Here is a 115,343-nt window from a genome sequence, read left to right as displayed (position 1 = left end):
AGGGGCGTCGAACTGTACCGAGCGGGTTGCTGTCCACGCGCTCTGCGAGCGACTCGACAGTGGGAGCCTCGAACAGAGCGCGCACACTGATCGTAGTGTCGAGGGCGGTGTTGACTCGTGCGGTGAGTCTGGTGGCACTGAGGGAGTCGCCGCCCAGATCGAAGAAGCTCGAATCGATACCGACTGCGTCGATTCCGAGCACCTCGCCGAATATGTCGGCGATGATCCGCTCCGTCTCGGTACGGGGGGCGCGTGAATCGCTTCCGAGATGGAGATCGGGAGCAGGCAGGGCCTTTCGATCCAGTTTGCCGGCTGGAGTCAACGGAATCGACTCCAGCACGACGAAGGCCGTCGGGATCATGTGCGTGGGAAGCGAACTCGAAACATGGGTCCGCAAAGCGGTCGCGTCGATCTCTCGACCCGGCCGCGGGAGAACGTAGGCGACCAGAATCGTGTTGCCCGTCGGACCGTCGACCCCGACCGTAGTCGCGAATTCGACCGTCGGATCGTCGGTCAGAACAGCGTCGATCTCGCCCAGTTCGATACGGAACCCGCGCACCTTGACCTGGAAGTCGCTACGCCCGACGTACTCGAGTGTCCCGGATTCGGTCCACCGCACGACATCTCCGGTGCGGTACATCCGCGCACCCGGCTCGGCGAAGGGATTTGCAACGAATCGGTCTGCAGTCAGACCGAATCGGGAATGGTAGCCCCGGGCGAGCGCGGGTCCGGCGAGATACAGCTCTCCCGCAACTCCGACCGGAACGGGATGCAACCGCGCGTCGAGTACGACCTCGCTGAAACCGATTGTCGGCGAACCGATGTCGATAGAGGAATCGACGCGTAGCGGGTCGCTGATCGACGAGAAGATCGTCGCTTCGGTGGGACCGTACGCATTGAACATCAGGCGACCCGGTGCCCAGCGAGCCACCAGCTCCGGCGGACAGACGTCGCCACCGGTGGCGACGACGCGCAGCTCGGTGAGGCCTTCGGGGTCCACCGATGCCAGTGCGGCAGGCGTGACGAACGCGTGCGTCACGTTCTGCTCGGCGAGCAGTGCGGCCAGCTCGGTGCCGCCGTAGACCGAGGTCGGTGCGATGACCATTGTCGCAGCGCCGGAGAAGACCATGACCAGTTCGAGGATGGAGGCATCGAAGCTCGGCGAAGCAAAAGCCAGAACTCGAGCATCGGGAGTTACCTCGAAACGGCTTCGCTCTTCCTCTGCCAGATTCGCAAGACCGCGATGGGTGACGGTGACGCCCTTGGGCACACCGGTCGAGCCCGACGTGTAGATCAAGTAGGCAACCTGATCGACGTGTATCGGACGCGTTCGCTCTTCGTCGCGCAGCGGGGTGGTCGAGAGATCGGCAAGCTCGGTGCGTGTCTCGTCCTGATCGAGGACGGTCCACCGGGCCGAGCCGAGACCGTCGACCGCGGAGACGTGCGTGGCGAGTGTGAGGCCGATGGAGGCGCCCGAGTCGACCAACATGTGCTCGACGCGATCGCGGGGGTAGCTCGGATCGATCGGCAGGAATGCCGCGCCCGTCTTGGCGACCGCCCAGATGCCCAGAACCGAATCGATGGAGCGTGGTAGAGCCAGTGCGACAACACTTTCCGGTCCAGCGCCGCGGGCGATGAGCGCGCGGGCAAGAGCGGAGGACCGCGCGTCGAGCTCGGCGTAGTCGAGGCTGCCGTCCCCGCTCCACAGAGCGATACCGTCGGTGTTCGTGGCCGCAGCATCGGTGAAGATCTCGGGGAGCAGACGAACACTCGACGACGCCGGGCCGTGAACCGGGGCCAGTCGAGCCAGTTCGTCGTCGGACAGCAGTGTCAGCGATCCGACCCGCCGATCGGTGTCGGTGGAAATGACCTCGAGTACCCGGACGATTCTGTCGATCGTCGCTCGAACGACGCTGTCCTCGAACAGTTCTGGCAGATATTTGGCCTCGATGTGCAGGCGGTCGTCGACCATGGCGACCAGAGTCAGTGGATACTGCGCCGTGTCGCTGCCGTCGTGGACGTCGTGGACATGCATGCCGGCGAGGTCGGTCTCGGCCGACAGGCCCGCACGGTCCATCGGGTAGGACTCGAACACCGTCAGGGTGTCGAAGGCGACGGCCGGTCCCACGGCCCGCTGGATGTCGGTCAGGCCGAGGTAGTGGTGATCGAGCAGCGCAGCCTGTTCGGCCTGCACCCGATCGAGGTATTCACCGAGTGTCTTGGACGGATCGAGCACGATTCTGACCGGCAGGGTGTTGATGAACAAGCCGACCATCGACTCGATATCGGACACCTCAGGTGGTCGTCCGGACACGGTCGCACCGAACACCACGTCGGAGCGTCCGGTCAAGGTGCCGAGGACCATGGCCCACGACGCCTGCACCATGGAGTTCATCGTCACGCCGCGTGCACGGGCGACGGCTCGCAGGCGGTCGGTCTGTGCGGTGTCCAACGAGATCAGCGCGCGGCCGGCCAACGTCGACTCCTGGCGCCGACTTTCGACCGGAGTCAACAGTGTGGGCTCGGACAGTCCGGCGAGCGCGTCGGTCCACGCCGCAGTTGCCGACGAACGGTCACGTTTTGCGAGCCACGACAGGTAGTCGCGGTAGGCGGGGACGCGAGGGAGCACGGTCTCGTCGCCGTCGACCACGTACAGAGTCAAGAGGTCCTTGAGCAGCAGCGGCGTCGACCAACCGTCGAGCAGAATGTGATGGTTGGTCATCACCAGACGCCACTCGCCCGGAGCCATCGTGATCAGCATGAAGCGCAACAGCGGAGCCTGAGCCATGTTGAAACGGGTGGCTCGGTCCTCGTGTTCGATGCGTTCGAGTTCGGCGGCCCGATCGTCGACGTCCAGACCGGTCAGGTCGACCGAGGACCACGGCACGTCCACATCGTGATGCACGATCTGGATCGACTCGCCGTCGGTGTTGTGCACGAAGGCGGTACGCAGGTTGGCGTGTCTACGCAGCAGCGCCTGAGCGGACCGTCGGAAGCGAGCTTCGTCGACGTCTCCGCGCAGTTCCAACACGAGTTGGACGATGTAGGCATCGACGGACTGATCCGACAGCTCGGCGTGGAACAGCAGACCGGCCTGCAGAGGCGTCATCGACCAGATGTCGTCCAGTGTCGGATAGACGCGTTCGAGGTCGTCGATGGAGCTCTGATCGAGCCGAACCAGGTCGAGATCGGACGGAGTGAAACCGCCTGCCCCGGGCCGCTGAGCAAGCCGAGTCAGCGCGGTGAGTGCCTGACGCCACAGTTCGACCAGCTCGGCGACCTCGGCCGCGTCGAGCACGCCGGTGGGGAACGCGAACGATGCTTCCAGTCGCGGGCCGGTCGGTGTCGCCGTGGTGACAGCGTTGATGTCGAGCACCGCGGCGACGGGTAGATCCTCGTCCTGCGAATCACCGACTCCGGAATCGTCGACCGGCAACCAGCCGTGCCCGCGAAGCTCGTCCGGAATGTCGGTGCTGTAACGCCCAAGGTAGTTGAAACTGATCTGGGGAGCCGGGAAGTCGCGAAGAGCAGCGGCACCGTTCTCGTCCAGGTATCGCAGCATGCCGTAGCCGATGCCGTGATCGGGGACGGCCAGCAACTGCTCCTTGACCGACTTGATCAGGCGTGCTGCATCGGCACCGCCGGCGAGAGCGTCGTCCAGATCGATACCGTCGAGGGTCAATCTGAGCGGGTAGATCGTGGTGAACCAACCGACGGTGCGGCCGAGATCAGCGCCGGGTACGACGTGGTCCTCACGGCCGTGACCCTCGAGGGAGATGAGAGCGTCGTCGACGACCACGCCGCGACCTCGTCGCCAGACGGCGGTGGCAAGGGCCAGAGCGGCGAGAAGACCGTCGTTGACGCTGCCGTGGAACGCGTCTGGCAGTGCGGTCAGCAGTCCCTCGGTGACGTCGGTCGACAGAGTCGTCTCGATCCTGTCCACGGTCCGGTACACGTCGATCTCTCGATCGAGTGCACGAGATCCGATGAGCGGATCGGGTTGTGCCACAACAGATCGCCAGATCTCCAGCTCGTCTGCGCGGGTTGCGGTGACCTCACGCAAGCCATGCGACCAACGGCGCATCGAGGTGCCGACCGGTGCCAGTTCCGGAGTGTTCCCGCCGATGATCTGCGCCCATGCCGATGCGAGATCCGGAACGAGAATTCGCCATGACACACCATCGATCACCAGGTGATGGGCGACAACGAGCAGACGGCTTCCCTCGGTGCCTGCGTCGAACCACACCATCTGGATCATGACACCGGAATCGGGTGCCAAGCGTGCTACTGCTGCCGCTGCCTCCGTTTTGGCCTGCTCCGAGAACTCCGGCCCGTGAACGGTCGTCGACGAGACTCGGTGGACAACCGACTGCGCCGACACCGATCCGACGGGAAGAACCTCCATCGCGGGGTGCTCACCACGATGGAGTACACCGCGAAGCATGTCGTGGTGATCGAGAACCGTCTGGACAGTGGCTTCGAGGACGTCGAGTTCGATGTCCGCCGGAAGCGTCAGCACAGCGGTCTGGGTGTGCTTGTCGAGCACTGCTGTGCGATCGAGCATCCATGCCACGATCGGGGTCAGCGGTACGTCGCCGACACCGCCTCCCGGCAGTTCTTCCAGCACGATCGCAGCAATCCCGTCACCGGCTGCGACAACCTCGGCCAGTGCAGCAACTGTTTTGTGCTCGAAGACATCTCGCGGCGAAAGAGCAAGACCGGCAGCCTTGGCGCGCGAGACCAACTGAATGGACATGATGCTGTCGCCGCCGAGCGCGAAGAACGAATCGTCGACGCCGACGCGGTCCAGCCGCAGGACCTCGGCGAACAATCCGGCCAGCGTCTTCTCGACCGCATTCTCGGCATCGCGGCCGCCCGTGGTGACCTGAGCGGACCAGTCCGGTTCGGGTAGTGCGTTTCGGTCGAGTTTGCCTGCCGGAGTGAGAGGAATCGACTCCAACATCACCAACGCCGACGGCACCATATGCGCCGGCAACACCGACCCCACATGCTCCCGCAACGCAACCGCATCGAGAACCGTCCCCGCCACCGGCAACACATACGACACCAACACCGTCGCGCGGGCTATTCCGGTCGCTCCTGCAGGCTCCGCTCCGGCAGCAGATTCACGCCCGATGGTGACCACGAAATCGACACCCGGCACCGCAGCCAACACCGAATCGATCTCACCCAACTCGATCCGGAAACCACGCACCTTCACCTGAAAATCGCTACGCCCCACATACTCCAACGCACCCGAAGCATTCCACCGCACCACATCACCGGTGCGATACATCCGCGAACCCGCACCACCGAACGGATTGGCCACGAACCGCTCCGCCGTCAAACCCAACCGAGCGTGATACCCACGAGCCAACGCCGGACCCGCCAGATACAACTCACCCACCACACCGACGGGCACCGGATTCAACCGCGCATCCAACACCACCTCCGCGAAACCGATCGTCGGAGAACCGATATCGACCGACTCCCCCACCACCAACGCCGACGAAATCGACGAGAAAATCGTCGCCTCCGTCGGACCGTACGCATTGAACATCCGCCGACCCGGCGCCCACCGCGCCACCAACTCCGGCGCACACACATCACCACCGGTGACCACAACCTGAACCGAATCCAACCCCACCGGATCCACCGACGCCAACGCCGCAGGCGTGACGAACGCATGCGAGACCCGCTCCTCGGCGAGCAACGACGCCAACTCCACCCCACCGAACACCAACGGCGGAGCAATCACCATCGTCGCCCCACCCGAAAACGCCAACACGAACTCGAGAATCGACGCATCGAAACTCGGCGACGCAAACGCCAACACCCGAGACGAGGGACCCACACCGAACCGAACCCGCTCCTCCGCAGCCAAGTTCCCCACACCACGATGAGTGACCACCACACCCTTGGGCACACCGGTCGACCCCGACGTATAAATCAGATACGCCGCATCATCGAGACGCAACACACCCGAACGCTCGGCATCCAACACCGGAGCAGCCGACCGAAACGCCAGATCCGCCACCACATCCGGATCATCGAGCACCACCCACGAGACCCCACCCACACCCGACACCGCACCCACATGGGCACCCAACGTCACACCCACCACAGCACCCGAATCGACCAACATGTGCTCGATCCGATCCACCGGATAATTCGGATCCACCGGCAAGAACGCACCACCGGCCTTCGCCACCGCCCACACCGCCACCACAGACTCCACCGACCGCGACAACGCCAACGCCACGAACGACCCCGGACCCACACCACACGACATCAACATCCGCGCCAACCGCGACGACGCCGCATCCAACTCACCATACGAAAGCACCCGCGAACCCGACACCACCGCAACACCACCGACACCAGCAACACCGACCGCACCAGCCAACAACTCCGGCAACACCACACCCACCACAGACCGCGGACCACGAACCGGAGCCAGGGAGGCGTATTCGTCGTCGGACAGAATCTCGATATCGCCGATCCGGACGGACGGGTCTGTCGTCACGACATCGAGGATTCGCGCGAGGCGCTCGGCAAGGACCCGGACCGTATCGGCATCGAACAGTTCTGTGGCGTAACGGAAACCGGCGCCGATGCCGACCGGTACCCCGAACTTGTCGAATTCTTCCGAGACCGTCAACTGAAGGTCGAAATTGGAGATGTCGTTGGGCAGTTCGATGCCCTCGATCGACAATCCGGGCAACGTCACCGTCGGTCGGTCGGTGTGCTGGAACTCGAGCATCACCTGGAACAACGGTGCATGGGCGGTCGATCTCGCGGGATCGACCGCATCGACCACACGCTCGAACGGGATGTCCGAGTGTGTGAACGCCGCAAGGTCGGTGGCACGAACGTCCGAGAGAAGATCCTCGAAACGCGTGGAGCCCGGCACCTGAGTCCGTAGCACCAGCGTGTTGACGAACATGCCGACGAGCTCGTCGAGCGCGGCATCCCCTCGACCCGAGATCGGCGTGCCCACCGAGATGTCCTCGGTGCCGGACAGTCGAGCGAGAAGGACGGCCAATGCGGCGTGCACGATCATGAACGAACTCGAATTGTGTTCGGCAGCAACAGTTGCGAGCCGAGCATGGATGGCAGCGTCGATCTCGAACGATACCGAGTCGCCGGAAAGAGACGCCACCGCCGGGCGAGGGCGATCGGTTGGCAGGGGCAGAACCTCGGGGCTGCCGGACAGTGTGTCGACCCAGTAGGTCGATTGCTGTGCCATCAGCGACTCGGGATCGGACTCGGTGCCGAGGTATCGACGCTGCCACAGAGCGTAATCGGCATACTGCACCGGCAACGGGTCCTGGCTCGGCGCATGCCCTGCGGCACGGGCGCTGTACGCCACCATCAGATCGCGGGCCAGCGGGGCGGTGGAGAAGCCGTCGGAGGAGATGTGGTGCACGACCATGACGAGTACGTGCTCGTTGTCGCTCTCCCGGATCAATCGGACGCGCAACGGAACGTCCGCCACCACGTCGAAGCCCGAGCCGGCGACATCGCCGATCAGTTCGTGCACATGCCGCTCGTCGTCCGCGGGGATCGGAGTCAAGTCCGGCAGTGCCGACGCCACGTCGAGAATGGACTGCACAGGGCCGTCGTCGGACAGCGGGAACATCGTGCGAAGTGACTCGTGCCGGGTCAGCACATCGCCGATGGCCGATCGCATCGCGTCGACGTCGAGTGCGCCGCTCAGCCGCATGGCGAAGGCGACGTTGTAGGCAGCCGACTCGGTGTCGTACTGATTGATGAACCACATTCGTTGCTGCGCCAGCGACAGCGGTACGACGTCGGGGCGCTCCTGCGGAACCAGTCGCGGAGCTGCTTCGGCGTCGTGTTCGCGGATGTCGATGCCCGCGGACAATGCGCGCACGGTGGGCGCGTCGAACAGATCGCGGATACCGATATTACTTCCGAGTGCGGCATTGACCCGCGCTACCAATCGCATCGCGATCAGCGAGTTGCCACCGATCTCGAAGAAGCTCGACGTGACGCCCACCTGAGAAATGCCGAGCAGGTCAGCGAAGATGCCGGCCACGATCTCTTCGACGGGATTCTCCGGACCGACGAATTCCGAAGCGGCGACGGTGAACTCGGGTGCAGGCAGCGCTTTTCGATCGAGTTTTCCACTGGCGTTGACCGGCAGCGAATCGAGTACCACCACGTGCGAGGGCACCATGTAGGCCGGAAGCCGTCGCGCGGCCTCGGCCGTCAGATCGGTGGGGTCGACGGCAGCACCGTGCGCGCCCACCACGTACGCAACCAGCGTCTCACCGGTGTTGGGGTCTTTGTGCACCAGTGCGATCGCTTGGGCGACCGACTCGGACCGCAAGAGTACGGCTTCGATCTCGGGCAGCTCGATGCGCAGGCCGCGCAACTTGACCTGGAAATCGGTACGGCCGATGTACTCGAGTTCACCGTCTGCGCGCCAGCGAACCAGATCGCCTGTGCGGTAGAGCCGCTCACCCGGTTCTCCGAAGGGGTCGGCGACGAAGCGATCTGCCGTCAGATCGCCTCGGCCGACATAACCTCGCGCGAGTTGGACACCAGCGAGATACAGCTCGCCGGGTGCACCGATGGGTGCCAAACGCAACGAGGCGTCGAGAACGTACAACCGGGTGTTCCACACCGGTGCACCGATGGGAATGGAGACCGGGTCCCGTCCGGTGACATGGTAGTAGCTGACGTCGACTGCGGCTTCGGTCGGACCGTAGAGATTGTGCAACTCCGCAAGGGAGAACTGGGCGAATTGTGCGGCCGTGGCAGGCGGAAGTGCCTCGCCACTACAGAAGACGAGCCGCAACGATGCACACTCTGCAGCCCGGGCACCTGCAGCGAACACAGCGAGCATCGACGGTACGAAGTGCACCGTGGTGACGTGCTCGTCAGCGATGATGCGGGAGAGGTACGCGGGGTCGCGGTGGCCGTCAGGTTCTGCCACCACTAGCTTGGCACCGACCTGAAGTGGCCAGAAGAATTCCCACACCGAGACGTCGAAGGTGGCCGGCGTCTTTTGCAGAACGGTGTCGGCGGGTTCGAGACGATACTCGTGTTGCATCCACAGCAGGCGGTTGACTATGGCGGAGTGCGTGACTGCCACGCCCTTGGGCCGGCCGGTGGAACCGGAGGTGTAGATCACGTAGGCAGTGTTCGAGCCACTCAGGCTGCCCAGTCGGTCGGCATCGGTGACCGAGGAGTGGTCGCGATCGGAGACGTCCAACAGATCGACGGCGAGAACCGGAGTTGCCACCGGAATATTGATCCAGTCGCGGCTCGTGGTGAGAATGCACACCGGTTGAGCACTCGACAGCACGTAGGACGACCGTTCGACCGGATGGTCCGGGTCGATCGGAACATACGCACCACCGGCCTTGACGATGGCGTACATGCCCACGAGCAGGTCGATCGATCGTCGCATTGCCAGGCCGACGTGGGATTCCGATGTCACGCCGAGCGAGATGAGGTGCCGAGCGAGCTGATTGGCACGCCCGTCCAGTTCGAGATACGTGATGTGCTCGTCCTCGAACACCAGCGCGGTCGAATATGGACTGCGGAGCACCTGCCGGTCGAACAAGCTGCTCAGTGTGACGCCGATATCCCCGGCCGGGATCTGCTGGTGGACCGAAGACGATTCGATCAGTCGTGCGGTGTCGTTCCACTCGAACAGAACCAGTTCCCGTTCCGCGGCGGAGAGGATGTCGATGTCGCCGGTTCGGACGTCCGTCGACGTGCCGATGGTGGAGACGATGCGCAGGAAGCGGTCGACGAACCGATCGATGGTGTCCGGATCGAACAGATCTGTGGCGTAGGTGAAGGCAGCCGACAACGCACCGGACTCGTCGGCGGGGTTCTGATCGACGCGGAGTTGCAGATCGAACTTCGCTGTGTCGGTGCTGATTTCCTCGAACTCGACGGTGAGATCGGGCAGTTCCAGCGTGGCCGAGGCGTTGTTCTGGAATTCGAGGAGAACCTGGAACAGCGGTGAATGATCGGTCGATCTCGCGGGATCGAGCACATCGACGAGTCGCTCGAACGGAATGTCGGTGTTGTCGAAGGCAGCGAGATCGGAACGTCGGGTATCAGCCAACAATTCGCCGAAAGTCGCGTGCGGCTCGACCTGTGTCCGCAGCACGAGCGTGCCGACGAACATACCGACGAGATCGTCGAGTGCTGCATCCCCTCGACCGGCGATCGGGGTTCCGATCGCGATGTCGCGGGTGCCGCTCAACCGCGCGAGCAGCAAGGCAAGCGCGGAGTGGATCACCATGAACAGCGTCGACTCGTGTTCGGCCGCAACCGAAGACAATCGAGCGGCGACATCGGCGGGAATGGTGAACGGGGTGACACTGCCGCGCATCGACTGCCGAATGGGCCGTGGTCGGTCGAGCGGCATCGGCAACACATCGGGCAGATCTGCCAGTGCCGACTGCCAGAATTCGATCTGCCGCGATGCCACGGATGTCGGGTCGTTCTCGTTGCCGAGGACGGCATGCTGCCACAGGGCGAAGTCCGCATACTGCACGGCCAAGGGGTCCCACATCGGAGCCGATCCCGCAGACCGGGCACCGTAGGCAACCATGACGTCGCGCGCCAGCGGTGCCATCGAGGCACCGTCCGCAGCAATGTGATGGACCACGATGGCGAGCACGAAACTTTCCCCGCCGGTCCGATACAGCACCGCCCGGAACGGGAGATCGACCGTGACGTCGAATCCCGTTGTTGCAGAAGTACGAACGAGTGCCTCTACCGACGCGGCGTCGACCTCGACGAAGTCGAGTGGGAGGTTGGGGCCGGTGACGTCCACGACCGGGGTGATGACCTGGTTCGGCAGATCGCCCACCGTGGGAAACACCGTCCGGAGAGATTCGTGCCGCGACAGGACGTCGCCGATGGCCGCGGACATCGCAGTGACGTCCAGGCGACCCGTCAAACGGACGGTGAGTGGAATGTTGTAAGCGGGCGACGCCACATCGAACTGGTTGATGAACCACATTCGCTGCTGTGCGAGAGAGAGCGGAACGGACTCGGGCCGGTCGACGGCCACGAGTGCCGGACGGCGGTGCAACGAGGCACCCTTCGCCTCCGCACGTTCTGCCAGGGCCCGCACCGTCGATGCCTCGAACAGGTCCAGAACTTTCAGATCGGTTCCGAGGGCAGAATTGGCTCGCGCGATCAATCGCGTTGCCACCAGCGAATTACCACCGAGATCGAAGAAGCTGTCGGTCACGCCGACCCGATCCACCTCGAGAACATCGCAGAAGACCGCTGCCACAGCGGCTTCGTACTCCGTCTGCGCCGCCTCGAACACACTCTGCGATCCGAGTTCCGGTTCGGGTAGTGCGTTTCGGTCGAGTTTGCCTGCCGGAGTGAGAGGAATCGACTCCAACATCACCAACGCCGACGGCACCATATGCGCCGGCAACACCGACCCCACATGCTCCCGCAACGCAACCGCATCGAGAACCGTCCCCGCCACCGGCAACACATACGACACCAACACCGTCGCGCGGGCTATTCCGGTCGCTCCTGCAGGCTCCGCTCCGGCAGCAGATTCACGCCCGATGGTGACCACGAAATCGACACCCGGCACCGCAGCCAACACCGAATCGATCTCACCCAACTCGATCCGGAAACCACGCACCTTCACCTGAAAATCGCTACGCCCCACATACTCCAACGCACCCGAAGCATTCCACCGCACCACATCACCGGTGCGATACATCCGCGAACCCGCACCACCGAACGGATTGGCCACGAACCGCTCCGCCGTCAAACCCAACCGAGCGTGATACCCACGAGCCAACGCCGGACCCGCCAGATACAACTCACCCACCACACCGACGGGCACCGGATTCAACCGCGCATCCAACACCACCTCCGCGAAACCGATCGTCGGAGAACCGATATCGACCGACTCCCCCACCACCAACGCCGACGAAATCGACGAGAAAATCGTCGCCTCCGTCGGACCGTACGCATTGAACATCCGCCGACCCGGCGCCCACCGCGCCACCAACTCCGGCGCACACACATCACCACCGGTGACCACAACCTGAACCGAATCCAACCCCACCGGATCCACCGACGCCAACGCCGCAGGCGTGACGAACGCATGCGAGACCCGCTCCTCGGCGAGCAACGACGCCAACTCCACCCCACCGAACACCAACGGCGGAGCAATCACCATCGTCGCCCCACCCGAAAACGCCAACACGAACTCGAGAATCGACGCATCGAAACTCGGCGACGCAAACGCCAACACCCGAGACGAGGGACCCACACCGAACCGAACCCGCTCCTCCGCAGCCAAGTTCCCCACACCACGATGAGTGACCACCACACCCTTGGGCACACCGGTCGACCCCGACGTATAAATCAGATACGCCGCATCATCGAGACGCAACACACCCGAACGCTCGGCATCCAACACCGGAGCAGCCGACCGAAACGCCAGATCCGCCACCACATCCGGATCATCGAGCACCACCCACGAGACCCCACCCACACCCGACACCGCACCCACATGGGCACCCAACGTCACACCCACCACAGCACCCGAATCGACCAACATGTGCTCGATCCGATCCACCGGATAATTCGGATCCACCGGCAAGAACGCACCACCGGCCTTCGCCACCGCCCACACCGCCACCACAGACTCCACCGACCGCGACAACGCCAACGCCACGAACGACCCCGGACCCACACCACACGACATCAACATCCGCGCCAACCGCGACGACGCCGCATCCAACTCACCATACGAAAGCACCCGCGAACCCGACACCACCGCAACACCACCGACACCAGCAACACCGACCGCACCAGCCAACAACTCCGGCAACACCACACCCACCACAGACCGCGGACCACGAACCGGAGCCAGTCGAGCACGCTCGGCCGTGGACAGCATGTCCACGTCACCGATCAGCAAGTCGGGTTCACCCGTGAGCGCGTCGAGAATTCGCACCACGCGGCGGCCGAGTTGCGACATGCTCCCGGCGTCGAACAGTTCTGTGGCGTAATCGAAAACGACACTGACCGAATCGGACTCGCTCACGGTGAGGACAAGATCCATGTCGATTCCGTCGTTCGGCAGAACTGCGGGACCGAATCGAAGCGCAACCTGAGCCAATGGGCTGTGCGAGCCGGACCGGGACAGACCGAGGGCGTCGACGACGTCCTCGAACGACACGTCACCGTGTGCCTGTGCTGCGTCGAAATCGACCTTGGATGCAGCAACGAAGTCGCCGAAAGACAGTCGTCCGTTCGGGTTGGTCCGCAGAACGACGGTTTCTCCGCTGGCGGCGGGCACGGCAATCGAGACGTCGTCGGTGCTGGCCAGGCGTGAAACAAGTACGGCGAGAACGGATTCGAACACCACGAACGGCGTTGTACCGCGGTCGGCGGCCAGCTGTTCGACTGCTGCCCAGGACGCGGATCCGAGGGTGATCTCGTGCGATGCACGAACATGGCCGATGCGTGAAGGGCGGACACGATCGCTGGGGATACCGATCAGGTCGGGAGAATCGGAGAGTCGATCCGTCCAGTAGGCGAGCTGAGCGGTGATGCGTCGGCGTCGTCGGCCCTCTTGGGCACTGTCCGGATGTACCTCGGAGACAACGACATCGGGTCCGGCCGCGATGAATGCTTCGGCCATATCCACGAAACTCGAGTGGTGTGCCGTGAGATCGTCGTCGTCGTACCGGTTCGGGTTTGCTCTGAAGTCCACGAATGTTCGTGCTGGTGAACCACTCTGGTACACGTTGACCAGGAGGTCCTCCACCGGCCCCGACGTGACGATGTTGAACTCACCGACGATCGAACCGAGGTTGATCTGCTGGTGGAACAGCATCATGTTGACGAGCGGTCCGGTGAGCTGTTTGTCGCTGCCCGAGGCCGCCAGCTCGCGCCGGATGTCCTCGATGCTGAACCGCTGGTGCCGCAGAGCGCCCATCAGTTCGAGCTGGACCTGCTGTACCAGTTCGCTGACGGTGGCGTCCTCTCGGACGTGCATCGGAATTGGTGCGACGTTGACCAACATTCCGCCGGATCGGCGGAGCAACGCGGTGGTTCGGGCGGACACCGGAATGTTGACCAGTACGTCGTCTCGTCCGGTCATTCGGGCGAGGTAACAGCCGAACGCGGCGATGAACACTGCAGCTGCAGTTCCGCCCTTGGTGGAATCGGACGCTTCGAGAGCGGTGACGACGTCCTCGGGCAGAGCGATGCTGCGCAACTTGCTGGCGGCAATCGTGCGGCCGTCCGTGTTCGACAGAGTTGCTCCGTCGTGGATGTCGGATGCGCGGGCAACCCAGTATTCCTTGTCGGACTCGAAGCGTGTTGATGTCCGATACTCCTGATCGAGCTCGTACAGCCGGCGGAGTTCGGCCGCCTTGTTGGGCTCGGGTTCGGAGTGCTCGACGGCGGCTGTGTACAGCGCTGCGGTGCGGTTGACGAGCGTCATGGCACCGTAGCCGTCCAGGGCTACGTGGTGGATCTTGCTGTACCAGAGGTTGCGCTCGTCCTCGACCTGGATGATCCAGCTCTCGATGAGAGTGTCGTTCTCCATGTCGACCGGCTGCACGTAGTTGTGGTCGATCCAGCGCAGCGCCGAGGCCATGGGATCGTCTTCGCCGCGCAGGTCCAGGTAGTTCACGGATTGGTCGATGGAGTGATCGACCAGCTGAACGGCCTCGCCGTCGACCTCGGCCAGACGGAGGTAGGCGGACTGGAACTCGTGTCCGGCCTGAGCCGACGCGTCCTGCAGGACTGCTATGTCGAGTTTGCCTCGCAGGTCCACGTACTGGGCGATGCAGACTGCAACGTCAGGGGCGAGCTGCTGGGCGAACCACATTCCCCGCTGGGCGGACGAGAGTGGGAAGCCGTCTTCGAAACCGGTGCCGGTCGGGGGCGTCTGAGACCCACCGGTTGTTGTTGCACGCATTCACTTGCCTTTCGGCGGCACGGTCGCGGTGGCGAAATTCGGCGCCGAGTTCATCGGCTCGGAAATTTCGGTCCGGTTCGGGGTGTCGAGCCGCGGCGGCTTGTGCGCGCGATTGAGCAATTCTGGCTTCCGTTCTGGTCTGCGTTCGTGTCGGTTCACACACGCTCGATGTATTGAAAGGGCTCTTATTGCTTCGTCGCGCATCGTCGACCGGATTGAAACGGGGCGGCCTCCTGGTTCTACCGCGTCGACCGAACTATGAGTTCGTAGAACGAGCGTGACGCGACGACCGATTCGATCAGTGTCTGCGACACGAGCTTCCCTCCCCGAACAGGTGTCCAGCATGAACACAACGTCGATGCCGACCCTTCGATCCCGTTACAACGTGCAGCCGAGGCTGTCCAGCCCGTCCACCCACTGAAGCCGCACCCGAATACCGGCCTCCAACACCTCCAGCGGCTTACAAAGATACAACATTGGCAGGAGCCTTTTGTGCAGTAGTCATAAGAAGCATCGACCACCGCTTCCAGCCTGTTACAGGAGTGACCGTGTTCGCCACTCGAACGTGCGCTATTCGATCGAACGAATGACTCTTGGAGTGGAGCGGAGCGACACGCGCCCGTATTTATCCAGCGTCGAGATCTGTAAAACGTAGCGTTTACCAACTTCACGTTTGTTTATGTGGTGGACTTGCGCCGCCCGTTCAGCAGAGTCACGCCGAGTGCGCCGAGAGCAGAGAGGCACAGGACCAGCTCTGATCCGAAGCCCAGCCGAGTGGCGACTGTGTGCGTTCGACGTAGCGCAACACTCGAAACGAGCACGTCGGGGGTGAACAGCGGCGTCTGTTGCAACACGTCGCCGTCGGGCGAGACTATTGCGCTGACACCACTCGTCGCGGCCACCACGACAGTCCTTCCGTGTTCGACGGCCCGTACTCGCGACATCGCAAGTTGCTGGTAGGTCATTTCGGTGTCGCCGAAGGTCGCGTTGTTGGTTGGGATGGCAATGAATTCCGCGCCGGACCGGACCGATTCTTCGAGAGCGCGATCGAATGCGACCTCGTAGCACGTTGCTATTCCGGCGGCTATTCCTGCGGCGTGCACCACCCCGTTTCCGCTACCAGGGACGAAATATCCCGCCCGGTCGGCATATTCGGAAAACAAACGAAAAAAGCTTCGGTAGGGCAAGTACTCGCCGAACGGTTGAATTATCTTTTTGTCGTGCCGCTCGCCGGGGCCGTCGTCACCGTTCCAGGCAATGACGGAATTCGAGTTCGTACCATCGGCATTGACGAGCACCGTGCCCACGAGGATCGGCGCACCGACGGCAACCGAGGCTCGAGTGATGAGAGTCGCAGCGTCTGGATTCCGCAACGGATCGATATCGGACGCGTTCTCCGGCCACACGACGAGATCCGGAGCCGGTTGTCTGCCCGCCTCGACATCGGCGGCCAGAGTCATGGTCTCCCGGACGTGATTGTCCAGAACTGCGCGGCGCTGTGCGTTGAAATCCAGACCCAATCGCGGAACGCTTCCCTGCACGGCAGCGATGGTGACCGTGCGCTCACCGTCCTCCGCGTCGTTGGTATGCAGAGTCGGTAGCAGAGCCAGCGCGAAGATGGACGCGACCGTCGTCGCAGCCACTGGAACGACGAAGGATCGCACACTGCGCGGTCGGCAGCTCGCCAGAATCAGCGCTGCGAGGCCGGTTCCGGTCAGGGCCACCCCGAAAGTGAGCAGCGGCGCGCCTCCCGCGCTCGCCAACGGCAGCAACCAGCCCTCGGGTTGTCCGAAGGCCAGCCGACCCCACGGGAAGCCGCCGAACGGAACACTCGACCGCAGCCATTCGGTCAGACTCCACACCAACGCCAGAGACAGTGGCCACCAGGCACTTCGCGCTGCAACCACGCCGAGTACCCCGAACAATCCCACGAAGACGGACTCGGCGGCAGCCAACGCCAACCACGGCATCGGCCCCACATACACACCGATCCACGGCAGCAGCGGAACGAAGAATCCCAGTCCGGCGGCATACCCGTAGCCGAAGCCTGCCTTCAATGACACCGATCGTCGGCCGCCGAAGCCGGTCAGTACCAGCGCCAGGACCGCAATGCCGATCGGTGCGAGGAACCACAGGGTCCGAGGAGGGAAGCTTGCGAAGATCAGTACACCGGAACCGACCGAGAACAGGGACGACACGGTGGCCCAGCGCAGACGATCACCCCGTGACAGTGTCTTCGCGACCGCCGGATCACTGTCATTGTTCATGGATGACCTTGCCGCGATGGACGGTCATCGAACAACGCGGGCTCTCTGCCGACGCGTCGAGGCTGGGCAACGGTGACACCCCGGCACGTGGGTCCGTCGACCACCGTTGGACGCTGTCTTTGGGGGCCCGTACTACGAGTTCGTCGACGTCCCACACCGCGAAGGATGCAGGCGCACCCGGCACCAACGTGCCCGCCACGCCGTCACGGACTCCGCCCGCGCGCCACGCTCCCCGCGTCGCGGCGGAGAATGCAGCTCGGGGTGAAACGGCACTGCCCGGCGTGTGGTGATTGACGGCGGCTCTCGCTGTCGCCCATGGATCGAGGCGAGTGACCGGAGCGTCGGAACCGAAAGCGAGGGCGACGCCGGCCGAGGCCAATCGGGCGAACGGATGGAGTGCGGCGCCGCGTTCGGCACCGAGACGTGCTGCGTACAGGCCGTCCGAACCGCCCCACAGTGCGTCGAACAGCGGCTGCACACTGGCGATCACGCCCCACGAGGCCAGAAGATCGGACTGTTCCGGTCTCACCATCGACAGATGTTCGAGCCGGTGTCCACATGCAGCGACGGCGGGCGTCCCGACTTCGTCGACGACACGCGCGAAGGCAGTGACGGTGGCGGTGACCGCGGCGTCTCCGATGACGTGGAAGCCGGCTTGGATTCCGGCGGCGGTACAGGCCGCGATGTGCGCGGTGATCGCATCGACGTCGAGGTAGGAGACTCCCGTTCCGGGGTCGTCCGCATAAGGGGACGACAACCATGCGGTACGCGAGCCCAGCGATCCATCGACGAAGATGTCACCGGCAAGGCCGTGCGCCCCGGTGTCGGCGAGGACCTGACGTGCCTGTTCGGCCGTATCGATCAGCTCGCCCCAGTAGCCGCGCACCTCCACCCCGTGTGTGGTTGCCATCAGTTCACGGAAGTCGTCGACCCCCGACACTATCGGGCCCCCACATTCGTGTACGGAGACGATTCCCTGCGCTGCGGCGTGGTCGAGCGCCGCCCTACGGGCCCGAGTGCGGGTGTCCGTGGTGAGCATGGTGCGAGCCGTCAGCCGCGCGAGGTGGTGTGCATCGGCGGTGAGCGGGGACTGTGGCGAGAATCCCGAGGCGGTGTCGATACCAGGCGCTGCCGCCCGCAACGGAGTCGAGACGGCAGCCGAGTGCGCATCGACGCGCGTGAGGTACACCGGGCAGCCCGGAGCTGCTGCATCGAGATCGGACGTCGTCGGTGAGCGGTGTTCGATCCACTCCGATTCGTCCCAGCCGTGCCCCCAAACGAGCGCGCCGGACGTCTTCGCTGCGTACTCGGCGAGTGCGCGCATGCAGTCGTCGAGGGATCGGCAGTGGGACAGATCCAGTCCGATCAGGGACAACCCCAGATCGGTGACGTGTACGTGCGTGTCGACGAATGCCGGCGCCACGAACGAGCCGGCCAGGTCGGTCACCGGCACTCCAGGATGAAGCGCCCGGCCGGTGCGATCCTCACCGATCCAACTGACGACTCCGTCGGTCACGGCCATGGCGGTGGCGTCGGAGGCCATCGGACTGTAGATCCGTCCGCCGCAGAACAATTCGGTGGTCACGAACGATCAGTCTGCCCCTACCGGTGCGGCTTCCGGAAATCCCCGGTCGGCTGATCGACACGGTCGGCCTCGATCACCTGACCTTCGAGCACGAGAGCAGAACCCGCCGCCGACGACGCTGTGCCCGTGGTTTCGGCGCGATCCTCGAGGATCTCGCCGTCGATGACGGTCGGGCGCATACGTCGCGTCGCAGTCGCGACCTGCGGTAGCCAGCGCGCAGCCGCCCACATCACCGCCGGGCGCAACAGCCACCGAGTCGGCGGGATCAGCAGCAGCAACCCTATCACTGTGGTCACCAGGCCGGGGACGAACATCGCCACGGACCCCGCCGCGAACAGAGCGCCGTCGGCCACGGCACCGCCGGCCGATCGCTCACCACGCGACGCTCTCCGCAGACCGTCCAATACGCGTCTACCTTGCGACCGCACCAGCAGCGAGCCGATCAGCGATCCGCCGATCAACAACACCACGGTCCACAGCACACCGAGCGCGCTCGAGACGGCGACAAGTGCCGCGACCTCGACGACGACATAGAGTACGAACAGAGCGAGCATGACGGTCCTTTCTTCGCTTCACCGGTACAACGCGCGGGGCATCGAAATCGCTCCCGGGGTGACCGGTTTGCCGGGAAATTCTCAGGAACCCGGTCGGACGAGGCCGGTTTCGTACGCCAGCACGACCGCCTGGACTCGATCGCGGATATTCAACTTCGTCAGGATTCGACCGATGTGGGTCTTGATCGTCGCCTCGGACAGGTGCAGAACGGCCGCGATCTCGGCATTGGACAGGCCGGTCGCCAAGTGCACCAGCACCTCCCGCTCACGACCGGTCAGTGCGTCGAGAACCGACGCATCGGTGGTCGCAACGGACTGGGCGACGAACCGCGAGAGCAGCCGCTTGGTGACCTTCGGTGAGACGACTGCATCGCCTGCAGCCACGCTGCGAATTGCGGATACCAAATCCTCGGGTGGTGTGTCCTTGAGCAGGAATCCACTTGCGCCCGCCCGAAGCGCTCCCAGGACGTGCTCGTCGAGATCGAATGTCGTCATCACCAAAACCCTTGTCTCGGATCCGGATTCGATGATGGTTCGAGTGGCGGACACGCCGTCGATGCCGGGCATGCGGACGTCCATCAACACCACAGCCGGTGCCAGCCTGTGCACGGCGTCGATGGCACCCGCACCGTCGGATGCCTCACCGACCACCTCGATGTCGTCCTGGGCCTCGAGCACCATGTTCAATCCCATGCGCATGAGCTCTTGGTCGTCCACGACGACAACGGTGATCGGCACCGATCCAACCTAGTCTCACTCGATCGGCAGCGTCGCCCGCACGAGCCAGCTGCCGTGTGGAGTGCGGCCCGCGTGCAGCGTGCCCTGCAGCACGGCCACCCGCTCCCGCATCCCGAGCAGTCCGTGTCCGCCGCCGGCCACGGATGAGTCCGTGCCGGTGCCGGTGCCGTTGTCGGAGATCTCGACGGTGACAACATTGTCTTCCCGGACCACTTTGACCACGGCACGCGGGGCGTGGCCGGCGTGCCGTAGAACGTTGGTGAGCGATTCCTGCACCACACGGTGCACCCCCAGGCTGATTGCCGGGCTGATGTCGTCGAGATTTCCGGTCTGCTCGAGTTCGACGTACAACCCGGCGCGGCCCATCATCTCCACCACCCGGGCGAGGCCGGCTGTGCCGTACTGAGGCATGTCGTCCGAGTCCGGGGAGGTGCGCATCAGTGCGACGGTTCGGCGTAACTCTGCCAGCGCAAGCCGACCGGTCGCGGAAATGTTGGCCACAGCCTGCTCCGCGCGCTCGGGATTACGCCGGATTGCGTACGAGGCACCGTCGGCCTGAACCACCATGACGCTGACGCTGTGGGCGATGACGTCGTGAAGTTCACGCGCGATGCGCGTGCGTTCCGCGATCACGGCTTCCTCGGCGCGGCGGTCTCGGTCGTACTCGGCGACGACCAGTCGAGCCTGAGTCGCCTCGTCGAAGGCCCGCCGAGCACCGAGAAACTCCGCCGCGAGCCAGGACAGCGCGTAGAGAAGCGCACCGAACAACAGTGTCGTGAAGATCGGCTGGTCGAACAGCAGCATGGACGCCACCGAATACGCTGCGAGAGCAACGGCATAGACGGCGCCCTGAACTCGTCCCATGTACGCAACCAGGGTGTACAGCATGATCGGCAGAGCCAGCGTCGCCGGGTGACCGTTGACGGCGTCGCCCACCATGGCGCCCGCGATATCGCAGATGCCCGTGGCCACGAGCGCGAACGCTGCAATCGACCGAGGAAAGCGTCGCCGCCACGCAACGGGTGCCGACAATACGACCGAGAACACGAGAAACAACGGCCCGTTCAGTCCATCGGCAGAACTGACGAACACCAACATCTCGACGACGAACAGTCCTGCCGCCAGCAATGCATCGGCCACGAATGGCTGCCCACGGAGCCACAGACTGAAACGACGCATGTGATTGAGTTTGCCGTATGACTGCCGCGGACTGGGGACTGCTGATGGTGGCTGCGACAGCCGCTGGTTGGGTCGACGCGGTGGTCGGTGGAGGCGGCCTGATCCTGTTGCCCGCAATCCTGCTCGTGGCACCACAACTGACGCAGCAGGCGGCGCTCGCGACCAACAAGGCGACCGCGGTATTCGGGACCGTTGCCGCAGTCGTGACCTTTGCTCGGAAGGTCTCGCTGAACTGGACAGTGCTGGTCCCGGCCGGTGCCCTCGCCGCGGTGACATCGGCGGCCGGTGCTGCCGCAGTCTCGCTGATCGACCGCGAGCTGTTCATTCCGATCATCATGGTCGTCCTCGTCGGAGTAGCAGTACTCGTGACGTGTCGCCCTACCATCGGTCGAACCGTGGCGGCGCCGCCGACGCATCGCAAGGTTCTGATCGTCGTGGGTCTCGCTGCCGCGGGGATCGGCTTCTACGACGGAATACTCGGGCCCGGAACCGGCACATTTCTCATCATCGTGTTCGCCACGATGCTCGGAACGGAATTCGTGCGTAGTGCTGCGATGGCCAAGGTGATCAATGTCGGATCCAACGTCGGGGCCCTCGCATTCTTTGCCGCCACCGGCAGCGTGTATTGGCAGCTCGGCGCTGCCATGGCGGTATGCAACGTCTTCGGGGCGGTAATCGGGTCCAGAACAGCGGTCGCCAGGGGTGCCGGTTTCGTCAGAATTGTCCTGCTCGTCGTCGTGGTGGGGATGGTTCTCCGACTCGGCTGGCAGCAGTTCGGCTAGCGTCGGTGCAGTGACGAGACAACCGGATCGGTCGGTCGACGCCGACTTCCTGGCCCTGCCCCTGCAGGACCTCGCGGATGCCGCACTGAGCTCAGCACGCTCGGCCGGAGCCACCCACGCCGATGTGCGCGTGCAGCGATTGACTACACAGTCGATCTCGCTGCGCGACGGCTCGGTTCAGTCCTCGGTCGATGCCGGTGAGATCGGCCTCGCCGTGCGGGTGGTGGTCGACGGGACCTGGGGTTTCGCCTCCCATGCTGAACTCGGCACCGACGCAGCTTCCGAGACAGCCCGTAAGGCGGTCGAGGTGGCAACTGCACTGCGTGCGCTCAATCGCGAACGGGTGGAACTCGCGTACGAGCCGGCCTACTCCGACGCGACCTGGGTATCGGACTACGACATCGATCCGTTCGAGGTACCCACTGCCGACAAGGTGGGGCTGCTCGCGGAGTACTCGTCTCGCCTGGCCGCGTCGGACGGCGTGGACCACGTCACCGCTTCGGTGCTACAGGTCAAAGAGCAGTCTTTCTACGCCGATCTGGCCGGCAGTAGCATTACCCAGCAGCGAGTTCGCCTGCATCCCCAGTTCGAGGCAACAACCGTCGACCGGTCCATCGGTGCTTTCGAAACCATGCGCACCCTTGCGCCACCGGTGGGACGTGGTTGGGAGTACCTCGGTGGAGCCAGCACTTGGGACTGGGCCGACGAGTTGGCCCGGATCCCCGAATGGCTGGCAGAGAAGGTGAAGGCACCGACCGTGGTGGCCGGACCGACCGACCTCGTCATCGACCCGACCAATCTGTGGCTGACCATTCACGAATCCATCGGGCATGCAACAGAATACGATCGAGCCATCGGTTACGAGGCGGCATACGCAGGCACCTCCTTCGCGACGCCGGACCAGCTGGGGACGTTGCGCTACGGATCGCCGATCATGCATGTGACTGCCGATCGGACCGAAGTCAACGGACTGGCCAGTATCGGTTACGACGACGACGGAGTGGCCTCGCAAAAGTGGGATCTGGTCCGCGACGGGACACTGGTCGGTTATCAGCTCGATCGTGTCTTCGCCCCCAGGCTCGGGCTGGAGCGGTCCAACGGGTGCGCATACGCAGATTCTCCACATCACGTGCCGATCCAACGTATGGCGAACGTGTCGTTGCAGCCGGACCCGAACGCCGACCGAACGACTGCCGACCTCATCGGTGCGGTGGAGGACGGCCTGTATGTCGTCGGCGACAAGTCCTGGTCGATCGACATGCAGCGGTACAACTTCCAGTTCACCGGACAACGCTTCTATCGCATTCGCAACGGCGTGCTCGACGGCCAGGTGCGCGATGTTGCGTATCAGGCGACCACCACTGAATTCTGGGGTTCGATGGAGCTGCTCGGCGGACCGTCCACCTGGCGGCTGGGCGGTGCCTTCAACTGCGGCAAGGCGCAGCCCGGCCAGGTTGCCGCCGTCAGCCACGGATGCCCGTCAGCGCTGTTCCGCGGCGTCAACGTCCTCAATACCCGATCGGAGGCAGGACGATGATCGCGCCGCAGCTCGTGATCGAGCGCGCACTCGCCTGCGCGAGTGTCGACGACACGATCGTGATCGTCACCGATTCCAGCGACGCAACACTGCGGTGGGCCGGAAACTCGATGACCACCAACGGAATAGCGACCTCGCGGCGCTGGGAGGTGGTCTCTGTCGTGCGAGAGGCGACCTCTGTTCGAGCCAGGAGTGGAGCCAGCGGAACGACCGTTCGAGTGGGCACTGTGTCGTCGACGAGTGTCGACCCGGGCGACATCGAGGCCGTGGTCCGCGCGAGCGAAGCGGCGGCGCGATCGGCAGAGCCCGCCGACGACGCGATGCCCTTGCTGCCGGGAGAGTCGGCCTCGGACCCTCGAGACTGGGACCGCCGAGCGCAACACACGTCGATCGATGTGTTCGGCTCACTGGCAACGGAATTGAACGTCGGGTTCGACGGTCGCGACGCCCTGTACGGATTCGCCCAGCATCGGGTCGACAACGTCTGGCTCGGCACCTCGACCGGCCTGCGTCGTACGTTCACGCAGCCGACCGGATCGATCGAGATAAACGGCAAACGATCCGGGGCCAGCGCCTGGGTCGGTACCGGCACCACGGACTTTCGGGATGTGTCGGCCCAGAACATGTTGGACGAGCTGTCCACCCGGCTCGGCTGGGCACAGAACACCGTCGAGATGCCGGCCGGACGATACGAGACGCTGCTGCCACCGTCGGCAGTGGCCGATCTGATGATCTACCTGATGTGGACCATGGAGGGTCGTGGCGCGCAGGAAGGCCGAACTGCGCTTTCGGGCGTAGGCGGAACGCGAGTGGGCGAGAAGCTCACCGCTCTGCCGCTCACGTTGTACTCGGATCCGCGCGCGGACGGTCTCGAATACGCGCCGTTCGTGGTGGCGGGCTCGTCCAGCGACTCGGTGTCGGTGTTCGACAACGGGATGAACATCGAGCGCGTCGACTGGGTACGCGACGGATCGGTCTCTGCTCTTGCCTATCCGCGCGCGTCGGCCGGGAAATACGGAGCTCCTGTAGCGGTGCCGGGCGAGAACCTGGTCATGAAGGGCGGCACGGGTGCCGGCCTCGACGAGATGGTGGCAAGCACCGAACGCGGACTGCTGTTGACGACGCTCTGGTACATCCGCGAGGTCGATCCGACCTCACTGCTTCTCACCGGACTGACCCGAGATGGCGTGTACGCCATCGAGAACGGTCGAATCGCCGGTGCTGTAAACAACTTTCGGTTCAACGAAAGCCCGCTGGATCTGCTGCGCCGCGTCACCGAAGCGGGTGCAACGGAGGCGACACTGCCGCGCGAGTGGAAGGACTGGTTCACTCGCACGGCCATGCCGCCGCTGCGCATTCCCGATTTTCACATGTCGTCGGTCAGCGCCGCTCAGTGAAGTCGGTCCGGGCTACTTGTCTGGTCCGGAGAGCTCGAGCGCGATGTTGTCCGGGTCGCGGAACTCCACGATGGACAGCCCGGGCCCGGCGTCCTTGATGCCTTCGTGGGCGATGCCCAGCTCGTCGAGCGTCTTCACGGCATCCTCGAGTGCGGCCCGCGTGTCCACGGTGAAGCTCAGGTGATCGAGCCCGCAGCGGTCTTCACCGAAAGTGTCGTCGCTCGGTGCAACCGGACGCAGGCCGAGCAGTCCCCCGCCGAACTTGTAGATGACTCCACCGAACAGGAACCACAGCGCCTTCTTGGTCTCCTCGTCGGCGTCGGGATCCCAGGCGTAGGCGACCTCGAAGCCGAACACCGAGTCGTAGAACGACCTCGATCGCTCGATGTCGCGAACGGTGAGACGGACGTGGTTGTAGTCGGTCACTGCAATAGGCACGTGGTACTCCATTCCGGCAGCAGGGGAAGCTACCTCGTGAAGTATTCGGAACCGCGCATACAAGCGATGGTGCCGATGTGTCGATTTCAGGCCGCGGTGATGGACAGCCCGACCGAGCCGCTCTTTCCGCGACGCAGCACGCTTCCCTTCACGGTGAGCCAGCCCAGGATTCCGTACTTCGAGGCGACAGCTGAGCGGGCATTCTCGGTGCCGGTCGCGTCGAGAATCTCGGCGGTGCCGTCCACTGCGTCGCCCTGCGGATTGCCGCGCATGTCGCACGGCGCAATGGTCACCTTCGCGTTGCGGCGAATGCGTTTGACCTTCCACGAATCGGCAACCGTCCACATGAGCAGTCGGTCTCCGTCGAGGGCACCCCACAGCGGAGTCGGCACGCCGGTGCCGTCCTTCTTGAACGTCGTCAGTAGTACGTACTTGCCTCTGGCAATGGTGTCGAACGTGGCGGCCATACGGCTCAGAGTACGTCGCTACTCCCCTTCGAGCTCGCCCTCCGTCTCGAGGTAGACCTGGCGCAACCCGTCGAGAACCTGCTCGTTCGGCTCGGCCCACATCTTTCGTTCCACTGCCTCGAGCAGGCGCTCGGCGATGCCGTGCAGTGCCCAGGGATTCGACTGCTGCATGAACTTCTGGTTCTGCTCGTCGAGCACGTACGTTTCGGCCAGCTTCTCGTACATCCAGTCCTGCACGACGTCCGTGGTGGCGTCGTAGCCGAACAGGTAGTCCACCGTCGCCGCCATCTCGAACGCGCCCTTGTAGCCGTGCCTGCGCATGGCTTCGAGCCACTTGGGGTTCACCACGCGGGCACGGAACACCCGGGCGGTCTCCTCCGAGAGGGTGCGGGTGCGCACCGATTCCGGACGCGTGCTGTCGCCGATGTACGCCTCGGGCGACTTTCCGGTCAGCGCTCGCACGGTCGCCACCATGCCGCCGTGGTACTGGAAGTAGTCGTCGGAATCGGCGATGTCGTGCTCGCGTGTGTCGGTGTTCTTGGCGGCAACGGCGATGCGCTTGTACGCGGTGCGCATATCGTCCGACGCAGGGACGCCATCGAGGCCGCGGCCGTACGCGAAGCCGCCCCAGGTGGTGTAGACCTGCGCCAGGTCGTCGTCGCTGCGCCACGTCTTGCTGTCGATCAACTGGAGCAGCCCGGCACCGTAGGTCCCCGGCTTGGATCCGAAAATCCTAGTTGTGGAACGTCTTTCGTCACCGTGTTCAGCGAGGTCGGCCTGCGCGTGTGCGCGGACGTAGTTCTGCTCGGGCTCCTCGTCCAAGGCGGCGACCATCCGTACCGCGTCGTCGAGCAGGGCCAGCACGTGGGGGAACGCGTCGCGGAAGAAGCCACTGATTCGGACCGTGACGTCGATACGAGGACGGCCGAGCTCGCCGAGATCGATCACTTCGAGCCGAGTGACCCGGCGTGACGCTTCGTCCCATACAGGCGACACGCCCAGCAGCGCGAAGACCTCGGCAATGTCGTCGCCGGACGTTCGCATGGCCGACGTTCCCCACACCGACAGTCCCACCGATTTCGGCCACTCGCCGTGATCCTGGCGGTACCGAGCGAGCAGTGATTCGGCCATCGCCTGTCCGGTTTCCCACGCCAGTTTCGACGGCACGGCCTTCGGGTCGACGGAATAGAAATTGCGCCCGGTGGGCAGGACATTGATCAGTCCGCGCAGCGGTGAACCGCTCGGCCCTGCCGCGATGAACCCGCCGTCGAGAGCGTGCAGTACCTGCTCGATCTCGCGTGACGTTCCGCGCAGACGCGGTACGACCTCGGCAGCAGCGAATTTCAATATCTCTGCGACCACGTCACCGTGTTCGCCTGCCACGCGCTCGGCCTCGTCCGGATTCCACTGCGTGGCCTGCATGGCCGCGACCAGCCCGTGCGCCACGGCCTCGATGCTGTCGACGCGCGTGCGGTCCTCGTCGCCGTCCTCGCTGAGGCCGAGAGCTTCGCGAAGTCCGGGGACCGTCTGTTCCCCGCCCCACATCTGCCGAGCGCGCAGCATCGCCAGCACCAGTTCGACCTCGGCGTCGCCGACGGGTTCCTGGCCCAGGATGTGCAGTCCGTCGCGAATCTGCACGTCCTTGATCTCGCACAGCCAACCGTCGACGTTGAGCAGCATGTCGTCGAATACTTCTTCGTCGGGGCGCTCCGCGAGTCCGAGGTCCTTGTGCATCTGGGCCGCCGTCATCAGGGTCCAGATCTGCTGGCGAATTGCGGGCAGCTTGGCCGGATCGAGTGCCGAGATATTCGCGTGCTCATCGAGCAACTGCTCGAGCCGCGAGATGTCCCCGTAGCTCTCCGCGCGCGCCATCGGCGGAATCAGGTGATCCACCAGAGTGGCATGCGCTCGACGCTTGGCCTGGGTGCCCTCCCCCGGATCGTTGACGAGGAAGGGATAGATCAGCGGCAGATCGCCCAGGGCCGCATCGGTTCCGCAGGAGGCGGACATGCCGAGCGTCTTGCCCGGCAACCATTCGAGATTGCCGTGCTTGCCCAGATGGACCATCGCATCCGCACCGAAACCGCCGTCTGCCTCGGTAGCCGAGATCCATCGGTAGGCCGCCAGGTAGTGATGGCTCGGCGGAAGATCCGGGTCGTGGTAGATCGCGACGGGCTTCTCGCCGAACCCGCGCGGCGGCTGAACCATGATCACCACATTGCCGAATTGCATTGCGGCGATGACAATCTCACCGTTCGGATCCGCAGAGCGATCGACATAGAGCTCGCCCGGTGCCGGGCCCCAATGCTCGATCACGCCGTCACGCAGATCCGCAGGGAGCTGCTCGAACCAGGTTCGATACCGCGCCGCCGAGATGCGAATGGGGTTGCCCTCGAGCTGAGCGTCGGTGAGCCAGTTGGGATCCTGCCCACCGCGGGCAATCAGTGCGTGAATGAGCGCATCACCGTCGCGAGCAGCCAGACCGGGCACCGAATCCGGGCCGTCGAGCGGGCCGAGGTCGTATCCGGCAGTGCGCATGTCCGACATCAACGCGATTGCGCTGGCCGGGGTGTCGAGGCCGACGGCGTTACCGATCCGCGCATGCTTGGTGGGATAGGCCGAGAACATCAGAGCGATGCGGCGGTCGGCGGCCGGGATATGTCCCAGCCGCGCGTGGCGAACGGCGATGCCGGCGACGCGTGCTGCTCGCTCGTGGTCCGGAACGTACGTGGTCAGGCCGTCATCGTCGATCTCCTTGAACGAGAACGGAACCGTGATGAGACGGCCGTCGAACTCCGGGACGGCAACCTGGGTGGCCACGTCCAGTGGCGACAGTCCGTCGTCGTTCTCGGACCACGTCGCGCGTGAACTCGTCAGGCACAGACCCTGCAGAATCGGAACGTCGAGCGCCGCGAGTTCGGCGACGTCCCAGGCCTCGTCGTCGCCGCCCGCCGACGCCCCGGCAGGTTTGGTCCCGCCCGCTGCCAGCACCGTCACGATCAGGGCATCCGCCGACTTCAGGGTCTCGAGCAGGTCGGACTCCGCCGTGCGCAACGACGCACAGTAGATCGGAAGGGCCGTGGCACCGGCGTTCTCGACTGCGGCGGCGAGGGCATCGATGTACGTGGTGTTTCCGGCCAAATGCTGGGCGCGGTAGTAGAGGATCGCCACCGTCGGACCGTCGGAGTGTGGGGTCGAGTTCCGTTCGAGATGCCCCCAGGTCGGCAGGTGCCGCGGAGCATCGAAACCGTGACCGGTCAGCAACACGGTGTCGGAGAGGAAGTTGTACAGCTGACGCAGGTTGTCCGACCCGCCCTCGGCCAGGTAGTTGTGTGCTTGCGCGGCGACATTGGCCGGCACCGTCGAGATCTCCATCAGATCCGCATCCGGTGCCTGCTCACCGCCGAGAACGACAACCGGAAGCCCGGTGGCGAGTACGGCGTCGATGCCCGCCTCCCACGAGCGGCGCGATCCGAGAATGCGCACGAGGATCAGCTCGGCCGATTCGGCCATCGACGGAATGTCCTGCGCCAGTAGGCGAGATGGGTTGCCCCAGGTGAAGTCGGCTCCACTGGCACGGGCACTGAGCAGATCTGTGTCCGACGTGGACAGCAACAAGAACACGGGTAACGCCCTCCTCGGGGGTTTTCGCGCCCCTGACCTCGGTGAATCTTCTCTTCGGTTCGTCGGCGAGAGGGTCTGACTCCGGCCCGTGCACCCGAAGTGCAGGGCCGTTACAGTGGCGCGACCGTACCGGATTCTCGCCGGTTTCCTCTCGGCCTGAGCCGTGTCGAAAGAATGCTACCGGTGCGAGCGGCACATCGGTCCACCCGTCGCGCTTGTAACCTGGTGAACATGAGTTCGCCTGACAGGTCGGTGCCCGACGGCTGCCCGGGAGCGCTGACGACGCACCTCGCTGCGGACGGTCCACTCGCGCGGATCAGGCTGCCGGGTGGCCTGGTGCTGCCGCTACAGATGCAGGTCCTGGCGCGGGCCGCGGAGGAACTCGGCGACGGGACGGTGGAGCTGACTTCTCGGGGGAACGTCCAGCTGCGGGCGGTCTCGGACCCGCTCGCCCTGGCGAGCAGGTTGGCCGACGCCGGATTGCTACCGTCCGCAACGCACGAGCGTGTGCGCAATATCCTCGCCTCACCACTCTCGGGACGGGTCGGCGGTCTCGCGGACGTGCGTGCGCTCGTCCGCGAGCTGGACGAAGAACTCTGCGCGCGTCGCGACCTGGCCGAACTGCCGGGACGAACGCTGTTCGCCCTCGACGACGGGCGCGGCGACATGGGTGGACTCGAACCGGATTTCGGTGCGTACGCCCAGTCCGACGGGTCGTACGCGCTGCTGCTCGCGGGCCGGGACAGCGGCGTTCGAGTGGAGCGAGACAGCGTGGTGCCGACGCTGCTGAACTGCGCCGCAGCTTTCGTGGAACTGCGAGAATCCGAATGGCGGTTGGCCGAAGTCGACAACGGCGTTGTTCGAATCGTCGAACTGCTCGGGCTCTCGGCAGGCACTGCGCTGCCGTTGCCCGCACCTGTCGAGGCACCATCGATCGGCTGGCTCGACCAGGACGACGGGCTGGTTGCGCTGGCCGCAGGACTTGCCAACGGCGTTATCGGCGCACGATTGGCCGAGTTCCTCGCCGCCATCGACCGACCGGTGATCGTGACTCCGTGGAGGTCGTTGATCGTGTGCGATCTGGACGAGGAGCCCGCCGAACAAGTTGTCCGGGTGCTGGCCCCGATGGGCCTGATCTTCGACGCGGAATCACCGTGGATCCGGGTGAGCGCGTGTACCGGATCGCCGGGCTGTGCGAAGTCGTTGGCCGATGTCCGATCCGACCTGGAGGCGGCGGTCGACGCCCGGATGACTCCGCGCGACGAGCGGCAACACTGGTCCGGGTGTGAGCGGCGCTGTGGGCGACCGAAAGGTGAGGTCACCGATGTGATCGCGACAGGAATCGGCTACCAGGTGTCCTGAGCACCCGGAGACCGGCTTCCGGCCGAGGGGTCCCTCTCCCCTATCGTGACACGCATGCACGACTACGTCCGCGACGGCGCGGAGATCTACCGACAATCGTTCGCGACCATCCGAGCGGAAGCAGATCTGTCTCGGTTCGCACCGGACGTTGCACAGGTCGTCGTGCGCATGATTCACGCGGTCGGAGAGATCGATCTGACCGAGACCATCGGTTACACCCCAGCAGTCGTGACCTCCGCTCGCGCGGCACTGAACTCGGGTGCGCCGATTCTGTGCGATGCCAACATGGTCGCCGCGGGCATCACTCGTCGCCGTCTTCCCGCCGACAACGAGGTGCTGTGCACCCTGTCCGATCCTCGGGTACCGGACTTGGCTCGGAGTATGGGCACCACGAGAACTGCTGCCGCGCTGGAGTTGTGGGGCGAGAAGCTCGACGGCGCCGTCGTCGCCATAGGAAACGCGCCGACCGCACTGTTCCACCTGATGGAGATGCTCGCGGCCGGGGCCCCGAAACCCGCAGCCATCGTCGGCGGCCCGGTCGGATTCATCGGCGCAGCGGAGTCGAAGGAAGATCTGATCGCAGCCGACCTCGGCGTGGAGTATCTGGTCGTCAGAGGCAGACGTGGTGGCAGCCCCATCACCGTCGCCGCGGTCAATGCCATTGCGAGCGAACAGGAATGAGCATCCTCGGCAAGTTGTGGGGAGTAGGAGTCGGCCCGGGTGACCCGGAGCTGTTGACCGTCAAGGCTGCTCGTGTCATCGCTGAGGCCGATGTCGTTGCATTCCACAGCGCTCGGCACGGCCGCAGTATCTCGCGCGCCCTCGCGGCGGGGTACATGCGTGACGGTCAACTCGAGGAGCACCTGGTGTACCCGGTGACCACCGAGGCGACGGCTCATCCCGGTGGGTATCAAGGGGCGATCGACGAATTCTACGAGTCCGCTGCCGCACGGCTCGCCGCGCATCTCGACGCCGGTCGGTCGGTTGCGCTTCTGGCCGAGGGCGATCCGCTGTTCTACAGCTCGTACATGCACATGCACAAACGCCTGGCGCACCGGTTCGAAGTCGAGGTGGTTCCCGGCGTGACCTCGGTCAGCGCTGCGTCGGCGGCGCTGGCAACTCCGCTGGTGGAGCGGGACGAGGTGCTGACCGTCCTCCCCGGAACACTGCCCACCGGCGAACTCATACGCCGACTACGCGGTACCGACGCTGCGGTCATCATGAAACTCGGGCGAACCTATCCGACGGTGCTCGAGGCGCTGGAACGATCGGGCAGGCTCGACGAGGCGCGATACGTAGAGCGGGCCAGCACACCCGAGCAACGCGTCCTCGATGCTGCCGACGCGGACGACGTCCCGTACTTCTCGATGATCGTGGTGCCGAGCCCCTCCAACCGAGCCGAGACGCCCGCCAGCACGGGCGAAGTGGTCGTCGTCGGCCTCGGTCCAGGTGACGATGCATGGACTACGGACGAGGTGCGGGCCGAGCTGGCCGCCGCCACCGATCTTGTCGGTTACATCACCTACATCGATCGGGTACCGCCGAGGCCCGGGCAGATACGGCACGCGAGCGACAACAAGGTCGAATCCGAACGCGCGGCGTTTGCCCTCGACCTCGCCAAGCAGGGACGCCGGGTCGCTGTGGTGTCCTCGGGCGATCCGGGTGTCTTCGCGATGGCGACCGCGGTCATAGAGGTTGCAGCCGAACAACAGTGGAGTTCGGTGCCGGTACGAGTGGTACCGGGAATGACCGCCGCGAACGCCGTCGCGAGCCGGGTGGGAGCACCCCTCGGCCACGACTACGCCGTTATATCGCTCTCCGACCGTCTCAAGCCTTGGAACGTGGTGGCCGGGCGTCTGTCGGCGGTCGCCGGAGCCGACATGGCGATCGCGATCTACAACCCCGCTTCGAAGTCGAGGACCTGGCAGGTTGCAGCCATGAAAGATCTTCTGCTCGAGCATCGTTCACCACAGACCCCGGTGGTGATCGGTCGCGCGGTGGGCAGCGTGCAGGAATCGGTGCGCACTGTGACGCTCGGAGAACTCGACCCCGAGTCGATCGATATGCGGTGTCTGCTCATCATCGGATCCTCGATGACCACGGTGGTGGAGACTGGAAGCGGTCCGAAAGTCTTCACCTCCCGGCGGTACCCATCAGCAGACGCGTAACCGATTCGCCAACCAGTCCACGGCGGTATCCACTTCGTACACGATCGGAGCCGAGGTCGGTGCCTCGGGACGCGCGATCATGAGGACCGGGATCGATGCTGCCCTCGCCGCATCGAGTTTGGCTCGAGTCATGTCGCCGCCGCTGTTCTTGGTGATCAGCAGGTCGATTCGGTTGTCTGCGAGCACCTTCGACTCGTGATCGATGTCGAACGGCCCACGACTGAGCTGCAGCGTCATGTGCGGTGGTACCCGATCGGTCGGAGGATCGATCGCCCTGACCAAAAACCACGAGTGATCGACACTGGCAAAATGGTGAACGCCCTGCCTTCCTGTCGTGAGGAACACCCGGCTGCCCGGGGTGATCGCCGCCGCCGCGTCGGGCAGCGACGGAACCGAGGTCCACCGATCGCCCTCGTCCTCTGCCCACGGTGGCCGCGTCAGCGCCAGGAGTGCGACCCCCGTTGCCGCGGTGGCATGCCCGGCGTGCGCTCCGATGGTGGATGCGAACGGGTGTGTCGCGTCCACCACTACGTCGATCGCGTTGTCTCGCAGCCACACCGCTAGGGCGGCAGGCCCACCGAACCCGCCGATTCGGGTCCGACCGATGGGCAGTATCGGCTGCGCGACCCGCCCGGCCAGTGAGGTGACGGTGTCGATGCCCCGTACCCGATCCAGCGCCGCCGCGAGCGCCCGCCCCTCTGTGGTACCGCCGAGAATCAGGACCTTCACGGTTTTATCGCACTCCATTGCGTGACCGGCAATTGTGGTCTCCACGTCGTGAATGCGCCCAACGGCTCACCGCGATAGATCTGGAATCTTCGGAGCTGTCCGCCGTACTCCGCCGCCGCGGTCAGCAACAACGAATCCGATTCTGCGGTCACCGAATTGGCGACCACTCGCCCACCGGAGCGTACTGCCTTCCAGCACGCCCCGAGCATGTCGGCACCGGTCAATCCACCTCCGATGAACACCGCGTCGGGCACCGCGTTCGCGGCCGAGACGCCTCCGAAGCTCTCGGGTGCCGCGTGCTGCACGATGAGTCCCGGAACTCCCAGGTGCAGTGCGTTGCGCTCGATTTGCTCACGACGCGCCTGCGAACTCTCGAACGTCACGGCGCGGCAGGATCTGTCGGTGCGCATCCATTCGATGGCAACGGTTCCCGATCCGCCTCCGATGTCCCACAACAATTCTCCGGGCGCAGGGGCCAACGCGCACAGGGTCAGTGCGCGAACCTCCTGCTTGGTCATCTGGCCGTCACCGGTGTATGCGGAATCGGCCAGGCCGGGGACGCGAGCGCGGCGGGGTGCGTCGGGATCTCTCACGCACTTCAGCGCAACGACATTGAGCGGGTCGACGCCCTCGAACGTCGAATCTCGAGCTCGACCGCGGACGACTCGTTCGGCCGGCCCGCCGAGTTGTTCGAGCACCGTCATCGCGGAGTCCCCGAACCCGTTGCCGGACAACATCCTCGCCACCTCACCCGGTGTACTGCTCCCCCGGCTCAACACGATCACGCGGCGACCGTCGGCCAGGTCCGGCAACAGTGTCTCGATCGGCGTGTTCACCAGCGACACCGTCGGGGTGTCCTGCAGTGCCCAGCCCAGTCGCGCGCACGCCAACGACACGGAGGACGGTGCCGGGTGCACGCGTAGTCGCTCGGCACCGAACTCGCGCGTCAACGTCACCCCGATGCCGTAGAACATCGGATCACCGCTGGCCAGCACGCAGACGAGTGACGCCTCGTAGGCGTCGAGCATCGACCGCAGATTCGGAAGCAACGGGCTCGGCCATGTCCTGGTCTCGGTGCAATGCGGCCGGACACTCGCAATCTGGCGGACGGAACCGAACACCACATCGGCCTCCTCGATGGCGTTGCGGGAGGTCGCAGGCAGCCCGTCCCAGCCGTCCGCGCCGATTCCTACGACGACTATCGGCCGGGGTGTCGGTACCGTCATCAGCGTGGCATCCTGCGCCAGAGCCATTGTGGCAGTAGACGCATGGCGAAGAAGACCGGGCGAAGAAGGCCGGGGATCCACACAGTGTTCCGTCGTTTGTGCAGTGCGGCCACGACGACGTCGGCGACCTGACCAGGGGTACTCGACATCGGTGCCGGGTCCATACCCTCGGTCATGGACCCGATGACGAACCCGGGACGGGCGAGCAACAGGTGTACTCCGCTGCCGTGCAACGAATCGCTCAGTCCGCTGGCGAATCCGTCGAGACCGGCTTTCGCGGACCCGTACACATAGTTGGCGCGGCGCACTCGTACACCCGCGACCGACGAGAACACGATCAGGTCGCCGGTGCCCTGCGCCCGAAGAAGTGTCGCGGCGTGAGTGAGTACGGAGACCTGCGCCAGGAAGTCCGTGGTGATGACGTCGAGTGCATGCTGGGCGTCGTTCTCGGCGCGCGCCTGGTCTCCGAGGATGCCGAAGGCGAGAACCACGATCCCTACCGGACCGTGTCGTCGGGCCACCTCGCGCAGGAATTCGGCGTGGGTGTCCATCGCGTTCGCGTCGAATTCGACAGTGTGAACGCCGTCCGCGCCTGCCTCGTGTACCCGGACTTGTTCTGCTGTCAGCTCGTTGCTGCGTCTCGCGGCCAGTACAACGGTTCGCCCGGGTGCCAGTCGGGTGGCGACTTCGAGCCCGATCTCGCTTCTTCCGCCCAACAGCAACAGCGTTCCGGGTGCGGGTTCTGCTCGTCTGCTCACGCCGATCAGTCTGGCCGATCGAACCCCGCTCGTGGTAGTCGGGGCACGTCACTACAGTCGGGTTATGGCCGCAACCCCCGCTGACGCGACTGCCCTCACCGACGACGCGCTCGAATTCCTCACCGAGCGGCATCTCGCCACACTGACCACGCTCCGACCGGACGGAACCCCGCACGTCGTTGCGGTCGGCTTCACGTACGACGCCGATGCTCGGATTGCGCGAGTCATCACCAACGACGTGTCACAGAAGGCGATCAACGCTGGCCGGGGAGCCTATGCCGCCGTGACTCAGATCGACGGTGCCCGCTGGCTGACCATGGAGGGACCGGCTTCGGTCCGCGGCGATCAAGATTCCGTTGTCGACGCCGAGAACCGTTACGCCCAGCGCTACCGCGTTCCGAGGGAGAATCCGACCCGGGTGGTCATCGAGATCCAGGTGCAACGGGTACTGGGTAGTCGTTCGCTGCTCAGCCGCTAGCGGGCCGCCGGCTCACGCGTCAGGCGAGGTCCACTGGCCAGGGCAGGACGGTCAAGTTAGGCCATTCCGTCGTCCAGCGGGCGGCTTTGGCCTCGTACACATGCTGCATCGGCACGCGCGGATTGGGCCGCACGATTCCGGCGAACAGATCCTCGAAACCGTGTGGCGCGTAGACGACATCTCCCCCGCCGGCATCGGTGGTGATTCCGAAACAGCACGTGGTGGACACGAAATGGTCGATCGCGTCCTCGGTGCTGTGAAACGGTGCGATCCGACTCCCGAAGTGCTGCTCGTACCACAGATGTACGCGTGCTTCGTTGCGCACTTCGACGTCCACCCCGAGGTCGGCGAAGAGCGAGGCCGCAGTCTCGATCGCCTCGTTCTCGGCGTCGTAGGACAGATCGGAGTCGTCGAAGTAGAAGAAGTCGTAATCACGAATTCCCGCCTGTGGATCCCGATCTGCCAGGTGGTTCCACACAGTCTGAAAGAGGCCACCCGCCGTCAGGTACCACCCGGGAAGTCCAAGTTGCGGGGCACGTCGAAGTATCTCGGCCACAGCAGGATTGGACCGGACGACCGATACGAACTCGGCCTCGTGCACAGTCGTCACACCGGAAGGACAGCCAGACCGTGGGGCCGAAGATTGACCGATTCACACCCATCTGCGGTCACCACGACGATGTCCTCGATACGCGCACCCCACTGTCCACGGAAGTAGATCCCCGGCTCGATGCTGAACGCCATCCCCTCGGTCAGGGTGATGTCGTTACCGGCAACGATGTACGGCTCCTCGTGCACCGACAGTCCGATTCCATGACCGGTGCGGTGCAGAAACGCCTCGCCCAGCCCGGCGTCCACCAGAACGTCGCGGGCCGCCGCATCGATGGACTGTGCCGTGACGCCCGGAACCACCGCATCGACAGCTGCTTGCTGCGCCCGCTCCAGCACCGCGTAGAGGCCCGCGATCTCCGCTGTCGGCTCGCCGAGACTGTAGGTGCGGGTCGAGTCGGAGTTGTATCCCGGCGCAACCGGCCCGCCGATGTCGATCACGACGATGTCGCCTGCCTCCACTACGCGGTCGGAGACCTCGTGGTGCGGATCGGCACCGTGTGGGCCGGACCCGACGATGATGAATTCGGGTGCAGTGTGCCCCTCTTCGACGATGGCGGCGGCTATGTCCGCAGCGATCTGCGCCTCGGTGCGGCCCACGCGAAGCCATTCCCCCATACGGGCGTGCACTCGATCGATGGCGTACCCGGCTCGCCGCAACGCGTCGATCTCGGCCTGGTCCTTGACCATCCGAAGTTCCCGGAGCACATCCGTGGCCAGCACCGGCACAGTTCCGAACACCTCGGCCAGCGGTACGAAGTGCAGCGCCGGCATCGCGTCGGCGACGGCTGTCTTCGTTCCGACCGGAACCGCTGCAGCCACCAGCGCGTACGGATCGACGCCATCCACCCAGTCGACGAGGTTCAGAGACAGATCCGCAGCCGCGGAATCGCCCAGCGCGGCCAGCTCGAGCCGTGGTACGACAACACTCGGAGTGCTGCCGTCGGCCGGCACGACCAGGGCGATGAGACGTTCGAACGAACTGGCCTTCGAGCCGATCAGATACTGCAGATCCGGACCTGGGGTGATCAGCAGCGCATCCAATCCCGCATCGGATGTCAGACGCGCAGCTCGCGCGAGCCGCGACGCGTAGACATCGCTGGAGAAACGTGAGGAACTGACCGAAGAATCGACACTCATGCCTTCAGGCTAGTGCCGTACGGCAAGATGAGCGCCATGACAGCCCCCGGAAAGTCGCCGTTGCTGCTTCTCGACGGTGCGAGCCTGTGGTTCAGGGCCTACTACGCACTGCCCGAGTCGATTACGGCCCCCGACGGACGACCCGTCAACGCCGTCCGCGGTTTCCTCGACATGATCTCGGCGCTGATCGCACGCACCGAACCCAGTCGGCTGGCCGTGTGCCTCGATCTGGACTGGCGACCGCAGTTCCGAGTGGACCTCGTGCCGTCTTACAAAGCGCACCGCGTGGCCGAGGCTGCCCCGGAGGTCGCCGAGAGCGAAGAGGTTCCGGAAACGTTGACTCCTCAGGTGGACATGATCATGGACGTTCTCGCCGCCCTGGGAATTGCGACGGCAGGCGCGGAGGGGCTGGAGGCAGACGACGTGCTGGGCACCTTGGCTGCGCGTGAGCGACAGGATCCGGTGGTCGTGGTCAGCGGAGACCGAGATCTGTTGCAGGTCGCGGCAGACGAACCGAACGAGGTTCGGGTGCTGTACGTGGGGCGAGGGTTGGCCAAGGCCGAATTGTTCGACCCCGCATTGGTTTCCGAACGCTACGGAGTTCCTCTGCACCGCGCAGGCGCGGCATACGCCGAGCTCGCACTGCTCAGAGGCGACGCCTCGGACGGCCTGCCGGGAGTGAAGGGCATCGGGGAGAAGACGGCCTCGACCCTGATGCTTCGGTACGAGTCGGTCGCTGCATTGCGTGACGCGGCGCTCGATCCGTCGTCGGACATGGCCAAGGGAATCCGTGCGAAGCTGGCCAACGCGAGCGACTACCTCGATGCGGCCCTTCCCGTCGTACGAGTGGTCACCGACGCCGACATCGTCTTGTCCAAGTCTGACGAGATCCCGGCCGAGCCCGCCGACGTCGACGCACTGAACGACCTTGCCGAGACCCTCGGAGTGCACAACGCCGTGGCTCGCCTCGTCACTGCGATGGCGGCCACGGCGCCGCGGAACTGACCGAGTAACCGAGGTGATTACTTGGGTAGGGAGACCTCGTAATTGGCGTCGTCGTCCAGGAAGGTCAACGTCACTTTTTTGAATGCTCCGTCGACCGTCAGGGTGCAATCGACACTGGCACCCTTCTTCACCTCGATGTCCTGAGGGCAGGAAACCCCGGAGACGTCGGACGCTCCGTAGGACTCGGTGACGACCTTACGGACGCCCTCCTGGGCGGCCGCAGTATCGAGCGTGGTCGAGCGGCCGAATGCCAAGAACGAGACCAGAGCGATCACCGCGACGACCGCAATGACGACACCCACGATGATCAGTGGTTTCTTCGACTGCGATCCGGCAGGCCGGGGGCCCTGCTGACCTGGTCCTTGCTGATTCGGATACTGCTGGTTCGGGTTCCACGGTTGCTGCCCGTACTGATCGGCACCGGGCTGATTCGCACCGTACTGGCCGGGACCGTACTGATTACCACCGAATTGCTGTGGGGCATAGGGATTCTGATAAGCCGGATCACCGGACGGCGGTGTGCCCGTCCCGGGATAGGGAGCGCCGTACTGCTGACCGGCCGGGTACTGATTGGTGGGATTCTGACCGGCCGGGGCCTGCGGATTCTGGCCTTGGGGAAACTGTCCTTGTGGGTACTGGCCCTGGGGGTAACCGCCCTGGGCGTACTGCCCTTGGGGGTACTGCCCCTGGGGGTAGCCGGCTTGCGGGTACTGGCCCTGTGGGTACTGACCGCTGGGCTGCGGTGAATTCTGCCCGTATGCGCCTGGCGCGGACTCTCCATACGGCGTGGTCGGCGCTGCGGGCGGCTGCCCGTACTGGCCCCATGCGGAGGGTGTCGGGGTCTGCGAATCCGGTGCAGGAGTGGAGGTGGAGCCTGTGGCATGACCAGGAGGCGCAGGAGATTCGGGAGTGTCTCTCGCGGCACCGTCCTGCTGGTCGGGTGTGCGCGACCAACTGTTGTCGGGGTCGGTCGGACCGTATGGGCCGCTCATCTCGCCTCCACTGAAATTTCGGATTCGTCGGGGGTACAGTAGCTCGACTGTGTGACGTCCCGCTGTACCGACCCGGCAGTCCGGTTCGCTTCCGCCGCATTGTTCTACGCCGGAGCGGGGCACTCGATCACGCGGCGTCGACAGCGACCACGCCGCGGCGCAGAGCTGCAACGGCGCGCGCCGCCGTTCGCGACAGCTCCGGCTCCGGGGCCGCGAGTCGAACCTGATCGAGCAGATCTATCACCTGTCGGCACCACCGCACGAAGTCACCACCCGAGAGAGCTTTGCCGTTGTCCCCGGCCGTGACGAGTGCGTCGACCAGAGAGTGATCGGATGCCCACTTGTAGATGGCCTTCACGAATCCCATGTCGGGCTCTCTCGTCGGCGGTAGCTTGTGCCGAACCTCGTCCGAACGGAGCTCGTGCCACACCCGGACCGTCTCGGTGAGGGCATGACGGACCGGACCTGTCGGACCGTGCGGGGTGATGTCTCCCTCCGACCTCGACTCGTAGACGACGGCCGAGACGACCGCTGCCAACTCGGCAGGTGAGAGGCCCAGCCACAGGCCGCCACGGAGGCATTCCGCCACGAGCAGGTCGGACTCGGAGTAGATCCGGCTCAACCTGGCACCGTCGTCGGTCACCTTGGGATCCTTACCCGGTGTCACGTACCCGCGGTCGGCGAGCAGCGTCAGGATGCGGTCGAAGGTGCGAGCCAGAGAATTCGTCGTGGCCGACACTTTCTGACGCATAGTTTCGGTCTCGCGCGCCAGCCGGTTGTAGCGCTCACCGGTACGGCCGAGTTCGTCACGATCGGGTCGGGCGTGCACCGGATGTGATCGAATGGCTCGGCGAAGGGTGGCAAGCTCCTTGTCGTCTGCTGCTGTCGACTTTCGTCGAATTCGGTCCGACGGCTGCGATATTCCGCGGGTGACCAGTGCTGCCGCGAGATCGCGCCGGGTCTTCGCGGTGCGATGGTCGACGAATCGCGGTAGCCGCATCGTTCCCAGCGATGTTGCCGGCGAGGGGAAATCCGCTGCGGTAAGGCGACCCGCCCACTTGTCCTCGGTCAAAACCAGCGGACGCGGATCGGCTCGATCGTCGTCCGGCTCGAGCACCACCGCGAGGCCGCTGCGGCGACCGGTCGGCACCGAGATCACATCGCCGCGGCGCAGGGCACGCAGCGAATCGACGGCCTTGTCGCGTCGATCGGAGCGGCTCTGGCGTTCGAGGGTCTTCTCGCGATCTTTGAGTCGTTCGCGCAGCCGCGCGTACTCGAAGTATTCGCCGTCGGGTCCGCCGAGGCGTGCGCCGAGCGCGTCCAGCGTCTGCATGTTCTTCTCGATGCCTCGGACCATGCCGACCACGGATCGGTCGGCCTGGAACTGAGCGAAGGATCGCTCGAGCAGCAGACGCGAATCGGCTGCACCGAATTGCTCGATCAGGTTGATCGACATGTTGTATGCCGGCGCGAACGAACTGCGCAGTGGGAATGTACGGGTGGACGCGAGACCTGCGACCTCGGTCGGCTCGGTGCCCGGCTGCCACAGCACGACGGCATGGCCTTCGACGTCGATACCGCGGCGCCCGGCTCGCCCGGTCAACTGGGTGTACTCCCCCGGGGTCAGCTCGGCATGCGTTTCACCATTGAACTTGACGAGCTTTTCCAGCACCACCGTTCGGGCCGGCATGTTGATGCCGAGCGCCAGTGTCTCGGTGGCGAACACCGCCCTGACCAGGCCCTTGACGAACAATTCCTCCACAGTGTGCCGAAAGACCGGCAACATACCGGCGTGATGGGCGGCGAAGCCACGCTCGAGTGCATCGCGCCACTCCCAGAAGCCCAGAACCTCCAGGTCTTCGCGCGGAAGTTCCGAGGTGTGCTTTTCGACGATGTACCGAATTTCTTCGGCCTGCTCGGGCGTCGTCAACACCAGACGCGAGCGCATGCACTGGGTGAGTGCACCGTCGCACCCGGCTCGGCTGAAGATGAACGTGATCGCGGGGAGCAAACCCTCTTCGTCGAGTTTGGCGATCACGTCGGGTCGGGCCAGAGGCCGGTTGGCACCGCTGCCCTGACCGCCGCCGCGACCTCCTCCGCCCCCTCGACCGCCGCGGCCTCGGCTGTGCGGCGCGTGCCAACGGTCCATCGAGTCGAGAGATTGACGCTGTTTGACGTGCCGGACGAGTTCGCGGTCGACCACGACCTTCTGGCTGCCGTCGGCTGACTGCGCCCTGGTGTCGAACAAGTCGAACAACCGGGGCCCCACCATGATGTGCTGAGAGAGAGGTACCGGACGGTTCTCGTCCACCACGACCGTGGTGTCACCGCGAACCGTGCTCATCCACGCGCCGAACTCCTCGGCGTTGCTGACCGTGGCCGACAGGCTCACCAGGCGAACGTCGTCGGACAGGTGCAAAATGACCTCCTCCCACACCGCCCCCCGAAAGCGATCGGCCAGATAGTGCACCTCGTCCATCACGACGTGAGAGAGCCCTCGCAGTGCATCGGACGATGCGTAGAGCATGTTTCGCAGAACCTCCGTCGTCATGATGACGATGGGGGCATCGGGGTTGATCGACGAATCTCCGGTGAGCAGGCCCACCGTGTCGCGGCCGTACCGTGCAGTCAGCTCAGCGAACTTCTGATTGCTGAGTGCTTTGATCGGTGTGGTGTAAAAGCACTTTCGCCCGGCTGAGAGTGCCAGGTGGACGGCGAACTCACCGATCACAGTCTTGCCCGCACCGGTAGGGGCACAGACCAGAACGCCGTGGCCGTTCTCCAACGCGGTACATGCATCTACCTGGAACCGGTCGAGCGGGAAACCGAGTTCAGCAGAGAAGCGTTGCAGCTCAGTGGGTTTCGGGCTCGGCTGAACGCCCGTCGCAGTCTCCGTCATGCGCTGGTCCCAACGCATCGGCCGAGGTCAGATGGTGTCGTCGTACTGTGACTGGGTGTGGGCTGCTGCACCGAATCCGCTGGGCGGCGGTGTCGGAGCGACGGCGTGTGGGGACTCGATCGTACTTGCGCCTTCGATACGTGTTGCTTCGTCATCTGACACATCACCCCATTCGTCTCTTCTTTTGCGCAACTTACGCTTGTCGTGAATTCGCGCAATCTGCACTGCCAACTCGAAGAGGACCGTCAGCGCCAACGCCAGCGCCAACATCGAGAACGGGTCCTGTCCCGGTGTCGCGATGGCGGCGAAAACGAACAGACCGAAGATGAGACCTCTGCGCCATGCCTTGAGCCGTTCGTAGGTGAGTACTCCGACGAAGTTCAAGGCGACCACCAGCAACGGAATCTCGAAACTGACGCCGAAAATGATGAGGAGGTTGATCAGGAATCCAAAGTACTGATCGCCGCTGAGCGCGGTGATCTGCACGTTGTCGCCTATCGACAGCAAGAAGTGCAGGCCCTTGGCCACCACGTAGTACGCCAGGATGGCTCCGGTGACGAACAGAGCTGCAGCACCGGTGACGAAGGAGACCGCGTATCGCCGCTCGTTGGCGTAGAGACCGGGAGTGATGAACGCCCAGATCTGATACAGCCAGATGGGGCAGGCCATTACCACCCCGGCGGTGAACGCCACCTTGAACCGGAGCAGGAACTGATCGAACGGCCCGGTCGCCAGCAGCCGACATTGGTCGTCGTTGCTCAGGTTCGCGCGGAGGTTGGGATCGAGGGTGCAGTACGGACCTCGCAACAGGTCACCGAGGCTTTCGACGCCCACAATCGTGTGCGAGTACCAGAAGAACCCGAATGCCGTGGTGAACGCGACAGCGACTATCGACCACAGGAGCCGGGTCCGCAGCTCGTACAGATGATCGACCAACGACATCGTGCCGTCGGGATTGACTCGGCGCTTGCTACGCCGCGGATCGAACGGAATGCGCATGATGTTCTACGGTCAGCCTTCTTCGATCGGACGACGGCACCGAGCCGCTGCCGACAGCAGTGAACCTTCGGTGCCCATCCGGCACCGAAGGTGTGCTGAGCGGTCTGCGCTCAGGCAGACTTCGCGTCGTGCTGTGCGTCGACGTTCGTCGGGGCAACGGGTGCAGGCGGAGGCAGCTGAGCGGGCGCGGCCGGCTGCTGTGCCGTTGTGGTGTCGGTGTCGGATTTGCCGTCGTTCTGCATCTCCTTCACCTCGCTCTTGAAGATGCGCAACGAGCGGCCGAGTCCACGAGCAGCGTCGGGCAGCTTCTTGGAACCGAACAGAATGATGACGACCACTGCAACGATCGCCCAGTGCCAGGGACTGGTGAATCCCATGTGAACCTCCTGAGATCAGATGAATCGAGCCTACCCGACTGCGGGTGACTCGTTCAGCAGCGGCGAGCACCGGTTTGCCGAGCGTTCATGTCGTGACGGTGCCGTCTGCGCTGGTCGAGTCCAGCTCGGAGTACACGTCCAGCGCAGAACGTGCGCGTTCGCGGACGGAGTTCACCAAGGATTCAGGTGAAAGTACCGTGACGCCGCCGCCGAATCCGAGTGTCAGACGGGTCATCCACTGCAGAGTCGCAAACCGCATCGTCACCTCGATCGATCCGTCGGAATCGGCTGCGACCTGTGTCATCGGGTAGTAGTCCAGAATCCAGGTGTACGTCGGCGACACCTTCAGTCGCGCCTGCGACAGCGAGGGATCGTCGTTGAAGATCTCGAAGGCGTCCTCGTCCTGAACCGACTCCGGCGGTGCCGCGGGCTCGTCCCGCTCGACAGCCGAGTCGATGCGGTCGAACCGGAAGAGCCGCACGCCTTCGGCTCCTCTGCACCACGCCTGCAGATAACTGTTGTCGTCGACCACGACTGTCCGGATCGGGTCGACGGTTCGTTCGGTGACGACGTCTCGCGACGCGGAGTAATACGTCAGGTCGAGTGCGTGCCGGTTTCGCAAAGCAGACCGGACGGTGCTCGAGACTGCACCCTCCTCGGTGCCGACGCTGTCGTGATCGGACGAGAGCGGCACGTTGGCCGCCGCCGAGCCCGCCGCGGTTTCGATCTTCGCGATCGCCCGTTGCGCGGCGGACGGATCGACCATGCCGGGCATCGACGTCAGCGATCGGAGCGCAACCAACAGGGCCGTGGCCTCGGTCGACGTCAGGCGCAGTGGACGGTCGATCCCCGCGGAGAACGTCACGTCGATGCTCTCCTCGGAGAACGAGAGATCGATGAGGTCACCCGGGCCGTAGCCCGGTAGGCCGCACATCCAGAGTTGGTTGAGATCGGCCATCAGCGTTGCCGTCGACACACCCAGCTCGCGCGCGGCCTCCTCGGCGCTCAACCCAGGATTGGCCATGAAGAACGGCACCATGTTGAGGAGCCTGGCCAAGCGGACCGACAGGCGCGCGCTCATCGCTCGTTCTCCACGTCGGCTGCCGTCTGCAGAGTCGAGATCACATCGGCTCGCAATTCCGCGGGCTCGAGCACCACCGCATCAGCCCCGTGGCCCGCGATCAACCGCGAGATCCAATCCCAGGACCGCACGGGAACCTCGACGACAGTGCCGCTCCGGGTACCCAGACTTTGCGCGCCCACTGTCGTTCCCATTCGGCGCAGCTCCAATGCCCTGCCATCGTGCAACCAGACTCGTGCTGTGCCCGACACCGAGGACGTCCCTGCTACGCGACGGACGATGTCCTGCAAGTCGATACCGTCGGGTTTGCGGACACTCTGCGGTGAGCCGAACGACTTGACCTCGTCACCGATTCGGGAGAGGCGAAAGGTTCGGGTGTCGTCTCGATCCACGTCGTGTCCCACCAGGTACCAGCGGCCGCGGAACGTCACGACACCCCACGGCTGGACAGTTCTGGTGGTGAACGGATCCGTCAGCGACGGCCGGTGCTCGAACCGCACCGACTTACCTTCGTCGATGGCGGCCAGCAACGCACCGAGTGCAGGTTCGGAACCCCGGGTCCGTGCGGGAACCGCAGTCACTGCCGCGGCGGACTCGTTCTGGTCGACCTGAATACCCGCCGCGCGCAGTTTGAGCAGCGCGCTCTGGGCCGCCGACGTGAGCTCGGGCGATTCCCAGAGTTTGACGGCGACAGCGACGGCGGCCGATTCTTCGCTGGTGAGGTCGATGTCGGGCAGCTCGTACGCGTCGCGATTGATGCGGTAGCCCTCGATGCCGCCGAACCTGGTGGCGGCTCCGGTTTCCAAGGGAACGCCGAGGTCACGGAGTTCGTTCTTGTCCCGCTCGAACATTCGACTGAAGGCTTCGTGGCTGGACGAGTCGTCGTATCCGGCCACGCTGTCACGGATCCACTCCGCGGTGAGGAACTGACGCGTCGACAGCAAGCAGATGACAAGATTCATCAGGCGTTCGACTTTGGTGGTGGCCACGACTGTCGAGCCTAGTTGCTCTGCAGGTGCCGGAGCGGTAGCGACCCGAGCTGCCGTTGAGCCACCAGGCCTACATCGACGCGATCAGTCTTTCCACGCGCTCGTCGACCGAACGGAACGGGTCCTTGCACAACACGGTTCGCTGCGCCTGATCGTTGAGCTTGAGGTGCACCCAATCGACGGTGAAGTCGCGACCTGCCTCCTGCGCGGCGGTGATGAACTCACCTCGCAGTTTGGCGCGGGTGGTCTGCGGAGGCAGGTCGACCGCTTCGTCGATCTGCTCGTCTTCGGTGACGCGCTTCGCCAAGCCCTTGCGCTGCAGCAGGTCGAACACGCCACGCCCGCGTTTGATGTCGTGGTAGGCCAGGTCCAGTTGAGCGATCTTGGGATCGGAGAGCTCCATCGAGTACCGATCCTGGTAACGCTGGAACAGCTTGCGTTTGATGACCCAGTCGATCTCGGTGTCCACCTTCGCGAAGTCCTGTGTCTCGATGGCATCGAGGGTGCGACCCCAGAGATCGACCACCTGCTCCACCTGAGTGTTCGGCTCACGTGTCTTCAGGTGCTCCACGGCCCGGGCGTAGTACTCCCGCTGAATGTCGAGGGCGCTGGCTTGCCGTCCCCCCGCGAGCCTCACCGGGCGCCGGCCGGTGAGATCATGGCTGACCTCGCGGATGGCACGAATCGGATTGTCCAACGCGAAGTCTCGGAAAGATACTCCTGCCTCGATCATTTCGAGGACGAGGGCCGCCGTTCCGACCTTGAGCATGGTCGAGGTCTCCGCCATATTCGAATCGCCCACGATCACGTGCAGCCTGCGGTATTTCTCGGCGTCGGCGTGGGGCTCGTCGCGAGTGTTGATGATCGGCCGCGACCGAGTGGTGGCAGAGGAGACGCCTTCCCAGATGTGCTCGGCTCGCTGCGACAAGCAGAACGTCGCAGCCTTCGGGGTCTGGAGCACCTTGCCTGCGCCACAGATCAATTGACGCGTGACCAGGAACGGAAGCAGCACGTCCGAGATTCGAGAGAATTCGCCCGCACGTTGAACGAGGAAGTTCTCGTGGCAGCCGTACGAGTTGCCCGCCGAGTCGGTGTTGTTCTTGAACAGATAGATGTCGCCGCCGATGCCTTCCTCGGCCAGGCGCTGCTCGGCGTCGATGAGCAGATCCTCGAGAACACGCTCGCCCGCCCGGTCGTGGGTGACCAACTGCAGCAGGCTGTCGCACTCGGCCGTCGCGTACTCGGGGTGCGAACCCACGTCGAGGTACAGGCGGGCACCGTTGCGGAGGAACACATTCGAGCTACGACCCCACGAGACCACCCGGCGGAACAGGTAACGAGCCACTTCGTCCGGACTGAGGCGTCGATGTCCGTGGAAAGTACATGTGACACCGAACTCTGTCTCGATGCCCATAATTCGTCGCTGCACACTTCGACACTACAACGCAACCTTCGATTCGATGTGTCGGAGCGCGCCGAAACCGCGCGTGCCTAGGCTGGGTGTCATGACACCCACGCGTACCTCTGTTTCGACGGCCGTTCATGCGTGGGACCTTTCCCTGGTGGCACGAAGTGCAGCTCTACGTCGAAGTAGAGCGGACGGCGGCCTACGCGCCTTGAGTAACGCCGCCGATCACGGTCGCCTGTGGCTCGGCGCGGCCGCACTTCTCGTAGCCGCAGGTGGCCCGGCCCGGCGCGGCGGCGTTCGGGGGCTTGTGGCGCTGGCGGGTGCAAGCTCTGTGGCGAACGGGCTGCTCAAACCACTGTTTCCGCGGACTCGTCCTGATTCCGAGTCGGTTCCCGTCTTGCGTCAAGTACTGACTCCGCCGGTGTCCTCGTCTTTTCCCTCCGGTCATTCGGCCTCGGCGGCGGCCTTCGTGACGGCCGTTGCCATCGAATCTCCGCTGGCTGGAATAGTGCTGGCACCCGTTGCGGCCGCTGTCTGCTACTCGCGCGTCCACGTCGGTGTGCACTGGCCAACCGATGTCATCGCGGGTGCAGCCCTCGGCTCGGCCATCGCGCTGTCCACCCGTCGATGGTGGGCTGTACGTTCGGAAAAACCCGCCGATCTGGGCTCCCCGTTCGACGTCCAGCCACTTCAACGGGGACGTGGGCTACTCGTGCTCGTCAATCCTGGGTCGGGTGATGGTTCCGAGTCGGTACCCGATGCGATCCGTCGAACACTTCCCGATGCGGATCTGTTCGTCCCGGATCCGGAACTGGATTTCAACGAGCAACTCGAACAGCGAATCCGGGACACCTCTCCGCGTGCTCTCGGTGTCTGCGGCGGCGACGGAACGGTGGTCAGCGTCGCGGCTTCGGCAATACGCAGTGGCTTGCCGCTTGCCGCGTTCCCCGGTGGCACCCTCAATCACTTCGCCCGTGACACCGGTCTGACCGCCGTCGAAGACACTGCCGCAGCGATCGAGGCGGGCACGGCCGAACTGGTCGATATCGCCCAGGTGTCCATCGACGGCCGCAGCGTGTCGTTCGTCAACACCGCCACCTTCGGCGGATACCCCGACTCGGTGCGACTACGTCAGAAGCTGCAGAGCCGCATCGGCAAGTGGCCCGCCGCAGCCGTTGCGATGACGAGAGTGTTGGCCGCCGCGGAACCGTTGAACATCGAACTCGACGGCATCAGGCACTCGGTGTGGATGCTCTTCGTCGGCAACGGCGACTACGTGCCGGCCGACCAAGTTCCCATGTCGCGCAGCAGCATTCACACCGGCACTCTGGACGTTCGGTTCCTTCCGTCCGAACCGAGGGCGTCGAGAACCAGACTGCTCTGGGCGACGGTGACCGGCACCCTCGGATCGTCACCGGCTTACGTCCGGCGAGCGGTGAAGCAATTGACCGTGGAGGTGGAGGGAGCTCCCGTTGCGCTCGCGGCCGACGGCGAAGTGGTGGGCGACGGAACGTGGTTCGAGTTCACCAGCGACAAGAACGGCCTCGTGCTCTACCGGAAGCGGTAGTGCACGAGGCCGTCAGGTGGTGATCGGCGAAACCGCTACGAGGGTCCCGCCTCGGGCACATCGTCGACGGTGTCGGTGGTCGCATCCGCGGCTGGTGCCGAAGCCGGCAACATGTCCTCCAACGCAGCTCCGGCGATGCGTCTGAACGCGCGCCGAGGCCGGCCCTGGTCCAGCACAGCCACTTCGAGCGCCGATACCTCGAGAACCTTCTTCTCCGGCTCACCGCCCGCAGCGGGCGGTACCGCGGGTCCCGCGGTGAGTGCGTCCACTGCAATGCGCACCGCATCGGCAAGGTCGAGGCCGGAACGGTAGGTGTTCTTCAACGCTGCCACGATCGGCTCGGTCGTTCCGCCCATGACGACGAAATCCTGTTCGTCGACGATCGACCCGTCGTAGGTGATGCGGTAGAGCTGAGTTGCGATCGGCTCGTCCTGATGTGAGACCTCTGCGACACAGATTTCCACCTCGTAGGGCTTGAGCTGCTCCGTGAAGATCGTGCCGAGCGCCTGCGCGTAGGTCTTGGCGAGCGACCTGCCGGTGACATCGCGGCGGTCGTAGGTGTACCCCTTGATGTCGGCATGCTGGATACCGGCCTTCCGGAGATTCTCGAACTCGTTGTACTTCCCCACGGCCGCGAAACCGATCCGGTCGTACAGTTCGCTGACCTTGTGCAGCGCCGTCGAGCGATTTTCGGCCACGAACAGCACGCCGTCCGCGTAGGTCAGTACGATGACGCTTCGGCCACGGCCGATTCCCTTGCGCGCCAACTCCGAACGATCGCGCATGATCTGTTCGGCAGATGCGTAATACGGCATCGTCATGGTGCGCTACCCCCTTCGCTCACTTGCTGGCCGGACCGGGTGTGATGCTCGGCGCCGCCGGTGTGCGCGGCACTCTCGGTCCGCTCGGCGAGAACCGAACGCGCGGCTGCCGACACGCGGTCGTGGGCAACGTCGTCCGCACCGACGCTCGTGATCGCCACCGCCGTCGGATAGATGCCTCGGGTGACGTCCGGTCCGCCGGTGGCGGAGTCGTCGTCGGCGGCGTCGTACAGCGATTCGACCGCTGCGCGAAGCGCTTCGTCCTCGGTCATTCCGGGTCGATAGAGCTTCTTGAGTGCCGACTTCGCGAACAGTGATCCAGACCCCACCGCGTGGTAGCCCGAACGCTCCTCGTAGCGCCCGCCGACCACGTCGTAGGACACGATGCGCCCGGCACGATCCGGGTCCGAGATGTCGATGTCGAACCCGACCAGCAACGGGACGGCCGCCAGTCCTTGCATCGCGGCACCGAGGTTGCTACGCACCATCGACGACAGCTTGTTGGCCTTGCCGTTGAACGTGAGCGGAACGCCTTCGATCTTCTCGTAGTGTTCGAGTTCGACGGCGAAGAGCCGTACCAGCTCGATCGCGATGCCTGCGGTTCCGGCAATACCCGCAGCGGAGTACTCGTCGGTGACGTAGACCTTCTGCATGTCGCGGTTGGCGATCAGATTGCCCTGAGTGGCGCGCCGATCACCGGCGATCAGAACCCCACCCGCGTAAGTGAGGGCGACGATCGTCGTCCCGTGCGGCGCGATGCCGGACTTGTCGGTGCTGCCATTGGCAGTGTGCGACGCCAAGTCTGCGGCGAGACCGCTCTCGGGCAACAGATGGGGGGCGTGCTGACGGAGATAGTCGGAGAAAGATGAACTGCTCGATCCAAGCGGGATCGTCATACCGTCACCGGCCGACCGTGGGTCCGAACGATCCACCGTCACTGGCCGCCCTTCTGCACGTAGGCACGAACGAAGTCCTCGGCGTTCTCCTCGAGGACGTCGTCGATCTCGTCCAGGAGGTCGTCGGTCTCCTCGGCCAGCTTCTCGCGCCGTTCCTGCCCACCGGCTCCGGTGTCGCCTGGGACCTCATCGTCGTCGCCGCCGCCAGAGCGCCGTGTCTGCTCCTGTGCCATAGTCGCCGACCTCCTCCGTGTATCGAGAGAACACATCTACTGCACGTTCATCGATTCATCCGAGATGCACCATTGTGATGTGCAAGTGCAACCGAACGTTCCGCCGAAAGTGCACGGACCTTTACCCTACCGACAGACCGGCCGCGAAGGTCGTCGAGACACCATCGAATAGTCGGACTGCGTTGCCGGGGTCTCAGTTGGTGAGCTGATCGACGAGCTCTGCGGCACTGTCGACAGACTCGAGCAGCGCACCGACGTGCGATTTGGTACCGCGAAGCGGTTCGAGGGTCGGGATGCGCACGAGTGAGTCGCCGCCGAGGTCGAAGATGACGGAGTCCCAGCTCGCAGCGGCGATGTCGGCCCCGAATTTACGGAGGCACTCGCCGCGGAAGTAGGCCCTGGTGTCTTCCGGTGGTGTGCTCACGGCGTCGAGGACCTGTTGTTCGGTCACCAGGCGGTCCATCGATCCACGGGCTACCAGTCGGTTGTAGAGACCCTTGTCGAGCCGAACATCGGAGTACTGCAGGTCCACCAGATGCAGGCGCGGCGCCGACCAGCCCAGTCCCTCGCGCTGGCGGAAACCTTCCAGCAGACGAAGCTTCGCGGGCCAGTCCAGCAGGTGGGCGCATTCCATCGGGTCGCGTTCGAGGAGGTCGAGCACCATGGCCCACTTGTCGAGCACGTCCAGGGCCCGTGCGTCGTCGCTCCCCTCGGCGGCCACGAACTTCGCGGCCCGCTGGTGGTAGATGCGTTGGAGTGCAAGCCCGGTCAGTTCGCGGCCGTCCGCAAGTGCAACTGCCTTGCGCAGAGTCGGATCGTGGCTGATCTGATGGACGGCGGTCACCGGTCGAGCGAGCTGGAGATCGGACAGATCCACCCCTGCTTCGATGAGGTCGAGTACCAGCGCAGTGGTGCCGACCTTGAGGTATGTCGACATCTCGGCGAGGTTCGCGTCGCCGATGATGCAGTGCAGTCGCCGATACTTGTCGGCGTCTGCGTGCGGTTCGTCTCTCGTGTTGATGATTCCGCGCTTGAGTGTGGTCTCCAGGCCGACCTCCACCTCGATGTAGTCGGCTCGCTGAGAGAGCTGGAAACCGGCATCGTCGCCGGACTGGCCGATTCCTACCCGCCCCGACCCGGTGATCACCTGCCGCGATGCGAAGAACGGTGACAGACCGGCGATGACGGCCGAGAACGGCGTCTCGCGCGACATCAGGTAGTTCTCGTGAGTGCCGTACGACGCGCCTTTGCCGTCGACGTTGTTCTTGTACAGCTGCAAACGCGGGGCTCCGGGCACGCTCGACGCGTGGCGAGCAGCGGCCTCCATGACACGCTCGCCGGCCTTGTCCCAGATCACCGCATCCAGTGGATCCCGTACTTCCGGAGCCGAGTACTCGGGGTGGGCGTGGTCGACGTACAGACGGGCACCGTTGGTGAGAATCATGTTGGCCGCGCCGATCTCGTCGGCATCGATGACCGGTGCCGGGCCGCTGAAGCGTCCGAGGTCGAAGCCGCGGGCATCACGGAGGGGCGACTCGACTTCGTAATCCCATCGCGTGCGCTTGGCCCGCGGCACCCCTGCAGCGGCCGCGTAGGCCAACACTGCCTGGGTCGACGTCAGGATCGGATTGGCGGTGGGTTCGGTGGGCGACGAAATGCCGTACTCGACCTCGATACCGATGATGCGCTGCATGAGTCGAGCCTAGACGGCACCCGGACACAGATCGGGGCGCGCCCTGTGCGGACGCGCCCCGATACTGCTCAATGCAGGATCTACAGGTACTGACCGGTGTTGGCCTCGGTGTCGATTGCCCGGCTCGCGCTGGCATTCTTGCCGGTGACAAGCGTGCGGATGTAGACGATCCGCTCACCCTTCTTGCCGGAGATTCGCGCCCAGTCGTCGGGGTTCGTGGTGTTCGGCAGGTCTTCGTTCTCGGCGAACTCGTCGACGATGGAGTCGAAGAGGTGTTGAATTCGCAGACCGCCGTTGCCGGTTTCGAGTACCGATTTGATGGCGTACTTCTTCGCGCGGTCCACGATGTTCTGAATCATGGCACCGGAGTTGAAGTCCTTGAAGTACAGAACTTCTTTGTCGCCGTTGGCATATGTCACCTCGAGGAAACGATTGTCGTCGCTCTCGGCGTACATGCGCTCGACGACCCGGTCGATCATCCCCCGGATGCAGGCCGCACGGTCACCACCGAACTCTGCGACATCGTCGACGTTGACCGGCAGCGAGTCGGTCAGGTACTTGGAGAAGATGTCCTGTGCCGATTCGGCGTCGGGCCGCTCGATCTTGATCTTGACGTCCAGGCGACCGGGCCGCAGGATCGCGGGGTCGATCATGTCCTCACGGTTGGAGGCACCGATCACGATGACGTTCTCGAGCCCCTCCACGCCGTCGATCTCGGCGAGCAACTGCGGAACGACCGTCGTCTCGACGTCCGACGAGACGCCCGAACCACGGGTGCGAAAGATCGAGTCCATCTCGTCGAAGAACACGATGACCGGGGTGCCCTCGGACGCCTTCTCCCGCGCGCGCTGGAAGATCATTCGGATGTGACGCTCGGTCTCGCCGACGAACTTGTTGAGCAGTTCGGGACCTTTGATGTTGAGAAAGAACGACTTCGCTTCCTTGGCGTCCTGCCCGCGGGCCTCGGCGATCTTCTTGGCCAACGAGTTGGCAACGGCCTTGGCGATCAACGTCTTTCCGCAACCGGGAGGGCCGTAGAGCAGCACACCCTTGGGTGGACGCAGGGAGTACTCGCGAAACAGATCCTTGTGCAGGAACGGCAGTTCGACGGCGTCGCGAATCTGCTCGATCTGTCGACCGAGACCACCGATGTCCTCGTAACCGACGTCAGGAACCTCCTCGAGGACCAGATCCTCCACCTCCGCCTTCGGTACGCGCTCGAAGGCATAGCCGGCCTTGGTGTCGACCAGGAGCGAATCGCCGGGACGCAGTTTGCGTGAGGGCTCGTCCGGGTCGATGGGGCCTTCGTCGTTGACCATGTCGATCAGCGGCTTGGCCAGCCACACGACGCGCTCCTCGTCGGCGTGACCGACGACGAGGGCCCTCGATCCGTCGCCCAGAAGCTCACGCAGAGTGCTGATCTCACCTACCTGGTCGAAGGTGCAGGCCTCGACGATGGTCAATGCCTCGTTGAGCCGCACCGTCTGGCCCGGCGCAAGAGAGTCGGCCTCGATGTTGGGCGAGCACGTGAGGCGCATCTTTCGGCCGGACGTGAACACATCGACCGTTCCGTCGTCGAACACGCTCAGCAGAACGCCGTAGCCGCTCGGGGGTTGGCCCAGTCGGTCGACTTCCTCGCGGAGCGCGATGAGCTGTTGTCTGGCCTCTTTGAGGGTGTCCATCAGCTTGGTGTTGCGGAGCGAGAGCGAATCGACACGGCCTTCGAGTTCGCGTACCTGTTCGGGGGACTCCCCCAGTTGACGGCGCAGTGAAGCGGCTTCGGCTCGCACGGCGTCCAGTTCGGCTCTGGCCGCGGCCACATCCGGATTGTCTGTTGAGCTCATGAGCGACTCCTCCCAGTGACGATCTATCAACGCTACCGGCACCGGCCCGAATGTGCGGACCGACACCACGATCGGGCGTGGCTGCAGCACGCCTCGACTGCACCCCAACCCCGGCCGGGGTCATGTTAGCCTCACCTGACAAAACAGTGGACGGACTACGGAAACAGGGGCTTCACCAGTGAAGATGCGCATATTCTCGGCGAGCGTCGCACTCACGGCGGCGGCGATATCGGTGGCCGGGTGCAGCACCGCGGATGAGTCCGATCACGCTGATCACAATTCGACGTCGGCCGGGGATTCTGTCGGCGCGACGACCGACGTGCCTGCTGTTGCGGCACCGACGGCTGATGAACTCGAAGCCTCGCTGCTGCAGCTGGTGGCACCGAACGTCGACGCGGCAACCAAAGCGGCCGCGGTCGAGAACGGTCAGACGCGTCTGACGAACCTCGACACCATGACCGCCGCGCTGGCGAACTACGGCACGATCACCTTCGAGGTTGCCCAGCCGACCGTCGAGGGCGAGACGTCCACTGCCGACGTCGCGATAGCCACCCCGCGAGGAACGGCGGCACCCTCACCGCAGACCTGGGTCCTGATCGACGGCACATGGAAGCTTTCCGACGCCAGCACCTGCCAGATTCTCGCGATGGGGCAAGCGCCCTGCGCCTGAAGTCCGGGCCCGACCGTCGAGCGACACCGTCGTGGTGAGTCAGCCCTTACCGGACCGACGCTGCGGCTTGGGCGTGACGGTGCCCTCGGCGAGGCGTCGGACACTCACAAGGAATGCCGTGTGCCCCTGCATACGATGCTCGGGCCGAACCGCCAGTCCCACGACGTGCCAACCCCGGACCATCGATTCCCACGAACGGGGTTCGGTCCAGCATTCTTGTGCGCGTAGGGCTTCGACGACCTTGGACAGCTGCGTCACCGTGGCGACGTAGACCAGCAGCACTCCGCCCGGAACGAGAGCCTTCGATACGGCGGGCAGTGCGTCCCAGGGAGCCAGCATGTCGAGAACCACCCGATCCACCTGCTCCCCCGGTCGATCGACACCGAACTGATCCACGTCGGCCACCGTCAGATACCAGTTGGACGGCCGCTCGCCGAAGAACGTCTCGACGTTCTTGATCGCGTAGTCGGCATGGTCCTGGCGGATCTCGTACGAGATGACCGTTCCTGCGGTACCGACCGCACGTAGCAGCGAGCACGTCAGAGCGCCCGATCCGGCACCGGCCTCGAGGACGCGGGCTCCGGGGAACATATCGCCCTCGTGGACTATCTGCGCTGCATCCTTGGGGTAGATGACCTGCGCGCCGCGTGGCATCGACAGCACGTAGTCGGTCAACAGCGGCCGAAGCGCAAGGTACGGGGTGCCGTTGACGGAGGTGACGACGCTGCCCTCGTCGGCTCCGAGCAACTTGTCGTGAGTGATTCCACCTCGATGGGTGTGGAATTCCTTGCCGGCCTCGAGCACCACCGTGTAGTGCCTGCCCTTGCCGTCGGTGAGCTGCACTCGATCTCCGACACGGAAGGGCCCACTGCGGGCGGGGCCGGTCGGAACCGGTGCGATGGAGTTCTCCTCCGCAGTCGGGACACGGTCGAGTTCGATCTCGTCGACCGTGGCGGTGACCACGTCGTCCGCACTCGGAACCGGAACATCGACGAGCGCGTCGACCTCGGCCCCGTCGGTCGACGCGGACGCGGAATCACCGGTGGACACAGCAGAACCTGCTTTCGTTGTTCGGTTCGACGACCGACCGGAACGGGCAGGCGTCGGGGACGACTCGACGTGCCAGACTACGGCCTTGACCGAAGATGTCGGACCAGCGGCATAGTCTCGCAGTCGTGAGTATTTCCGTGTCGACCCCCATCGACTTGCCACTACTCGACCTCGGCGACAGTAAGAGACCGCCACTGTCGGTGCCGAACCCTCGAAGCAAGCCGGCGTTGTCGCCATCTCGCGCAGGCGATTTCAAACAGTGCCCTCTCCTCTACCGCTTTCGCGCTGTCGACCGCATTCCCGAGGTCTCCACCGAAGCTCAGGTCAAAGGAACTGTGGTGCATGCCGCACTGGAAGCCCTGTATGCGCTGCCTGCGCAGGACCGAGTGCCGACGACTGCGCGCGACCTTGTCGATCCGGCGTGGGAGCGAGTGGTTGCCCAGTCGCCCGACATCGAGTCGTTGGTTCCGGTCGACGAGCGGACTGCATTTCTCGATCGTGCTCGCGCTCTGGTCGACGGATACTACGAACTCGAGGATCCCACTCACTTCGAGCCCGAGTCCTGCGAGCAACGGGTGGAGATCGATCTGGACGACGGCACGCCGCTGCGGGGATTCATCGATCGAATCGACGTCGCACCCAACGGCATGATTCGCGTCGTCGACTACAAGACCGGTCGGGCACCGCGCGAGTTCACCGAGTCCAAGGCGTTGTTCCAGATGAAGTTCTACGCCCTGATGATCATGCGTATGCGCGGAGTCGTTCCGGCGCAACTGAAATTGATGTACCTGGCCGACAAGCAGGAACTGACCTACGCTCCGGACGAAGACGAGCTGCGTAGGTTCGAGCGCATGCTGTCCGCCATCTGGAAAGCGATTCTGGCCGCAGGTGAGACCGGTGATTTCCGCGCCAAGAAAGGCGCACTGTGCAAGTGGTGCGACCACCAGGCCCTGTGCCCCGAGTTCGGCGGCACTCCCCCGCCTTACCCGGGTTGGCCGCAGGCCGCATCGGAACAGACGGAGCCCGAGCTGTGACGATTCCGGACGCCTTCTTCGATCCCGCCGGTGTCAGCAAGGACGGCTTCGAGCGGGTCACCGCCACCGAGAACACCGTCAGTCTGTGGGCACCGACGATGCAGCACGGTGCTCCGCCGTCCGCTCTGCTGGTCCGTGCACTCGAGCGCGTCGACGCTCGGGAGGACACCCGTATCAGTCGAGTCGCGGTCGACATACTCGGTCCGGTTCCGGTCGCGGACATCGAGATTCGGGCATGGACGCAGCGGCCCGGGGGCAACGTCGAACTCGTCGTCGCCGAATTGTGGGCGGAAAGTTCGTCCGGCACCGCTCGGGCGGTGGCTCGCGGCAGCGCGTGGCGCATGCGCACCACACAAACCGAGGACGTCGAACACGTCGGAGACCCGGTGATGAAGTCGGTCGGGGACGGAGTCGACTACACCTTCGGGGGCACGTGGTCGTCGGGCTATCTCGACGCCGTCGAGTTCAAGATTCTCACCGGGCTCGGCACCGATGGTCCCGGTCAGATTTGGGCCAGGCCCAAACCTGTTCTCGTGCAGGGTGAATCGATGACTCCGCTGGAGCGACTGTTCTCGATTGCGGACATCGCGAACGGAATCGGCGCCAAGCTCCCGATCGACGAATGGACCTTCTTGAACACCGACCTGACGGTGCACGTGTTTCGGGTGCCTCAGGGTGACTGGGTCGGAGTCTCGGCGGAAACCTCCACCGGTCCGGACGGAATTGCCATGTGTGCTGGGACTCTCAGCGACGAATTGGGGCCGATCGGCCGCATCGCGCAGACGGTCCTGGTCCGGCGTCGCAGCTGACGGCAGCGACAGATCAGGATCTAGAAGGCGCGGCACGACCTGATGTCGGACGCAAGGATAGCTTTTGCCCCCAACTCGGCGAGCTCGTCCATGACGTTGTTGTGGACTTTGCGAGAAACCATGGCGCGCACGGCAACCCAGTTGTCGTCGACCATCGGTGCCAGCGTGGGCGACTCGATTCCCGGGGTGATCTTGACGGCCTCGTCGAGGATCGACTTGGGGCAGTCGTAATCGAGCATGAGGTACTGCTGTGCGAAGACGACTCCCTGCACGCGGGCGATGAGCTGCTTACGCGCGGAATCGGTACCCGGGGTACCTGCGCGTTCGATGAGTACGCCCTCCGAATCGCAGAGCGATTCACCGAAAGCCACGAGGTTGTTCTGGCGCAGTGACCGGCCCGATTCGACGACGTCGGCAATAGCGTCTGCGACCCCGAGCTGGATGGAGATCTCGACGGCACCGTCGAGGCGGATGACCGTGGCCTCCAACCCCCGCTGGGCCAAGTCCGCGCGCACCAGATTGGGGTAGGACGTCGCGATGCGTAGTCCGCCCAAGTCCTCGGGTGACCATTCCTTGCCCGCGGGCGCCGCGTAGCGGAATGTCGAGCGGCCGAATCCGAGCGCCAGACGCTCTTCGACGGCAGCACCCGAATCGAGCGCGAGGTCGCGGCCGGTGATGCCCAAATCCAACTGGCCGGATCCGACGTAGATCGCGATGTCCTTGGGACGGAGGAAGAAGAACTCGACACCGTTCGCCGGATCGAGAACCGTCAGGTCCTTCGAGTCGCTTCGGCGCCGATAGCCGGCCTCGCTGAGAATCTCTGCGGCGGACTCGGAGAGAGCGCCCTTGTTGGGTACGGCTACGCGCAGCATGGAGTTTTCCTTATTCGGTGAGTTCGTGGGAGACGTGCGGGTCCTTGACTCACAGATGTCGGTAGACGTCCTCGAGCTCGATGCCCCTGCCCACCATCATCACCTGAACCCAGTACAACAGCTGCGAGATTTCCTCGGCGAGCGCTTCGTCGCTTTCGTGCTCGGCCGCGATCCACACTTCACCGGCTTCTTCGAGGACCTTCTTGCCCTGGAAATGAACTCCCGCGTCCAACGCTGCGACGGTGCCCGAGCCCTCCGGGCGGGTCTTCGCGCGGTCGGTGAGCTCGGCGAACAGGGAATCGAAAGTCTTCACGGGTTCGTATTCTTTCACGTCGGTATCCAGCGGAATCAATTCGGTCGAGATTCGAGGAGTCAGCCTGCCCAGGCTCGCCGGACGTCGTCGGCGGTCAGACCTACAAGACCGTCACGAATGGTGTACCCAGGAGCCGGCGGCACGGCGATCTCGGAGGGAACCACCAGCACGGGGCATCCTGCAGTGTGCGCGGACAGTGAGCCTGTAGGCGAGTCCTCGACCGCGAGGCAGGCTCCGGCGTCCACTCCGAGCAGTGCCGCACCGCGAAGATACGGTGCCGGATGCGGTTTGCCGGTCTCCACCTCGTCGCCGGTGACCGTGATGTCGAAGTACTCGCGGCCCAACGTGTCCAGAGCGCGCTCGACCAGCCCGCGTTCGGTGTTTGTGACGAGCCCGGTGGACAAGCCCATCTCCCGCACGAGAGCGAGTGCATCCTTGGCACCCGGTCGCCACGGAATTCCCTCGGCGAACAGGTCTCCGACGCGGGCGGTCAGCCACTCGCGACCCTCGTTCAGGTGCTCGTCGGTGACCTCGACCGATGCGTGTGCCAGGACTTTGCGCAGTGCATCCCACATCGAATTTCCGAGGGTGTTCTCGCGCACTTCTGCACTGAGTTCCGTCCCGAGATTTCGTGAGTACTCACCGATAGCTACGTCCCAGATCTTCTCGGAGTCGAGCAGTGTGCCGTCCATGTCCCACAGGACACCCTGCAGGTGGGTTCTAGACATTGAAGTACTTGGCCTCCGGGTGATGAAGTACGAACGCATCGGTCGACTGTTCGGGGTGCAGCTGCAGCTCCTCGGAGAGCTTCACGCCGATCCTCTCGGGCTCGAGCAGAGCAGCGAGCTTGATCCGGTCTTCCAGATCGGGGCATGCCCCGTAGCCGAACGAGTAACGAGCACCGCGGTATTCGAGTTTGAAGTACCCCTCGGCCTCGGTGGGATCCTCTGCGGCGACCGATTTGCCGTCGGACAGTTTCAGTTCCTCGCGCACTCGGCGATGCCAATATTCGGCCAACGCCTCGGTGAGCTGCACACCGATTCCGTGCACCTCGAGATAGTCGCGGTACGAGTCGGCCGCGAACAGCTCGTTGGCGAAATCGGCAATGGGCTGGCCCATCGTCACCAGGTTCATCGGCAGAACATCTACCTGGCCGGATTCTCTTGCAGCCGAACGGGACCGAACGAAATCAGAGATGCAGAGGAAACGGTCACGGTGCTGCCGCGGGAACGTGAATCGAAAGCGTTCGGGTGCATCGGGTTCGGGCTGGGTGAGCACTACGATGTCGTCGCCCTCGGAGACCGCCGGGAAGTACCCGTACACCAGTGCGGCGTGTGCGAGTATGCCGTCGGTGCTCAGACGATCCAGCCAATACCGCAGGCGCGGTTTGCCTTCCGATTCCACCAGGTCTTCGTAGGTGGCACCTTCACCCTTGCGGGCACCGCGCAGGCCCCATTGTCCGAGGAACAGTGCACGCTCGTCGAGCAGACCCGAGTAGTCGGCCAAGGACACGCCTCGGACGATGCGAGTACCCCAGAACGGCGGGACCGGAATGTCGATATCGGCCGCGACATCGGATCGCTCGGGCACGACGACCGGTGCCTCTGCGGCCTTGCGCTTCTCCGCGATGCGCTTGGAGCGCTCGTGGCGTTCCTTGCGTTCGGCCGTCTTGGCCTTCGCGGCGAGTGCCTCCGGACTGTCCGGGGCCGGTCCCCCACCGCGTTTGGTGGTCATGATGGTGTCCATCAAACGCAGGCCCTCGAACGCGTCGCGCGCATAGTGCACGTCGCCCTCGTACACATCTTGCAGATCGTTCTCGACGTACGACCGCGTCAACGCAGCACCGCCGAGCAGGACCGGAAATTGCTCTGCCACGCCGCGGGAGTTGAGTTCGATCAGGTTGTCCTTCATGACCACCGTCGACTTGACCAGCAGTCCGGACATCCCGATCACGTCGGCACGCTTGTCGATCGCGGCTTCGAGAATGGTCGAGATCGGTTGCTTGATACCGAGATTGACGACCTCGTAGCCGTTGTTGCTCAGAATGATGTCGACGAGGTTCTTTCCGATGTCGTGGACATCGCCCTTGACGGTACCGAGCACGATACGACCTTTGCCGTCGTCGTCGGTCGCCTCCATGTGTGGCTCCAGATACGCAACCGCTGCCTTCATCACCTCGGCGGACGCGAGCACGAACGGCAGTTGCATCTGGCCGGAACCGAACAGCTCGCCCACGGTCTTCATGCCCGAGAGCAACGTCTCGTTGATGATCGCCAGCGGTGGCTTCTCGGTCATCGCGGCATCCAGATCGGCGTCGAGGCCGTTGCGTTCGCCGTCGACGATGCGGCGTTCGAGTCGCTCGAACAGTGGCAGACGACCCAGTTCCTCGGCGCGTGACTCTCGGGCCGACGCTGCCGAGACGCCCTCGAACAGCTGCATAAGCTTCTGCAACGGGTCATAGCCTTCGCGACGGCGGTCGTACACCAGATCCAGAGCAGTCTCGCGCTGCTCGTCGGGAATCTTGTTCATCGGCAGGATCTTCGACGCGTGCACGATGGCGGTGTCGAGACCGGCCTGTGTGCACTCGTGCAGGAAGACCGAGTTCAGCACCTGGCGTGCAGCGGGATTGAGACCGAACGAGATGTTCGACAACCCGAGGGTGGTGTGCACCTTCGGATACCTCTCCTTGAGCTGCCGGATCGCCTCGATGGTCTCGATACCGTCGCGTCGAACCTCTTCCTGGCCGGTGGAAATCGGGAAGGTGAGGGTATCGACGATGATGTCCTCGTGGCGCAGGCCCCAGTTCTCGGTGATGTCGGTGATCAGTCGATCTGCGACACGCACCTTCCATTCGGCCGTTCGGGCCTGCCCTTCCTCGTCGATTGTGAGGGCGACGACTGCGGCACCGTGTTCCTTGACCAGACGCATGATCTTCTGGAACCGCGAATCGGGCCCGTCGCCGTCCTCGTAGTTGACCGAGTTGACGGCGCTTCGACCGCCGAGGTGCTCGAGACCGGCTTCGAGTACGGCCGGTTCGGTGGAGTCGAGCATGATCGGCAGCGTCGACGCAGTCGCCAATCTGCTGGCGAGCGCTGCCATGTCGGCGGCACCGTCGCGGCCGACGTAGTCGATGTTCAGATCGAGCATGTGGGCGCCGTCGCGGGTTTGGTCCTTGGCGATGTCGAGGCACTTGTCGTAGTCCTCGGCCAACATCGCATCGCGAAATGCTCTCGAGCCGTTGGAGTTCGTCCGCTCACCGATCATCAGGATGCTGGCATCCTGCTCGAACGGGACGGCGCTGTACAGCGACGAGACACCAGGCTCCGGCTCAGGCCGACGTTCGAGTTTCGTTGCCCCGTGGACCATGTCGGCAACCTGGCGGATGTGCTCTGGCGTGGTGCCGCAGCAACCGCCGACCAGGGAAAGCCCGTATTCGCTCACGAAACCGCTGAGCGCCGTGGCCAATTCAGGGGCGGTCAGTGGGTACTCGGCTCCCTTGGCGCCCAGAGTCGGTAGGCCGGCATTGGGCATCACCGACACCGGAATACGCGAATGCTTGGACAGATGGCGCAGGTGCTCGCTCATTTCCGCCGGACCGGTCGCGCAATTGAGCCCGATCATGTCGATACCCAGCGGTTCGAGCGCTGCCAGCGCGGCACCGATCTCGCTGCCGACGAGCATCGCGCCCGTCGTCTCGACCGTCACGTGGGTGATGATCGGAATACGGACACCGAGCTTGTCCATCGCGTGCTGGCTGCCGATGATCGCGGCCTTGACCTGAAGCAAGTCCTGGCAGGTCTCCACCAGAATGGCATCGGCACCGCCGTCGATCATTCCCAATGCGGCTTCGGTGTACGCATCGCGCAGCCGGGCGAACGGAGCATGCCCGAGTGTGGGGAGCTTGGTGCCGGGGCCCATGGAACCCAGGACGTATCGGTCCATCCCATCGCGGCCGGGGCCCATTTCGTCGGCGGTCTCGCGTGCGAGCCGGGTGCCTTTCTCGGCCAACTCGCGGATTCGATCCTCGATGTCGTAGTCGGCCAGGTTGGGCAGGTTGCATCCGAACGTGTTCGTTTCCACGGCGTCCGCACCGGCCGCGAAGTACTCACGGTGGATCTCGCGCAGCACGTCGGGCCGGGTGGCGTTCAGAATCTCGTTGCATCCCTCGAGACCGAGAAAGTCGTCGAGAGTCAGGTCGGCGTCCTGGAGCATCGTGCCCATGGCTCCGTCGCCGATGACAACGCGACGAGAAATCGCATCGAGCAGACCGGGCTTGTGTTGATCGGGCATCTCTACAGAGTAGTGGGCACCGCAGTTCGCTCGGGTCGTAGGCTGTCGTGGTGAGTCCCCGAAACCTCGATGGCCAGTCCCCGAACGACGACGGTACCGAAAATGCGGACATTTCGGGTGCCGGCTCGGCTGTGCCTCTCGATGCCGCGTTGATCGAGGCCGTGCATGACGCTGTGGCCAACGCCACAGATCTCGATGATCTCGACGAGGACATTCCCGAGTTGCGCTCCCCCATCCTGGTGGCTGCTTTCGAGGGCTGGAACGACGCAGGCGATGCGGCGAGCGGTGCCGTCGAGCACCTGGAGCTGATCTGGGATGCCAGTCCTCTCGCCGAGCTGGACTCGGAGGACTACTACGACTACCAGGTCAACAGACCGACGGTTCGGCAGGTGGATGGTGTCACCCGTGAGATCGAGTGGCCGTCGACTCGATTGTCGGTGTGTTCACCTCCCGGCAGCGAACGTGACGTGGTGCTGCTTCGCGGCATCGAGCCGAACATGCGGTGGCGCAGTTTCTGCGACGACCTGCTCGAGTTCGTCGAACAACTCGGCGTCGAGACCGTCGTGATCCTGGGAGCACTGCTGGCCGACACCCCGCACACCAGGCCCGTTCCGGTCACCGGCACCGCATACAGCACCGAGTCGGCCGAACAGTTCAATCTCGTACAGACCCGATACGAGGGCCCGACCGGGATCACCGGCGTGTTGCAGGACGAGTGCGTCAAGGCCGGCGTCCCCGCGGTGTCGTTCTGGGCCGCCGTGCCGCACTACGTCTCGCAGCCGCCGAATCCCAAGGCGACCGTCGCACTGCTGCAGCGGGTCGAGGACGTGCTCGACATCGAGGTGCCGCTCGGCGAACTTCCCACCCAGGCGGAGGAGTGGGAAGAAACGGTCAACGAGATGACCAAGGAGGACGAGGAGATCAGCGAATACGTGCGCAGCCTCGAAGAGCGCGGCGACGCCGAGGTGGACATGTCCGACGCGATTGCGAAGATCGACGGCGACGCCATTGCAGCCGAGTTCGAGAAGTATCTGAGGCGCCGCGGCCCGGGCAACTTCGGGCTCTGACCCGAGCGCACACTATGAACCGGGGCTCGGTGAGGTATTTCTGATGCCGACGTAACGTCACCGCATCGGTGGCGTCACCCCGACACCGCAACCTCGTGGGTATGGCCAGCACACCACGATTTCTGCAAGGCGTCTTCTCCTTCTCCGGCAACGGCCTGGACAAGCCCGAGTTGATCGATCCCAGCCTGAGTTTCGTCGTGCCCGAGGGTGTGACGGCCCAACCGTTGTACTTCCGCGGAGGAAACTCCAGCGAAGAACTCGTGGTCGTGACTCTGCTGCGCGACGGTAGCCCGATGCGCATCTTCCCGATGGGAGCCAAGAGCGGGGTCAACATCCCCCTACGCGTGGTCGAGGACGTCGATCCGGACACCATCCTCGAATTGGTCGTCGCTGCCCCGGCCGGAACCACCGGAGAGGTCGTCGTCGATTTCGGTCTGGTGCTCGTCTGATGACTGCGGGCAAGCAGCGGCTGTTGGTGATCGGCAACGGAATGGCCGGTGCCCGAACGGTCGAGGAGATAATCAAACGTGATGGCAGCTCGCTGTTCGAGATCACGATGATCGGCGACGAGCCGTACGGAAACTACAACCGAATCATGCTCTCGCACGTGCTGTCCGGTGAGACCACCGTCGACGACGAGGATCTCATTCTCAATCCCATGAGCTGGTACAGCGACAACGGCGTGACACTGCATGTGGGCGATCGGGCCGTGTCGCTGGACCGTTTCTCCAAGACCGTTGTGTGCGAGAGCGGACGGTCCGTCGACTACGACGTGCTGATCATCGCGACGGGAAGCAACACGTTCTTCCCGAACATGGACGGTCTCCGCGAATCCGACGGCAGACTGGCACGTGGCGTGTTCGGCTTCCGCACCATCGCCGACACGAACGGCATGCTGCAGATGGCACAGTCACACGACGATGTCTGCGCTGTCGTCATCGGCGGCGGTCTTCTGGGCCTCGAAGCCGCGTACGGGCTGCGGACGCAAGGGCTCGACGTGAACGTGGTGCACTCCCCCGGACACTTGATGAACCAACAGCTCGACGAACGCGGTGGACGAGTGCTGCGCAACAAGATCGAGTCGCTCGGGGTCGGCGTGCACACCTCGAGGAGAACCACCTCGGTGTTGCGTTCCGAGGACGGTGTCGTCACCGGCGTGGGGTTCAACGACGGTACTTCGCTGGCTGCGGACATGGTCGTCGTTACCGCCGGAATTCGCCCCAGTGTGGACTTCGCCCGCGCGGGCGGCTTGGTGATCGAACGAGGAATCGTGGTCGACGACCAATTGCGTTGCGAGGACGAAGGATCCATCTATGCCGTCGGTGAATGCTGCCAGCATCGCGGCGAGGTGTACGGCCTCGTTGCGCCGCTGTGGGAGCAGGCCGTCGTGTTGGCCGATGTGCTCACCGGCGCGAATCCCAGTGCGGCATACCACGGTTCGCGGCTGACGACAAAACTCAAAGTGGCCGGTGTCGACGTCGCCTCGATGGGGATCACCGCCCCCGAACGCGACGACGACGAATTCGTCCAGTTCTACGAGCCCCGGAGTGGCACGTACAAATCAGTGATCGTACGTAACAACAAGCTCGTCGGGGCCACGCTGCTCGGCGACATCTCGAAGGCGAACTTCCTGACCCAGGCGTTCGACGAGAAAGTGCCACTGCCCGACGAGCGCATCAGCATGCTCTTCGATATGGGAACACCCTCTGCGGCAACAGGAGCCGCCGAATTGGCCGACGACGTCCAGGTGTGCAACTGCAACGGCGTCACCAAGGGTGCCATCGTGTCCTGCGTGCACGCCGGGGCCAAGAACCTCAGCGACGTGACCGCGAAGACCCGCGCAGGCAAGGGTTGCGGGTCGTGCAAAGGGTTGGTGAAGGACATCATTGCGTGCGCAGCGGGCGGTGCCGTCGAAACAGACCCCACCGCAGACTGGTATGTGCCGTGTATCCCGATGACGAAGCCGGAACTGCTCGATGCCGTCCGAACTCAGGATCTTCGGGCAGTGTCGCAGGTGTTCACAGCACTCGCGACCGACGGCCTGGAGGACGCCGCCGCCAAGATGCCGTTGGCGTCACTGCTGCGAACCGTGTGGGGTCCGGATTGGGTGGACGAGCGCGGCGCGTTGTTCATCAACGATCGTGTGCACGCCAATATCCAGCGGGACGGCACGTTCTCGGTGGTGCCGCAGATGAAGGGTGGCGTCACCACCCCGGATCAGTTGCGCAAGATCGCCGACGTCGCCGACAAGTATCACGTTCCGCTGGTCAAGGTAACCGGTGGACAACGCATCGACCTGCTCGGCATCAAGAAGGAAGACCTGCCGAAGGTGTGGGGCGATCTGGACATGCCCTCGGGCTTCGCGTACGGCAAGAGCATGCGCACGGTGAAAACCTGTGTGGGCAGCGACTTCTGCCGCTTCGGCCTCGGCGACTCGACTGCTCTCGGAATCGCCCTCGAAGAGCGGTTCCAAGGCTTGGAGACTCCGGCGAAGTTGAAGCTCGCGGTTGCCGGCTGCCCTCGCAACTGTTCGGAGGCACTGTGCAAGGACTTCGGCGTCGTCTCGGTGGGCGAGGACAAGTGGGAGATCTACGTCGGAGGTGCGGCCGGCGCACACATCCGCAAGGGCGATCTACTGGCCACCGTGACGGGGTCCGAGGAGGTTCTGACCCTGGCAGCCAGGTTCATTCAGCACTACCGCGAGAATGCCCAGTGGCTCGAGCGAACGTACGCGTGGGTTCCGCGCCTCGGCCTGGAAGAACTGCAGAGCGTGCTGATCGACGACCGTGACGGCATCGTGGCCGGTCTCGACGAACGAATGCAGGCGTCGGTGGACGGCTACGTCGACCCGTGGCAGGACCGCACGGCACCGAAATCACCCGCCCAGTTCACCCCGTCGCTGCCACTGCTTCCGCTGCCGCAGGTTCCGGTCCGATGAGCGTGCCGGTGGGAGCGGTGGAGGACCTGACGCCCGGTGAGGGCAGGGCCTACGTGGTGGACGGCAAGCAGGTGGCTGTATTCCTTCTCGGTGACGGTTCGGTGCGGGCCATGGACGCCATCTGCCCGCACAAGGGCGGGCCATTGGCGGACGGTCAGATCGACGGGTCTGTAGTCGTCTGCCCACTCCATCAATACACGTTCTCTCTCGACGACGGCTCCTGCCCCAGTGGTATCGACTCCGTGCGCACCTACCCCGCCGCAGTGGTGGACGGGAAAGTGACCGTGGAGCTGTAACCGGCACGGTTGAACGACTGGCACTCCGACCCCCTACCCTGTTCCAGTGAGCGATTCAGGTGAGGACGCACGGCTGGGTGCCGTCAACGCGTTCGTGGAGGAGGACCGTCTCGGTCTGTTCTCGTTCGCCGTTGCCGAGAAGCGATCCGAGTACCTGGCTGTTCTCCGGGCATTCGACACCGCACGAGCCAACTACGTCGTTCTGCTGCACTCCGGAGACGTGGCCGACCTCATCACCCGCAGCCCCGGTCGGCACGCCGCACCGACCACGCTCGACATCGCGCCCCTCCTCGATCAGCTCCACGCCTGGGGCCTGCTCGAACGCAGCTACGACGGCACCCGCGCAGCGACTCTCGCCGAGTACCGCAACCGTCACTTCGTCTACCAGTTCGGCCAGGCCGGCTACAAGGCCTACCGCGCGGTCGAGGACGTGCTCGGTGCCCGTCTGGACGACGCGTCACTGTCGCGGTTGGTGTTGCCCGAGCTGTTGGCCGACATGCACGAGCTGGCCGAGGCGAACCGTCAGGCCGACGGCGATCGCATCTATCGCAAACTCAGTCGACTCGATTCGACACTGTCGGAGATGGCGACCCGCGCCGCACATTTCTACCTGGTGCTGGGCGATCTGGTGCGCACCACCGAGATCACTCCCGAGTCGTTTCTAGTCCACAAGGACGCGCTGCTGAGGCACATGCGCGAGTTCAGCTCGGATCTCACCCGCTACGCCCCGAAGCTGGCGAAGGCGATCGCGGTCGTCGAGAGCACCGGCATCGAGGAGCTCGTCGAGCGGGCCGCGATCAGCGACGAACGAGTATTTCTCTCCGTCGACGAACGGCGAGCCGACTGGACCGACCGCTGGGCCGGCCTGTCGCACTGGTTCGTCGCGGCGGAGTCCGAACTCAGCGAGTCCGAGCGACTCCGCGAAGGCACGATGAGCGCGATTGCCGCCGTGCTGTCGCTCCTACGCCGCGTCACGGAGACCCGCAGGGGCGGCGTGAGCAGGGAAAGCCAACTGCGACATCTCGCCGGCTGGTTCGCTGCCACGCCTACCGAGGACAGCGCACACGCCCTGTTCCACGCAGTGTTCGGTCTCGGCAGGCCTAGACACCTGTCGATGGTGCATCCCGATGCCGACATCATCTCCACGTCCCGATCGTGGTGGGAGGCTCCACCGGTCGAGATCTCCCGCACCCTGGCCGAGACCGGACGCACCCCGACCCCCGGCGTTCCGGGACGGGTGCAGCGCAACGACGGCGGTATCAGACGGCTTCGGGAGCAGCAACTGGACGCGCAGCGATCACGCAGTGCCGCAGCGCAGTCGCTTGCGTCGGCCGGAATCCACGACCGAATTCTGAACGAGCAGGAAACCGAGGTTCTGTTGAGCCTGCTGAACGCTGCACTCACCGCGCGGGTACGTGTGAGCGGACGGACCTCCGACTCGTCCGGATCGGACAGCGGCGTGCGCTTGACGCTGAGCGACAGCGACCGTTCGACGATCGTGCGGACCAGCCGCGGCAGACTGCATCTGGACCGCTTGTCTCTTCATGTCAGTGAGGTCGCTCGCCGATGAGAGCTCGCGAAATCTCCACCCTCGCACTGGATTCCTACCAGCGGGCCGCCCGGGTCGCGCTGTCGAATCACCTGGTGACCACCACGTATCCCGATAGGATCGCGCTGCCTCTGCTGCGCAGATGGGCCACCGAGTTGCGCGAGGACCTGCTCGAACTGTTCGGATATCGCCTCGAGGTCACGGAGACCACGGCGCGTCTGTACCCGGTGATCGATCGACTCGACGACAGCCAACCCGCCCGAACAGCCACCGACCGAATTTTCGACCGACGTAGATACGCGTATCTGGCACTGGCACTGGCTGCCCTCGGCCGGGCGGGCAACCAGATCACCCTCTCCGAGCTTGCCGATCATGTTGCGGCAGAGGCAAGTCAAGTAGACGGAGTAGAGCTGACGACCGACCGGGCAAGTGACCGAGACGCCTTCGTCGACGCGATCGGCTGGCTTGCGACCCGCGGTGCGATCGCATTGGCCGACGGCGACGCCACCGGTTGGGCGAACAATCCGTCCGCGGGCGAAGCCCTCTACGACATCGACCGGCCCGTCGTCGTCGCTCTGTTCCGGCCGCCTCGCGCCGTCCAGCATCTGCGGTCGATCCGTGGATTACTGGCCGGTGCGGATGCCCCGTTGGATCCCGAGGACTCCGAGCTCGGGACCCACACCGACTCCGTGCGCGAAGCAGACCCCAAAGAGACGTTGCGCGCAGTACGACGAGCACTCGTCGAACAGCCGGTCGTCTACTCGGACGATCTCGATCGCGACGGTCGCGCGGCGCTGGCCACGTCTCGCACAGTCGCGGACGTCGAGTTGCTCACCGGCCTGGTTGTCGAGCGCCGTTCCGAGGGGGTGGCGCTGATCGACACCTCGGGTCGGCTGTCGGACCACCGCTTCCCCAGCACGGGGACCATCGCCCAGGTCGCGTTGTTGATCGCCGGTGAAATTTCGGACAGAGTGATCGATCCGGATGCATCGGCCCTTGCGACCTACCCCCTTCCCGACGGTGACGCCCTGATCGAGCAGTTGGACAGCGCAATTCCCGACGGCGGGATCTTCGGTGATCTCGCCGAGTTCGGGTTCGGTTCCGATGCAACAACATTCGACAATGCGGGCGAGAAGCAGTTGTACCCGTTGATCGAGGACAGTTGGTTGACGTCGGTCGTCGATGATCTCGTCGAACGTTTCGGCCGCACCTTCGCTGCTCAGTGGCAGAGCGACCGGGATGGCCTGCGGCTGCGTGCACTGGCACTACTGCATCGACTGCGCCTGGTGCACTGCGTGTCCGGCGGCGCGCTGGTGTTGCCGGTGATCGCGCGCTACCGAGACGTGATGGTCAGCGTGCGTGATCGGACCCCGCAGGACTCACTGTTCGGTACCGAACAAGTCCCCAGCACCGATCCATCCGAAGTAGAGGCCTAAGTAGATGACCGCACACTCGACACGCTTTCGGCCGACGCGAGCAGGGATCGTCAACCTGTGGGACTACCGCGATCAGGAGTTCTCCTTCGCAGACGGTCGCCTGGTGCTGCGTGGGCCCAACGGATCCGGCAAGACCAAAGCGCTCGAAGTTCTGTTCCCCTTTGTCCTCGACGGTCGCATCGAACCGCGCCGACTCAACCCGTTCGCCGGTGAAGAGCGAACCATGAAGTCCAACCTGCTCTACCGGGGGCAGGAAAGCGCTCACTCGTACGTGTGGATGGAGTTCGGCCGCGGCTCGCGCGAGGACCCCGAATCGGTGACGGTCGGTATCGGTATGCGGGCGAGTCGTCAGAACGACAAGGTGACCCGCTGGTACTTCGTGGCCGACGGCCGAGTGGGCGTCGACTTCTCGTTGTTGGGCTCCGACGACCGGCCGTTGACGAAGAAGCAGCTGGCCGAACAACTCGGCAGCGATGCCATCACCGATCGTCCGGTCGACTACCGCGCCGCGATCGATGCCCGGATGTTCGGGCTCGGCGCACAACGTTACGACCAGTTGATCAATCTGATTCTGACACTTCGCCGACCGCAGTTGGCCAAGAATCTCGATCCGAAGGGACTGTCCCAGGCACTGACCGACGGTCTGCGTCCCCTCGACGAGCAACTGGTGCTGGAGGCGGCACGCTCCTTCAGTGACATGGAGGAAGTGGGACGTGCATTGGAGGGTCTGGCCCAAGCCGATCAGGCGGCCAGGAACTTCGTTTCGGTCTACTCCAAATACCTTCGAGTGCAAACCCGTTCGGATGTCGAGCAGGTCTCGCGCCGGCTCGAGACCGTGACCCACGCGACCACTGCGCACTTCGCGGCGTCGGCGCTGAAGGACCGTCGACTGGTGGAGCGGGCGGCAGCCGAAACGCGATTCGACGAGGCCGAGCGTGCGCTGGATCAGGCCGTCGCAGACCGCGAAACCCTGCAGCGCTCGAGCGCGTACGAGGGCAAGCAGCAACTGGACGACCTGGCCGAATCTGCTGCAAAGCTCGAAGTGTCGACGGCGCAGCAGGCCGACCGGGCACGCAAAGCGCAAGCAGAATTGGAACAGCGCACCGCCGAGACCGCTCGCGCGGACTCCGCACTCCGGGATTCCGTTGCCGGGGTGACTCGCGCGGAGGAAGAGCTGCAGACTGCGGCCGAGGATGCGGGCATCGTATGGACACCGCTGCCGGGTACGGCTCGCAGTGATCAGATCGGTACCGCTCTTCGCGGGCACGCCGAGGAGCGGGACGGTGACGTGCGCGCGGTTCGTGAGGCGCTGGCAACCGTCGAGAAGGCGTCGACGGAACGTGCTCGCGCGGAGAAGGCCGCAACGAAGGCGCGCGATTTGCTCGAGGCCGCGGCGGCAGCGGTCACCGAGGCCGAGGCGACCGTGGATCTGGAGAAGGCGCAGTTCGCTTCGGGACTGCGGGCCTGGTGGTCGAACAATTCGTCGCTGTACTCCTCCGCGGGCATAACCTCCGCCGTGTTCGAGGCCCTGGATGCAGCCTTGGGCAGCATCGGCGAGGACGACGCCCCGAGCCTGGAATCAGTGCTCTCCGAGCAGACCGCAGACGGTATCGACGCGATTCGTGCCCGGCAGGCACAGGCACGCGTCGACGTGGCCACGCGCTCGGCCGAACTGAACACGCTGCGCGACGAACTGTCCCTGGTACGAGCCGAACACGACGACGCACCACCGCCGTTCGCTGCGCGGACCGACAGCCGTGCAGATCTCCCGGGCGCACCGCTGTGGCAGCTGGTTCGGTTTGCCGACGCGGTGTCCCCTGCCGACGCGGCGGGGATCGAATCCGCATTGCAGGCCGCCAATGTGCTCGACGGTTGGATCCACCCGACCGCGGACTTTCCCGCCGACGCCGACTCGGAGCAGTATCTGTCGCCGCTACCGGAGGCCGCGAGGCCTTCAGGGGCAACGTTGGCGTCCGTTCTGGAACCCGAACCCGGAACCGCCGTACCGGCGTCCCGTGTCCTGGATCTGCTCGAGTCCGTTGCTTTGCAACAGGAGCCGAACGATCGCTCGGGCAGCGCTGTCTCGGTAGGTGTCGACGGCCGATACTGGCAGGGTGTTCAGCAGGGTCGCCACGCGAAACCGGACGCCGAGTACATCGGCGCGACGGCGCGGGCTCGCCGGCGGGAGCAGCGCATCGCCGAACTCGGCGGCGCGATCGATACTGCAATTGCAGTTCTCGAGACCGCGACGGCCGACGAGCTGGCGGCACGCGAGCTGGTGCAGGCTCTGAGCGCGGCCGCCAAACAACTCCCCCGTGTCTCGTCCATCGTCAAGGCACAACGCGCCGTCACGGCCGCCGCTGGAGCGCTGCGCACCTCGAAGGATGGTGCGGTAGCCGCCGACCGCGAATTCGATCAGGCGATCGCGGACCTGTCCGCGAAGGAGAAGCAACTGCGCACCGTCGCCGTCGCCCATCGCACCCCACACATCGGCCGCGATGTCGATGCCCTTGCCGCAGCGATTCGCCATTTCGAGCACCAGGGCGCGGTGGTCATCCGCAAGCGCAGCGACCACACCCGCGAGAGCGAGCGGGCCCGCGAAGCCACCAACCGCCTCGAGGAAGCGACCGGTCTGGCCGAGGAGCTCGCCGAGGAAGCCGCGATAGCCGACGAGAACTACCGGCAGCAGGTGCAACGCCTGGAGCTGTTGAGCGAGAAGCTCGGTGCCACCGCCGAACAGATCGACACCGATCTCGAGAACGCCCGCGAACGCATCGAGAAATGCCGCGCCGAACAGCGGGCCGCGCGTAAAGCTGACAAGGAAGCCGGCGAAGCGATCGGCAAGGCCGAGGGTGCTTGCAACACGGCACTCGAAAGCCTGCGCGCCGCCGTCACCGAAACCCTGAGCGATGCCGTACGGCTTGCGCCGTACGCCCGCAAGGATCTTCTTGCCATCCTAGGCGTCCACGAGACGTACGCCTGGCCTGCCAGTGACTCGGCGTGGCTGACGATCGAACAGATCCTGTATCGAGTTCAGCAGGCGGACGGCCCGGACGACGAGGTTCCGGTACTCCCACCGGTGGTGCGCGCGTTGCATTCGGCACTCGATGCAGCGACGGCGTCGGTGAGAGTGAGTGACTCCAGCCGGAAGTCGACCCGGACTGCCCTGACGAGTGCGCTGCAGGAGTTCGATTCGCAACTGGCGGCATCGGGTCAGGACTACCGGTTGCAATGGGATGCGCCGGACGGTTTGACGGTGGTACGTGTACAGGACGAGCAGGGCTATTCGTCGGTCGGAGATTTCGCCGACCGAATCGGTTCGGCCAGGGCCGACCAGGAACTGCTGCTGACCGAGCAGGAGCGCCGGATTCTCGAGGATGCCCTGCTGACCGGTCTGGCGCAGCAGATTCACGAGCGGACTGTCGACGCACGCGAGCTGATCGCACAGATGTCCGCCGAGATGAAGCAACGCCGGATGTCCTCTGGCAACACGATCGGCGTGCACTGGGTGCTCGCGGACAACCTCGACGACGGGGCGCGGGCGGTGTCCAAGCTGCTGGACCGCGACGCCTCGGCGCTGAACCAGGACGACCTGGCCGCGATGCGCGCCCACTTCGCGTCGGAGATCAGGATTGCCCGTGCGGCACATCCGGAACGGTCGTACCCCGAGATCCTTTCTGCAACACTGGACTATCGCCGCTGGCGGGTGTTCGCCTTCACGCTCATCAGCGGGGACGGCAACGAGGATCGCCTGACCGTCGCCCGGCACAGTGCGCTCTCCGGCGGTGAGCAATCGGTGTCGCTGCACTTGCCACTGTTCGCGGCGGCGCACGTGATGCTCTCGTCCGCAGATCCGCACTCCCCTCGTCTACTTGCTCTCGACGAGGCCTTCGCCGGTGTCGACGACAACGGCCGCAGCGAATTGCTGGGCCTGAGTGTGCAATTCGACCTCGACCTGTTCATGACCGGCTACGACCTGTGGATCACCTACGCGGACGTCCCCGGCTGCGCGCACTACGACCTGGCGCATTCGACGGCCGAGAACACCGTGAGTGCAGCGCTTCTGGTCTGGGAGAACGGCGAACTGTTCGCCGAACACGACGGCACCGACCTCGCTGCCGCACTCGGATCACCGTTGACGCGCCGTGTGCCGACCCGAACCGAAGGCGGGCTGGAGTTTGTCCAGTAACGGCGAATGGCGGGGCAGCGCGGAATTGTCGGCGCTGCTGGATGCTGCGCGAAAGAAGTTGGAGTCCAACTGGCTTCGGATCGGTGGCAACATCACCGTCGATCTGAGCGATGCCCCGGAGCTGTGGCGTCTGTGCAGCGCTATCTCTCGGTCCAACTCCAGTCTGCATTCTCGGGCGCGGAGCACCAAGCTCGACCTCGAGCGGTTCGACGCGTGGCTGAGCCATCCGCTCAACGGTGGCGCCGGATTGATCGACACCCTCACCCGGCAGGCCCCGTTGCAGGACAAGAAGCGGATCGCTGCGGACAAGGCTCAGGTGCGGTCCGACGCTCTGGATCGAGCCAGGGAGGTACTCGGCGGTGGTACCGATCGCGAGTGGATCGAGTACTGGATCGCCTCGCTGCTCAATCAGGACGGCACGCTCGGCGGCCGCGTCGCCGTCGATGCACTGGCGGTGGCAACGCAGGTCCTGGCCCTGCTTCCGGTGGACGGGATGTCGCTCACCGAGCTGTCGGAACTAGCCACCGGTGATACCAAGGCCCTCGCGGGCGGAGGAGCTGCGAAGCTCGTCCTCGACGCACTGTCGTTGCGCGAGAACGTGCCTCGACCCGTCGACCCGGTGGGGATCAGGGCGCTGTGGGAAACGGCCGGGGTGTCGGTCGACGCACTGTCGAGTCGGGTGCTGGTTCTCGGCTACCGCGTCGCCGAGAACCACACCGTGGCTCGTTGGCTCAACGACGCCGCGGACGAGGGCGTGCCCTTTCCTGTCACCGTGGACATGCTCGCGCGCGGCCCGCTCACCAACAGCACGTCGAGAGTATTCGTCTGCGAGAACATCGCTGTGCTCGCCGCCGCAGCCCGAACTCTCGGCTCGACCAGCGCAAGCTTGATCTGCACCGACGGCCAGCCCTCGGCCGCGGTACATCGGCTGCTGGGTTCGCGCGCTCCCGACACCGCCATCATGTGGCGTGCCGACTTCGACTGGGCCGGACTGAACATGGTGAAACGAGCGGTGGACCGATACGACGCGTCACCGTGGCGAATGGATGTCGACTCCTACCGGCGCGGACTGGATGCGCGGAATTCCGAACCGCTCAAGGGCCATCCGACGGACAGTCCGTGGGACCCGGAACTGTCTGCCGCACTTCATGATTCGGGCCGAGCAGTCATGGAAGAACGCCTGATCCCGGATCTGCTGGCCGATCTACGCCTGGGGCCTGCGACCTGACTGATAGTCCGACTAACGCAGCGGCACTCCGAGCAGCGCGTCGACCGCATCGGCGAAGGCACCGGGTGCGCCTGCATCCGATCCACCCCGCTCGACTGCAAAACTCGCCCACGCGTCGAGAGCATCGAGCGCCTTGGGCGTGTCCAGATCATCGGCCAGGTGCTGCCGGAGCCGGTTGATCACGTCGTCGGCCGACGCCGCCCCCTCGAGCGCCGCTGCCCGACGCCACAGCGCCAGCCGAGTGTGGGCCCGTTCGAGGACATCGTCGGACCAGGGCCGATCCTGCCTGTAGTGACCCGCCAACAGGCCGAGACGCACAGCGGCCGGATCGACGTTCTCGGCGCGGAGCTTGGAGACGAACACGAGGTTGCCGCGGCTCTTGGACATCTTCTCACCGTCCAGCCCGATCATTCCGGTGTGCACGTAGTGGCGGGCGAAGCGGGGATCACCGGTTGCGGCCTCGGCGTGGGCCGCCGAGAATTCGTGGTGCGGGAAGATGAGATCGCTTCCGCCGCCTTGGATGTCGAACCCGGATCCGATCCGGTTGAGTGCAATCGCGGCGCATTCGACGTGCCAGCCGGGTCGACCGGGGCCCCACGGCGAGGGCCACGACGGTTCGCTGGGACGCACCGCGCGCCACAGCAGCGCATCGAGTGGATCTCGCTTGCCTGCGCGATCGGGATCGCCGCCGCGCTCGGCGAAGAACCTGTCCATAGTGGGCCGGTCGTAACCGGACTCGTAGCCGAATTGCTCGGTGGCGTCGGCGCGGAAGTACACGTCGGGGTACTCGGCGTCGTCCACGACATAGGCGGCACCGGACGCAACCAACTTCTCCACCAGTTCGACGACCTCGTCGACCGACTCGACGGCACCGATGTAATCGCGCGGAGGAACCACCCGCAACGCCTCCATGTCGGCACGGAAGAGCTCGATCTCACGAGCACCGAGATCGCGCCAGTCCTCACCGTCCCGATCGGCGCGCTCGAACAGCGGATCATCGACATCGGTGACGTTCTGCACGTAGTGCACGTCGACACCTGCATCCCGCCACAAACGGTTGATCAGGTCGAACGTCAGATAGGTCGCTGCGTGTCCCAGATGGGTAGCGTCGTACGGGGTGATGCCGCAGACGTACATGCGGGCGGTCGAACCCGGAGTGACGGGACGGACCTGGCGGTCGGCTGTGTCGAACAATCGAAGCGCTGGACCCTGTCCTGGGATTGTCGGGATCTCCGGGCTGGACCAAGAATGCATGCAGCCGAGCCTATCCGAGCCCGATCAGAAGGCGGGCCAGGGTATGGGTCTGCTCGAACGAGGCTCCGGCATGACTGGGCGTGCGATCAGCTCCTGGGCTCGATCCAATACTGCAATGGTTTCGGCCAGTGTGATCTTGTCCACCAGCCGCGGAGCGATCACGGTGTCGAACGTCTCGACGAACCGCACGACGTCGGTCATCAACCCGTCGTCGACCGCCTGGCCCGCCCAGCCCCACAGCACCGTGCGCAACTTGTTCTCGGCGTGCAGGCAGATGCCGTGATCGACCCCGTACACGTATCCATCGAGACCTTCGAGCGCGTGTCCGCCTTTGCGGTCGGCGTTGTTGAGGATCACGTCGAGGACTGCCATCCGCTGCAGACGTGGATCGTCGGCGTGGATCAGCGCGATCTCTTCACCCTCGCCGTCGTAGGCCTGCAGCACCGGAATCCATCCTGCGGGTACCAGATCGGGTCGACAGATGTCGACGAGGTCGACCCGACCTTCGGCGTGGACCTCGGGTGTGTCGATCCACTTCTGGACCATTCCGGGCCCGAACGGCCCGTCGCGCAGAACTGTCGGCGGTATGACACCCCAGCCGAGTGCCTCGGATATCTCGTAGGACGCAACTTCGCGACCGGCGAGAGTGCCGTCGGGGAAGTCCCAGAGCGGCACTTCCCCGCGTACGGGCTTGTACACGCACCGGACAGAAGAAGCGCCCTCGCCCGCTTCGCACACCAGCGTGGCGTTGCTGGCCGACACCACCCGCCCGACGATCGTGAGCTCGCCGGTCTCCATGGTCTCGCGGCCCTCGAACGGAGGCAGGTCGACGGTCAAGACTCGTCGACCTCGGTCACCGGTCCGAACGTCGCACCGCGGCGATATCCGTTGGTTCTGATGCAGACGTGGCCCTCGGGTGCCAGCGGTTGTCCGCACAGCGGGCACGGAGCGCGACCCGCTGCGATCACGCGTTCGGATCGGACCGCGAATTCGCGAGCCTGAACCGGGGTCAGGAACACTCGCACTGCATCGGGACCTTCGTCGGTGTCGTCGAGTACGACGGATTCGTCCACCTCGACCTCACTGACTGCCAACAATTCCACCACGACTGCATTGGCATCGGCGTCCCAGCCGAGTCCCATCGTGCCGACGCGAAACTCGGTGTCGATCGGAGTCAGAAGCGGGCTGGTGTCGACCGTGTCCGCTTCCTCGGCCGGCACATCGGCTCCGAATCTGCGGTGCACTTCCTCGAGGAGAAGTCCCACCCGGTCGGCCAGGACCTGAACCTGCTGCTTTTCCAGCGCGACCGACACCACTCGTGCGTCGTGCACTGCTTGCAGAAAGAACGTTCGGTCGCCCGGTTCACCAACGGTCCCGGCAACGAAACGATCAGGGGTGCGAAAAACGTGTATTGCGCGCGGCATTGCACCTCCTAACGACTAGAACAGCTCCGCGTGGCACATCGCGGAACCTTCATTATCGGCCACAGATCGACCATGGACGGTACTGCTTGCTCTCCAGCCTGCCACCGATGGGGGCTTCGGTGCCGAATCGCCCGCCCTAGCTACCCGCTCCACCGCCGACGACCGCGTCCGAAGAGATCGAAACGTCCGATTCCGAAGTGTCGGGCTCCTCGGCCTTCGGAACGAATGCACTGAGATCGGACCCGGTGTCGTTGGTCCGCAGAACGAACGGCCGCGTCGAGGTGTATCGAACGACACTGATCGATGCCGGGTCGGCGACGATGCGCTGAAAGGAGTCCAGGTGGGCACCCATCGCATCCGAAATCACCGACTTGATGACATCGCCGTGTGAGCACGCAACCCACAGCACGTCCCGCCCGTGCTGCGCAGCCAACCGCGCGTCGTGCTCCCGAACGGCCTGCACTGCGCGCTGCTGCACCGTCGCCAGGCCTTCGCCATCCGGAAACACAGCTGCAGACGGATGCTGCTGAACCACCTTCCACAGCGGCTCGGCCAGCAACTCCTTGATCGTCCGACCAGTCCATTGGCCGTAGTCCACCTCCACCAGACGGTCCTCGACCACCGGCGACATGCCGAGCCTGGCCGCCAAGGGCTCCACTGTCTGCTCACACCGGAGCAACGGCGAACGGACGATCTCGGCGACCGGAAGCTCACCGAGACGGTCCGCGACCGCCTGCGCCTGCTCGCGCCCACGGTCGTCGAGTTCGATACCGGCACTGCGACCTGCGAGAGTGCCCGCGGTATTCGACGTCGAGCGGCCGTGCCGAAGCAAGATGACTGTCATTGCTCCGAGCCTAGCTATTGTGTCCTTCCGGGTCGTTCCGCAGGCTCCACTCCGGCGAACTTCAGGTAGCGGATACAACCCCGCCGGCCAGCAAACCGAGCACCACCACACCGAGCACGATGCGGTACCCGACGAACCAGTACAGCGAATGGTTCGCAACGAACTTGAGCAGCCAGGCAATCGAGGCATAGCCGAGGCCGAATGCGATGACGGTTGCCAGCAGCAACTGTGGGCCGGACGCGGCCAAACCCGTGCCGACCGGCTCGAAGGCGTCGGGCAGCGAGAACAATCCGGAGGCGGTCACCGCCGGAATGGCGAGCAGAAACGAGAATCGCACTGCTGCTTCGCGTTCGAGGCCGAGAAACAGGCCGGCGCTGGTCGTCGCGCCGGAGCGAGACACTCCGGGGACCAATGCCAGACACTGCGCCAGACCCATCACGATGCCGTCGCGGGTGGTCAACTTCTCGATCGGACGTTCCTTGCGGCCGACCTTCTCCGCGACCGCGATGACGATGGCAAACGCGATGAGCATGAACGCGATGAGATACAGGTTGCGGGCACCGGTTCGGATCTGATCCTTGAAAAGCAGACCCAGAACGCCGATGGGAATGGTGGCGATGATCACGTACCACCCCATCCGATAGTCGAGACCGCGTTCGTCCTTCTTCGTCAGTCCTACGAACCAGGCTTTGACAATCCTGACGATGTCGCGCCAGAAGAAGAGCAGCACAGCAGCTTCGGTGCCGAGCTGAGTCACGGCGGTGAACGAGGCACCGGCGTCCTCGTTCCAGAACACTCCGGACACGATGCGGAGATGGCCCGACGAAGAAATAGGCAGGAATTCCGTCAGGCCCTGCACGGCACCGAGAATGATCGCTTGCAGCCACGTCATGTCGATCATGCGGAACCCCGATCCGAAATCGACATCTCCGACATGGAAGCGGATGGACTGTTCACTACCGATGCGCGGCCGACGGCCCGCCCCCTGAATTCGCGATTCACGGGCACGACCGTACCCGGCGCGAGTGGTTCGTACCGACCCGAGCGACGCGGCGCGGCACTTTCACAGACCGCGGCACGGCGCACTACTGTGCACTGGCGGCAGTGCAGTTCGACACCGACGATCACACGTAAAAGGACATTCGGCACATATGAAGCAGAGATCGGTCGGCACCAGCGGACTTCGAGTTTCCAGGCTCGGGCTCGGCACCCTCGGATGGGGCAGCGGAACCGACGGCGACGATGCCGCAGCGCAACTGTCGGCGTTCGCCGAGGCCGGTGGCACCCTGGTCGACACTTCCCCGGCGTACGGGGACGGTCGTGCGCAGCGAGTACTCGCCGAGTTGCTCGACGACGTGGTCCCCAGGCACGAACTGGTGATCAGCAGTGCAGCGGGACTGAACCCCCGCCACGGCCGGTACGACGTCGACTGCTCACGACGTGGTCTCCTCGGACAGCTGGATGCCACGCTGCGAGAGCTCGGAACGGACTATCTCGACTTGTGGCAGGTGGCGGCCTGGGACCCGATGACGCCTGTCGACGAGGTCGCGGCGACCCTCGATTACGCCGTCACCAGCGGACGGGTGCGCTACACCGGTGCCCGCGGCTACCTCGGCTGGCAGTTGGCGACGGCAGCGGGAGCAGCCGATACCGGTCGGATCGTGGCCACGCAGGCGGAGTACTCCCTGCTTGCCCGCGGGATCGAGGACGAGTTGGTTCCTGCAGCACATCACCACGGCATCGGCGTCCTGGCCGCAATTCCCCTCGCAGGCGGCGTGCTGACGGGCAAGTACCGCAACGGAATTCCTGCTGACTCCCGCGGCGCCGACGAGTTGCACGCCGAATCCGTGCTGTCCTACCTGACCGATTCTGCTGTCAGCATCGTCGACGCTGCTGTCACCGCTGCCGACGGGCTCGCCACCTCTCCCCTCGTCGTGGCACTCGCATGGGCTCGGGATCGTCCGGGTGTGAGCAGCGCCATCGTGGGCGCCCGCGATCTGGCGCAGTTGATGGGCGCGCTGATGGCCGAAGAACTCGAACTGCCGTCGGCGATTGCGTCCGCGCTGGACGACGTCAGCGCCTGATCGGTCGAGTCGTTCTCGTCGAGAAACTTCGAGGGGACCAGAAACATCGGACAGGCTAACCTTCGGTGGTGATCGTCCAACGCCTCGCAGCCGTGCTTGTCGTCGCTGCACTTTCGGCCGCCTGCTCGGCGACCACTCCCGACGCCGGGCCCACCGACACCTTCGGCCCCCGTACCGCCGTCGTCGAAGACCCGAATCCGGAACCCGTCGCCGAGAACCCGGCGACGGTGCTACCCGCCACCGTGACCGGATTCGACGGCGTCGCCGTCACGGTGACCGACAACAGCCGCATCGTCGCTGCCGACCAGTACGGCACGTTGGCCGAGACGGTTTTCGCACTGGGACTCGGCGACAACCTGGTCGGACGCGACACATCGGCGGCGTTTCCGGCGGCACAGGACGTGCCCGATGTCACCCCCACCGGCCACTCGTTGAGTGCCGAGGGAATCCTGGCGCTCTCGCCCACCGTCGTACTCACCGACACCGGCATCGGTCCGCGCGCAGTGCAGGACCAGATCCGAGCCGCGGGCATTCCCGTCGTGTACTTCGACCCGACCCGAACGTTGACCGGGGTCGCCGACCAGATCGAAGCCGTCGCCGCCGCGCTGGGGGTACCCGACGCCGGCCGCGCTCTCGCCGAACGGGCGAACACCGAGATCGCAGCGGCTGCCGACGACACACCGACGTCGGACGTGCCGCTGAAGATCGCGTTTCTGTACATGCGTGGTCCAGCGATCAAGATGCTCGCCGGGCCCGGCTCGGGTGCAGACGCGCTGATCGAGGCTCTCGGGGCGACGGACGCGGGTGTCCAATCCGGCCTGACCGAGCAGTTCGTGCCGGTGACGAGCGAGGCACTCATCGCCGCGGCACCCGACGTCATCCTGATGATGACGAAAGGCCTGCAGTCGATCGGCGGCATCGAGGGACTCGAGCAGATTCCAGGAATCGCACAGACCCCGGCCGGTCGAGAACGCCGCGTGGTGGACATGGACGACGGCACCATCCTCAGTTTCGGCCCGAACACCGGCAAAGTGCTGCGAGCACTGGCCACAGCCGTGTACGACCCGCCGTCATGACCGAGGCCGCACCTATCGGAGCGCGAACGCCCAGTCGCCGGGTCGTCGTGACGTTCGGCGTGTCGGTCGTGGCGCTGGTCGCCCTGGCACTGATCTCTGCTGTCGTCGGGCAAGTGCCGACATCGCCGTTGGAAGTGCTGGGAAGCCTCGCCCATCGGGCCGGACTCGACATCGGTCCGCTGCCCGCTCACGCCAGCGGCGAGGTGACGTTGTGGCAGGTCCGATTTCCGCGATTGACCCTTGCAGTGTTCGTCGGCGCGTGTCTGGGATGTGCGGGCGCACTGCTGCAGGGTGTGTTCGCCAATCCGCTGGCCGAGCCCGGAGTTGTAGGGGTGTCCTCGGGAGCAGCGGTCGGTGCCAGTTCGGTGATCGTTCTCGGTGGCAGCTTCGCCGGGGTCTGGAGTGTGGCGCTGGCCGCGTTCGTCGGCGGGCTGATCACCACGATCGCGGTGTATTTCCTGGCCCGCAACGCCGGCCGCACCGAGGTGGTGACCCTCATCCTCACCGGCGTCGCAGTCAATGCCTTCGCAGGCGGCGTGATCGCCTTCTTCACCTTCGTCGCCAGTCCCGCTGCCAGGGATCAGATCGTGTTCTGGCAACTGGGGTCTTTGGCGGGCGCAACGTGGCAATCGGTGGCTGTGGTCGGCCCACTGGCGGTGCTCGGGATCGGAGCTTCGCTGGTGATCGCTCGCAGACTCGACCTGCTGGCGCTCGGGGAGAACGTGGCGCGCCATCTCGGAGTGAACGTCGAACGCCTCAGACAATTCGCCATCGTGATAGTCGCCCTGCTCGTCGCATCCGGTGTCGCGTTCACCGGAATAATCCTGTTCGTGGGCCTGGTCGTTCCGCACGTGATGCGGATGGTGCTCGGCCCCTCGCATCGCGTCCTCATCCCGGCCAGCGCACTCGCGGGAGCCATCGTGTTGCTCGCTGCCGACCTCGTCACGCGCACCCTCGTAGCGAACGTCGACTTGCCCCTTGGCATGGTGACATCCCTGGCCGGGGCTCCGTTCTTCTTCTGGCTGCTTCGTCGCACTCGCGCTCGGCAAGGCGGTTGGGCATGATGCGGCGATTCGGCACGGCGCGCCACGACATCCCGGACACCCCTGAACCGGGTTCGAACACCCTTGTCGCCCGCGGAGTCTCCGCACGGCGCGGGGTCGCGACGGTGTTGTCCGACGTCCACCTCGACGTGGTGGCCGGCGAGATACTGGCACTGGTGGGTCCCAACGGCGCGGGCAAATCCACACTGCTGTCGGTCCTGGCGGGAGACACCGAGCCCAGCGCCGGATCGGTTCTCCTGGGCGACGAACCGCTGACCCGCACCCGCACGGTCGGCATGGCCAGGCGACGCGCTGTGCTGCCCCAGCACCACCGCGTCGGGTTCGCGTTCACGGCCGGACAGATCGTCCGGATGGGTCGAGCCCCCTGGGTCGGTACATCGGCGGCACGCGACGACGACGACCGCGTCGCCGCAGCAATGTCCGCTTGCGACGTAGCGGAGTTCTCGCATCGACCGTTCGCGTCGCTCTCCGGCGGCGAGCAGGCCCGGGTCGCGCTGGCGCGCGTCATGGCCCAGGACACCGCGACGATTCTGCTCGACGAGCCAACCGCCGCGCTCGACCTCGGACATCAGGAGTCCGTCATGGCTGTGGTGCGTTCCCTCGCAACCGCGGGCCGCGCCGTCGTCGTCGTGCTGCACGATCTGGGTCTCGCGGCGGCGTATGCCGATCGCGTCGCGATACTCGACTCGGGCTCACTCGTTGCCGTCGGTCCGCCGCGAACGGTGCTGACCTCGGATCGGCTCGCTCGCGTGTACGGACACCCCGTAGACGTCTTCGACCACCCCGATACCGGTGAACAACTGGTGATTCCCCACCGAGTCAGAAACCCTCCAGCACGGAGTTGACCCGATTGAAGAAGGCTCGGACAGCAGTCGTGTCTCGCTGTGACGCATCGGACAACTGCTGTGCATGGGCGACCGCGTCACGCACCACACCGATGATGCTGCGTTCGTCGGTCAGATCGATCTCGGTGACCGAGTGTTCGGCAACCGCTTCTACCTCGGACCGATCCGGGACCGGGGATCGTACGTCGGCCCGATAGATCTCCACGTAGAGCGTGCTGCGGTGCACTCGAAACGCGAACGCCCGTCCGTCGTCGGTGCGCCCGAAACCGTTTGCATGCGTTCCGGCATTCACTTCCTCGACGACAAAGTGTGTTTCCTCGGATTCCACGTCCACTCCCATGTCGTGCACTCACCTCGGACGATCACGCTACCGCCTCGCCCGGCACCGCCGGTCGAACCCCGATCCGGCATGGTCGATTTCGCCGAGGTCCTGGCACGCTGGTACAGATGTGGCATCGCCACACCAGGCCAGCGTCACCAAGGAAGTAGGTTCGGTTCCATGCGAACACCGTCGGCTCGAGCGGCAATTGCATCCGCACTCGCCGTGATCACAGTGTTGTCGGCGAGCGGGTGCTCGAGCGACGACGAGAATGCCGACGAGATATCCGTCGAACCGCAGCCACCGGCCCAGTCCCCCGCGACGGCGGTGACTCCTGCCGGAATCGTCTCCGACTTCGCGCCCGTCAGCGCGCTCACCTTCGATCCTGTCACCCGCACACTCGTAGCGTTGACCGACTCGTCGACCTCGGTGAGTCTGGTTCGCAGCGGCGCGTCGGCCGAGACGCGTGTGATCGACCTCGGCTCTGCCGGAGCAGAACTGGTTGCCGGTCGGAATTCGACCGTCTTGGTTCCCCTGAACGGTTCGGTGGCAAGGATCGATGTCACGGACGGGCAGCGCACCGATCTGGCCGTCGAATCGAATGCCCTGTCGGCTGCCGACCTGCCCGACGGCTCGACCGCCGTCGGTGACGACACCGGCACGATCCGCGTCCTCGACGCGAGCGGACAGGTGACCAGCACGGTCTCCGGGGGCAGTGTCACCTCTGCGGACGCGCTGGCCAGTACGCCGAAGGGCGTCTCGGTTCTCGATCGCAGACAGACGTCGGTGACCGATCTGAATCTGGACGACGGCACCCTCGGAGTGGCTCTGCGGGCCGGCGAAGGTGCCGCCGAAATGACCAGCGACCAATTCGGTCGGCTTCTGGTCACCGATTCGACCGGCACGGAGTTGCTCGTCTTCACCTCGCACGACCTGCTCATGCGGCAGCGGTTTCCGGTCGGGTCGAAGCCCTGGGCGATCGCCTACGATGAACAGTCCGGCGTTGCGTGGGTGACACTTCCCGCCCTCAACGAAGTGGTCGGATACACACTCGATACCGGAATTCCCGTCGAGACCGAGCGGTTGGCCACTGTGCGGCAGCCAGATTCGATCGCCGTCGACGACAACACCGGTGACCTGTACATCGGATCGGCAACCGGCGACGGGCTGCAGCGCATCCCCTCCGCGGGTCGTTGACCTCCGGGCAAGGAACGACCCCCTCAGGAAGCCAAGGAGGCACGTGAACGCACACGAGAGTTCGACGCCGGGCCGCGCCAAGATGCCCGTCGGATGGGAAGTATCCCCCTCCGACGATTGGGAGTACGTTCCGCTGCGGCTGCCGCCGGACGTCACTCGGGTCACGGCGTCGATGCGGCTGGCGATTCAAGCGGAATTCGGCGGCTGGGAACTGTCGCGGGTCCGTCTGTACACCGACGGCAGCCGGCGGGTACTGCTCAAGCGGAAGAAGACGGCGCATCACATCCCGGAGCCCGGAATCTGATCGTCACAGCAGTAGTGTTCAACCGCAGTAGAAGTTGTATCTCAGCATGTCTACCGAGCCGGATCGATCGGAAAGAAGACCGTGGGAGACCGTCTGTACCGCGCCCTGTTGCGCCTGATGTTCCTCGTGCCACCGGAGCGGATACACCATCTTGCCTTCGGAGTCCTCCGTGCTGTGGCGGTCGTTCCGCCATTTCGTTTCCTGGCCGAGAAGTTGTTCGTGGCCGACGACCCGCGGCTTCGTTCGACTGTGTTCGGGGTCGACTTCCCAGCTCCGCTCGGTCTCGCGGCCGGCTTCGACAAGAATGCAGACGGCATCGATGTCTGGGAACCCATCGGTTTCGGGTTCGCCGAGATCGGCACCGTGACGGCGCAGGGCCAGCCCGGTAATCCGACGCCTCGACTGTTTCGGCTGCCCCTCGATCGCGCCATCGTCAACCGCATGGGCTTCAACAATCACGGTGCAGAACATGCCGCCCAGCGATTGCGCTCGAGGCACACCCGCATCCCGATCGGTGCCAACATCGGTAAGACGAAGGTCGTCGAACCCGCCGACGCTGCTGCGGACTACACCGCCAGTGCGCGACTACTGGGGCCGCTGGCAGATTTCGTCGTCGTCAACGTGAGCTCACCCAACACCCCGGGGCTCCGCGACCTCCAGGCCGTCGAATCGCTGCGTCCGATCCTGGTGGCGGTGCAATCTGTGGTGACGGTGCCGGTGCTGGTCAAGATTGCCCCTGACCTCTCAAACGAGGACATCGATGCCGTCGCCGATCTGGCCGTCGAACTCGGACTCGACGGCATCGTGGCCACCAATACGACGATCTCGCGCGCTGGCCTGCGCACCGAGGCAGACGTGGTGTCCGGCATGGGGGCTGGAGGCCTGTCCGGCGCACCGGTGGCAGAGCGATCACTCGAGGTGCTGCGGCGGCTCTACCGCCGAGTGGGTACCCGACTGACGTTGATCTCCGTCGGGGGAATCGAAACCGAGGCGCAGGCCTGGGAGCGCATCACCGCAGGCGCTTCCTTGGTGCAGGGCTACACCGGCTTCGTCTACGGCGGTCCGCTGTGGATCAAGAAGATTCACCGAGGGCTGTCGGCGCGACTGGAACAGAACGGGTTCGCAACCATCGCAGACGCCGTGGGATCGGCGAACACGCCCTGACCGACCCTCCGTCGTGCGCGTTGTGCGTGGCCAGAGCTACACAACGCGCACGAGGAAGCCGGGCTCAGGCTTCGTAGGTTCCGGTGATGACCGCACGACCGATGGCGTGCGAGAACAGATTGAAGCCGAGGTACGCGGGGGTCGCCGTCTCGTCCACTTCGAGACGTTCGACATCGACCGCGTGGACCGCGATGAAGTATCGGTGTGGTCCGTGACCTGCCGGCGGAGCCGCACCGATGTAGCGGAACAGGCCCGCGTCGTTCTTCAGTGTCACCGCCGTGCTGGGAACTCCGGTTCCGCCGTCGTCGCCTGCGCCCGACACCAGCGACGTGGTCCCGACGGGAATGTTCGCCACTGCCCAGTGCCAGAAACCGGACGCCGTGGGCGCGTCGGGGTCGTAGACGGTGACAGCAAAGCTCTTGGTGCCCTCGGGGAAGCCGGACCAGGACAGCTGCGGCGAGTTGTCGTACCCACCGGCTCCCATGATTCCGCTCACCTGCTGAGCGGCCAACGTCTGACCGTCCTCGACGTCCTCGGACGTCAACTCGAAGGACGGTAGGTCCGGAAGCGAATCGTATGGGTTGTACGCCACGGTATTTCCTTTCGTGTCAGCTGTGCATCAAGAAGTGTTCCAGTACCTGTGTACCGAACTCCAACGACTCCACGGGTACTCGTTCGTCGATGCCGTGAAACAACGCCGCGAAATCCAGTTCCGGTGGCAGCTTCAAGGGAGCGAAGCCGAAGCAGCGAATACCGATGCGCGCGAACGCTTTTGCATCGGTACCGCCGGAGAGCATGTACGGAACAGTTCGGCCGTTCGGATCGTGCGCAAGGACGGCCTCGTTCATCGCGTCGACGAGATCACCGTCGAAGGTGGTCTCGTAAGGCTCCAGCTTCGTGATCCATTCACGCTCGACGTTGGGGCCGATCAATTCGTCGACCTCCTTCTCGAAGGCTGCCTGCCGTCCGGGCAGCACCCGGCAATCCACTACCGCCGTCGCGGTCTGCGGAATCACGTTGGCCTTGTATCCGGCCGAGAGCATCGTCGGGTTCGCGGTGTCGCGCAGGGTCGCTCCGACGATTCGCGCAATGCTGCCGAGCTTGAGCAGGGTGCCGTCGATATCCGGCGAGGTCGGGTCGAAATCGAGACCCGATTCCTCCGAGACGGCCTGCAGGAACTGCGACACCGATTCGGTGAGGACCAACGGAAACGTGTGGTTGCCGAGTTTGGCGACGGCCTCGGCCAGGTACGTCACGGCGTTGTCGTCGTGCAGGAACGATCCGTGCCCTGCGCGAGCCTTGGCGGTGAGCCGCATCCACGCCAGGCTCTTCTCCGCCGTCTCGACCATGTAGAGCCGCTTCTCGGTGCCGTCCGGCCGAGCGACGGTCAACGAGAACCCGCCGACCTCGCCGACTGCTTCGGTGACGCCCTCGAACAGATCGGGCCGGTTGTCGACCAGCCAGTGCGATCCGTGCTTGCCACCCGCCTCCTCGTCGGCGAGGAATGCGAACAGGATGTCGCGGGGCGGCACGGTTCCGTTCGATTTGAATTGCCGGGCCAGCGCGAGGGCCATACCGACCATGTCCTTCATGTCGACCGCACCGCGACCCCACACGTACCCGTCCTCGACGGCGCCGGAGAACGGATGCACGCTCCAGTCGGCCGGCTCGGCCGGCACGACGTCCAGATGGCCGTGGACCAGCAGGGCACCGCGCGAGGAGTCCGCTCCGCGCAACCAGGCGAACACGTTGCCACGGCCCGGAGCGCCGGATTCGACGTACTCGGTCTCGTACCCCACCTCCTCGAGCTTGCTCGCCACCCACTCGGCGCATTCCTTCTCGCCGACCGTGGTCTCGAGTTCTCCGGTGTTCGAGGTATCGAATCGAATGAGGGAACTGACCAGGTCCACGACTTCGTCGAGGGCGACGGTGGGGTTGTCGGTGGTGCGATGTCCGGGGTTGCTCACTTCGTTGGGCACACCGTTGTTCCTACCACCAGAATCGGGTGCGGGCACCACCGACGAACGCCTTCGGACATGAACTGACGTGCGGATTTGGGTTATCGGGAACCCGTCGGATAATCTTACGCAGCGCACAACGGCCGGTTGTGAATGCAAGGTATGAAACATGCGACAGTAGTCGCGCTGGTCCGAGTGGCGGAATGGCAGACGCGCTAGCTTGAGGTGCTAGTGTCCTATTAACGGACGTGGGGGTTCAAGTCCCCCCTCGGACACCGTCTGAATTATGTAGGCAGACAAAGATTTTCAGAGATCTGAGTTGAGACAGACGAAACGGACCCTGATTCTTCGGAATCGGGGTCTTTTTCGTTCTCCGCTCACATCTTTCGGCTCGACCGGGCGAATGCTAGGAGACTGACGATGGACTCGATCGATCCCACCGACCTCGAGACGTGCCTGCGGGTGCTGCAGCAGGCCGCGGACCTGGACAAGAATCATCCTGATTCCATTGCCGTTCAACGTGCCTCCGGTGCCTTGTTCAAAGATCTCAAGCGTGCTCGACGCGTCGCCGCGCGCAATGCCGTCAACGCCGCCGACCGTGCCGTCGTAGCTGCAACAGCAACCGGATCGCCGGACCGCATCGACGACGAGACTGCGGGTCTTTCGCTCACCTCGCGCGCCGCGGGCGACATCGCGGGCACGCTGATCAAGGCTCGCCCCTGCTACATCTGCAAGCAGCGCTACACCGATGTCGACTCGTTCTATCACCAGCTCTGCCCGGAGTGCGCGACGCTCAATCGCGGCAAGCGAAACGCGAGGACGGACCTGTCCGGACGACGCGCGTTGTTGACCGGAGGGCGGGCGAAGATCGGGATGTACATCGCGCTTCGACTGCTTCGGGACGGTGCACACACGACCATCACCACCCGCTTCCCCAACGATGCGGTTCGGCGATTCGCCGCGATGGACGACAGCGACCAGTGGCTGCATCGTCTTCGCATCGTCGGGATCGACCTTCGCGATCCGGCTCAGGTTGTGGCACTTGCCGATTCGGTAGCGGCGGAGGGACCGCTGGACATTCTCGTCAACAATGCCGCACAAACCGTCAAGCGCTCCCCCGGTTCGTACAGCGCACTGGCCGACGCCGAGGCCGAACCTTTGCCGTCCGCCTTGACCGACGGGGCGGGCCCGGAGCGGATCACTTTCGGCAAGACCAGTGATGCCCACCCTGCGTCACTCGCGAGTTCGCTGCCGGCAACCGCGATCGGCGGGCAGCCGGCCGCAGTGCTGAGTGCGCACGACGTAGCCTCGCTCGCCATGGTCGCGGGCTCGGTGACGGCCGAGAGAATCGAGAGTGGGCTGGCAATCGATGCAGGCGGTCTGGTACCCGATCTCGCCGAGACCAACAGCTGGATCCATACCGTCGAGCAGGTCGACCCCGTCGAGTTGCTCGAAGTGCAGCTGTGCAATTCCGTTGCCCCGTTCATTCTCGTGTCGCGTCTGCGTCCGGCAATGGAAGCCTCGGATGCGCGGCGCAAGTACGTCGTGAACGTCTCGGCGATGGAAGGCCAGTTCGGGCGCGCGTACAAGGGCCCGGGTCATCCGCACACCAATATGGCCAAGGCCGCGCTGAACATGCTCACGCGCACCAGCGCGAAAGAGATGCTCGAGAGCGGAATCCTGATGACCGCCGTCGACACCGGCTGGATCACCGACGAACGGCCGCACCCCACCAAGATGCGGCTCGCCGACGAAGGGTTTCACGCACCACTCGACCTGGTGGACGGTGCCGCTCGCGTGTACGACCCAATCGTGCAGGGGGAACTCGGCATCGATCTGTACGGGTCCTTCCTCAAGGACTATCAGCCCTCGCCCTGGTGATTTTCGCGTGCGTCCCCCTCGGCGAACACGGGCTGCGATACTCGTAAGCCGAAGTCGTTTCGCGCGAGGGAACGGCCCTTCTTCACGCACCGATAGGCGGTCACCATGGGCGAGGACGTCGAGCGCCGTAAGTTCACCAGGCAGGACCGGCACGAGTTCCGCCAGAAGGTCCAGGACTGTCTGGACGCGCTGGCGATCATGCTGGCCGACGAGACCTTTCACGTCGGCGAGCCACAGATCGGCATGGAGATCGAGCTCAATCTAGTCGACGACGACATGGCACCGTCGATGGCCAACGCCGCCGTGCTCGACGCCATCGCCGACCCCGACTATCAGACCGAACTGGGCCAGTTCAACATCGAGATCAACGTCGATCCTCGGCCGTTGCGCGGTGCCTCCATCGCCGAGCTGGAAACGGACCTGCGTCGCTCGCTGAACGCAGCCGACGAACGGGCCGGCACCTCCGGTAGTCGACTCGCCATGATCGGCATGCTTCCGACCCTGGACGAGGAGCACTTCGAGCACCGCTGGCTCTCGGCGAATCCGCGCTACGACTTGCTCAATCAGCAGATCTTCGCCGCGCGCGGTGAGGACATCGAGTTGAAGATCGGCGGGGTTCGGCTGCCCGGTGCCGCTGCCGCCGAGGACCTCGACATCGTCACCGACACGATTCTCCCCGAGGCAGCGTGCACCTCCGTTCAATTGCATCTCCAGGTTGCGCCCGACGAGTTCGCGTCGTATTGGAATGCGGCGCAGGCACTCTCGGGAGTTCAAGTGGCCCTCGCCGCCAACTCGCCGTTCTTCGCCGGCCGCGCGCTGTGGCACGAAACTCGTATTCCGCTGTTCGAGCAAGCCACCGATACCCGCCCCCAGGAGCTCAAGAATCAGGGTGTTCGGCCGCGGGTGTGGTTCGGCGAACGATGGATCACGTCGATCTTCGATCTGTTCGAGGAGAATTCGCGCTATTTCCCGGCGCTGCTGCCTGTGTTCAGCGACGAGGACCCCAAGGCTGCTCTCGCCGAGGGAAAGACACCGTCGTTGTCCGAGCTGCGCATGCACAACGGAACCGTCTACCGGTGGAACCGTCCGATCTACGACCGGTCCGGCGACGGTCACCACATTCGGCTCGAGAACCGCGTCCTCCCGGCCGGACCGTCGGTGGTGGATACCCTCGCCGATGCCGCGTTCTACTACGGCACGGTGCGGGCACTGGCAGACGCCGATCGGCCGCTGTGGTCGCAGATGTCGTTCGACGCTGCGGAGGAGAACGTGCACTCCGCCGCACGCGGCGGCTTCGATTCGATGCTGTACTGGCCCGAGGTCGGCTGGGTGAGTCCACAAGAACTGGTGTTGCGTCGACTGCTGCCGATGGCCGATGCCGGATTGGCCGCCTACGGCGTGGACACGGCCGTCCGCGACCGGTACCTCGGCGTGATCGAGGCTCGTTGCCTGGCGAAACAGTCCGGTTCGGTCTGGCAACGGAACTCGGTCGTCGCCCGCGAACGCTCAGGCGACAAGCGCGATCGTGCTCTCGCCGGAATGCTGGGCGATTACGTCACGCAGATGAACTCCGGAGAGCCGGTACACACCTGGACCAACTGACGGCGCTTCGACTCGGTGCGGCAACCGCGTTAGTGTCGCTGCTATGAACTCGCCTGCTTCGGACTCGACCATCGGCCCCGATCGCACCTACGACATCGTCGTCTACGGAGCCACCGGCTTCGTCGGGAAACTGACGGCGAAGTACCTTGCCGAGCACGCTCCGGCCGGCACACGCATCGCTCTGGCCGGTCGTTCGACCGCACGGGTACACGCTGCGCAGAAGGAACTCGGACCGAAGGCCGCACACTGGTCCGCACTCGAAGCCGACGCCACCGACGTCGCGTCCTTGAACACCATGGCACGGTCCACGAAGGTCGTCATCACCACGGTCGGCCCCTACGCGAGGTACGGGTTGGCGCTGGCAACGGCCTGCGCCGAAGCCGGCACGGACTACGTCGACCTCACCGGCGAGGTCCTGTTTGCTCGCGAGAGCATCGACGCCAATCACGAGATCGCGCAGCGCACCGGAGCACGCATCGTCCACTCGTGTGGATTCGATTCCGTCCCGTCCGACATCGGTGTGCATGCCCTGTACGAGGCCGTCACGGCCGACAATGCGGGCGAACTCACCGACACGACGCTGGTGGTCACCTCGATGTCCGGTGGAGTCAGCGGCGGCACCATCGATTCGCTGCGAGGACAGATCGAGGCGATGAAGAAGGACAAGCGGGCCCGACGAATCGCCGCTCGACCGTACTCGCTCAGCCCGGATCGAGGTCTCGAACCGCAGCTCGGCCGTCAACTCGACACCGTCCTGATCGACGGTAAGAAGATCGACCCGAGCCTGCGCGGGTGGAAGGCCCCCTTCGTGATGGCCTCGTACAACACGCGAGTCGTCCGGCGCAGCAACGCACTTCGTGATTGGGCCTACGGCAAGCAGTTTCGCTACAGCGAAGTGATGAGCGTCGGCTCGTCGTTCGCCAGCCCGGTCCTCGCCGGAGCGCTCTCGGCAGGGTTGTTCGTCGGAGTGTCCGCCATGACGGTGCTGCCACGTAAGGTACTCGACCGCATCTTGCCCAAGCCAGGAACCGGTCCCAGCGAGAAGGCCCGCGAGAAGGGGCATTTCACGGTCGACCTGTACACCCTCACTACGTCGGGCGCTCGCTACCGGGCCCGAGTCAAGGCGTCGGGCGACCCCGGCTACAAGGCAACGGCGGTCATGCTCGCGGAATCGGCGCTGGCGCTGGTGCTCGGTGGGGACGCCTTGCCGAAGGCCAGTGGCGTTCTCACTCCGGCCACTGCGATCGGCGACGTGCTCATCGACCGTCTCCACGCGGCCGGGATGGAGATCTGGGCCAAGCGAAGCTGATGTGGGGAACGGCAGTCCCGTCGACACGGAACCGGCGCCCGTGAGTGCATGGCTCGCGGCGACATTGCCGGTGGCGACCATCGCTGCCGAGTCGGTCGGTGCTCTCGGTACCGCAGTCGGCAGGCTGCGGGGCGTTCTCGAACCGTCCTCCTCCGGTGCGGTGCCGACCGCATCGGCGGAGCGGATTGCGGCATCGTTCATGGGTGATTCGATGCTGCGCCTCGACGGCGCACCGGTGCAGCCGTTCGCAGATCTGTCCGGCTTCTTCCGCGTGTCCGACGGCTTGGTGAGAACTCACGCGAACTATCCGCACCACCGGACCGCGCTGCTCGCGACAGTCGGTCTCGACGAAGGTTGCGGCACAGATGAATTCGCGGTGCGGGTCGCGGGTATCGCTGCGGCCGAGCTCGAATGGTCGTGCGCACAGAACGGCGCTCTGGCCGTGCAGGTTCGCACCGAAGACCGGTGGTCCGCTGAGCCTGCAGGTGATGCGGCCGGGTCCGGTCCGGTCATTGCGCGTTCGCACGACACGGGGTCCGCCGCGTTTCGAGTTCCGCAATTCCGAGGGACCACGGCTGCTCCGCTTGCTGGAGTGCGGGTACTGGATCTGACCCGCGTCATCGCCGGACCGGTGGCCACCCGCGCGCTCGCCCTGTTCGGTGCCGAGGTGCTCCGCGTCGATTCGCCCCACCGCCCCGAAATCACTTGGCAGCACGTGGAAAATGGGCAGGGGAAGCGTTCGGCGACGGTGGACATGAACACGCGCGAGGGACGTGCAGTGATGAACCGACTGCTCGAATTCGCCGACGTCCTGGTCACCGGGTACCGCCCGGGTGCCCTCGAGCGCTTCGGACTCGAACACCGATCGGACGTCCTGCACGGACGGGTCAGCGCATGGGGTACTCGCGGACCATGGTCGGGACGGCGTGGCTTCGACAGTCTCGTCCAGGCTGCCACCGGCATCTCGGTACTCGAAGGCAGTGGTGGAGAACTCGGACGCCTGCCGGCCCAGGCGCTCGACCACGCGAGCGGGTACCTACTCGCTGCTGGGATCGTGTCGGAGCTGGCCGATCGTGCAACCGGACACGGGTCGGCCGCCACCGGCGAGGTATCCCTGGCCCGGACGGCCGCGTGGTTACTGCAATCACCCGGACGGGATCCCGATCACGGTCCGGCCGAGACCCCCACTCCGGACTGCGTGGTCACGAACGGTCGCGTGACGGCAGCGCGTCCGGTGTTCGACGACTATGCCGACTACCCATTTCCAGCACACCCATGGGGAGCCGACGAGGCGGTCTGGTTGTGACGTGCCTTTTGTCTCGTCAGGGTCGGCCGACCAAAGCCGATGCCTCTGTGTACAGCTCTTTGGCTTCCTCGGTCGAATCCACCTGCGGCGGAGACCCGTCGAGCGGTTGCGTGGCGGATTCGCGCAGGAAACCGACTGCAATGAGTCCGACGACGCCGCTCACGATGAGGTAGTAGGCAGGAATCATCGGGCTGCCCGTTGCACTGACGAGGGCCGACGTGACCAGAGGTGTCGTTCCACCGAAGATGGAGACCGACAAATTGAACCCGATCGAGAGTGCTGCGTAGCGAATCCGGGTGGGGAACAGGGCCGGTAGCGTCGATGCGCTCGGTGCCGCGAAGCACGCCAGTACGAGTCCGAGCAGGAGGCATGCGATCAGCGGCCCGACCCATCCGCTGCCACGCAGCAGAAGAAAACACGGCACGGCCAGAACGATCTGTCCGACGGCACCGAACACGAATACCGGCTTGCGGCCGATCCTGTCTGTGAGCCTGCCCACGACCACGATGATGCTCACCACGACGATCATCGCCGAGAGTACGAGCAAGTCGGCACTGAGCTGACTACGTCCGACCACTTCGGTGAAGTAGGTCGGCAGGTACGACGTCACCATGTAGTTGGTCACGTTGTACAACAGCACGATTCCCATGCAGATCAGCAGAGCCCGCCAGTGATCGGTGAAGATCTTTCCGATCGATTTCCGTCCACTCTCCTGTGCTTTCACCTTGCTGTCGTGTTCGTCGAGCTGTTTGCGGAATGCGGGCGTGTCCTCGAGCTTGAGGCGTAGATACAGCCCGATGAGCCCCATCGGGCCGGCAACGAAGAACGGTATGCGCCAGCCCCATTCGACCATCGCGGCGTCGCCCAGCACGGCGTTGAGGATCGTCACCAGGCCAGAGCCCATCGCGTATCCCACGAAGGTGCCGAAGTCGAGCCAACTACCGAGGAAGCCACGCCGTTTGTCCGGGGAGTACTCGGCGATGAAGGTCGTGGCGCCGCCGTACTCACCGCCGGTGGAGAAGCCTTGAACCAAGCGTGCGACGAGAAGGAGGATCGGTGCCCAGATTCCGATGGTTGCGTAGCTGGGGATGAGTCCGACGGCCAGGGTGCCGATGGCCATCATGATCATCGTGGCGGCGAGCACCTTCTGCCGACCGATTCGGTCCCCCAACGGGCCGAAGAACAGGCCGCCCAGTGGCCGAACCACGAATGCAGCGGCGAACGTGGCGAACGTCGAGATGAGCTGAACCGCGGGCGTGGCGTCGGGGTAGAACACCTTGCCCAGCGTTGCCGCCAGGTAGCCGTAGACGCCGAAGTCGAACCACTCCATCGTGTTGCCAAGGGCTGCAGCCGAGACCGCGCGTTTGAGCATCGGTTGATCGACGACGGTGATGCTCTCCTCCGATAGCGCCGGCTTTCTCCGCATCCGATGGGAGAACGCGTCACGCCGGAGGCGTTGGACATGTCGACGTCCCCATCGCGATTGTCGGGGTGACGACTCGGGAGATTCTGTACCTTGCGCAACCGTCATTACTGCAACGTTAGCCAGGGGAATGACCGCTTATCAAACAGCGAACACGACAAACAGCGACGTCGGTCCAGGTTTCAGCAGGTCGGTGGTCGAATGATCCGTTGGGCCTGGCCCCCTTGACAATTGGGGCAATCCGGTCGATACGGACATCAAGAGAAGAGGTGGACCGTCGCCCCTCGGCCCGGTACTGGCACGATGGACTCGTGCCGAACCACAACTACGGACTCACAGTGAACTGGACGGGCAATCGCGGCGAGGGAACCTCAGGTGCCTCCTGCTACGACCGCGACCACGTTGTCTCGGCTCCAGGGAAGCCCGACCTCGCAGCTAGTTCCGATCCGAGCTTCCGCGGCGATGCAGAGCGCTGGAATCCCGAGGAGCTCCTCGTGGCCTCGCTGTCGAGTTGCCACATGCTCTGGTACCTCGGACTGGCCGCTGCATCGGGCGTGACGGTCACCGGCTACGTCGACTCCCCCACCGGGGTGATGACCGAGCAATCCGACGGGTCCGGGCAGTTCGTCGAAGTCACCCTGGCCCCGTTCGTGAGCGTGGCCGACCCGTCTATGTTGGCCCGCGCCGAGAAGCTGCACGCATCAGCGTCGTCGAAGTGCTTCATCGCACGATCGGTCAATTTTCCGGTTCGCCACACCCCGACCACGCAGGTGGCAGCATGACCGTGCCACTGATCGTCGACGTCGACACCGGGATCGACGACTCGCTCGCCCTGCTGTACCTGCTCGCGACCGAAGAGGCAGACATACTCGGTATTGCCTCCACCGCCGGGAACGTGCCGGTAGATCAGGTTGCCGCGAACAACCTGGCTTGGCTCGATCTGTGCCGTGCAGGTGATGTCGAGGTAGCGCTCGGTGCCCAGGTGCCGCTCGTTGCACCGCTGATGACCACGGAGGACACCCACGGACCGCAAGGTATCGGGTACGCAGAGCTGCCGGTCTCGCCTCGGCCGCTGTCACCCCGAGATGCCACCACGATGTGGATCGAGCTGGTCCGCTCGCATCCGGGCAAGATCACCGGGCTCGTCACCGGTCCGCTGACCAACCTGGCACTGGCGATCCGCCTCGATCCCGAGTTACCTCGATTGTTGAAGCGTTTGGTGCTCATGGGTGGAGCGTTTCAACACCAGGGAAACACGACGCCGACCAGCGAATGGAACATCGCGGTGGACCCGGAGGCAGCCGCGGAGGTGTTCGCAGCCTTCTCCGGACTACCTGCAGACCGTCGCCCCATCGTCTGTGCGCTCGACATCACCGAGACCATCGAGATGACGCCGGAACATGTTCGGCGGCTTGCCGAACGGGCCGGAAGCTCTCCCGGCGAGGCGATCTCGTCGAGCGATGCACCAGGTGTTCGGTCGACCGCGTCGAATCCGATCGTGCGGCACTTCTCCGACGCGGTGCGGTTCTACATGGAATTCCATCGCGATCATGATCAAGGATTCCTCGCGCACATGCACGATCCGTTCGCGGCCGCTGTCGCGCTGGATCCGGATATCGCCACCTACCGACACGCGACCGTCGACGTCGAACTCGTCGGAACTCTCACGCGCGGAACAACAGTCGCGGACTGGCGCGGGATGTGGGGCAAGGACGCGAACGTCGCGATCGCGACACACACCGATCCGGAGGCATTCTTCGACCGCTTGATCGATCGTGTCGGAGCTCTCGCAGCCCGGCTCTACCCCGCGGCACAGCGAGCAGAATTCGAATCAGGAATCGAACGCGTCGAGTAGCTCCTGCGCCGCCAGCGCGGCGGTCAGGGAACCGTCGCGCACTCGGGTCTCGACGTCGCTGCGGATGGCCTTGACGGAGGGATTCTGCGCCAGCCGACGCAGCAGTTGGTCGTTGACCATCGTCCACGTCCAATCGACCTGCTGCTTCCGACGTTTCTCTGCGAATTCGCCTGCGTCACTGAGCACTTGCTGATGGCGCAGCACTGTATCCCAGTACTCGTCGAGTCCGGTGCCCTCGATGGCGCTCATCGTCAACACCGGGGGCTTCCAGATCGCATCGTGCGGATAGATCAGCCGCAGCGCGCCCGCCAACTCTCGCGCCGCGTTCTTCGCGTCGGTCGCGTGCTTGCCGTCGGCCTTGTTGACGGCCACCAGATCGGCGAGTTCGAGAACGCCCTTCTTGATGCCCTGCAGCTGATCTCCGGTGCGTGCGAGCGTGAGGAACGTGAAGCAGTCGACCATGTTGGCGACCGTCACCTCCGACTGTCCGACACCCACAGTCTCGACCAGGATCACGTCGAAACCGGCTGCTTCGAGCAAGACGATGGTCTCGCGGGTCGCACGCGCCACCCCGCCCAGGGTTCCCGATGTCGGAGACGGCCGGATGTACGCGTTCTCCTGGACCGCCAAACGCGACATTCTGGTCTTGTCACCCAGGATGGAACCACCGGTTCGGGTCGACGACGGATCGACCGCAAGCACCGCGACTCGGTGCCCCTTCTCGATCAACCGCATACCGAGCGCGTCGATGAACGTCGATTTACCGACACCCGGCACTCCGGTGATACCGACCCGGTGAGAGCCACCTGCGTCGGGCAACACACGGAGGAGCAGTTGCTGCGCCAGATCTCGATGATCCGATCTAGTCGACTCGACGAGCGTGATGGCACGCGCCAGACCGGATCGCTCGTTCGCTCGCACCGATTCGGCGACGCTATCGACGTCGATGATGCGGCCTCTGGGCGGCGGTGAACCATTCGAAGAGCTCATGTCGTTGTTCGGAGCACCCATGTTCAGGCGTTGGCCTCGCGGGGTGCATGCCCGAGCGCGACGGACAGCTTCTCCACCAGCCCGATCGCGGCGTCGGCGATGACGGTGCCCGGAGGGAAGATGGCAGCGGCACCTGCCGCGTAGAGCTCGTCGAAGTCGCCGGGCGGGATGACGCCTCCGACGACGATCATGATGTCGCCGCGGCCGACGTCGGCCAAGGCCTGACGCAAGGCGGGCACCAGCGTCAGATGGCCTGCCGCCAGAGACGACACGCCGACCACGTGGACGTCGTTGTCGGCAGCCTGGCGGGCCACCTCCTCCGGCGTCTGGAAGAGTGGGCCGACGTCGACGTCGAAGCCGATGTCCGCGAACGCCGTTGCGATGACCTTCTGGCCGCGGTCGTGCCCGTCCTGACCCATCTTGCACACCAGGACGCGAGGCCGACGACCCTCGTCCTCGGCGAACTGCTCGACCAGCGTGGTGGCGCGGGTGATGTTCTCGGATTTACCTGCCTCGTCGCGATACACACCACTGATTGTCCGGATTTCCGCCTGATGGCGCCCGTAGACCTTCTCGAGCGCATCGGAAATTTCGCCGACGGTGGCCATCTTGCGCGCGGCGTCGATGGCGAGAGCAAGCAGATTGTTCTCCATTCCTGGCTGGTCCGAGGCGGCGGCCCGGGTCAGATTCGCCAGTGCTGCCTCGACTTCGGCCGTGTCGCGCTCGGCACGAAGGCGTTCGAGCTTCTCGATCTGCTCACGGCGGACCTTCGAGTTCTCGACCTTGAGCACCTCGATGGTGTCGGGCTCGTCGGGCACATACTTGTTGACGCCCACCAGCGGCTGTCGGCCGGAGTCGATTCGCGCCTGGGTACGAGCGGCCGCCTCCTCGATGCGCAGCTTGGGAATTCCTTCGCCGATGGCCTGGGCCATACCGCCCGCTTCCTCGACCTCGGCGATGTGTGCCCGAGCCCGATTCGCGAGCTGGTGGGTGAGCCATTCGACGTAATGCGAGCCGCCCCACGGATCGATCGGGCGAACGGTGTTGGATTCCTGAGCGATGAGCAGCTGGGTGTTGCGTGCGATACGGGCCGAGAAGTCCGTCGGCAGCGCCAGTGCTTCGTCGAGCGCATTGGTATGCAGGGACTGGGTGTGGCCCTGGGTAGCGGCCATGGCCTCGACGCACGTACGGGCGACGTTGTTGAAGACGTCCTGTGCGGTCAACGACCAACCCGACGTCTGCGAATGAGTGCGCAGTGAACGAGATTTGGCGCTCTTGGGCTCGAATTGTTGGACGAGCTCGGCCCACAGCAGGCGCCCGGCGCGGAGCTTGGCGACCTCCATGAAGAAGTTCATTCCGATGGCCCAGAAGAACGACAGTCGCGGTGCGAACGTATCGATGTCCATACCTGCATCGAGGCCGGCCCGGATGTACTCGACACCGTCCGCGAGGGTGTAGGCCAGTTCGAGATCGGCTGTGGCACCGGCTTCTTGGATGTGGTAGCCGGAGATGGAGATCGAGTTGTACTTCGGCATCTTCTCGCTGGTGTACGCAAAGATGTCCGAGATGATGCGCATCGACGGCTTCGGCGGATAGATGTAGGTGTTGCGCACCATGAACTCTTTGAGGATGTCGTTCTGGATGGTGCCGGCAAGTTTCTCCGGCCCGACACCCTGCTCCTCCGCGGCGGCGACGTACAGCGCCAGGATCGGCAGCACCGCTCCGTTCATCGTCATCGATACCGAGACGCTACCGAGGTCGATGCCGTCGAACAGCTGACGCATGTCGTAGATGGAATCAATTGCGACACCGGCCATTCCGACGTCACCCTGCACTCGAGGGTGATCGGAGTCGTAGCCCCGGTGAGTGGCCAGATCGAACGCCACCGACAGGCCCTTCTGGCCGGCCGCGAGGTTGCGGCGGTAGAAGGCGTTGGACTCGGCCGCGGTGGAGAATCCGGCGTACTGACGAATGGTCCACGGTTGGTTGACGTACATCGTGGGATACGGCCCGCGGAGGAACGGCGGGGCACCCGGATAGCTGTGCAGCGGATAGCCCTCGGCCTCCGCGGCGTCACGATCCGCCTCGGTGAACACCGGCTTGACGTCGATGCCCTCGGGGGTGGACCACACCACCTGCTCGGGAGTGTAGAAATTGGCCTTCGCACCCTGCTCCACATGAGCGGCGACGTCCTCGGCCGACGGCGGCGACGGCGTCGGCTCGTCGGGATCGACCAGGGGCACGTCGGCGAAACTGCCGATGGTGTGAGAGATTCGGTTCTCGTCGGTCGTCACTTCTTCGCTCCCAGGGTGTCGAGAAGTTCGGTCAGCACAGCGATGGCATCGACCTTCGCGGTCAGGAATCCATCGGGACGCGACGTGCCCTCGATGCCGGCGAAGATCTTCTCTGGTCCGGCGAGCAGAACCCGCGAAACACCAGCGGCGCGGGCTGCATCCACGGCAGTGGAGGCCTCGTCGGCGTAACGCTTGTCGGTACCGCACACCACGGCGACAGCGGCCTGGAAGGACTCGACCGCCGCGGCGATTCCGTCCACGGTCAGTGGACCTGGATTGACGGCCTCGATTCCGCCCGAGGCCATCAGGTTCGATGCGAACGTCGTTCGGACGTTGTGTTCGGCGACGCTTCCCAGCGGTATCAGGAGCACGGTCGGCCGCGAATCATGCTCGGCCAGAAATGCATCCGACCGATCCCGGAGCGCCTCGAAAGCCCTGCCGTACCGGTACACCGCCGCCGAGCCCTGCTGCGCGGTCTGCTCGGGAGTCAGTGGAGCCTCGGCCAGATTGGGAAATTCGTTGACACCGGTCAGCGGGGTGAGCCGGTGTGCGATATCGGAATCGCGCTCTGCACGGGTCTTCTCGATCGCCGCCACGAGTGAACCGTCGTCGACGGCGGCGCGGAATCCACCCGACGCTTCGACGGTCCGAAAGAACTCCCAGGCCTTCGCGGCGACCGCTGCCGTCAGATCCTCGATGTACCAGGACCCGGCACCGGGATCCAGCACCCGCCCCAAATGGGCTTCTTCGAGCAGCAGCAATTGAGTGTTCCTGGCGATGCGGGCCGCGAAGGTCTTCGACACCCCCGCTGCGCCGCCGTGTAGCGCGGCATCGAACGGCAACACCGTCACCGAATCCGCGCCACCCACCCCGGCACCGAACGACGCCAGTGTGGTGCGCAGCATGTTCACCCACGGATCTCGTTGAGACATCATTGCTTCCGAGGTCACCGCATGCTGCGGAGCATCACCGGCTTCCGAGGATCCGCACACCTGCGCGACGCGCGCCCACAGTGTGCGCGCGGCCCTGAACTTGGCGATGGTCTGAAACTGATCGTCGGTGGCGGCGAACCGGAATTCGATCTGGCGCAGAGCATCCGAGATGCCGACGCCTGCGTTCGTCATGGAGCGGACGTACTCGAGGCCTGCGGCAATCGACGCACCGAGTTCTTGCGCGTCGCCGGCTCCGAGATTGTGGAAGACGGTGCCGTCGACTGTGATCGTGCGAATTGTCTCGGCGCGACCGATCGACTCGTGGACCAGCTCGAGTGCCTCGGTCATCTCGATCGTCGCGGTGCCCCCCAACTGCGCAGTCAGGGTGGACACTCCGAGTCGGATGTCGACTGCGGCGCGATCGTCGATGTCGGCCGAGTCGAGAATGGAGAACAACGAGGCTGCCGCGGCAGATACGTCCTCGCGCGCATCGATCGTCAGCGGTGCGAGCTCGAGGAACACCCCGCGCAAAGCCTCCGGGAGCACTGTCGGGTCGACGCCGTGGCCGCCGACCGCCAACCACAGAGCGCTGGTGCCGTTGGACAGCGAGTCGAGAATCTGGGTGTTGAGAACGGACGCGTCACCGTCGGCTGCGTCTCGGGCAGTCGAGCCGTGCCGAGTGCACACCTTCCAGCCTGCATTGACGTCGCGATGGGGATCGCGACCCCGTACGTACGGAAACTGCCCCGGTAGTGGACCTTCTGGCCGCTCGTCGAACGCTGTGTACAACGGGGAGACCGTGATCGCGTCGTAGGTCGTGGAATCGAGTAGATGTTCGGGATCGGCAGGCAGATCGGCCACCTCGACCCTGCGAGATTTGGCCAACACACCGGCCACTGACTTCTGCCAGGCCGCATGAGCACTGCGTGCGGCATCTTCGTGCGACGCGATGGACACGTGTGCTGCTCCCTCGGTTCGGCGGGCAGATCTGCACCCGACTTGAAGTGATGCTAACCCCACTTCATTGCAGGTTATCGTGAGGATCACCTCACGTTCGGTCGTACCGCTCGGTCGTCGAACTCCGAGATAGCGAAGGCGTCACCTTGCGCCGGTACGCTGGCCTCTCGTGACCCGGCACCTGCGCGACCTCCGACTGATCGCCCTGGTGGCGGTGATCGTCGTCTTCGCCCTCGTGGCCGTGTTCGCTCCCCATCCGAGTGTCGAAGAGATTCGCCAGTGGGGAACAGCCGTCGGGCCTGCGTTCCCGCTCGCCTTCTTCGCCGTGCACGCGGTCGCGACCATTGCGCCGGTCCCGAGAACCCTGTTCACACTCAGTGCCGGAGTTCTGTTCGGCCCGCTGACCGGTCTGGCCGTCACTATCGGAGCGTCGACGGTCAGCGCGATCCTGGCTCTGTTGCTGGTCCGCGCGATCGGACGCGAGGCCGTGGCAGCTCGAATGTCGCATTCGGTCCTGGACTCGATCGACGACAGCCTTCGCCGGAGAGGCTGGCTGGCCGTCGGCTCTCTGCGCTTGATCGCCCCGGTGCCGTTCTCGTTGGTGAACTACGCCTGCGGTGTATCTGCAGTGCGTCTCGTGCCGTTCGCTGCGGCGACCGCGGTCGGCATGCTGCCGGGCACTCTTGGGATCGTCGTGATCGGCGGTGCCATCGGAGGTGAGACGCATCCGGTGCTGCTGGTGCTGTCCGCGGTCTGCATCGCGATCGGACTGAGTGGCCTGGTGGTGGATTGGCGGCTCTCGCGCGGCTCGAAGTCGGAGCGTGTTGCTGCTGGCAGTCAGCAGGGCGAGAACCTTGACTCCGATGAATCAAGCCTTGAAGCTTGACTATATCAAATCAACGACCTAGCCTTGTCCAATGTTCGTTCTCACCGTGGACCAACGTCGAAGTAGACGTGATATCGATCGGGTACCCGAGCTGCTCGACCGCTATCGCGACCACGAGCTGATCCGTCCTTTCGATCGCACAGCAGGAGACGAAGTCCAAGCCGTGTGCGAGGACGCCGCCACCGTCGTCTCCATCGCGCTCGAACTGGTGTCCACGCCACAGTGGAGCGTAGGAATCGGCATCGGTTCCGTCGAGCTTCCACTACCGGAAACCACGCGAGCCGGACGTGGCCCAGCATTCGAGGCAGCTCGAGACGCTGTGACCAGGGCCAAGGGGACCCCCGCCGCGCTGGCCGTCTCCGGCCCCGAGCCCACTGCCGCCGAAGATGCCGAGACGGCATTCACCCTTGTTGCCCTCCTGATCGGCCGCCGCTCGGACCACGGCCGCGAAGCGGTTGCACTCATGGAGGGCGGGTTGTCGCAGACCGACGCGGCAGAGCTGTTGAAGATCAGCAAACAAGCTATGTCGCAACGACTCTCCGTCGCCGGCTGGCAGGTGGAGAACGCGGGCCGCACCCTGGCGACTCGATTGCTCGACACCGCGAACACGACGGGAAGCCATCGGCCATGATCGTTGCCACCCTCGTGCTACTGGCACTGACTGCAGTCGCCGCTACCGTCCCCGCCGGCACCGGAATTCGCCGATGGTTGCCCACCGTCGCCGTGTCGAGTCTGCTCGCGGCAGCGGCAATCCTGGCCACGGTGGCCGGACCGGCCTACGGTCTGGGCCATGCCGTCGGAGTGGTCCTCAGCGTCGTCGCTGCGGCCCTGGGCGGAACAGCGATGGTGCCCACCGTGTTTCGCGTCGCACGACGACAGAGCGACTCGACCGGAGACGATCCGGTCGAGCCGCTTCGTGGTGGATTGACCATCGGCATTCTCGAACGCGTGGCCGTCGCCGTGTCGATCCTCGCCGGGTGGCCGGAAGGGATCGCCATCGTGCTGGCAGTCAAGGGACTTGCGCGCTATCCCGAGCTGCGCGAATCCCATGCCTCCGAACAGTTCATCATCGGCACCTTCGCCAGTGTGCTGTGGGCCCTGGCCGCTGCCGGTGTAGGAACCGCCCTGTTCAACTGATCACCGAAGATCTCAGCGCTGTTCAGGCTCCGCCTCGGGCGACGCAGACAGGGCACCGACGTCGAAGCCCTTCGAGAGTTCGGGTGACGGCGCCATCGACGTGTCGACCGGCTTGCGGGCCACTGCCTCGGCGGCCTTGACCGCCTCGGCGACTGCCGGATCGGTCTTGGTCTCGAACCATTCGGCAACCTCGTCCGAGTCGTCCTCGGGCTTGGGCTCGTTGCCCGCCGACTCGTTGGGCTCGTAGCGGAAGACCCCGTCCTCGCCCGGCGTGCCGAGTGTCTTCGCAAAACCCTTGAGCGCATCGCCGAAGTCGCTCGGAATCATCCACACCTTGTTCGCGTCGCCCTGCGCCATCTGCGGCAGGGTCTGCATGTACTGGTACGCGAGCAACTCGGGCGTGGGCTTGCCGGCCTTGATGGCACCGAACACCTTCTCGATCGCCTTGGCCTGACCCTGAGCTTCGAGATACTTCGCCGCACGATCACCCTGTGCCCGCAGGATGCGCGACTGCCGTTCACCCTCCGCGGTGAGAATGGACGCTTGCTTGCCACCCTCGGCGGCGAGGATCCGGCTCTGCTTGTCACCCTCGGCCGTCTTGATGGCCGATTCACGATGGCCTTCGGCAGTGAGGATGGTCGCTCGCTTCTCGCGATCGGCCTTCATCTGCTTCTCCATCGACTCCTGGATCGAGGGCGGCGGATCGATACTCTTGAGCTCCACTCGGGCGACGCGCAGGCCCCAGCGTCCGGTCGCCTCGTCCAGCACGACGCGCAGTTGACCGTTGATCGAATCACGCGAGGTGAGCGTCTCTTCCAGCGTCATTCCGCCGACGACGTTACGCAGCGTGGTGGTTGTCAACTGCTCGACGCCGACGATGTAGTTGTTGATCTCGTACACGGCCGCTTGCGGATTGGTCACCTGGAAGTAGACGACGGTATCGATCGACACAGTCAGGTTGTCCTTGGTGATCACCGGCTGCGGCGGAAACGACACGACCCGCTCGCGCAGGTCGACTTTGGCACGAATGCGGTCGACGAACGGTACGAGAAACGTGAGTTGACCGGACACGGTGCGCGTGTAGCGGCCGAGCCGCTCGATCACGGCTGCCTCGGCTTGCGGGACGATCGAGATGGACTTGGCCATCAACACCGCGACGAACACGACGATGACAGCCAGTGCGATGAGTGCTTCCACTGACTACGGTCCCTTCCATACGACGGCGGTAGCGCCGTCTATTTCCATCACGGTCACGGTGGTACCCGGGGCATAGACCTCGGTCTCGTCGAGTGGACGAGCGGTCCACACCTCACCACCGAGCTTGATCTGGCCTTCGTGTGCAGTGACCTGCTCGAGCACCACAGCACTCTTGCCGGTGAGTGCTGCCATGCCCATCGGGATATCGGGCGGATTCGCGAAGCGCCGCAACAGAATCGGTCGCAACCCGAGAACCAGCGACAGAGACAGGACACCGAAGACGATCGCATCGGCCCACACCGGGAAATCCGTAAGAGCAGAAACCCCTGCAGTACCGAGCGCACCGCCGGCGATCATCAGAAGAAAGAAGTCGCCCGTCAGTGCCTCGGCACCGGCGAGCACCACCGCCGCTATGAGCCAAATGATCGCTGCCACAGCCTCCATCCAATCACGAATCGGACAATTGCCGGTGCGTTGCTGGACACAGCCCTACTCGGTGACGAAGTCGACCAAATGTTCGACGGCTCCGATCAGTGGTGCTTCGAGATCACGGAAGCTCGATACCGACGAATACACCCGACGCCACCCCTCCCGCGGACTGCCCCACCCCAGCTCTCGGCAGATTCCGGTCTTCCAATCCTCGCCTCGCGGGATCTTCGGCCAGGCATCGATACCGACAGCAGCGGGCTTGACGGCCTCCCAGACGTCGATGAACGGATGACCGGTGACCAGCACGTGCTCGCCCAGCGACCTCGTCAACTTCGACTCCTTGGACCCGGTCACCAAATGGTCCACCAGCACGCCGACACGACGCCCTGGACCAGGACCGAAATCGGCCAATCGCTCCCCCAGGTTGTCAAGACCCTCCAGGTGCTCGACGACCACTCCCTCCACTCGAAGATCGTGTCCCCACACACTTTCCACGAGGGCCGCGTCGTGCACGCCTTCTACCCAGATCCGGCTCGCGCGGGCCGTCCGTGCCCGCAGTCCCTCGACTTTGGTGGACCCGGAGGCAGAGCGCGTCTGCTGCGGTGTCGCAGCCACGGGCTTCGGGCGGACCAAAGTCACCCGACGGCCGTCGATCAGGAACGCGGCATCGCGCAGGGCGAACAGACGCGTGGTGCGGGCACCGTCTTCGAGCCGGACGAAGTCTCCGTCATAGGTGCGCTCGAATCCGACCACCGCACCGCAGTAACCGGTTCCGGCGTCCTCGACGACCAGTCCGCGCTCGGCCGGAACTTCCGGCGCCGGTACCTTCCGCATCCGACTGTGCCCTTTGAGAATGTCTCCGCCGTACATGTCGTTCACGGCGATCAACGCTAGCCACATCGGCGTCCCGAGCACGGTTCGCCACGCCGACCTATGCTCGTGAGTCGTGTGTTCTTCGAGTGCAAGTCTTGCCCTGTGGGCCAGTTCCTGGCTGGCTGGTGCCAGCTCACCGGACGACGTCATCGACGCCATGTCCGAGTGGGCACCGATGCATCTCGTGGGTGCGGGAGATGTGGGTGCGGCCGAGAGCTTCGGCCTGCAGCATCCCGGTTACGTCGAGGGAATCGCAGGCCTGCTGCAGGCGATCAGGGCCACCGCAGGGGCGCAGATGCGGTCTGCGGTCGGAGACGACCGGGTCAGGCTCGTTCTGCCTGCCCCGGGGGCCGTGAGCGGACTACCGGCGAACACGGATTTCTCGAGCGCCGCCCTGAACTCCGGGCAGGCCGTGATCGTCGGTGCCTCGGGCAACCACGGGATCGGAGTGGTGCCAGTTGTCGAGGGACCGGATGTGTTGCGCTGGACCGTTTATTCGATCGTCGTTCCCGAGCACGGCCATCGTGAACAAGGCCTGGGCGAGGCCGAATACGAGATGCGCGAGGCCGTTCGCGGCGCGGCGGACGCTCTCGCCCAGATGCAGTCGCTGCCCACCCGAACCCTGCAATCCGATCCACGTGCCCGCATCGCCGAACTGATCGCCGATGCGGCCCGGCATCGCTACCCCGCCGAGATGTCGGACAGGGCGTTCCGGGTACTCGAATCGGCCGACCGGGTTGCGGCCATTCTGACCGTCGCGGCCGGGTCTGCTCCGTCGGAAGCCCCCACCGCGAGAGCCGCTGCGGCGCGCGAAGAGTTGGTTCGGCCGCTGTGGGCTGCGGTCCGTACCGCCCGCACCATCGCTGTCGCGACGAGCATCGAAGCGGCGATGCACTCCGCTTGATGCCCGTCGGTCGTTCGATCGCGGACTATCGGGCAGCGGCTCCGGCAGGACGAGTGGGCCGGGACGGTTGCTCGCAGCATCCGACGGCGCAGCGCTTTCCATCCAGCGTCGAACCGTAGCCCGGCACGCGTCCGAGCCCGCGGCGGCAGTCGGCACCGAGGCGGTACTCGTCCACGAGTTCGCGAATCATTTTCGGGAAGCGCGCATCCGAACCGGGAGTGCCTGCGCGCGCGAAGGCCATTCCGAGCTCGCGCGCCTTCTCCTCGGCCTCGGTGTCGAGATCCCACACGACCTCGAGATGGTCGGACACGAATCCGATCGGACACACGATCACCGATTCGACCGACCGAGCCGAGAGCGCTTCGAGATGGTCGCAGATGTCGGGGTCCAGCCACGGAACCTGTGGCGGTCCCGATCGGGACTGCCACACCAGGTCGTAGTCCTCGATACCGGACGCGGCCGCAACGAGCCTCGAGGCCTCGGCTACCTGACGGCTGTAGAGATGCCCGCCGTCCTCGGGCGGGCCGGCATTGGCGTCGGCGGCGGAGGGAATGGAGTGTGCGGTGAACACCAGGCGTGCACCGGCGCGGTGCTGCTCGGGCAGTGAGGCTCGCGCCGATGCGACGGCATCGGTGAAGGCGTCGACCATCAGCGGGTGGTCGTAGTACTGCCGGATCTTGAGCAGGTGCGGTGCGCCGTCGCCCACTGTGTCGCGGGCTCGGACGATGTCCTCGTGATACTGCCTGCACCCGGAGTAGCCACCCCACGCCGACGTCGGGAACACCAGGGCGTTGGCGATCCCGTCCGACTTCATGGTCGCTACGGTGTCCTCGATCATCGGATGCCAGTTGCGGTTTCCGAAGTAGATCGGCAGATCGATTCCAGCCGAATCGAATTCGTCACGCAGTGCCGAGATGATGTTGCGATTGAGCTCGTTGATCGGGGAAACACCCCCGAAATGCATGTAGTGCTCGACGACGTCGTCCAGACGCTCGGGCGGCACTCCGCGTCCACGAGTCACGTTCTCCAGGAACGGGCGTACGTCGGCGGGCTGTTCCGGCCCGCCGAACGAGAGCACCAGCAGTGCGTCGAAGTCTTCAGGGGTGGTCATGTATCCATTGTGCCCCCGTCGCCGACCGGCCCCGGTAGGGGTCCGATCGGCGAACGAAACCTCTCGGTGGGCGCTCGTGCGGTTCCGCCCACCGTGGTGTCACATGTTTTCGGGCAGATACGTGTTGTGGCTGGCTCCACCGTCGACGTACACGATGGATCCCGTCGTGCCGGGCAGCCAATCGGAGAGGAGCGCGACGATGGACTTCGCGACGACGGTCGGGTCGTTGACATCCCAGCCGATCGGGGCGGCACCGTCCCAGTAGACGTTCAGCTGGTCCATCTTGGCTGCATCACCGGTCGCCGTACCCGCAATTGCCTTGGCGGCGAGCGTCCTGATCGGTCCTGCCGCAACGAGATTGGAGCGAATTCGCTTGGCGGCTCCCACTTCCCGAGCAACGTAGCGGTTGACCGATTCGAGTGCAGCCTTGGCGACACCCATCCAGTTGTAGTACGGCATGGACGTACGGGGGTCGAAGTCCATTCCGACGATGGAGCCACCCTCGTTCATGACCGGCAGCACAGCGCGAGCCAGCGACGCATAGCTCCACGCGGAGATCTCGAACGCCCTCGCGGCATCGGGGCCGGGGCCTTCGAGGAACGGCTTGGCGTCCGGTCCCATCAGGGTGCGGGGCGCGAATGCGATCGAGTGCAGAACCCCGTCGATACCCTCGGGTGCTACTTCGCGTACGCGATCGGCCAGCGCCGCGAGGTGCTCCTCGTTGGTGGCGTCGAGCTCGATCGCCGGGGGCACCTCCTTGGGCAGACGCTGCGCGATGCGGTCGATGAGACGCAGCCGATCGAACCCGGTGATGATCACCTTCGCACCCTGCTCCTGCGCCATAGCAGCGGCGTGGAACGCGATGGAGGCATCGGTGATGATGCCGGTGATGAGAATGGTCTTGCCTTCGAGCAATCCGCCCATAGTGCTGTGTTCCTTAATTCGGAGGTGTACGTCTATCGAAATCGTTGTGCGAGTGGGACTTCAGTGCCCCATGCCCAGGCCGCCGTCGACAGGTATGACCGCACCGGAGACATATGTCGCGTCTGGCGACGCCAGCCAACTCACGACGCCTGCCACTTCTTCCGCTTTGCCTTTGCGCGCCAACGGAATTGCTTTGACGGCCATTTCCTGGATCTTTTCGTCGAGCACCTGAGTCATCTCGGTGTCGATGAATCCGGGAGCGACAACGTTGGCGGTGATGGAGCGGGAACCGAGCTCACGCGTCAGGGAACGAGCCAGGCCGATAACGCCTGCTTTGGAGGAGGCGTAATTCGCCTGACCGGCGGTGCCGGTCATACCGACGACCGAACCGAGAAAGATGAATCGGCCGTAGCGGGCACGAAGCATCGACCGACTTGCTCGCTTCGCCACCCGAAATGCACCCGTGAGGTTCGCGTCGAGCACATTCGAGAATTGCTCGTCCGTCATCCGCATGATGAGTGTGTCGTCGGTGGTGCCCGCGTTCGAGACGAGTACCTCGACGGGACCCTGCTTTTCCTCGACCTCCTTGAAGGCCGCGTCCACCGAGTCGGAGTCGGTGACGTCGCAGACGACTCCGAAGAGCCCGTCGGGAGCCCCGGAGCCGCGGTGGGTGACGGCCACCTTGTGGCCGTCGGCTTTGAGTCGCTGGGCAATGGCCAGACCGATACCCCGGTTACCTCCGGTGACGAGTACCGATCGCGCGATGAAGTCAGGTGTGGACATGCCTAGCAACCTATCTGTTCGTCCTGGAATGACAAAGCGAAACTTACTGGTGAGTAATAACAGTGATCACGGCAAGCGTTGCCGCATCACCAGAGCCGAACCCAACCCCGACGAGATGAACAGGACACCGAGAATCAACCACGGACGCGACGCGTCTCCGCGAGTGATCTCGAAACCGATCTGCTCCTCGAGGGTGTCGTAGACGTCTCTGAGATCCTCGAGCGACGACGCGGTGAAGAAGCTGCCGCCGGAAAGAGTCGCGATCTCGCGCAAGGACGGATCATCGACGGGTACCGGCACCCGTTCGACCCCGGCCTCGTCCTCGATTTCGACCGAGCCGTAGCTCGTGCCGAACGAGATCGTGGAGATCGGCACGCCTTTGTCCTTGGCTGCCCGCGCCGCGGTGTACCCGCCGCGTGGGTCGTCGAGGTTCTGCGGAACGGTCTGCTTACCGTCCGAGAGCAGCACGATTCGCGCCGGAGGTGCCGCGTCGCCCCCGCCGAGTATCGCTCCGAGCGTGTCGATCGACTGGAGCGAGGTGAAAATCGCCTCGCCGGTGGCCGTTCGCTCACTGAGCTGCAACTTGTCGATGGCGGACTTGGTAGCTTCGCGGTTGGCCGTGGGCGACACCAGAACCGACGCCGTACCTGCGAACGCGACCAATCCGAGATTGATGCCGGGCGTCAGACCGTCGGCGAAGGACTTCGCGGCTTCCTGAGCGGCGGCCAACCGGGTCGGCTCGACGTCGGTGGCCTCCATCGACAGGGAGACGTCGATGACGAGCATGACGGTGGCCCGGTTGCGTGGGACGCGCTCGTCCGCCGTGGGACCCGCCATCGCGATGGTAAGAAAGAGCAAACCGACCAGCACCAGGGCGGTGGGTAGGTGTCGCAATCGGTTCGGCCGGGCGGGCGCAACCGACTCGAGGAGTTCCATGTTCGAGAAGCGAAGAACGTGTTTCTGCTTGCGCCGTTGGATCCAGATGTAGCCGACCGTCAGCGCGATCACGACGACGAGAAATCCGAGCCACCACGGCGAAGCGAAATCGGTCAGACTCATCGCGTACCGGCCCGAGCAGTATTGGTGAAACCTGATCCGATTGTGTGTCTGCGCGCAGTGACGAAGCGGACGACGTCGGCGATCCAATCACCGTCGGTACGCAGTGTCAGCCGGGGCGATCCGCAGCGCCGCAGCGCCTTTTCCACGTCGTCGCGATGTGCTGCCGCGGCACGGGCGAAGTCTGCTCGTAGCCGAGGCGTCGTGCTGAATTCGCGCGTGCGGCCGGACTCCGGATCGTGCAGCACCACGTCACCGACGTCGGGTAGTTCGAGGTCCCGTGGGTCGAGTACCTCGACGGCCAGCACGTCGTGTCTGGCCGAAATGGCGCGAAGCGACCGTTCCCAGTCGATGGGCCCGAGAAAGTCACTGATCACCACAGCCATCCCGCGACGGCGTTCCGGCCGACGCAACGCCTCGATGGCCGCCCGAAGATCTCCGCGGACACCGTCCTCGGCCGAGGGTGTCGTGGCGATTGCACGCAGCATCGACTGGGTGTGTACGCGTCCACCTCGTGCCGGAATGCGAGTGGTGCTGGCACCGGTGGCCACCACCGCGCCGATTCGGTTACCACCGCCGCCCGACAGATGCGTGATGGCGGCCGAAGCCGCAACAGCCAGATCCCGCTTCTCGCACCCGGTGGTGCCGAAGTCGAGGCTGGCCGACAGGTCGACCACGAGCCAGGTCTCGAGCTCGCGATCGGCCACGGACTGGCGGACATGCGGATGTGTCGTGCGCGCAGTGACCGACCAATCCATCTGGCGCACGTCGTCACCGGGCTGATACTCCCTGGCGTCCCCGGGCTCGGAACCGGGACCGGGGATCAGCCCGAGATGGTCCCCGTGCAGTACCCCGTCCAGCCGTCGACGCACCGTCAGTTCCAGGGTCCGCAATGCTGCGGCCAACTTCGGATCACGAAGCTCACCCGAGCGGAACGACGGCGGCCGAGAAACGACGGTACTGCCGGCAGTCACGGGAGCGGTATCGGATCCGCTCACTGCCCCGGCGTACCGATCGACGATCCGTCACCCGACGGCTTCTGAAACGACGGTGCCGTCTGACCGTATCGACCGCCGCCTTGCGGAGGCTGCTGAGGTCCTGACTGCTGCGGTGGCGGCACCTGGCCCTGTGCGGGAAACTGCCCCGGAGCGGGGAACTGGCCGGCTGCGGGATATTGCCCCTGGGCCGGATACTGCCCCTGCGGCCCGGCTTGACGTCCGTCGAAGTGCGGGCCGTCCGGACCGGCACCGTTGCTCTGCGGCACCGGAACCGCCTGCGGCGACACCTGCGGCAAGCCGACGGTCTGCAGTATCCGAGAGATGACCGTCTCCGGCGTGACCTCGTCCGCGAGGGCGTCGTAGGACAACACCAGACGGTGTCGAAGCACATCGGGAATGACCTCGAGAA

Annotated in this window: 89 protein-coding genes and 1 tRNA gene (2 of these 90 running past the window's edge); 38 read left to right on the top strand and 52 right to left on the bottom strand. The window is 64.7% G+C overall.

All coding sequences use genetic code 11. The features are described 5' to 3' along the window. From QM797_RS14355 to QM797_RS14330, 6 genes are all read right to left on the bottom strand, one after another. Positions 1-14,971 carry the 5' portion of a non-ribosomal peptide synthase/polyketide synthase gene (locus tag QM797_RS14355; protein WP_283276289.1) on the bottom strand. It extends 11,864 nt beyond the left edge of the window, so 14,971 of the gene's 26,835 nt are visible here — the first part of the coding sequence; the start codon lies at positions 14,969-14,971; the stop codon falls past the left edge of the window. A 677-nt stretch (positions 14,972-15,648) separates the two neighbouring features. Then, positions 15,649-17,238, bottom strand: a complete 1,590-nt coding sequence (gene lnt / locus QM797_RS14350; RefSeq protein WP_283276288.1) for an apolipoprotein N-acyltransferase — start codon at positions 17,236-17,238, stop codon at positions 15,649-15,651. After that, positions 17,228-18,823 (bottom strand): amidohydrolase, encoded by a 1,596-nt coding sequence (locus QM797_RS14345; protein ID WP_283276287.1) that lies wholly within the window; start codon positions 18,821-18,823, stop codon positions 17,228-17,230. The genes lnt and QM797_RS14345 overlap by 11 nt, the downstream gene beginning before the upstream one ends. A 17-nt stretch (positions 18,824-18,840) precedes the next feature. Beyond that, on the bottom strand, positions 18,841-19,377 hold the full coding sequence (locus tag QM797_RS14340; protein ID WP_283276286.1) for an FxsA family protein: 537 nt from the start codon (positions 19,375-19,377) through the stop codon (positions 18,841-18,843). Between the two features lie 81 nt (positions 19,378-19,458). After that, positions 19,459-20,115, bottom strand: a complete 657-nt coding sequence (locus QM797_RS14335) for a response regulator (RefSeq protein WP_283276285.1) — start codon at positions 20,113-20,115, stop codon at positions 19,459-19,461. 15 nt (positions 20,116-20,130) lie between these two features. Next, the gene (locus QM797_RS14330) at positions 20,131-21,294 is read right to left on the bottom strand and encodes a sensor histidine kinase (RefSeq protein WP_283276284.1); all 1,164 of its coding nucleotides are present in this window, start codon (positions 21,292-21,294) and stop codon (positions 20,131-20,133) included. Between the two features lie 17 nt (positions 21,295-21,311). Here QM797_RS14330 and QM797_RS14325 point away from each other — a divergent pair, with 17 nt between their 5' ends. From QM797_RS14325 to QM797_RS14315, 3 genes are read left to right on the top strand one after another with little or no spacing between them, the layout of a single operon-like run. Further along, positions 21,312-22,076, top strand: a complete 765-nt coding sequence (locus QM797_RS14325) for a TSUP family transporter (protein ID WP_283276282.1) — start codon at positions 21,312-21,314, stop codon at positions 22,074-22,076. A 10-nt stretch (positions 22,077-22,086) separates the two neighbouring features. After that, a complete protein-coding gene (locus QM797_RS14320; protein ID WP_283276281.1) occupies positions 22,087-23,613 on the top strand; it encodes a TldD/PmbA family protein in 1,527 nt (508 codons plus the stop codon). Further along, positions 23,610-25,010: a metallopeptidase TldD-related protein gene (locus QM797_RS14315; RefSeq protein WP_283276280.1), complete on the top strand. Its 1,401-nt coding sequence runs from the start codon at positions 23,610-23,612 to the stop codon at positions 25,008-25,010. The genes QM797_RS14320 and QM797_RS14315 overlap by 4 nt, the downstream gene beginning before the upstream one ends. A gap of 12 nt (positions 25,011-25,022) precedes the next feature. Here QM797_RS14315 and QM797_RS14310 read toward each other — a convergent pair whose 3' ends face one another. From QM797_RS14310 to cobN, 3 genes are all read right to left on the bottom strand, one after another. Further along, positions 25,023-25,448: a VOC family protein gene (locus tag QM797_RS14310; RefSeq protein ID WP_371833849.1), complete on the bottom strand. Its 426-nt coding sequence runs from the start codon at positions 25,446-25,448 to the stop codon at positions 25,023-25,025. 86 nt (positions 25,449-25,534) lie between these two features. Beyond that, on the bottom strand, positions 25,535-25,915 hold the full coding sequence (locus QM797_RS14305; RefSeq protein ID WP_283276278.1) for a PPOX class F420-dependent oxidoreductase: 381 nt from the start codon (positions 25,913-25,915) through the stop codon (positions 25,535-25,537). A gap of 18 nt (positions 25,916-25,933) precedes the next feature. After that, positions 25,934-29,539, bottom strand: coding sequence for a cobaltochelatase subunit CobN (gene cobN, locus QM797_RS14300; protein ID WP_283276277.1), 3,606 nt, complete (start codon positions 29,537-29,539; stop codon positions 25,934-25,936). A gap of 231 nt (positions 29,540-29,770) precedes the next feature. Between cobN and cobG the strand changes: the two genes are divergently transcribed. From cobG to QM797_RS14285, 3 genes are read left to right on the top strand one after another with little or no spacing between them, the layout of a single operon-like run. Beyond that, positions 29,771-30,901: a precorrin-3B synthase gene (gene cobG, locus QM797_RS14295; protein WP_283276276.1), complete on the top strand. Its 1,131-nt coding sequence runs from the start codon at positions 29,771-29,773 to the stop codon at positions 30,899-30,901. A gap of 54 nt (positions 30,902-30,955) precedes the next feature. Continuing rightward, positions 30,956-31,582 (top strand): precorrin-8X methylmutase, encoded by a 627-nt coding sequence (locus QM797_RS14290; protein WP_283276275.1) that lies wholly within the window; start codon positions 30,956-30,958, stop codon positions 31,580-31,582. Further along, positions 31,579-33,069, top strand: coding sequence for a precorrin-2 C(20)-methyltransferase (locus QM797_RS14285; RefSeq protein WP_283276274.1), 1,491 nt, complete (start codon positions 31,579-31,581; stop codon positions 33,067-33,069). Before QM797_RS14290 ends, QM797_RS14285 begins: the two co-directional genes overlap by 4 nt. Here the strand turns inward: QM797_RS14285 and QM797_RS14280 are convergent. Genes QM797_RS14280 through dprE2 form a run of 3 tightly spaced genes read right to left on the bottom strand, consistent with a single transcriptional unit; the run spans position 33,055 to position 35,782 of the window. Beyond that, a complete protein-coding gene (locus QM797_RS14280) occupies positions 33,055-33,816 on the bottom strand; it encodes a cobalt-precorrin-6A reductase (RefSeq protein WP_502942345.1) in 762 nt (253 codons plus the stop codon). The two genes, QM797_RS14285 and QM797_RS14280, sit on opposite strands and share 15 nt — an antisense overlap. Continuing rightward, a complete protein-coding gene (gene cbiE, locus QM797_RS14275; protein ID WP_283276272.1) occupies positions 33,795-35,051 on the bottom strand; it encodes a precorrin-6y C5,15-methyltransferase (decarboxylating) subunit CbiE in 1,257 nt (418 codons plus the stop codon). The genes QM797_RS14280 and cbiE overlap by 22 nt, the downstream gene beginning before the upstream one ends. Continuing rightward, a complete protein-coding gene (dprE2, locus tag QM797_RS14270; protein ID WP_283276271.1) occupies positions 35,024-35,782 on the bottom strand; it encodes a decaprenylphospho-beta-D-erythro-pentofuranosid-2-ulose 2-reductase in 759 nt (252 codons plus the stop codon). Before dprE2 ends, cbiE begins: the two co-directional genes overlap by 28 nt. A 64-nt stretch (positions 35,783-35,846) precedes the next feature. On the opposite strand from dprE2, the gene QM797_RS14265 reads away from it, so the two are divergent. Next, on the top strand, positions 35,847-36,260 hold the full coding sequence (locus tag QM797_RS14265; RefSeq protein WP_283276270.1) for a TIGR03618 family F420-dependent PPOX class oxidoreductase: 414 nt from the start codon (positions 35,847-35,849) through the stop codon (positions 36,258-36,260). 19 nt (positions 36,261-36,279) lie between these two features. On the opposite strand, the gene QM797_RS14260 is transcribed toward QM797_RS14265, so the two are convergent. Together QM797_RS14260 and QM797_RS14255 are read right to left on the bottom strand one after the other, a co-directional pair. Then, positions 36,280-36,870: a nucleotidyltransferase family protein gene (locus QM797_RS14260; protein WP_283276269.1), complete on the bottom strand. Its 591-nt coding sequence runs from the start codon at positions 36,868-36,870 to the stop codon at positions 36,280-36,282. Further along, entirely contained in the window at positions 36,867-38,009 is a 1,143-nt protein-coding gene (locus QM797_RS14255; protein ID WP_283276268.1) for a M24 family metallopeptidase, read from the bottom strand. The genes QM797_RS14260 and QM797_RS14255 overlap by 4 nt, the downstream gene beginning before the upstream one ends. A 27-nt stretch (positions 38,010-38,036) precedes the next feature. On the opposite strand from QM797_RS14255, the gene QM797_RS14250 reads away from it, so the two are divergent. Beyond that, positions 38,037-39,014, top strand: coding sequence for a 5'-3' exonuclease (locus tag QM797_RS14250; RefSeq protein WP_283276267.1), 978 nt, complete (start codon positions 38,037-38,039; stop codon positions 39,012-39,014). A gap of 17 nt (positions 39,015-39,031) precedes the next feature. Here QM797_RS14250 and QM797_RS14245 read toward each other — a convergent pair whose 3' ends face one another. The 7 genes from QM797_RS14245 to pafA all read right to left on the bottom strand — a co-directional run bounded on the left by QM797_RS14245 (position 39,032) and on the right by pafA (position 47,780). Beyond that, positions 39,032-40,006, bottom strand: a complete 975-nt coding sequence (locus QM797_RS14245) for a DUF4333 domain-containing protein (RefSeq protein ID WP_283276266.1) — start codon at positions 40,004-40,006, stop codon at positions 39,032-39,034. A 127-nt stretch (positions 40,007-40,133) separates the two neighbouring features. Then, a complete protein-coding gene (locus tag QM797_RS14240; RefSeq protein WP_283276265.1) occupies positions 40,134-42,905 on the bottom strand; it encodes a DEAD/DEAH box helicase in 2,772 nt (923 codons plus the stop codon). A 27-nt stretch (positions 42,906-42,932) separates the two neighbouring features. Further along, positions 42,933-43,904, bottom strand: coding sequence for a twin-arginine translocase subunit TatC (gene tatC, locus QM797_RS14235; RefSeq protein WP_283276264.1), 972 nt, complete (start codon positions 43,902-43,904; stop codon positions 42,933-42,935). A gap of 110 nt (positions 43,905-44,014) precedes the next feature. Then, positions 44,015-44,281, bottom strand: coding sequence for a Sec-independent protein translocase subunit TatA (tatA, locus tag QM797_RS14230; RefSeq protein WP_032377888.1), 267 nt, complete (start codon positions 44,279-44,281; stop codon positions 44,015-44,017). Positions 44,282-44,366: 85 nt separating this feature from the next. Further along, positions 44,367-45,362, bottom strand: coding sequence for a helix-turn-helix transcriptional regulator (locus QM797_RS14225; protein WP_283276263.1), 996 nt, complete (start codon positions 45,360-45,362; stop codon positions 44,367-44,369). After that, on the bottom strand, positions 45,359-46,351 hold the full coding sequence (locus QM797_RS14220; RefSeq protein WP_283276262.1) for a helix-turn-helix transcriptional regulator: 993 nt from the start codon (positions 46,349-46,351) through the stop codon (positions 45,359-45,361). Before QM797_RS14220 ends, QM797_RS14225 begins: the two co-directional genes overlap by 4 nt. A gap of 70 nt (positions 46,352-46,421) precedes the next feature. Further along, complete coding sequence (gene pafA, locus QM797_RS14215; protein ID WP_170944814.1) at positions 46,422-47,780, bottom strand: Pup--protein ligase; 1,359 nt, start codon at positions 47,778-47,780, stop codon at positions 46,422-46,424. A 76-nt stretch (positions 47,781-47,856) separates the two neighbouring features. Here pafA and QM797_RS14210 point away from each other — a divergent pair, with 76 nt between their 5' ends. Then, positions 47,857-49,326 carry a bifunctional phosphatase PAP2/diacylglycerol kinase family protein gene (locus QM797_RS14210; protein ID WP_283276261.1) on the top strand — a complete coding sequence of 490 codons (1,470 nt, stop codon included), beginning with the start codon at positions 47,857-47,859 and terminating at the stop codon, positions 49,324-49,326. Positions 49,327-49,361: 35 nt separating this feature from the next. On the opposite strand, the gene prcA is transcribed toward QM797_RS14210, so the two are convergent. From prcA to arc, 5 genes are all read right to left on the bottom strand, one after another. After that, the gene (prcA, locus tag QM797_RS14205; RefSeq protein ID WP_283276260.1) at positions 49,362-50,147 is read right to left on the bottom strand and encodes a proteasome subunit alpha; all 786 of its coding nucleotides are present in this window, start codon (positions 50,145-50,147) and stop codon (positions 49,362-49,364) included. After that, on the bottom strand, positions 50,144-51,085 hold the full coding sequence (prcB, locus tag QM797_RS14200) for a proteasome subunit beta (RefSeq protein ID WP_502942340.1): 942 nt from the start codon (positions 51,083-51,085) through the stop codon (positions 50,144-50,146). The genes prcA and prcB overlap by 4 nt, the downstream gene beginning before the upstream one ends. Beyond that, positions 51,082-51,276 (bottom strand): ubiquitin-like protein Pup, encoded by a 195-nt coding sequence (locus QM797_RS14195; RefSeq protein WP_008716348.1) that lies wholly within the window; start codon positions 51,274-51,276, stop codon positions 51,082-51,084. Before QM797_RS14195 ends, prcB begins: the two co-directional genes overlap by 4 nt. Positions 51,277-51,469: 193 nt before the next feature. Then, on the bottom strand, positions 51,470-52,969 hold the full coding sequence (gene dop / locus QM797_RS14190) for a depupylase/deamidase Dop (protein WP_283276258.1): 1,500 nt from the start codon (positions 52,967-52,969) through the stop codon (positions 51,470-51,472). Between the two features lie 80 nt (positions 52,970-53,049). Beyond that, complete coding sequence (gene arc / locus QM797_RS14185) at positions 53,050-54,813, bottom strand: proteasome ATPase (protein ID WP_283276257.1); 1,764 nt, start codon at positions 54,811-54,813, stop codon at positions 53,050-53,052. Positions 54,814-54,997: 184 nt separating this feature from the next. Between arc and QM797_RS14180 the strand changes: the two genes are divergently transcribed. Beyond that, complete coding sequence (locus QM797_RS14180) at positions 54,998-55,483, top strand: MTB12 C-terminal domain-containing protein (RefSeq protein ID WP_283276319.1); 486 nt, start codon at positions 54,998-55,000, stop codon at positions 55,481-55,483. A gap of 39 nt (positions 55,484-55,522) precedes the next feature. Here QM797_RS14180 and QM797_RS14175 read toward each other — a convergent pair whose 3' ends face one another. Continuing rightward, positions 55,523-56,383 (bottom strand): tRNA (adenine-N1)-methyltransferase, encoded by an 861-nt coding sequence (locus tag QM797_RS14175; RefSeq protein ID WP_283276318.1) that lies wholly within the window; start codon positions 56,381-56,383, stop codon positions 55,523-55,525. 344 nt (positions 56,384-56,727) lie between these two features. On the opposite strand from QM797_RS14175, the gene QM797_RS14170 reads away from it, so the two are divergent. Together QM797_RS14170 and QM797_RS14165 are read left to right on the top strand one after the other, a co-directional pair. Next, positions 56,728-57,567 (top strand): RecB family exonuclease, encoded by an 840-nt coding sequence (locus QM797_RS14170; protein ID WP_283276317.1) that lies wholly within the window; start codon positions 56,728-56,730, stop codon positions 57,565-57,567. Next, a complete protein-coding gene (locus tag QM797_RS14165) occupies positions 57,564-58,376 on the top strand; it encodes a thioesterase family protein (RefSeq protein WP_283276256.1) in 813 nt (270 codons plus the stop codon). Before QM797_RS14170 ends, QM797_RS14165 begins: the two co-directional genes overlap by 4 nt. A gap of 20 nt (positions 58,377-58,396) precedes the next feature. Here QM797_RS14165 and hisG read toward each other — a convergent pair whose 3' ends face one another. From hisG to metH, 4 genes are read right to left on the bottom strand one after another with little or no spacing between them, the layout of a single operon-like run. Continuing rightward, complete coding sequence (gene hisG / locus QM797_RS14160; RefSeq protein ID WP_283276255.1) at positions 58,397-59,248, bottom strand: ATP phosphoribosyltransferase; 852 nt, start codon at positions 59,246-59,248, stop codon at positions 58,397-58,399. Between the two features lie 49 nt (positions 59,249-59,297). Then, on the bottom strand, positions 59,298-59,579 hold the full coding sequence (locus QM797_RS14155) for a phosphoribosyl-ATP diphosphatase (RefSeq protein ID WP_283276254.1): 282 nt from the start codon (positions 59,577-59,579) through the stop codon (positions 59,298-59,300). A 41-nt stretch (positions 59,580-59,620) separates the two neighbouring features. Beyond that, positions 59,621-60,289, bottom strand: a complete 669-nt coding sequence (locus QM797_RS14150; RefSeq protein WP_283276253.1) for an HAD family hydrolase — start codon at positions 60,287-60,289, stop codon at positions 59,621-59,623. Beyond that, complete coding sequence (gene metH / locus QM797_RS14145) at positions 60,282-63,851, bottom strand: methionine synthase (RefSeq protein ID WP_283276252.1); 3,570 nt, start codon at positions 63,849-63,851, stop codon at positions 60,282-60,284. The genes QM797_RS14150 and metH overlap by 8 nt, the downstream gene beginning before the upstream one ends. Positions 63,852-64,012: 161 nt before the next feature. Here metH and QM797_RS14140 point away from each other — a divergent pair, with 161 nt between their 5' ends. The 8 genes from QM797_RS14140 (at position 64,013) to QM797_RS14105 (ending at position 76,554) form a co-directional block, all read left to right on the top strand. Next, on the top strand, positions 64,013-64,918 hold the full coding sequence (locus tag QM797_RS14140; protein ID WP_283276316.1) for a PAC2 family protein: 906 nt from the start codon (positions 64,013-64,015) through the stop codon (positions 64,916-64,918). Between the two features lie 101 nt (positions 64,919-65,019). Then, a complete protein-coding gene (locus QM797_RS14135) occupies positions 65,020-65,367 on the top strand; it encodes a molybdopterin oxidoreductase (protein ID WP_283276251.1) in 348 nt (115 codons plus the stop codon). After that, the gene (nirB, locus tag QM797_RS14130) at positions 65,367-67,856 is read left to right on the top strand and encodes a nitrite reductase large subunit NirB (RefSeq protein WP_283276250.1); all 2,490 of its coding nucleotides are present in this window, start codon (positions 65,367-65,369) and stop codon (positions 67,854-67,856) included. The genes QM797_RS14135 and nirB overlap by 1 nt, the downstream gene beginning before the upstream one ends. Further along, on the top strand, positions 67,853-68,152 hold the full coding sequence (locus QM797_RS14125) for a Rieske (2Fe-2S) protein (RefSeq protein WP_094618388.1): 300 nt from the start codon (positions 67,853-67,855) through the stop codon (positions 68,150-68,152). Before nirB ends, QM797_RS14125 begins: the two co-directional genes overlap by 4 nt. A 94-nt stretch (positions 68,153-68,246) precedes the next feature. Beyond that, positions 68,247-69,722, top strand: a complete 1,476-nt coding sequence (locus QM797_RS14120) for a TIGR02677 family protein (protein ID WP_349307197.1) — start codon at positions 68,247-68,249, stop codon at positions 69,720-69,722. Continuing rightward, complete coding sequence (locus QM797_RS14115) at positions 69,719-71,137, top strand: TIGR02678 family protein (RefSeq protein ID WP_283276248.1); 1,419 nt, start codon at positions 69,719-69,721, stop codon at positions 71,135-71,137. The genes QM797_RS14120 and QM797_RS14115 overlap by 4 nt, the downstream gene beginning before the upstream one ends. Before the next feature lie 4 nt (positions 71,138-71,141). Next, a complete protein-coding gene (locus QM797_RS14110; RefSeq protein ID WP_283276247.1) occupies positions 71,142-75,326 on the top strand; it encodes a TIGR02680 family protein in 4,185 nt (1,394 codons plus the stop codon). Next, on the top strand, positions 75,316-76,554 hold the full coding sequence (locus tag QM797_RS14105) for a DUF2399 domain-containing protein (RefSeq protein ID WP_283276246.1): 1,239 nt from the start codon (positions 75,316-75,318) through the stop codon (positions 76,552-76,554). Before QM797_RS14110 ends, QM797_RS14105 begins: the two co-directional genes overlap by 11 nt. 12 nt (positions 76,555-76,566) lie before the next feature. Here the strand turns inward: QM797_RS14105 and mshC are convergent, their stop codons facing one another. The 5 genes from mshC to QM797_RS14080 form a co-directional block, all read right to left on the bottom strand. Further along, positions 76,567-77,808, bottom strand: a complete 1,242-nt coding sequence (gene mshC / locus QM797_RS14100; RefSeq protein WP_283276245.1) for a cysteine--1-D-myo-inosityl 2-amino-2-deoxy-alpha-D-glucopyranoside ligase — start codon at positions 77,806-77,808, stop codon at positions 76,567-76,569. A gap of 24 nt (positions 77,809-77,832) precedes the next feature. After that, complete coding sequence (locus QM797_RS14095; protein WP_283276315.1) at positions 77,833-78,606, bottom strand: SCO1664 family protein; 774 nt, start codon at positions 78,604-78,606, stop codon at positions 77,833-77,835. A gap of 35 nt (positions 78,607-78,641) precedes the next feature. Next, complete coding sequence (locus QM797_RS14090) at positions 78,642-79,232, bottom strand: DUF3090 domain-containing protein (protein ID WP_222094796.1); 591 nt, start codon at positions 79,230-79,232, stop codon at positions 78,642-78,644. A gap of 136 nt (positions 79,233-79,368) precedes the next feature. Continuing rightward, positions 79,369-80,076, bottom strand: a complete 708-nt coding sequence (locus QM797_RS14085; protein WP_283276244.1) for a histidine phosphatase family protein — start codon at positions 80,074-80,076, stop codon at positions 79,369-79,371. A gap of 61 nt (positions 80,077-80,137) precedes the next feature. Continuing rightward, the gene (locus QM797_RS14080; RefSeq protein WP_371833869.1) at positions 80,138-80,968 is read right to left on the bottom strand and encodes an undecaprenyl-diphosphate phosphatase; all 831 of its coding nucleotides are present in this window, start codon (positions 80,966-80,968) and stop codon (positions 80,138-80,140) included. Between the two features lie 259 nt (positions 80,969-81,227). Between QM797_RS14080 and QM797_RS14075 the strand changes: the two genes are divergently transcribed. From QM797_RS14075 to QM797_RS14060, 4 genes are all read left to right on the top strand, one after another. Next, positions 81,228-82,160: an aldo/keto reductase gene (locus QM797_RS14075; RefSeq protein ID WP_283276241.1), complete on the top strand. Its 933-nt coding sequence runs from the start codon at positions 81,228-81,230 to the stop codon at positions 82,158-82,160. Positions 82,161-82,231: 71 nt separating this feature from the next. Further along, entirely contained in the window at positions 82,232-83,236 is a 1,005-nt protein-coding gene (locus QM797_RS14070) for a heme/hemin ABC transporter substrate-binding protein (RefSeq protein ID WP_283276314.1), read from the top strand. Further along, positions 83,233-84,300 carry a FecCD family ABC transporter permease gene (locus QM797_RS14065; RefSeq protein WP_283276240.1) on the top strand — a complete coding sequence of 356 codons (1,068 nt, stop codon included), beginning with the start codon at positions 83,233-83,235 and terminating at the stop codon, positions 84,298-84,300. Before QM797_RS14070 ends, QM797_RS14065 begins: the two co-directional genes overlap by 4 nt. Then, positions 84,297-85,145 (top strand): heme ABC transporter ATP-binding protein, encoded by an 849-nt coding sequence (locus QM797_RS14060; RefSeq protein ID WP_283276239.1) that lies wholly within the window; start codon positions 84,297-84,299, stop codon positions 85,143-85,145. The genes QM797_RS14065 and QM797_RS14060 overlap by 4 nt, the downstream gene beginning before the upstream one ends. On the opposite strand, the gene QM797_RS14055 is transcribed toward QM797_RS14060, so the two are convergent. Continuing rightward, on the bottom strand, positions 85,120-85,485 hold the full coding sequence (locus QM797_RS14055; RefSeq protein ID WP_283276238.1) for a hypothetical protein: 366 nt from the start codon (positions 85,483-85,485) through the stop codon (positions 85,120-85,122). The two genes, QM797_RS14060 and QM797_RS14055, sit on opposite strands and share 26 nt — an antisense overlap. Positions 85,486-85,644: 159 nt before the next feature. On the opposite strand from QM797_RS14055, the gene QM797_RS14050 reads away from it, so the two are divergent. The 3 genes from QM797_RS14050 to QM797_RS14040 all read left to right on the top strand — a co-directional run bounded on the left by QM797_RS14050 (position 85,645) and on the right by QM797_RS14040 (position 88,129). Beyond that, entirely contained in the window at positions 85,645-86,661 is a 1,017-nt protein-coding gene (locus tag QM797_RS14050) for a YncE family protein (protein WP_283276237.1), read from the top strand. Positions 86,662-86,743: 82 nt separating this feature from the next. Continuing rightward, complete coding sequence (locus QM797_RS14045; RefSeq protein ID WP_032377864.1) at positions 86,744-86,965, top strand: DUF5703 family protein; 222 nt, start codon at positions 86,744-86,746, stop codon at positions 86,963-86,965. Positions 86,966-87,058: 93 nt separating this feature from the next. Then, positions 87,059-88,129, top strand: coding sequence for a quinone-dependent dihydroorotate dehydrogenase (locus tag QM797_RS14040; RefSeq protein ID WP_283276313.1), 1,071 nt, complete (start codon positions 87,059-87,061; stop codon positions 88,127-88,129). A 64-nt stretch (positions 88,130-88,193) separates the two neighbouring features. On the opposite strand, the gene QM797_RS14035 is transcribed toward QM797_RS14040, so the two are convergent. Continuing rightward, positions 88,194-88,721: a YbhB/YbcL family Raf kinase inhibitor-like protein gene (locus tag QM797_RS14035; protein WP_283276236.1), complete on the bottom strand. Its 528-nt coding sequence runs from the start codon at positions 88,719-88,721 to the stop codon at positions 88,194-88,196. 16 nt (positions 88,722-88,737) lie between these two features. Further along, the gene (locus QM797_RS14030) at positions 88,738-90,096 is read right to left on the bottom strand and encodes a M20/M25/M40 family metallo-hydrolase (RefSeq protein ID WP_283276312.1); all 1,359 of its coding nucleotides are present in this window, start codon (positions 90,094-90,096) and stop codon (positions 88,738-88,740) included. Between the two features lie 180 nt (positions 90,097-90,276). Here QM797_RS14030 and QM797_RS14025 point away from each other — a divergent pair. The 5 genes from QM797_RS14025 (at position 90,277) to QM797_RS14005 (ending at position 96,185) form a co-directional block, all read left to right on the top strand. Next, positions 90,277-90,362 (top strand) — tRNA-Leu (locus QM797_RS14025). Between the two features lie 145 nt (positions 90,363-90,507). Continuing rightward, on the top strand, positions 90,508-91,968 hold the full coding sequence (locus tag QM797_RS14020) for an SDR family NAD(P)-dependent oxidoreductase (protein ID WP_283276235.1): 1,461 nt from the start codon (positions 90,508-90,510) through the stop codon (positions 91,966-91,968). Between the two features lie 105 nt (positions 91,969-92,073). Further along, positions 92,074-93,570 (top strand): glutamate-cysteine ligase family protein, encoded by a 1,497-nt coding sequence (locus tag QM797_RS14015; RefSeq protein ID WP_283276234.1) that lies wholly within the window; start codon positions 92,074-92,076, stop codon positions 93,568-93,570. A 43-nt stretch (positions 93,571-93,613) separates the two neighbouring features. Continuing rightward, positions 93,614-94,879, top strand: a complete 1,266-nt coding sequence (locus tag QM797_RS14010; protein WP_283276233.1) for a saccharopine dehydrogenase family protein — start codon at positions 93,614-93,616, stop codon at positions 94,877-94,879. A gap of 40 nt (positions 94,880-94,919) precedes the next feature. Continuing rightward, positions 94,920-96,185, top strand: a complete 1,266-nt coding sequence (locus tag QM797_RS14005; RefSeq protein ID WP_283276232.1) for a CoA transferase — start codon at positions 94,920-94,922, stop codon at positions 96,183-96,185. A gap of 16 nt (positions 96,186-96,201) precedes the next feature. On the opposite strand, the gene proP is transcribed toward QM797_RS14005, so the two are convergent. Further along, complete coding sequence (gene proP, locus QM797_RS14000) at positions 96,202-97,611, bottom strand: glycine betaine/L-proline transporter ProP (protein WP_283276231.1); 1,410 nt, start codon at positions 97,609-97,611, stop codon at positions 96,202-96,204. Positions 97,612-97,919: 308 nt separating this feature from the next. Here proP and QM797_RS13995 point away from each other — a divergent pair, with 308 nt between their 5' ends. Both QM797_RS13995 and QM797_RS13990 read left to right on the top strand, forming a co-directional pair. After that, on the top strand, positions 97,920-98,390 hold the full coding sequence (locus QM797_RS13995; RefSeq protein ID WP_283276230.1) for an OsmC family protein: 471 nt from the start codon (positions 97,920-97,922) through the stop codon (positions 98,388-98,390). Then, positions 98,387-99,463 carry a nucleoside hydrolase gene (locus tag QM797_RS13990; RefSeq protein ID WP_283276229.1) on the top strand — a complete coding sequence of 359 codons (1,077 nt, stop codon included), beginning with the start codon at positions 98,387-98,389 and terminating at the stop codon, positions 99,461-99,463. The genes QM797_RS13995 and QM797_RS13990 overlap by 4 nt, the downstream gene beginning before the upstream one ends. On the opposite strand, the gene meaB is transcribed toward QM797_RS13990, so the two are convergent. From meaB to QM797_RS13975, 3 genes are read right to left on the bottom strand one after another with little or no spacing between them, the layout of a single operon-like run. Beyond that, on the bottom strand, positions 99,440-100,453 hold the full coding sequence (gene meaB, locus QM797_RS13985; RefSeq protein ID WP_283276228.1) for a methylmalonyl Co-A mutase-associated GTPase MeaB: 1,014 nt from the start codon (positions 100,451-100,453) through the stop codon (positions 99,440-99,442). The two genes, QM797_RS13990 and meaB, sit on opposite strands and share 24 nt — an antisense overlap. Positions 100,454-100,476: 23 nt before the next feature. Next, on the bottom strand, positions 100,477-102,747 hold the full coding sequence (gene scpA, locus QM797_RS13980; RefSeq protein ID WP_283276227.1) for a methylmalonyl-CoA mutase: 2,271 nt from the start codon (positions 102,745-102,747) through the stop codon (positions 100,477-100,479). Further along, complete coding sequence (locus tag QM797_RS13975) at positions 102,744-104,636, bottom strand: methylmalonyl-CoA mutase family protein (protein WP_283276226.1); 1,893 nt, start codon at positions 104,634-104,636, stop codon at positions 102,744-102,746. Before QM797_RS13975 ends, scpA begins: the two co-directional genes overlap by 4 nt. Before the next feature lie 169 nt (positions 104,637-104,805). Here QM797_RS13975 and QM797_RS13970 point away from each other — a divergent pair, with 169 nt between their 5' ends. The 3 genes from QM797_RS13970 to QM797_RS13960 are packed head-to-tail and all read left to right on the top strand — an operon-like array spanning position 104,806 to position 106,659. Further along, positions 104,806-105,522: a TVP38/TMEM64 family protein gene (locus QM797_RS13970; RefSeq protein WP_283276225.1), complete on the top strand. Its 717-nt coding sequence runs from the start codon at positions 104,806-104,808 to the stop codon at positions 105,520-105,522. Positions 105,523-105,553: 31 nt separating this feature from the next. After that, positions 105,554-106,153: a hypothetical protein gene (locus QM797_RS13965; protein ID WP_283276224.1), complete on the top strand. Its 600-nt coding sequence runs from the start codon at positions 105,554-105,556 to the stop codon at positions 106,151-106,153. Continuing rightward, positions 106,150-106,659 carry a hypothetical protein gene (locus tag QM797_RS13960; protein ID WP_283276223.1) on the top strand — a complete coding sequence of 170 codons (510 nt, stop codon included), beginning with the start codon at positions 106,150-106,152 and terminating at the stop codon, positions 106,657-106,659. The genes QM797_RS13965 and QM797_RS13960 overlap by 4 nt, the downstream gene beginning before the upstream one ends. A gap of 12 nt (positions 106,660-106,671) precedes the next feature. Here the strand turns inward: QM797_RS13960 and QM797_RS13955 are convergent, their stop codons facing one another. The 3 genes from QM797_RS13955 to QM797_RS13945 are packed head-to-tail and all read right to left on the bottom strand — an operon-like array spanning position 106,672 to position 109,155. Then, the gene (locus QM797_RS13955; RefSeq protein WP_283276221.1) at positions 106,672-107,856 is read right to left on the bottom strand and encodes an SPFH domain-containing protein; all 1,185 of its coding nucleotides are present in this window, start codon (positions 107,854-107,856) and stop codon (positions 106,672-106,674) included. Positions 107,857-107,859: 3 nt separating this feature from the next. Then, the gene (locus QM797_RS13950) at positions 107,860-108,291 is read right to left on the bottom strand and encodes an NfeD family protein (RefSeq protein WP_283276220.1); all 432 of its coding nucleotides are present in this window, start codon (positions 108,289-108,291) and stop codon (positions 107,860-107,862) included. Positions 108,292-108,345: 54 nt separating this feature from the next. After that, positions 108,346-109,155, bottom strand: coding sequence for a DUF3097 domain-containing protein (locus tag QM797_RS13945; protein ID WP_283276311.1), 810 nt, complete (start codon positions 109,153-109,155; stop codon positions 108,346-108,348). 76 nt (positions 109,156-109,231) lie between these two features. Here QM797_RS13945 and QM797_RS13940 point away from each other — a divergent pair, with 76 nt between their 5' ends. Continuing rightward, positions 109,232-110,062, top strand: a complete 831-nt coding sequence (locus tag QM797_RS13940; RefSeq protein WP_283276219.1) for an Rv1486c family protein — start codon at positions 109,232-109,234, stop codon at positions 110,060-110,062. A 25-nt stretch (positions 110,063-110,087) separates the two neighbouring features. On the opposite strand, the gene QM797_RS13935 is transcribed toward QM797_RS13940, so the two are convergent. The 6 genes from QM797_RS13935 to QM797_RS13910 all read right to left on the bottom strand — a co-directional run. After that, positions 110,088-111,173, bottom strand: a complete 1,086-nt coding sequence (locus tag QM797_RS13935) for a ferrochelatase (protein ID WP_283276218.1) — start codon at positions 111,171-111,173, stop codon at positions 110,088-110,090. A gap of 99 nt (positions 111,174-111,272) precedes the next feature. Further along, positions 111,273-112,097, bottom strand: coding sequence for an NADH-dependent enoyl-ACP reductase InhA (gene inhA / locus QM797_RS13930; RefSeq protein WP_057478707.1), 825 nt, complete (start codon positions 112,095-112,097; stop codon positions 111,273-111,275). Between the two features lie 60 nt (positions 112,098-112,157). Continuing rightward, complete coding sequence (gene fabG1 / locus QM797_RS13925) at positions 112,158-112,880, bottom strand: 3-oxoacyl-ACP reductase FabG1 (RefSeq protein ID WP_283276216.1); 723 nt, start codon at positions 112,878-112,880, stop codon at positions 112,158-112,160. A gap of 66 nt (positions 112,881-112,946) precedes the next feature. Next, positions 112,947-113,939: a VWA domain-containing protein gene (locus QM797_RS13920; protein ID WP_283276214.1), complete on the bottom strand. Its 993-nt coding sequence runs from the start codon at positions 113,937-113,939 to the stop codon at positions 112,947-112,949. Beyond that, positions 113,936-114,934, bottom strand: coding sequence for a DUF58 domain-containing protein (locus tag QM797_RS13915; RefSeq protein ID WP_283276213.1), 999 nt, complete (start codon positions 114,932-114,934; stop codon positions 113,936-113,938). Before QM797_RS13915 ends, QM797_RS13920 begins: the two co-directional genes overlap by 4 nt. Further along, on the bottom strand, positions 114,931-115,343 hold the end of the coding sequence (locus QM797_RS13910) for an AAA family ATPase (RefSeq protein ID WP_283276310.1). 832 nt of this gene lie beyond the right edge of the window; the window shows 413 of its 1,245 coding nt (coding positions 833-1,245); its start codon lies beyond the right edge, outside the window; the stop codon is at positions 114,931-114,933. Before QM797_RS13910 ends, QM797_RS13915 begins: the two co-directional genes overlap by 4 nt.

It is taken from the genome of Rhodococcus sp. IEGM 1381, assembly GCF_030056795.1.
Classification (GTDB): domain Bacteria; phylum Actinomycetota; class Actinomycetes; order Mycobacteriales; family Mycobacteriaceae; genus Rhodococcoides.
The sequence above is the reverse complement of the archived record's forward strand: the minus strand, read 5'-3'. Positions and strand labels throughout refer to the sequence as shown.

Excerpts from the sequence above, each read along its gene's own strand:
- QM797_RS14050 (WP_283276237.1), top strand. The coding sequence starts at position 85,645 with ATGCGAACACCGTCGGCTCGAGCGGCAATTGCATCCGCACTCGCCGTG.
- metH (WP_283276252.1), bottom strand. The coding sequence starts at position 63,851 with ATGCCCGATCAACACAAGCCCGGTCTGCTCGATGCGATTTCTCGTCGC.
- hisG (WP_283276255.1), bottom strand. The coding sequence starts at position 59,248 with ATGCTGCGCGTAGCCGTACCCAACAAGGGCGCTCTCTCCGAGTCCGCC.
- QM797_RS14330 (WP_283276284.1), bottom strand. The coding sequence starts at position 21,294 with ATGCGTCGTTTCAGTCTGTGGCTCCGTGGGCAGCCATTCGTGGCCGAT.
- QM797_RS14085 (WP_283276244.1), bottom strand. The coding sequence starts at position 80,076 with ATGACAGTCATCTTGCTTCGGCACGGCCGCTCGACGTCGAATACCGCG.
- QM797_RS14115 (WP_283276248.1), top strand. The coding sequence starts at position 69,719 with ATGAGAGCTCGCGAAATCTCCACCCTCGCACTGGATTCCTACCAGCGG.
- QM797_RS14290 (WP_283276275.1), top strand. The coding sequence starts at position 30,956 with ATGCACGACTACGTCCGCGACGGCGCGGAGATCTACCGACAATCGTTC.
- QM797_RS14060 (WP_283276239.1), top strand. The coding sequence starts at position 84,297 with ATGATGCGGCGATTCGGCACGGCGCGCCACGACATCCCGGACACCCCT.
- QM797_RS13945 (WP_283276311.1), bottom strand. The coding sequence starts at position 109,155 with ATGTACGGCGGAGACATTCTCAAAGGGCACAGTCGGATGCGGAAGGTA.
- QM797_RS14150 (WP_283276253.1), bottom strand. The coding sequence starts at position 60,289 with ATGTCTAGAACCCACCTGCAGGGTGTCCTGTGGGACATGGACGGCACA.
- QM797_RS13960 (WP_283276223.1), top strand. The coding sequence starts at position 106,150 with ATGATCGTTGCCACCCTCGTGCTACTGGCACTGACTGCAGTCGCCGCT.
- QM797_RS14255 (WP_283276268.1), bottom strand. The coding sequence starts at position 38,009 with ATGAGTGTCGATTCTTCGGTCAGTTCCTCACGTTTCTCCAGCGATGTC.
- QM797_RS14110 (WP_283276247.1), top strand. The coding sequence starts at position 71,142 with ATGACCGCACACTCGACACGCTTTCGGCCGACGCGAGCAGGGATCGTC.
- QM797_RS14010 (WP_283276233.1), top strand. The coding sequence starts at position 93,614 with ATGAACTCGCCTGCTTCGGACTCGACCATCGGCCCCGATCGCACCTAC.
- arc (WP_283276257.1), bottom strand. The coding sequence starts at position 54,813 with ATGAGCTCAACAGACAATCCGGATGTGGCCGCGGCCAGAGCCGAACTG.
- QM797_RS14280 (WP_502942345.1), bottom strand. The coding sequence starts at position 33,816 with ATGGAGTGCGATAAAACCGTGAAGGTCCTGATTCTCGGCGGTACCACA.
- QM797_RS14020 (WP_283276235.1), top strand. The coding sequence starts at position 90,508 with ATGGACTCGATCGATCCCACCGACCTCGAGACGTGCCTGCGGGTGCTG.
- QM797_RS14065 (WP_283276240.1), top strand. The coding sequence starts at position 83,233 with ATGACCGAGGCCGCACCTATCGGAGCGCGAACGCCCAGTCGCCGGGTC.
- QM797_RS14285 (WP_283276274.1), top strand. The coding sequence starts at position 31,579 with ATGAGCATCCTCGGCAAGTTGTGGGGAGTAGGAGTCGGCCCGGGTGAC.
- QM797_RS14125 (WP_094618388.1), top strand. The coding sequence starts at position 67,853 with ATGAGCGTGCCGGTGGGAGCGGTGGAGGACCTGACGCCCGGTGAGGGC.
- QM797_RS14225 (WP_283276263.1), bottom strand. The coding sequence starts at position 45,362 with ATGAGCGCGCGCCTGTCGGTCCGCTTGGCCAGGCTCCTCAACATGGTG.
- lnt (WP_283276288.1), bottom strand. The coding sequence starts at position 17,238 with ATGAACAATGACAGTGATCCGGCGGTCGCGAAGACACTGTCACGGGGT.
- inhA (WP_057478707.1), bottom strand. The coding sequence starts at position 112,097 with ATGGGCGGATTGCTCGAAGGCAAGACCATTCTCATCACCGGCATCATC.
- QM797_RS13965 (WP_283276224.1), top strand. The coding sequence starts at position 105,554 with ATGTTCGTTCTCACCGTGGACCAACGTCGAAGTAGACGTGATATCGAT.
- QM797_RS14180 (WP_283276319.1), top strand. The coding sequence starts at position 54,998 with ATGCGCATATTCTCGGCGAGCGTCGCACTCACGGCGGCGGCGATATCG.
- fabG1 (WP_283276216.1), bottom strand. The coding sequence starts at position 112,880 with ATGTCCACACCTGACTTCATCGCGCGATCGGTACTCGTCACCGGAGGT.
- QM797_RS14325 (WP_283276282.1), top strand. The coding sequence starts at position 21,312 with ATGACTGCCGCGGACTGGGGACTGCTGATGGTGGCTGCGACAGCCGCT.
- QM797_RS14305 (WP_283276278.1), bottom strand. The coding sequence starts at position 25,915 with ATGGCCGCCACGTTCGACACCATTGCCAGAGGCAAGTACGTACTACTG.
- QM797_RS14340 (WP_283276286.1), bottom strand. The coding sequence starts at position 19,377 with ATGCTCGCTCTGTTCGTACTCTATGTCGTCGTCGAGGTCGCGGCACTT.
- proP (WP_283276231.1), bottom strand. The coding sequence starts at position 97,611 with ATGCGGAGAAAGCCGGCGCTATCGGAGGAGAGCATCACCGTCGTCGAT.
- QM797_RS14240 (WP_283276265.1), bottom strand. The coding sequence starts at position 42,905 with ATGACGGAGACTGCGACGGGCGTTCAGCCGAGCCCGAAACCCACTGAG.
- mshC (WP_283276245.1), bottom strand. The coding sequence starts at position 77,808 with ATGCATTCTTGGTCCAGCCCGGAGATCCCGACAATCCCAGGACAGGGT.
- QM797_RS13990 (WP_283276229.1), top strand. The coding sequence starts at position 98,387 with ATGACCGTGCCACTGATCGTCGACGTCGACACCGGGATCGACGACTCG.
- prcA (WP_283276260.1), bottom strand. The coding sequence starts at position 50,147 with ATGACGATGCCGTATTACGCATCTGCCGAACAGATCATGCGCGATCGT.
- QM797_RS14135 (WP_283276251.1), top strand. The coding sequence starts at position 65,020 with ATGGCCAGCACACCACGATTTCTGCAAGGCGTCTTCTCCTTCTCCGGC.
- QM797_RS14055 (WP_283276238.1), bottom strand. The coding sequence starts at position 85,485 with ATGGGAGTGGACGTGGAATCCGAGGAAACACACTTTGTCGTCGAGGAA.
- cobG (WP_283276276.1), top strand. The coding sequence starts at position 29,771 with ATGAGTTCGCCTGACAGGTCGGTGCCCGACGGCTGCCCGGGAGCGCTG.
- QM797_RS14080 (WP_371833869.1), bottom strand. The coding sequence starts at position 80,968 with ATGACGTGGCTGCAAGCGATCATTCTCGGTGCCGTGCAGGGCCTGACG.
- QM797_RS13935 (WP_283276218.1), bottom strand. The coding sequence starts at position 111,173 with ATGACCACCCCTGAAGACTTCGACGCACTGCTGGTGCTCTCGTTCGGC.
- QM797_RS14075 (WP_283276241.1), top strand. The coding sequence starts at position 81,228 with ATGAAGCAGAGATCGGTCGGCACCAGCGGACTTCGAGTTTCCAGGCTC.
- QM797_RS14315 (WP_283276280.1), top strand. The coding sequence starts at position 23,610 with ATGATCGCGCCGCAGCTCGTGATCGAGCGCGCACTCGCCTGCGCGAGT.
- tatC (WP_283276264.1), bottom strand. The coding sequence starts at position 43,904 with ATGCGCATTCCGTTCGATCCGCGGCGTAGCAAGCGCCGAGTCAATCCC.
- QM797_RS14015 (WP_283276234.1), top strand. The coding sequence starts at position 92,074 with ATGGGCGAGGACGTCGAGCGCCGTAAGTTCACCAGGCAGGACCGGCAC.
- cbiE (WP_283276272.1), bottom strand. The coding sequence starts at position 35,051 with ATGGCTCTGGCGCAGGATGCCACGCTGATGACGGTACCGACACCCCGG.
- QM797_RS14210 (WP_283276261.1), top strand. The coding sequence starts at position 47,857 with ATGACACCCACGCGTACCTCTGTTTCGACGGCCGTTCATGCGTGGGAC.
- QM797_RS14090 (WP_222094796.1), bottom strand. The coding sequence starts at position 79,232 with ATGCCGCGCGCAATACACGTTTTTCGCACCCCTGATCGTTTCGTTGCC.
- QM797_RS14045 (WP_032377864.1), top strand. The coding sequence starts at position 86,744 with ATGCCCGTCGGATGGGAAGTATCCCCCTCCGACGATTGGGAGTACGTT.
- QM797_RS14250 (WP_283276267.1), top strand. The coding sequence starts at position 38,037 with ATGAGCGCCATGACAGCCCCCGGAAAGTCGCCGTTGCTGCTTCTCGAC.
- tatA (WP_032377888.1), bottom strand. The coding sequence starts at position 44,281 with ATGGGATTCACCAGTCCCTGGCACTGGGCGATCGTTGCAGTGGTCGTC.
- nirB (WP_283276250.1), top strand. The coding sequence starts at position 65,367 with ATGACTGCGGGCAAGCAGCGGCTGTTGGTGATCGGCAACGGAATGGCC.
- QM797_RS14245 (WP_283276266.1), bottom strand. The coding sequence starts at position 40,006 with ATGAGCGGCCCATACGGTCCGACCGACCCCGACAACAGTTGGTCGCGC.
- QM797_RS14195 (WP_008716348.1), bottom strand. The coding sequence starts at position 51,276 with ATGGCACAGGAGCAGACACGGCGCTCTGGCGGCGGCGACGACGATGAG.
- QM797_RS14095 (WP_283276315.1), bottom strand. The coding sequence starts at position 78,606 with ATGGAGACCGGCGAGCTCACGATCGTCGGGCGGGTGGTGTCGGCCAGC.
- QM797_RS14265 (WP_283276270.1), top strand. The coding sequence starts at position 35,847 with ATGGCCGCAACCCCCGCTGACGCGACTGCCCTCACCGACGACGCGCTC.
- dop (WP_283276258.1), bottom strand. The coding sequence starts at position 52,969 with ATGCAGCGCATCATCGGTATCGAGGTCGAGTACGGCATTTCGTCGCCC.
- meaB (WP_283276228.1), bottom strand. The coding sequence starts at position 100,453 with ATGAGCTCTTCGAATGGTTCACCGCCGCCCAGAGGCCGCATCATCGAC.
- QM797_RS13920 (WP_283276214.1), bottom strand. The coding sequence starts at position 113,939 with ATGAGTCTGACCGATTTCGCTTCGCCGTGGTGGCTCGGATTTCTCGTC.